Consider the following 111,631-nt stretch of genomic DNA (forward strand, 5'->3'; position numbering starts at 1 on the left):
TTCCACGCCAACGAGATCGAGGACGCCGTGGAACCGGTGGAGCGCAGGCTGCCGGGCACCGAGGGGGCCTGGGTGTCCGGCGTGCCGCCGCCTTGCGCGTCGACGTCGAGGCGGTCCAGGTTCGGGCCGCCGTTGGCCGACGTCGCGACCGTCCTGATCGTGTTGGCGCCCGCGTTCAGCGTGAGCGTGATGGTCTTGGTCGTCCACGTGGTCCACGCGCCGGTGCCGGGGAACGACCACTTGCTCTGCTTCAGCGCGCCGTTCAGGAAGACGTCCATGGGACGGTTGACCGTCGTCCCGTTGGCGTACCTGAAGGTCAGTTTCGCCGATCCGGCGGCCGGCGCGTTGACGGTGAACTCGACGGCGCTGCCGATCTCGTTGTCGTAGTTGACGAAACCGGAGCCGGTGTGACCGGCGTGGTTCGACTCGACGACACCGTTGGTGATGGTCGCGTTCTCCGCCTGGTACTCGACCACGGCGGCGTTCGCCACGGCCGGAACGACTGCGATCGCCAACGCTGCTGGGACGATCAGCTTCAGGGGTCTGGCCACAGGTGCCTCCTGTGTGAGGGGAACAGCAGGGCGCGGCGGCGATTTAGTTAAGAAGGTTTCCTATCAGTGGCGACCTGAATCACAGCACTAGACCTCTGCCCGTGTCAACAAATTCGGGCGACCGGAACAAGAGGGATGAGGCATCCTCGACCACCTGATGCGATCCACAGTCACCGTGACACCGGCACAGCTTCCCGAGGTGCTGCTGCACGTCGCCGTCGTCCGACCGGTCTTCCTCTGGGGAGCACCGGGTATCGGCAAGTCCTCGCTCGTCCGCAGGTTCGCCGCCGAGCTCGGGCTGGAGTGCGTGACGTTGCTGGGCACGCAGCTCGCGCCGGAGGACCTCATCGGAGTTCCGGAACTGGTCGGTGGCCGGTCGCGGTTCGCCCCACCGGAGTCGATCGCGCGGCACGACCCCTACTGCCTGTTCCTCGACGAGCTGAACGCCAGCTCCCCCGAGGTGCAGAAGGCGTTCTACTCGCTGATCCTCGACCGGCGCATCGGCTCCTACGAGCTGCCGAAGGGCTCGATCGTGATCGGTGCCGGCAACCGGGCGGTCGACAACGCCCTGGCGCGTCCCATGGCGTCCGCTCTCGTGAACCGCATGATCCACGTGCACCTCACGGCGTCCGCCCGCGACTGGCTGACCTGGGCGCGCCAGAACGACATCCACCCGTGGGTGCTGGAGTACCTGGCGCAGCGGCCCGACCACCTGTGGAGCGCGGCGCCGAAGGTCGAGGAGACGTTCTCCACGCCACGCGGCTGGCACATGCTGTCGGACGCGCTGCACTCGTTCGGCGAGGACATTTCCGAGGACCTCCTCGGGGTGCTCGCGTTCGGCACGGTCAGCGCGAACCACGCGTCGATGTTCAAGGCGTACGTGAAGACCGTGCGCAACGCGTACGGGCTGGAGGCCGTGCTGCGCGGGGACACCCGCTGGCCGTCGGCACCGCAGGACCGCGACCTGCTGTACTTCCTGGCCGAGGCGTTCCGCGCGCGGCTGGTGAAGGAGCTGCCGCACGACAAGGCGCACGCTCCGGCGGCGGGCAGGCAGCTGGCGCACCGGGGCAAGGCGCTGCTGCTGGAGCTGGCGGAGCTGTCGCTGGAGATCGCGCAGATGGTGATCGCGGCCGACGACGACGGCAACCCCGTGCTGCCCGCGTGGTTTCTCGTCGAGGTCACCCGCGACCTGCCCCGGCTGGTCGCGGCACGCGCATGAGCAGGCGCGGGAAGGCCCCCGTCGACCCGGCCGCGCTGGCGTTCGCGGCGGCGGACCGGCGGATCAACGCGCATCCGCTGTTCGCCGCCCTGAGCACCTACGTGCGCCGGCAGTCCGGCCACCCGTGGGCCGACATCTCGCTCGACGGCATGCTGCTCGCCCACCCGACGCGGAAGGCGACGGAGGACGAGTGGGCGTGGGTGTTCGCGCATTGCCTGCTGCACCTGGGTTTCAGCACGTTCTCCTGTGACGACGTGCTGGACTTCCAGCCGGCGCTCAAGTTCGGCAGGCGGCCCGACTCGTGGGATCCCGGCCGGTGCGTGCGCGGCGAGGAGTCGAAGGACCCGGAGACGTGGGCGAACCGGTTCGCGGCCGGGCTGTCCAACGCCGCCGTGGCCGCGATCGACGTGGCGGGCGGGGCGCGGTCGTCGTTGTCCGACTCGCGGCCGGTCAAGACCGAGTGGGAACTGGCGCTCGGCTGGTTCGTGTCGAACTACCCGCTGCTGGGCGCGCTGGCGTCGACGATGACCGTCGTGGCGGACGCGGAACTCGCGCGCGGCTGGGACATCTCGATCGCGGCGGTGTCGACCGCGTCGGCCGAGATCTACGTGAACCCGTTGGCGGGCTTGACGAAACCGGAGTGGCGGTTCGTGCTGGCGCACGAGATGCTGCACGCCGCGCTGCGCCACGGCGACCGGGTCGGCGGGCGGGACGCGTACCTGTGGAACATCGCCGCGGACTTCGTGGTCAACGGGTGGCTGGTCGAGATGGGCATCGGATCCGCACCGTCCGGAGCGCTGCACGATCCCGAGCTGCGCGGCCTGTCGGCGGAGTCCGTCTACGACCGGATCACCGCGGATCTGCGGCGGTACCGGAAGTTGCTGACGTTGCGCGGACATCACCGGGGCGACCTGCTCGGGGAACCGTTGCGCGGCCCGGCCGACTTCGCCGACCTGGACGAGTTCTACCGGCGCGCTCTGCTGACGGGGCTGAGTTACCACACGTCTGCGCGCGGACTCCTGCCCGCCGGGCTGGTCGAGGAGATCCGCGCGCTGGAGCACCCGCCGCTGTCGTGGGACGCCCAGCTGGCGCGGTGGTTCGAGGAGTTCGTTCCCGCCGCGGAGAAGCGGCGCAGCTACGCGCGGGCGTCGCGGCGGCAAGCGTCCACTCCGGACATCCCGCGGCCCGGCTGGGTGCGGCCCGAGTCGCTGGAGGCGCGGCCGACGTTCGGCGTCGTGCTCGACACGTCCGGCTCGATGGACCCGCGGTTGCTGGGCAAGGCTCTCGGTGCGATCGCCTCCTACGCCGCGGCACGTGACGTGCCCGCCGCTCGCGTGGTTTTCTGTGACGCGATGGCATATGACGCCGGATACGTGCCCGTCGAGGACATCGCGGGCAGGGTGGCGGTGCGCGGGCGCGGCGGCACGGTGCTGCAGCCCGGCATCGACCTGCTCGAACGCGCCCCCGACTTCCCCGCCGCCGGACCGGTGCTGGTCATCACCGACGGCGGGTGCGACGTGCTGCGGATCCGGCGCGAGCACGCGTTTCTCATCCCGGCGGGCGCCCACCTGCCGTTCCGCGCCCGCGGCCCCGTCTTCCGGATGTCCTGATGGAGATCGCCTGTGACGAGTCGGGGTCGGAGGGCGAGAAGCTCGTCGGCGGGGTGACCGCGGTCTTCGCGCACGCGGCCGTGCGGTTCTCCCACTCCGACGCCGCCGCGTGCGTGGAGTCGTTGCGGGACATGATCAAGTCGCCGGCGCAGGAGTACAAGGCGAACCACCTGCTGCGGGCCAAGAACCGCTGGGTGCTGCTGTGGTTCCTCGGCCAGGACGGCCCGCTGGTCGGCCGCGCCCGCGTGCAGCTCATCGACAAGCGGCGGTTCCTGGCGTCACGGGTGCGGGCGGAGTTCGGCTCGGTGACCGGGCCTTTGGAGCTGTACAACGACCTCCTGCGCCTGCGTGGCCCGCGCGGCACCCTCGACCCGTTGTTCCCGGCCATCCTGAGGGCCGTCGCGCAGTGGGGCGGGCCGGTGTCGATCGTGCACGACCAGCAGCTGTCGCTGACCGACGGGCGGATCCGGCAGCTCAAGAAGCTCGCGCCGCGGTTGAAGAGCCTGACGCTGGCCGACTCCCAGTTCGACGCCCGCGTGCAGGTGGCCGACTTCCTGGCCGGCATCGCGCGGCGCGTCGCGGAGGAAGAGCTGCACGGACGCCCTGACCGAGAGGTGATCGAGTTGCTGATGCCGTTCGTCGTCGGACCGAGGATGTGGCATGCCTGACGCGATCTTCGCCGATCCGCTGCTGGCGCGGGTCTACGACGCCTTCGACGGGTCGCGCGACGACTTGGACCACTACCTGGCGATCGTTGCCGAGCTTGAGGCCTCCAGCGTGCTCGACGTCGGCTGCGGCACGGGGTGCTTCGCCACGTTGCTCGCCGACGCCGGGCTCACGGTCGTCGGCGTGGACCCGGCGCTCGCGTCCCTGGACCTCGCTCGGGCCAAGGACCCCAGGGTCAGGTGGATCCACGGCGACGCGACCACCCTGCCCCCACTGCAGGTCGATCTCGCGACGATGACCGCGAACGTGGCGCAGGTGTTCCTCGGCGACGACTGGGAGGCGACGCTGCGCGGTGTGCACGCGGCGCTGGGTCCCGGTGGTCACCTGGTGTTCGAGTCACGACGGCCGGAGGCGAAGGCGTGGGAGGGCTGGGCCACGACCACGCACCGGGTGGTCGAGGACGTGGAGCAACGGCGTGAGCTGCTCGGCGTCGACCTGCCGTTCGTGTCGTTCCGCCACACCTACCGCTTCCCGGACGGCACGGAGATCGCCTCCGACTCGACGCTGCGGTTCCGGCCCCGTGCCGAGATCGAGGGAAGCCTTGCGGCGTGCGGGTTCGAGGTCGTCGACGTGCGCGACGCCCCGGACCGTCCCGGGCTCGAGAACGTGTTCGTGGCGCGGAAGGTCAGCGCTGCCCCGGCTTCCACACGATGATCTTGAGCGACAGCCGCGCGAGCTCCAGGTCGCCCGTGCGGTTCCTCAGGGTGGCCTTCTCGTGGCCGGGTGCCGGCTCGTCGATGTCGGGGGGTGCCCTCGGTGGTGTCGGAGCAGTACATGCCGCCCATCAGGTAGTCCGTCAGCTCGTGCAGCACGGCGAAGTTCGACCCGTCCCCCGCCGGAACGGGAGGGGCGAGCGAGGAGTTCGGCGCGCTCGGCGTGGCGACGGGCACCGTCGAGACCACCGTTCGCGTCGTGGTGGTCGCGGTGTCGACGAGGGTGTCGGCGGTCTGCGGGTCGCTCTCGCCCCGCACGTGACCGACCTGCCGCACCACGTCGTCGACATCACCCTGCCGCAGGGCCTTCTGGACCTGGTCCAGCCGGTCCGCGAGGTACCGCTCGTCGTCTCCGGGCACGTGGTCCACGGTCGGGCACGGCAGATCGGCGCGCGACGCGTTTCCACCAACTGGCCACTTGTTGGCCCGAACCTGGTCAGCTGACCAGCGCGGGCTGCTTCCAGGCCTGCACTAGCCACGGCAGGACGCGCGGCAGCCGGTCGGCCACGATGTCGTGCAGCACCAGCACCAAACGGCCGGTGTGCTCCCCCGCGTCGAGCCACACGACGTGCATCAACACGCCTGCCTGGAGGTCCAGCCCCGCCTCCGCCTCCGCGAGGGCGGCGGGGGTGGCGGCGACGGGATCACTCACCTCGTGGTGCGCGAAGCCGGAACGACACAGCTCGGGGTGCAGTTCCACCAGGGACTCCATGGCGGTGGCGAGACGTCCTACGCCCAGCCCCGCCCGAACCTGCACCGTAATGGCTCTCACGTTAGGAGAGCCTAACCTAGGCGCCAGTGGGGATCGCGCCCACTGAGTCCCAGGACACGGTCGAACACGGGCGCATTCGAGTCGACCTCGACTGCGGCTCCGAAGAGCGAGCCGTCGCGGTCGTCCGGTCCGATCGACGACACGAAGCCGTGCACGACCTGGAGCAGGCCTTCCTCGACCTCGAACGGCTGCCCGGTCGCCCTCGCGACGTCCCAGCCGTGCAGGACGATCTCGTCCAGCGCCACGGCGGCCGCGACCTCACCCGGCAGATCGATGCCGCCCGCGCGGGTCATGCCGTCCCACGCCTCGGGAACACTCCACGCCCGCGCGAGCTCGTCGAGCCGCGCCGGGATCGACTCGCGGAAGTCCTGCGGCAGCCGGGACGCGTCACCGGAGGCCGTGCCGTCTAGCGGGGTCTTCCGCGCCGCCATCGTGAACGCGACCGCCAGTCCGTTGACGTGGTCGAGCAGGTCGCCCACCGTGTAGTCCGGGCACGGGGTCGTCGCTTCCAGGTCGGCGTCGGTCACGTTGCGCACCACCGCGGCCAGCTGCCCGGCGGCGGGAGTCAGGTCGAACATCAGTAGCCGTCGCCTCCCCAGAACTGCTCCTCCAGCGTGTCCGCGGTGCCGGCGAGCAGCTGGAGCGGGTCGGTGAACTCGTGGATGTCGAGGTCCTTCAACGGCAACGAGTGCCGGACCACCACGTGCTCCCCCATGATCGCGAGACCGCAGGCGACGGTGGAGTTGCCCACCTCCTCCAGCACGACGCGGAGGTCCACCTGCGACGCCAGCCCGCACGGCGACGCGATCTGCACCCACTCGTGCATCCTGTCGAGCACCTCCCGGACGATGATCACGACCTGCGTGCGGTCGTCCTCGTCCTCCTCCACGTCCCCGAAGGTGAAGAGGATCCTCAGTTCCTCGCCCTCGTCGTGGATGACGTCGTACTCGGCGCGGACGTAATCCGCGAGGTCTCCCCAACTCGCCATGGCGCAACCCTACTGGCCGCGATGGCCCACAGCCCGACGACCAGGACGGCGCCGACCTCGGCGATGAGCAAGATCCTCTCGATGTACCCCAACGGGAACACGCGCCACCACCGAACGTCCGAGACGACGCCCAGCGCAATGGCGTAGAGCAGCGGCATGAATGCGACAACGCTCAACAAACCGGACGCCATCGTCCATCTGGCGTGTCGTCCCCACACGTGGTCCTTCAGCCACGGCCGGGCGAGCGCGATGATCGCGATCGGCAGGCTGACGAACGCGACCATGCTGCCGAACCGGTGGATGCTGCCGCTGAGCTCGTTGGTGCCCATCGCCCAGTTCGTCTTGGGGAACGCCACCACGAGGAACAGTCCTGCCGACCACAGCGTCAGCGCGATCGCGCCGGTGGAACGCCACCTCGTCAGGCCCTTGTGGACCAGCACGCCGAGGATCGCGAGCGAGCCCACCGCCAGCAGCAGCACGGCGACGTCGAAGACCGGGCGGTAGTCGCCCAGCGCGTACTCGCTGATCGTGCGGCGCAGCGGGCCGACGGTCAGGTCGAGCAGGCCGACCATGGCCACCGTGACGACGACGGCGAGTGAACCGCCGGTGGCGGCTAGTCGAGGTATCAGCACATAACGGACAACGCCCTGGCGAACCCGCCGGGTTCCTGAGTTCAGCAACCCGACAGGTTCCGCCCAGGATCTCGACAGGGTCAGCCCAGGACGCTTCCGCACGTGATGTTGACCTGCGCTCCCGTGATCGTGCGGCCCCAGTCCGAGGCCGCGAAGACCGCCGTCCTTCCCACGTCGTGCAGCGTCGCGGCCCTGCCGAGCAGCGTGTCGCCGACGATGTCCTCCTCGATCGGCGCGCGGTGCTCGGCCGGAACCGACTCTGGGATGCCGCCGGTCTGCAGCGTGACGACCCGGATCCCGTGCTGTCCGAGCTCGACCGCGAGCTGGCGGCGCATCGCCTCGACCGCGTCGAACGCCGCGAGCAGGCCGCCCAGCTGCCACCTCCGGTGCGCCGAGGCCTCTCCCGACCCGCCGAAGAACAGGATGACGCCGGACTTCTGCCTGGTCATGTGCCGCGCGGCCGCCCTGGCGGTGAGGAACTTGCCCTTGACCGCCGAGACGACGGGGCTGAGGTAGTCGTCGACGCTCATCTCGACCATCGGCGTGCCCTGGACGTCGTTGTCCGTGGTGACGTTGACGGAGATGTCGATCCGGTCGAACGCGGCGGCGTGCCGGTCCACCGCCTGTTCGTCGAGGACGTCGACCACGGCGTAGCGGGCGCCGAGCTCGTCCGCCTTCGCCTTCAGCGCCGCCTCGGTGCGGCCTGCCAGGTGCACGTCCGCACCGGCCTGCGTGAACGCGGCGGCGATCGCGCCGCCGACGTTGCCCGCGCCGCCGTAGATGACTGCGGTCTTCCCGTTGAGGTTCATCGGTTCGCCGGTCATGGGTTCGAGGCTAACTCCTACCGCAGCGCGTCGCCCGCCTCAGCCGCCACCGCGTCGGCCACGGCGTTCAGCGCCGGCGAGTCGAGCTTCCACTGCTGCCAGTACAGCGGCACGGAGATCGCGCGGCCGGGCGCGAGGTCGACGAGTCCTTCCTGGAACTGCTGCGGCGGCACCATCCCCCAGCCCAGGCCCGCGACGATCGCGCGCACGTACACCTCGGACGACGGCACGTAGTGGCGGTGTTCGGACGCGCCCCGGCCACGGGTCAGCGTGCGCACGTAACGGTCCTGCAGGTCGTCGTTGCGGTCGAACACGACGACCGGGGCCTGGGGCAGCCACGACTTCAGCTGCCCGTCCTCGTTGCGGTCGATGAACGACCTCGAAGCCATTGCCGCGTAACGGATCTCGCCGAGCTTGGTGACCGAGCAGCCCGCCACCGGTTCGCGCGACGACGTCACCGCCGCCATCACCGAACCCTGGCGCAGCAACGCCGTCGTGTGGTCCTGGTCCTCGCGGTGCAGGTCGAACGAGATCCTGAGGTCCGGCGAGACCCGTTGCAGGGCGGGGAGGAACCAGGTCGCGAGCGAGTCGGCGTTCACCGCGATCGGGACCCTGATGACGGCGGCCTCGCCCAGCGCCGCGTCCAGGTCCTGGTCGAGGGCGAGCAGTTGCCGACCGTAGCGGACCAGCACCTCACCGGACGGCGTGAGCCGCACCGGACGCGCGCGCACCAGCAGGACGCGCCCGGTGCGTTGCTCCAGGGCCTTGATGCGTTGCGAGACAGCGGAAGGCGTGACGTGCAGTGCGGCGGCGGCAGCGTCGAAGGTGCCCGCGTCGACGACCGCGAGCAACGTGCGCACCAGGTCCAGATCCATCACGGACGCTAATGCTACGTAAGAATCTGTAGCTGGTCTCATCAAAACCGCGTCAATACCGTGGAGCCCGTGACTGACCTGCTGCTCGGCTTCGGCACCATGATGACCCTGATCGTCGCGATCGGAGCGCAGAACGCTTTCGTGCTGCGCCAAGGGCTTCGGCGCGAGGCCGTCGTCCGGGTCGTCGCCGTCTGCGCCATCTCGGACGCGATCCTGGTCGCGGTGGGCGTCGCCGGGTTCGGTGCGATCGTGAAGACGTTCCCCGCGGCGATCACGATCGCCGCGGTCGTCGGCGGACTTTTCCTGCTGGGCTACGGGTTTCTGGCCGCGCGCCGGGCGTTCGCACCGTCGGCGTTGGCCGCCGGAACTGAGACCAGCACCCGGCCCGTGCTCACCGCGCTCGCGCTGACGTGGCTCAACCCGCACGTCTACCTCGACACGCTGCTCCTGCTCGGCTCGATCGCGGCCGGCCGGTGGCTGTTCGGCGTCGGCGCGGTGACCGCGAGCGTCACGTGGTTCGTGGCGCTCGGGTTCGGCGCGCGACTGCTCAGCCCGTTGTTCGCGAAGCCCCGCGCGTGGCGGGTCCTGGACGGCCTGATCGCCGCCGTGATGATCACCCTCGGGGTGACCCTGATCGCCGGGTCGTGATCACTGCTGTGGTGACAGCACCACCGCGCCGGGCAGTCCCGTCCGGTCCGCGACGGGCCACGCCAACGGGTCGGGCCCGAGCTCCACGAGCTCGGCGACCTGCAGCCGGGACCACGGCGAGATCTCCCGCGTGCCGTCCAGAACGGACGCGGCGAACTCGGCCCACGGCACGCGCTCGGTGGAGTCGACCTCGTCGGGGTTCGGCGCGGGCTCGTCCTCGCAGACGACCCGGAACACCGGGCACATCTCGTTCTCGACGATCCCGTCCTGGACCGCGCGGTAGCGGAAGGCGGGCAGCAGCAGTTCGGGCGCGGAGCACTTCATGCCCAGCTCGTCCTGCAGGCGCCGCAGCACGGCCTGCGCCATGTCCTCGCCCGGCAACGGGTGGCCGCAGCAGGTGTTGGTCCACAGACCCGGGAACGTCTTCTTGTGCAGCGCGCGGCGGGTGAGGACCGTGTTGCCGGCCGAGTCGAACACGTAGCTGGAGAACGCCAGGTGCAGCGGGGTGTCCGCGTGGTGCACCACCGCCTTGTCCTCGACGCCGATGGCCGAACCGTCCTCCGCCAGGAGGACCACCTGTTCCACAGTCACGCCACCACGTAATCACACGCGGTACAAGATCGGGAACCGGGCGTCCGAGTGAGTTCGAGCGCGGGACCAGCCCGGCCCTAGGTGGCGGAGGTCACCCTGGGGACATGACTTCCCCGATCGCTCAGGCTCACACCATGTTCCTGGTGCTGGTCAGCCCGTCGGGCCAGTACTCGATCTGGCCGGCGGTGCTGCAGGTGCCCGCGGGCTGGCAGGTCGTGCACGGAGTCGCGTCCAGGCAGTCCTGTGCGGACTACATGGACGCGCTCCGTGCGGACCAGCCGCTGGCCGCCTAGCTCTCCAGCTCTAAAGCAGGCGGATGTACCCGCGCGACGCGGCGCCGCCGTGCTCGTTGTTGCCCGCGTACGAGGCCGTGAAGCCCTGCAGCAGTGTCGACACCCCGACCAGCAGCGGCACCTGGGCGTCACAGGTGGCCTTGCCGGACGAGTTGGTCGTCGCGGTGCAGAGCGGGTTGCCCTTCACCGTGCGGAAGACGACCTGCTGACCGGCGACCGGCGCACCGGTGTGCTTCTCGGTCAGCGTCGCGTTGAGACCGCGGACCGTGAACCCGAGCAGCCGCAGCTGCAGCTGGGCGGTGCCGGACACGAGCTTCGACGCGGCGGGCGGCACGAAGTTGATCGCGATGCCCACCGGGCGCTGGCCGACGGCGACGCTCGCGGTGACCGCGTTCGACGCCGTGCTGATGACCGACACCGTGTTGCTGTCGAAGTTCGTGACGTAGGCGCTCGCACCGTCCGGCGTGACGGCCACGCTGATCGGGCGGTCGCCGACGGAGATCTGCTGCAGTTCGGTGAGCGTCGTGAGGTCCACGACGGACACCGAGTCGGACTGGCTGTTCGTGACGTACGCGCGCGTGCCGTTGGGCGCCAGCGCGATGCCGTGCGGCGTGATGCCGACGGACGCGCTGCCGACGACGGTGCGCGAGGCGACGTCGATGGCGGAGACGCTGTTCGAGAGCTTGTTGACCACGTACATCCGCGTGCCGTCGCCCGACGCCGCGATCGCGGTCGCCGCGCTGCCGACGTCGATCGTCGAGACGACGGTGTTGGACGTCGTGTCGATGACCGAGACCTTGCCCGCTCCGGTGACGTCGTGCGTGACGTAGACGGCCGAGCCGTCCTTCGTGACGACGACGCCGTCGGGGTTCTGGCCGACCGTGACGGTCGCGGTGACCGTCAGCGTGGCCGTGTCGACCACGGACACGGACCCTTCGAGGTAGTTGGTGACGTAGGCGAAGCCGCCACCGGGTGCCACCGCGACGCCGGCCGGGCGGTTGCCGACGGGAACCGCCTTGTCGACCGTGTTGGTCGGCGTGTCGATGACCAAAAGCGTGTTCTGCAGGGAGTTCGTCACGTAGCCGCGGGTCCCGTCGAACGCGACCGCCGCCATGTACGGCGTGTTGCCGTTGCCGTCGGCGATCGTCGTGGACACCGCGTTCGTGGCCGTGTCGATCACCGACACCCCGCCGCCGTTGTTGGCGACGTAACCCAGCACCCGGCCGGCGGGAGCCGCCTGGGCCGGGGTCACCACCAGTGCCGCGGTGACGGCAGCAGCCATCACCAGTGGACGCAACCGCATGTTCAAAGCCTCCTGGCGAGTCATCCCGACCCATCAGGACATCGCGGCGTGATGAGCGGACGTTAGCCTCTTTTCGAACCAGTGGTCGGCGTACTCGGCGTCGTTGTAGCGCGCGATCTCCGTGAAGCCGTGCTTGGCGTACAGACTCCTTGCCTCCACGAGGTCCTTGCGCGTGTCGAGCCTCAGCGCGGTGACGCCGTGCCGCACCGCCTCGGCCTCCATCGCGACGAGCAACGCCGACGCGCCGCCCCGGCCGCGCAACGACTCGCGCACGAACATCCGCGTCAGCTCGCCGACATCGCCGGACAGGAACCGCATGCCCAGGCACCCGACATCGTTGCCGTCGAGCGACAGGACGAGGAACACCGGCACGTCGTGGTCCTGCTCGTCGCGTTCGTAGGAGTCGATCTCCGCGTCGTTCGTCGGCCGGCCCCAGTAGCGGCTGATCATCTCGGCGTTGTACTCGCGGTTGAGCGGCGAACCCGCGGCGGCGGCGACCCTCACGGTCCAGTTGGTCATGGGACCATCATCAAAAGCTCGTCCACTGTGATTCAGGTCACTGCAACACCGATGCCGCGAGAAGCCAACTGGGGGCGTGATGTTCGCGGAGCTGTTCGACGAGCACGCCCCTCCCCTGCACCGGTACCTGGCGCGGCGGGTGGGCGTCGACGTGGCCGACGACCTCGTCAGCGAGACCTTCCTCGCCGCCATGCGCGGGAAGGAGGGCTACGACCCGGACAAGGGCAGCGTCGTCGGCTGGCTCTACGGCATCGCCACGAACCTGTTGCGCGGCCACGCCAAACGCGAGACGCGCCTGCTGCGGACCGCCGAGCGCTACGGCGTCGACCTCGGTGTCGCCGAGTCGCTGGAGCACACCGTCGTGACCCGCGTCGACTCCCGTTCGCACCTGCGCCGGATCGCGCGCGAGCTGGCCAGGATGCCCGAGGCCGACCGCGACCTGGTGCTGCTCGTGTCGCTGGCCGGGCTGACCGTCCAGCAGGCGGCGGAAGCGCTCGACCTCAACCCCGGAACCGCCCGGTCCCGTCTGCACCGGCTGCGCGCGAAGCTGAAGGAAGTGGAACATGCGTGACGTGCTGGACGACGACCTCGCCGAGCTGTACTCGGTGCGGGGCGGCGACGAGGCGCGGCTGGACAAGCTGCGCGAGCGGCTGTTCGCGGAGGAGCCCCAGCCGCGCTCACGTCGCTGGATCGGCATCGCGGCGGCGGTCGTGGCAGTCGTGCTGATCGCCGGTCTCGTGGTGTTCCTGCGGCCCGAACGGGTCACCCCGGACGTCGCCGAGATGCCGACCGCGCCCGCCACGTCCCTCACCGAGGCGGCCGCGCTGCTGGAGCGGACGCAGCCGCGCGGCAAGTACCGGCACATCAGGTACGAGACCTGGGAGACACAACCCGCCATCACCAAGAACGGCACCACCGCCGTGCAGACGGAGTTCCTCACCGAGGTCTGGCTGCCCACCGCCGAGGGACAACCGGTGACCACCCAGCACAGGGCCACCGGCCGCACGCGTGCGGTCACCGGCGTGCCGGAGACGCCCGGCTTCGTCGCCGGGAAGGTGTACACGGGCCCGCGGTTGTGGGGCACGGTCTGCCCGACCACCCCGTGCTACGAGACGAGCCTGCTCAACCCGCTGAGCCAGGAACCGCGGGAGACGCTGGGCTCCGCATCGTCGGCGTTGCTCTCGCCGTTCACCACCAACGGCAAGAAGGCGGCTCTCTACCGTCAGCTCGCCGCCATCAACGGGGTGCGCTACGACAGCGGCACGGTGTTCGCGGACGGCAGCAAGGTCTCCTTCACCCTCGACCCGGCGACGGGCGAGGTCACCGGCTACGAGGAACGACAGGTCGTCGCCGGCGGCACGCTGCCCACGGGCACCCCGCTGCTGTCCGCCTCGGTCACCTACGAGTGGACCGATCAGCGGCCGTCGTAGGACCTCGGCAGGTACCAGGCCAGGGCGGCGCGCAGCTCGGCGACGTCGCGCTCGCGCCGCCTCCTGGTGCGCTCGTGGGCGATCGGGAAGACCCGCACACCGCCGTGGTGCGCGCCGAAGAAGCGACGCGGCGCCGGGTCCTTGAGCCAGACGACGACCCACGGCCGTTTCTTGTGCGGCACGACCCGCACCCGTGCGAGCTCGTACCACCAGTACTGGTGGAACTTGCCGTTGCGCGTGGTGGCGATGCCCTCGCGGCTGATCTCGATGACGACCCGACGGCGGGCGGCGGCGCTGAAGTACCGCACGGCACGCACGACGAGCACGCAGAACGCGGCCAGGGCGAGCAGCTGCGTGGCGCCGTTGGCCTGCGCGGCGGGGTCGGCGATCGCGGCGGCGAGCAGTGCCACGGCGAGGTTCAGCACGCCCCACGCCATCGGCACGAACCGCGACGTCGAGAACGTCGCGGCGGCGGGCGTCATGGGCGCGGGCAGCTTGGTGGTCGGCGGCTTCGGCGTGACGACCTGCGAGAGCAGGCGCGTCACCTCGGCCGGTTCGGGACGCTTCGCCGGGTCGCGGTGCATGCACTTCTGCACCAGCGGCCGCAGCGCCTTGGGCACGCCGTCGATGTCCGGCTCGCCGTGCGCGGCCTTGTAGAGCAGCGTGGCCGTCGGGCCCTCGCCGAACGGGCCCTTGCCCGTCGCCGCGTAGACCAGCACGGCGCCCAGGGCGAACACGTCGGACGGGGACGCGACCTCCTGGCCGGTGATCTGCTCCGGCGAGAGGAAGCCCGGCGTGCCGAAGACCATGCCGGTCTCCGTCAGCGCGGTGTGCTCCATGGCGCGGGAGATGCCGAAGTCGATGACGCGGGGGCCGTCGGCGCCCAGCAGCACGTTGGACGGCTTGAGGTCGCGGTGGACCAGGCCGGCGCGGTGGATCGCGGTGAGCGCCTCGGCCAGTCCCTCGGCGAGGCGTCTCAAATGGTGCTCCGGCAACGGACCGTGCCGTTCGATGGCCTCCTGGAGCGTCGGCCCCGGCACGTACTCCGTCGCCATCCACGGCCGCGGCGCGCGCGTGTCGGCGTCCACGACCGCCGCCGTCCCGGCGCTGCCGACCGCGCGGGCCATCTGCACCTCGCGGCGGAACCGCTCGCGGAAGCGAGGGTCGTCGGCGAGCTCGGCGCGGGCGACCTTGACCGCCACCTGGCGTCCGTCGCTGCCTTGTCCCAGGTAGACCGTTCCCATGGCACCACGACCAAGCCTGCCCAGGAGCAGGTAGTCACCAATGCGCTGTGGTTGGTCCACCTTCACCGGATCGAGGGTAGCGGGAACTCGGGCTGAAACCTCACATCTGAGTAGATCTACGTATCGTTGTCACCCATGGGTCGGACGCGCTTGTACCGCAACGGCGAACTCGTCGACTCGGACTTCCCGGTCGCCGACGTCGCGCGGCACCTCCAAGATCAGTCCTCGATCGTGTGGTTCGACCTGTGCGCGCCGTCGGAGGACGAGATAGGTCTGCTGCGCGACGAACTGGGGTTGCACGAGCTCGCGATCGAGGACGCGTTCTCCGAGCGGCAGCGCCCGAAGGTCGACCGCTACCCCACCCACCTGTTCCTCTCCGTCTACGCCGTCCAGTACGACCAGCACGAGATCAGGACGTGCGAGGTCGACGTGTTCGTGGCGCGCAATGCGCTCGTGACGGTGCGCGAGAGCGAGGACTACGACCTCGCGGGCGTGCAGCGGCGGTGGGACAGCGCGCCCACGCTGGCCTCGTCGGGCATCGGGTTCCTCCTGCACGGCCTGCTCGACGACGTCGTGGACGGCCACTACGCCGCCGCCCAGCAGCTCGACGACGACATCGAGGCCCTGGAAGACCGCATCTACGACGAGAAGCCGCACGTCGGCCGCAAGGCGTTGCAGCTCCGTCGCGCGCTGGTCCAGCTGCGGCGCGTCGCACTGCCGATGCGCGAGGTGCTCGGATCGCTCCTGCACCGCGAGCACGAACTGGTGGACGACGCGATGATGCCGTACTACCTGGACGTGAAGGACCACACGCTGTTCATCGCGGAGCTGACCGAGTCGATGCGCGAACTGGTCACGAACCTGCGCGAGGCCGAGGTCGCCGTCCAGGGCAACCGCCTCAACTCGATCATGAAAAAGGTCACCAGCTGGGCCGCGATCATCGCAGTGCCGACAGCGATCTCGGGCTATTACGGCATGAACGTCCCTTACCCCGGCTTTGAGCAGAAATGGGGCTTTTGGGTCTCGACGCTGGGTATCTTCGGCCTTTCCTACTTCCTGTACGTGATGTTCAAGCGCCGCGATTGGTTGTGAAACCCTCTTGAAGATCCACCTGACCCGCCGTGACGAACTGGCGATCATCACGATCGACGCGCCGCCGCTCAACCTGTACTCCCTCGACCTCGACGCGGAGTTCCACGAGGCCCTGGACGAACTGGGCGACGCACGCGCGCTGCTGGTCAACGCCACGGGCAAGGTGGTGTCGGGCGGCGTCGACGTGTCGCTGTTCGCCGCCCAGGAGTACCGCGAGGAGGCGCAGCAACTGTTCGACCGCATGATCCTGCTCCCCCAGCGCCTCGCCGCACTCCCGATGCCGACCGTCTTCGCCGCCCACGCCCTGTGCCTGACCTGGGCCTTCGAGCTGGCGGTGGCCTGCGACCTGCTCGTCTCCTCGACCTCGGCCCGCTTCGGCCTCGTAGAGAAGGTCGTGGGTCTCACCCCGACGATGGGCGGCACCCAGCGCCTGGCCGCACGCGCCGGCGTGGCCCGCGCGAAGGAGTTCGTCATGACCGGCGACCTCTACGACGCCGCCACCCTGGAGCGCTGGAACGTAGTGAACCGCGTGTTCCCGGACGACGGCTTCGCGCTGGCGGCGGAGGAGTTCGCCCTGGGCCTGGCCGTGGGCCCAACGCGCGCGCACGCCGCGACCAAGGAGGTGCTCGCGCACTACGAGCACGGCGGCGTGGCGGCGGCCGACGCGCACGTCACGACTATCGCGTCCGGGTTGTACGAGAGCGAGGACCTGCCTCGGGCCGTGCACAGCTTCCTGACGGACGGGCCGGGGCGGGCGCACTTCACGGGGCGTTGAGCGGGGCGACACCGCGAGCGGATAGGGGCGGGGACCCGCCTTCGCGAGTGGATCGACGAAGAACCGCTCTCGCGATGCCGAAGGCGAGGCGTCCCTCCCCCACACAACGGCCAACGGCGAAGCCGAGGCACCCTGCCCCCAACGCAATGCCGCAGGCGAGGCGTCCATACCTCCACCGCGATGAGCAGCGGTCATGGGTGACGTGCCGCATCAACGCAACCACGCACGCCCGCGATTGGGGCTTGACTTTGGGTGCGAGGCGCTACCCTCGCGAACTCGGCCGGGCGCTTTTCAGCCCGGCTTTTACCGGCCGACCAGCGCCTCGCAAGGGCCCCGAAGTCAAGCCCCAATCGCTATCGTCGCGCAGCGGCGATGACATGACCCGGCTCGTCAATGCCCACGCGACCACCCCACCAAGGCGACCACACGCACGCAAGGCGACCACCCCGCTGGAACGCGAGCGAACAACGCCAGCCGACCCGCACAAGCCGACCCGCACCCGAAGCGACCCCAGCCCTACCCGTTGTCCCGGAACTTCAGCCACCGAGAACTCAACGAGTCCCAAATCTCCTGGTACCGCTCGAACATCTCCCGAACCCGCTCCACGTCCACCTGATCGGCCGGAGTGGACGCGACGTAATAGGCCAGGTCGTCCTCCAGCCGGTGGAACCGATAACTGGCCTCCTCCATCAACACCCACAACGACCGCCAGGCGAAGAACGGCTCCAAAGCGGACACCACGGTGACCACCGCCACCAGCGAGAACGCCGTGCCCGTCCAGGGGTCGAGGTTCTGCAGGCCGAGGATGATCGTCGACACCGCCGAAAGCACCAAAGTGGTCAGTCGGACAGTTACGGACTTCCACCTGAACCGCTGCTTGCGCGAGCGGGCGTAGGCGTGCCCTCGGGAGATCTGTCCCTGCAGGTGTTGCGCGAGTTCCAACGGCTTCAGGCCGGACGGCAAGTCGGTCACGGCAAGACAATAGTTTCGAGGTACGTTCCCCCGCGTGCAGTTCGATGGACCGAGAACTTTGCTGGCCGTCCACGCTCACCCCGACGACGAGTCGCGGTCGACCGGAGGAATCCTGGCCCACTACGCCCGTCAGGGCGTTCGGATCGTCCTCGTCACGTGTACCGGTGGCGAACTGGGTGACATGCCGGGCGGCGCGAAGCCCGGCGAGCTGAACCACCACCCGCAGGCGGTCGCCGTGCGGCGGCGGGCGCAGCTCAACGCCGCGTGCGACGTGCTCGGCATCACGGACCTGGAACTGTTGGGGTACCACGACTCCGGCGAGACGGGTGAGGTGCCGCCGGGCGCGTTCTGCTCCATTCCGGTCGAGACGGCGGCGGGGCGGGTCGCCGCGCTGATCGAGCACTTCCGGCCGCAGGTCGTCGTGACGCACAACCACCACAACCCGCACCAGCACCGCGACCACGTGCACGCCGCCAGGGTGGCGCACCACGCGGTGAAGGAGACGGGGATCCCGGCGAAGCTGTACCTGGAGTCGCACGACAGCCTGGCGACGACCAGGGTCGACACGTCGCACGTCGCCGACCTCAAGCGCAAGGCCTTGTACTGCTACGAAAGCCAGTCGCTGATCGGGAAGCTGACGGCGCAGCAGAGGTTCGCGGCCGAGTCGTACATCCGCGCCTTCGACACGACGAACGCCCAACTGCCGGAGACCGACCTGTTCGCCGGCGTCACGAACCACGGGCCGGATCTGCCGCGGTGGTGAGAACCCTGCTGGTCGTGCTCGCGGACGACCTCTCGACGACCGCGGGCACGCTCGCCCTGTACGCGGGCCGGGGCGTCAGAACCGTGGTCCACAGCCAGAACGAGGACGTCCGCAAAGATGCCGAACGGCTCGGCGCACACGCTGAGACGGCGGACCCGTACGACCTGATCGAGGAGTACCGGCCGCAGGTGGTGGTCTGCGACCACAACGGACCGCTCAGAGCCACCAAGCTGGCCGTGTACCGGACGGGCATCCCGGACAAGTTCTACCTGACCGCCACCGAGGGGGCGACGGTCGTCGAAGGGGCGTCCGGAGTCCAGGAGCACTACTACCGCGACCTGGACAGGACGAACGCCCCTCTGCCGGAAACAGACCTGTTCGCCGGACTGTCTGAAAAGGACTAACGGCGGCCGAGTGACGTGCAGGTCAAACCGGCACGGCGCAGGACGTCGGGGTCCAGGAGGTTGCGGGTGTCGACGACCACCGGCTGCCGCACGGTCTCGGCCAGGCGGGACCAGTCGAGCGAGCGGAACTCCGGCCACTCGGTCAGCACGACCAGCGCGTCGACGTCCTTGGCCGCCACGTACGGATCGTCCACAACGGACACCGCGCCCAGGTCGCTGCCGCCGGTCAGGGCCGGGTCGTAGCCGACGAGCTCCGCGCCCGCCTGCTTCAGCAGCGCCGCCACGGCCAGTGCCGGCGAGTCGCGCAGGTCGTCGGTGCCCGCCTTGAACGTCAGGCCCAGCAACCCGAGGCGCACGTGCGACAGCGAGCCGCCGCGCTTGCCGGTGACGGCCAGGCGCACCTTCTCGACCATCCGCTGGCGCTGGCGCTCGTTGGTGTCGATCGTGGCGCGCAGCAGGCGGAACTCGAAGTCGGCGGCGTCCGCGACCTGGAGCATGGCGTGCGTGTCCTTGGGCAGGCACGAACCACCCCAGCCGGGGCCGGGGTTGAGGAAGGCCTGGCCGATGCGCTTGTCGTAGCCCATGCCCTCGGTGACGTCCGTGATGTTCGCGCCGAGGCGCTCGCACAGCTCGGCCACCGCGTTGACGTACGAGAGCTTCATCGCGAGGAAGCAGTTGGCCGCGTACTTGACCATCTCGGCCGAGGCCGCGTCGGTCAGCACGGTCGGCGCGCCCAGGCGTGCGTACAGGGCGGCGACGCGCTCGGCGGCGTCCTGCTGGTCGCAGCCGACGACGATGCGGTCGGGGTTCAGGAAGTCGTGCACGGCCGAGCCCTCGCGCAGGAACTCGGGGTTCGAGACGACGGCGACGTCGTCGCGGCGCAGCAGCTCGGCGGTGCGGATCGAGGTCCCCACCGGCACCGTGGACTTGTTGACGATCACCGTGCCGGACGGCAGCAGGTCGCGCGTCTCGTCCACAACGGACTCGACGGCCTGCAGGTCCGCGATGCCGCCGACACCCATGGGCGTGGGCACGCAGAGGAACACGACCTCGGCGTCGGCCACCGCGGCCGAGGCACCGAGGACGAACGACAGGCGACCAGAAGCCAAACCCTCGGCGACCAGTTCCGCAAGACGCGGTTCGAGGATGTCGACCTCACCGCGCGACAGCCGCTCGACCTTCGAGGCGTCGACGTCCGCGCACACCACGCGGTGGCCCAGCGAGGCGAGGCAGGCACCGGTGGTCAGACCGACGTAGCCCGTGCCGACGACAGCGATCCTTCTGACGAACATCATTCTCCCGTTCGGGTCACGGCGAACGCGCGGAGCACGGCGTCGTCGCTCACGTCGATCATCTTGTTGCCCCACTGGTCGGTGCCCGCGCCGAGCTCGGGCCTGCCGTCGGGGAACGGGCCGCGCGAGGCGAAGCCGGTGAGCCCGTCGAACACGGCCACGTAGTTCTCCGCCTGGGGACGCCAGTCGAGCACGGCCTCGCAGCGCCGCCTGCCCTCGAAGCCGAGGCGCGCCCGGCGTTCCGCGTCGTCGAGCAGGTCGAGCAGCGACGTCGTGAAGCCCTCGACGTCACCCGGTTCGACCAGCACGGCGCACTCGCCGGCGGACACCACGGTCTCCTGCAACCGGTACGTGACGACCGGCAGCGCGTAGGCCATGTACTCCATGGTCTTGTTCATAGTGGACACGTCGTTCAAAGGCGACAACGGATCCGGGCCCAGTCCGACGGAGGAAGTCGACAGGTAACGGGTGATCTGTTCGGGCCCAACCCGTCCGGTGAACTCGACGTACGGATCGAGTCCCCAGGCCGTGGCCTGCTTCTTCAGGTCCTCCAGGCAGTCGCCGAAGCCCAGCAGCGCGAACCGGACGTCGGTGCGGCCGCGGTCGAAAACAACTCTCCGTGCGACTTCGAGGACGCCGTCGACGCCGTCCTGCGGTCCCATGATTCCGAGATACGCCACCAAGTGTTTGCCGCCGCGTCGGAGTTCGTCCACGCCCTCGACAGGCCGCATCACGGTGGTGTCCGGGCCGGAGCGCACGACGGTGGTGTGCTCGGGCGGCACGTCACCGCGCGTCCACGCGATCTTCTGGTACGAGGTGTTGGTCGACGTCACCCGGTTGGCCGTGCGGAACGTGCGGCGCTCCAACCACTTCAAGATCCGGTACTGCGCCTTGCCCGCGATCCCCTTCGGCTCTCCGAAGCGGGACAGGAACACCTCGGGGTTGAGGTCGTGATGGTCGAAGACGAACTTCACGCCACCCAGCCGCCACAGCAGCGCCAGCGCCCAGTAGGTGTCTGGCGGGTTGCACGCCTGCATGACGTGGAATCGCCTGCGGGCGCGGACCTTCACGCTCAGCAACGCCGTGCGCACCCAGCAGTACAGGAACTCCCACGCATAGCCCAACGCGCCCTCGGCCTGGGGCGGCGGAGCGTACTTGTAGATGTGCACTCCGTCGAGCAGTTGGTAGGCGGGATCACCCGGACCCTTGGGGCAGATCACCGAAACCTCGTAGCCGGCGTTGGTCAGGGCACGGCATTCCAGCCACACCCGGCGGTCCAGCGGCACAGGCAGGTTCTGCACGATGATCAACACGTGAGGCGATGACGTCACGCCTTGGTTCTCGTTCGAGAGGCCGAATCGGTTACACACGCGCGTGTCCGGTGGGCGGAACGGCCACACCTTCGCTGTTTCTCGTAACGGAGGTCGCGAGGCGCTCGATGTAGGCGCAGAGGCCCGAATAGCGAGGAGTGGTTGTGGAGCGGTCGCCTGTCGCGGTGGTCATCGTCACCTACCAGAGCGAACAGGTCATCGCCGGATGCCTGGACTCGTTGCCGGACGGCGTGAAGGTGATCGTCGTCGACAACGCTTCGACCGACGGCACGGTGGCGGCCGCCACTCGCCCCAGCGTGGAAATTGTGCGCAGCCCGGTGAACGGTGGCTACGCCGCCGGTGTGAACCTGGGCATCAAGGCCGCCGAGGGCCACGACGTCCTCGTGCTGAACGCCGACATCCGGTTGCACGCCGGAGCCGTGGAGACACTCCGCGCTGCCGGCAAGCCGATCGTGGTGCCGCGTCTCGTGGACGAGACGGGCGCGCTGTCGCTCTCACTCCGGCGCAAGCCCAGCGTCGCCGGTGCGTTCGCCGAGGCTCTCATCGGTGGCGGGCGGGCCGGCTCGATCGGTCTGGGTGAGACGGTCACCGCCGCGGTGGCCTACGAGGGCGCGCACGCCGCCGACTGGGCAACGGGCTGCGCCTGGCTGATCACCAGGGAGACCATCGAGGAGCACGGCCTTCTGGACGAACGGTACTTCCTCTATTCGGAGGAGACCGAGTACATGATGCGGGCCGGCGGGGTCTGGTACGAGCCGCGCGCGACGATCACGCACATCGGCGGCGAGGTCTCCACGAACGCCCGGCTGTGGTCGATGCTCACCGCCAACAAGGTCCGGCTGCACCGCGAGCTGCACGGGCGGTTCGCCGCGTTCTTCATGTGGCTCGCCATGGTCGCGAACGAAGGGCTTCGCGCGCGTTCGCCGAAGCACCGCACCGCGTTGAAGGGGCTGTTCGGAATGGGCCGCTGGCCGGAGGAGACGAGTTCCGAAGGGCCGAGCTACCTGTGCTTCTCGGCGCAGGACTGGTGGTACCACAACCGGGCGCACTCGGACTTCCAGCTGCTGCGCCGCGTCGCGAAGCACCGCAAGGTGTTGCTGGTCAACAGCATCGGCCTGCGGATGCCGTCGCCCGGCAAGAGCACGCAGTTCCTGCGCCGGATCTTCCGCAAGGCGATGAGCGTCGCGAAGCTCGTGCGCCGTCCGATCGAGGACACGCCGAACTTCTACGTGATGACGCCCGCTCCCCTGCCGTTCTACGGCAAACCGTGGCTGCGCAGGCTGAACTCCGTGCTCGTGCGCACGCAGGTGAAGGCGGTCTGCTTCTTCCTGCGCATGGGCACGCCTGTGGTCGTCGCCACCATTCCCACCGCGTGGGACGTGGTGGAGCCCATGAGGACCAAGGGCCTGATCTTCAACCGCTCGGACCGGCACTCCGCGTTCCCCGAGGCGGACCAGGGCACCATCGCCGCGCTGGAGAACCAGCTGCTGTCCAATTCGGACACAGTGCTGTACGTCTCAAGAGCCCTCCAGGAGGAGGAGTCGAGGCTGACCGGTGACCGTGCGCACTTCCTCGACCACGGCGTGGACGTCGACCACTTCACCCGCCGCACCGAACTGCCCTCGGACATCGCGAGCATTCCCGGACCGCGCATCGGGTTCTTCGGCAGCCTCGACGACTACCTCGTCGACTTCGACCTCATCGAGAAGGTCGCGCAGGAGTTCCCCGACGCGTCCGTGGTGCTGATCGGCGACGCCACCTGCTCGATGGAGCGCTACGACAAGTACCCGAACGTGCACTGGCTGGACTTCCGGTCCTACGACCAGATCCCCGGCTACGGCTCCGCGTTCGACGTGGCGCTCATGCCGTGGCTCGACAACGACTGGATCAAGCACGCGAACCCGATCAAGATGAAGGAGTACCTCGCGCTGGGCCTGGGCGTCGTCTCGACGGACTTCCCCGAGGTGGAGCGGTACGGCGACGTCATCCGGATCGCCAAGGGCGAGGCCGACTTCATCGACCAGATCCGGCTCACGCTCAAGGACGGCGGCCTGAAGACCCCGGCCGAACGGCGTGCGGCCGTGCTGACCGCGTCGTGGGACTCCCGTGCCCGCGAGCTCATGCAGATCGCGGAGGACCGCTGATCATGTGCGGCATCGCAGGCATCAGACGGTTCGACGGCACGCCCGTCTCGCGTGAGCTGCTCGCCGAGATGGCGAAGCGGCTGCACCACCGCGGCCCCGACGACAGCGGGTTCTGGGCGGACGGCCCGATCGGCTTCGCGCACACCCGGCTGTCGATCATCGACCTGGCCGGCTCACCGCAGCCGATGGCGGGCGCGTCCGGCACCACGCAGATCGCGTTCAACGGCGAGATCCTGAACTACCGGCAGCTGCGCTCCGAGCTCACCTACCCGTTCCGCACGAACGGCGACACCGAGGTGCTGCTGGCGCTGTACGAGCAGCACGGGCCGTCAGCGGTTGCCAAGCTGCGCGGCCAGTTCGCCTACGCGATCCACGACGCGAAGACCGGCGAGACGCACCTGTTCCGGGACCGCCTCGGCATCCTGCCGCTCTACTACTACGCCGACGCGAAGATGTTCGCGTTCGCGTCCGAGATCAAGGCGCTGCTGCCCGCGATCGGTGCCGCCGAGGTCGACCAGGAGTCGCTGCACGACTACCTGGCGCACCGGTCCGTCCCCGCGCCGCACACGCTGGTCCGCGGCGTCCGGAAGGTGCCGCAGGGCCACCACCTGGTCGTGTCGGCGTCCGGCGAGGTGCGGACCGAGCCGTACTGGGAGCTGCCGCGCGAGTCGGAGATCCGGAAGGTCACGCCCGAGGAGGCCGTGCGGCTCGTGGACGAGGCCCTCACGGCCTCCGTGCGCGACGCTCTGGTCGCGGACGTGCCGGTCGGCGCCTACCTGTCCGGCGGGGTGGACTCGTCGCTCATCACGGCTCTGGTGGCCCGCGAACGGGGTGACGCGGAGCTGCACACGTTCTCCGCCGGCTTCGGCGACCCGCGCGTGGACGAGATCCACCACGCCGAGAAGGTCGCGAAGCTCGTCGGCAGCCACCACCACAACGTGATCGTCACGGCCGACGACTTCCGCGACAGCTGGGCCAAGCTCTCCTGGCACCGCGACGCGCCGCTGTCCGAGCCCGCCGACGTGGCCGTGTTCCGCCTCGCCGAACTGGCGCGCAGGGACGTGAAGGTCGTGCTGTCCGGTGAGGGCAGCGACGAGCTCTTCGGCGGCTACCCGAAGTACCGCTTCGCGCTGCCGACCCGCCTGGCCGGTGCCGCTCCCTCGTTCGCGTTGAAGCGCCTGGAGAAGGCACTGCCCGCCTCGAAGGCACGCCTGGGCATCGCCCTGCGCGCCATCGCCGAGCCCTCCTACGCCGAACGCATGCGCGGCTGGTTCGCGCCCTTCACGGTGTCCGAACGGGCGGCGTTGCTCGGCGGGCCCGCGACCAGGTCCGTGCTGGCGCCGTACGAGAACGGGCGCGGGGACGCGTTGCGGCGCATGCTCTACGCCGACTCGCACACCTGGCTCGCGGACAACCTCCTCGAACGCGGCGACCGCATGTCGATGGCCGCGTCGCTCGAACTCCGCCCGCCGTTCCTCGACCACCGCGTGGCCGAGCTCGCGTTCTCGTTGCCCAGCAACGTGAAGGTGCGCGGCGGCACGACCAAGTGGGTCGTGAAGGAGGTCGCGCGCCAGCACCTGCCTGCCGACATCGTGGACCGGCCCAAGTCGGGCTTCAAGGTGCCGCTCGACGCGTGGTTCCGCGACGGTTTACGTGACATGGCGTACGACCTGCTGACCGGGCCCACGTCGTTCGTGGGCAAGACCTTCGACCGCGCGGCCGTCCGCGCACTGCTCGACGACCACTCCTCCGGTGACCGCAACGAGCAGCCCCGCATCTGGACGCTGCTCTCGCTAGAGGTGTGGCACCAAACGCTCAGCTGGTAGGACGGCACATGAACAGGGATTTCGCGTTCGTTTCCCAGGCAGGTGGGTGATCTCGTGTACGTCGCCTCCTCCCGCCCCGCCAAGACCGACTTCCGCACGAGGCTGCCGGGCACGGTCTTCGCGCTCGGCACGGTCAGCCTGCTGACCGACATCTCCTCCGAGATGGTCACCGCGTTCTTGCCGGTGTACCTGCTCTTCACGCTCCAGATGAGCTACCTGCAGTTCGGTCTGCTCGACGGCATCTACACCGGCGCGACCGCCGTGCTGCGGCTCGTCGGCGGGTACGTGTCGGACAAGGCCAACCGGCACAAGACGGTCGCGCTCGCCGGTTACGGCCTGTCCGCCGTCACGAAGCTGGTGTTCCCGGCGGTGGGCGCGTCCACGTTCGGCATCGGCGGCGTCCTCGCGGCCGACCGCGCGGGCAAGGGCGTCCGGTCCGCCCCGCGCGACGCCATGATCTCGCTCGCCACCCCCGCCGACTCGCTCGGCGCGGCGTTCGGCGTGCACCGCACCATGGACACGATCGGCGCGCTGCTCGGTCCACTCGCGACGTTCGCCCTGCTCGCCTGGGTCACCACGCACCCGGAGCCGGTGTTCGTCATCAGCTTCTGCTTCGCCCTGCTCGGCGTGATCGTGCTGGCGTTCTTCGTGCGCCAGCCGCCGAAGACCGAGAGCACCCGGCAGGTGTCGATCAGGCGGTCGCTCGGGCTGCTGCGCTCGGCAGGCGTCCGCCGCACCACTATCGCCGCGGCGCTGCTCGGCTTCGCCACGATGTCCGACGCGTTCGTGTTCGTGATCCTGCAGAAGGTCTCCGGGCTGAGCCCGATGTGGCTCACGCTCATGCCGGTCGGCACCGCGCTGATCTTCCTGCTGGCCGCGACGCCGCTGGGCGCGCTCTCGGACCGGATCGGGCGCTGGCGGATCTTCTACCTGGGCCACGTGCTGCTGCTCGGCGCCTACGCCCTGCTGCTCGGCCCGGTCACCGGCTGGCTGCTCGTCGTGCCGGTGCTCCTGCTGCACGGCCTGTTCTACGCCGCCACCGACGGCGTGCTGATGGCGCACGGCGCCACCATGATCGACCCGGAACTGCGCGCGTCCGGGCTGTCCATGATCCAGACCGGGCAGGCGCTGGCCCGGTTGCTCTCCTCCATCGGGTTCGGTCTCATGCTCACGTTCCTCAGCTTCGGCACGTCCGTCCTCATCGGACTGGTCGCACTGCTCGCCTCGCTCCTCACCGTCCGCGTGCTGGTGAAGCCGTGAACCGCCGGCTCACCGGCGTGATCGCCATGGCCGCCGTCGTCGTGTTCGGCGTCGCGTACGTCGTGTGGACGCTGAACAAGCCGAGCTCCGCCTCGTCCGGCAACGCCTCCGCGGCGGGCCTGAAGTTCGTCGAGCAGAGTGACGGGCGCAACACCGTCGACGAGCTCGCGCCCGACGGTGCGCGCACGACCGGTTCGTTGAAGTGCCAGCGGTTCTACACCGCGGCGGGCACGACCTCGTGCCTGCGGCTGTCCGGTCCCGGCCCCACCTACGAGGTCGCGGTGCTGGACTCGTCCGGCACGGTGCTGAAGACCGTGGGGCTGCCCGGTGTGCCGAGCCGCACGCGGGTGTCGGACTCGGGCAAGATCGTGTCGTGGACCGTGTTCGTCACCGGCGACTCGTACCTGGCGCCGGGTGGCTTCTCGACCCGCACCGGATACCTGAACCTGGCCGACGGCACGGTGGTGGAGTCGCTCGAACACTTCACGGCCTACTTCGACGACACGGCCCGCGCCCACGAGAACTTCAACTACTGGGGCATGACGTTCGCCGACGACGACAGGACGTTCTACGCGACCCTCGGGTCGGGCACGCAGACGTGGCTCGTCAAGGGTGACGTGAAGACTCAGGAGGTGCGGACGATGCGCACCAACGCGGAGTGCCCGTCGCTCTCGCCGGACGGCAAGCGCGTGGCGTACAAGAAGCGCGGCGGCACGCTCGGCGCGTGGCAGCTGTTCGTGCTGGAGCTGGACAGCGGCAAGGAGACGCGGCTGCCCGGCACCGACGGCCTCGACGACCAGGCAGCCTGGCTCGACGGCAACACGCTGGCCTACGCGAAGGTGCCGCAGGCCCAGGCTCCCGCCATCTACGCCTCGGCGGCCGACGGGACGGGCGAACCCCGCATGCTCGTGGAGTCCGCCTCGTCACCGTCGCCGCGCTGAAGCCTGTGCGGCTCGCACCGTTGCGAGCCGCTAACTGGGCTTGTTGACCGCCTTGCCCGAGTCGGACGTGTTGTTCGACCACGAGGCGATGGCGACGTTCTTCTCGACCAGGACCTCGCCCCAGCCGCCGGTGGTCGGGCCGAACTTGTTGTCGGTCACCACGGCGCCGCTGATCGGGCCCTCCAGACGCATGATGTAGCCGCCGCCCGCGAGGAAGTTGCCGACCACCTGCAGGTTCGACGCGCCACCGCCGCCGGGCTGCACGAACACCGCGCCGTTCTGGTGCGTGCCGTCGTACGCGACGCCGTCCGGGCCCTCGATGTCGATCCGGTTGTTGCGGATGATCAGGTCCGGGCCGCCGTAGCTCTGGATGCCGTCGTTGTGCGTGTTGTTCGGGTACGTGCCGATCCGCGCGAGGTCGTGGATCCAGTTCTGCTCGATGAGGCTGCGGCCGGGGCCGTTCTGGATGCCGTCCGGCGTGCCGGAAATGTCGTTCCTGCGCAGCGTCATGGTCGAGTCGCCGTGGACCGCGCCATTGCCCCACGTGTTGCCGGGGGTGTCACCGGCCTTCCAGCGCAGGGTCGAGTCGGAAATGTCGAGATGACCTTTCAGACCGAGCACGGCGGACTGGCTCGAACGGTTTCCCTCGACGATGGAATTGCGGATCGTGAGCGTCCCGCCACCCTGGAAGGTGATTCCACCCTTCACGGAAACACCGTCCAGAACGAGGTCGTTCGCAACCACCTGGAGCTGACCGGCGTTCCACTTCGTGCCCGCCGGCGCGTTGCCGGGACCGTCGATGACCTTCAGCGCGGCGGCGTCGCCGCGGAAACCGACGGAGCCGGGCGCGGGAACGGTGCCGGCCCCCGGCGCGCCCACGGGTGGCGCGGGCGGCTTGGGCGGCCCTCCCGTCGCCTTCGGCGGGGTGGTCGTGGTGGTCGTCGGCACCACGGAGCTGCTGCTCGGCGCGGCGCTGGACGAGGACGTGCTGCTACTGGGAGTGGTCGGGTCCGACGTCGGCGCTGACGTCGGCAACGCGACGTCCTTGCCGGAACCGCAGGCGGCGGTGAACGCGAGAACGCCAGCAAGTGCGATGGACGCGGCGTACGGCCTCCTGCGGGCCGACGACCGTGCTGACCTCTCCGGGCTCGCCGACCTGATCAGTCGTGCGGACATGAGTTCCTTTCGAAATGGACTATTTCATCCCCAGACGTCCCCGGACGTGCGACCGCCCATCGGACGGCGGCCACCCTAGACACAGTCACGCGCAGATCTCAACACGATCACGAAAATTGGAACGGAACGACATAAGAATCATGAATGACATCGCGACGCACGGTGACGAAATGGCTCGATATCGCAACCGCCGGCGGCGCATCTTAGCCGTGGCACCACGGGCACACCAGGGTCGTGCGCCACCGGCCTCGCTGGCATCCCAGACAGCGAACCTGAGGTTGATCACGTCCTGTAACAGCGGCAGGCAGGACATCGATCTCCTAATCAGTTGGGGTCACTTCTCCGTTGGGACGCGGATGGATTTGTGGAAGACGATTCTGGTGCTGCTGCGACGCTGGTATGTCGCGGTGCCGGTCTTCGTCGTTTCGTTGGGACTCGCGGGCGGGGCCTACGCGGCCGTGCCACTGCGATGGGAATCATCCGGAACTGTCGTGCTCACCACACCCGCCTCCGGTGCCAGCAGTGAGGCGGCCAAGCAGCGAGGGCTGACCAACCCGTTCCTCGCGTTCGACATGAGCCTCGGCGTCACCGCCGCGATCCTCATCCAGAACATGAAGGCGCCGTCCGTGCAGGACGAGCTCGGGGTGGACGGCAAGGACTCCACCTACGAGGTCACCGGCCCGGAGATCGGCACGCCGTTCATCCACGTCGTCGCCGAGTCGACGACCAAGGAGGGCGCGTCCGACATCGTCAAGCGCGCACTGGAGCGGATCAACAAGGACCTCATCGACCGGCAGACCGCGCTGCAGGCGCCGCCGAGCACGTTCATCCTGGTCGAACCGGTCGCGCCGCCCACGGAGGCGGAACCGCTGCGAGGCGGCAAGCTGCGCGCCATGGGTGCCGCGCTGGTGCTCGGGATCGCCGCGATGCTGACCGGCGCGTACGGGATCGAGAGCTGGTCGCTCGCCCGCAAGCGCAAGCGCGAGGCCGAGGAGCGCAAGACCAAGGCCGCGACGCCGGGTGGCACTCCCCCGGCCGAGCAGAAGAACTGGTCGGAGCCGACCATGCGGATGGAGCCGGCCAAGACCGGGTCCAAGCCTGCGCGGTGAGACCGGTGCGCCTGTCGTCGCGGGGGCTCGTCCTCCCGCCGCAGGAACTGAACGGACCGCGCAGGTACGGCAGGGTCGACGGGGCGACGCTCGGCTGCTTCTTCGCCCTGTCGCTCACGGTCATCCCGGCGCGGCTCATCTTCAAGGGACTGCCGCTCGCGCTGACGCCGGCGATGCTCATCGGCCTCTTCATGGGCGTGCTGTGGTTCTGCGCGCAGATGGTCGACACGCTCGGGGTGGCCAAGGGCCGTAACGCCGTGCGCACGTCGATGTTCCTCTTCGCGCTCTCGCAGGTGGCGACCTTCGGCTACTCGACGTACAGCTGGCTGCCCAACGACGAGCTCAAGGCGACCGACCGCACGTTCATCACGATGATGGCGTTCGTGTGCGTCGGCATCGCCGTGTGCGACGGCGTCCGCGGCCTCGCGCGCATCGACAAGGTGCTGAAGTTCCTCGTCAGCGGCGCCACGTTCATGGCGATCGTCGGCATCCTGCAGTTCCTGCTGGCGTTCGACCTCACCCAGTACCTGATGTTCCCCGGCCTGAAGCTCGCCGGTGAGATCTCGTTCGTGCTCGACCGGGCCGGTTTCCGCCGCCCCGCCGGCACCGCGGAGCACCCCATCGAGTTCGGTGTGGTGTGCGCGATGGCGGTACCGCTGGCGCTGCACTACTCGTTCCGCGCCATGGACTACGGCGGCAAGCACTGGCGCTGGTGGACCTGCACCGCGATCCTCGGCCTGGCCGCGACGCAGTCGTTGTCGCGCTCGGCGATCCTCGGCCTCTCACTCGCCGGCCTGATCCTCATCCCGCACCTGCCCAAGGGCCGCCGCTGGAAGGCCGTCGTCGCGGTCCTCGGGTTCGTCGCGGTGCTGCGGGTGGCGGTGCCCGGTCTCGTCGGCACGCTGATCGCGCTGTTCACCAACATCGGCGTCGACCCGTCGATCGACAGCCGTGAGCGGGGCATCACCCGCGCGGGCCAGGAGATCGCGGAACACCTGTGGCTCGGCCGCGGCCTGGGCACGTTCCTGCCGACCAAGTACGGCTACCTGGACAACCAGTACCTCGGCACGATGGTGATGGCGGGCATGGTCGGGCTCGCCGCGCTGATCTTCCTGTTCCTCGCGGCCGGGTACGCGGCCATGCGGGCGCGGATCACGTCCGACGACCCGAAGGTCCGCGACCTCGGCGTCACGCTGGCCGCCTCGCTCTCCGTCCCGGCCGTGTCGGCCGCGACGTTCGACCTGCTCGCGTTCTCGGTGGCGACCGGGTTCGCCTTCCTGCTCATGGGCGCGAGCGGAGCTCTGCTCCGGGTCGTGCGCGAGGAGAAAAGCATGAAGGGGGTGCTGGTACTTCCATGACCACCGTTGTGGACGTCCGCGCGCACGACCGGACCGGTTGCCGGGGAACGGGTTCGCCGCGGTCGGGGGCCGCCGGCAGGACGCCTCGCCGGTCCGGTACCACCGACACCGCGCCTCGGCGCCGACGCGCCACCGGCACCATGCCACCCGCCACCGACACCGCGCCTGGGCGGCCACCCGCCACCGGCACCGGCACCATGCCACCCACCACCGACTCCCGTACGCGGTCACCCCGCCCCACCAGACGGGAGGCCGGCGCATGACCACCACCATCGGCGGCAAGGTCGGCAAGGGCGCGTTGTGGAGCCTCCTCAACAACGTCGTGCTCCGCCTCGGCGTGCTGGTCTCCGGCATCGCCCTCGCCCGCATCCTCTCCCCCGCCGACTACGGCGTGTTCGCCGTCGCCCTCGTCGCCATGACGTTGTTGCAGGCGTTCAACGAGCTCGGCGTCAGCCTCGCCCTGGTGCGGTGGGAACGGGACGTCCGCGAGTTCGCGCCGACGGCCATGACGATCGCGGTGGCGAGCAGTTCCGCCCTGTACGCCATCACGTTCTTCGCGGCGCCCGTGTTCTGCGAGGCGATGGGCAGCCCGTCCGCGGTCGGTGTGCTGCGGGTGCTGTGCCTGGCCGTGGTGCTCGACGGCATCGCCGTGGTGCCTGCCGCCATCCTGAACCGCGAGTTCATGCAGGCGCGCAGGTTCTTCACCGACTTCGCCGCGTTCTCGGTGACCACGTCCATCACGATCACCATGGCGCTCAACGGTTTCGGCCCGATGAGCTTCGCGGTCGGGCAGATCGCCGGCAACGTCGTGTCGGTGACGATCTACCTGTTCCTGTGCCCCGTGAAGATCAAGCCCGGCTGGGACAAGGTCATCGCGCGGGAGCTGATCGCGTTCGGCTTGCCGCTCGCCGGCGCGAGTCTGCTGGTGCTGTCGGTGACGAACGTCGACAAGATCGCGATCGGCGCGCTCACCGACGAGGTCACGCTCGGCCTGTACCTGATGGCGTTCAACCAGTCGAGCCTGCCGCTGCAGGTGTTCTCCGAGGCGGCGCGGCGGGTGTCGCTCGCCGGCTTCTCCCGGTTGCTCGACGACCGGCAGAAGCTGGAGGACTCGCTGGCGCGCGGGGCCGGGTTGCTGATGGCCGCCACGATCCCGGTGTGCGTCGTGCTCGCCTGCTACGCCGAGCCGATGCTCGCGTTCGTCTACGGCGAGAAGTGGACCGGTGCGGCCGTGGCGCTGCAGATCCTCGCGATCCTCGGACTGCTGCGGGTCGCGTTGTTCATCGGCTACGACCTGCTCGTCGCGTTCGACTCCAACCGCCAACTGCTCGGCCTGCAGGCCTTGTGGCTGGGCGCGATGCTGCCCACGCTGCTGATCGGCACCCACCTCGACGGCATCCGCGGCGCCTCGCTCGCGCTGCTCGCCGTCGCCGCCCTCGTCATGATCCCCGCGTTCACCATCGTGTTGCGCCGCAAGGGCCTCAAGCTCGGCTCGACGCTCAAGGCCTGTCGCAGGCCCGCGATCGGCGGACTGCTGATCGTCCTGTCGTCGTTGGTGGTGCACGAGTTCGTCGAGGGATCGTTCGCCCTGCTCGCCGTCGGCGGGCTCGTGGCACTGGCCGTCTACCTGCCCGTCGTGTACCCGATGCGCGCGATGCTTCCCGGGAGATCCTCATCATGAACCGCAACAAGGTCTCGGCCACCGCGCGCAAGGCGCTGCGCGACGCGTTCGGCCTGTGGCCCTTGCACGAGGCCAAGAACAACGTCGTGCTCGGCAGACACGTCGGCAGGCTGAGACGGTTCGAGGACGACGAGGTCCGCCGGCACGGCCCGACGAAGCCGAAGGCGCTCGTCGCGACCGTCATCCCCACCTACAAGCGTCCCGAACTGCTCGTGGACGCGGTGAACTCGGCCCTGGCGCAGACCGTCACCGACCAGGTGGTCGTCGTGGTGGACGACGGAGCGGGACTGCCGGAACTGCCGCGCGACCCGCGGCTGCACGCGGTCAGCCTGGCCCGCAACACCGCCGTGCTCGGCCTGGTCCGCAACGTCGGCATCCGGCTGACCGACTCGAAGTACATCGCCTTCCTCGACGACGACAACACGTGGCGCGAGGACCACCTGGAGCTGGCGCTGGCGGGCCTGGAGAAGGGCCCGGACGTCGTCTACACGGCCGTGGAACGCCGCCGCGCCGACGGCACCGTGCTCGACGTGCTCACGCGGGAGTTCGACCGCGTCTCGTTCCGGGACGGCACTCCGTACGTCGACGCGAACTCGCTCGTGGTGCGCCGCTCCCCCGACGTGATCTTCAGCAGGCTGCCGCGCACCAAGTCCACCCTGCCCAAGGAGGACTGGGAGTTCGTGCACCGGCTGGCGAAGCGGCACGCCGTCGAGCACGTGCCGCAGCCCACCGTGCGCTACCTCGTCAACGAGGCCAGCTACTACACCGCCTGGGACTGACGGGTCAGCAGCCGGAACGCGGGTTTCTCGACGAACCGGAACAGCAGCCAGGCCAGCACCAGCGACACCGAGAACATGAGCGCGGCGGGGACCACAGCGGGGATCCCCGTCACGCCCAGCTCGTCGAGCCCTTCGGCGACCGTGCGGATCACGAAGTGGTGCACGAGGTAGAAGGCGAACGACACCTCGCCGAGCCACACCATCGGCCGCGACCGCCACGGCGACCGCGTGCCGTCCACATCGGACACGGCGACCGAAGCAATCAGCAACGCCAGCGGCACCACCGTCACGGCCACGAACCCGAACGTGCCGGGCACGTGCGCGGACCCGAAGTACGCCACCAGGACCAGCGCGGAGGCCGGCAGCGGCTTCAGCCACCCGATCCACTGCCCGCTCATCACGATCCGCGCCATCACCATGCCCAGCGCGAACTCCAGCACGCGGGTCACCGGGAAGACGTAGACGAACCAGTACTCGACCGGCGGCGGGAACAGCATCGCCACGACGGGGACCAGCGCCACCGCCGCGGCCAGTGCTCCCGCGATCCACCACAGCCGGGTGACGCGCGTGACCCACCGGATCAGCAACGGGAACGCGAGGTAGAACGCCGCCTCGCAGGAGAGCGACCACGCCGGGGTGTTCACGGCGAAGAACACGCTCTCCGCCGGAACCCACGCCTGCAACAGCAAAGCGCCCAGCACCACCGACACGGCGGAAACCTCGTGGGCACCGAGCACCACGAGGCCGAGCAGTGCGACGAACCAGGCGACGACGTGGTTCGGGTAGATCTTCGCGGCCCGGCGGCGCCAGATCGACGTCGCCGCCTGCCCCGGCCGTGCCGACCACGTCAGCACGAACCCGGACAGCACGAAGAAGAAGCTGACGCCGATGGCGCCGGGCCCGAACAGCAGGCCCATGGCGCTCTCGGCAGGTCCGCCCCTGAACAACCCCAGAGCGTTGAGGTGGAAGCCGAACACCGCGAGGGCCGCGACGAAGCGCAGCCCTGTCAGCGACGGCAGACGAGCGTCAGATGCCCTCACGTTTCCACTGCCTCAGCCGGTACGTCTGCCGCAGCCGGCGAGCGGCCGCGGTGAGCACCAGTGGGCTGAGCGCTCTGCTGGCGCTCGTCCCGAGGCGTTGGCGGAGACGGAGGGTGTGCCACTCGGGCAGCCGGTCGGCGCCGTCGAACGCCTTGCGGGCGAACTCGACGAGCTCCTCGACCGGTTCGGCCTCGACCCTGCCCTTGTCGTAGGCGCGGCCGGCCCGGCGCAGCGCGTCCTTGGCGAGAACCCGCCGCACCCGCTGCTCCATCGACGCCACGTCACGCCTGCTGCCGTCGGCCCGGTCCAGCAAAGCCTCGTAGGCGGCGAGGCGTTGCTGCAAGTCGCGTACACCTGACCCAGCGTAGTAGTTCACCGACATGTTGTTGCCGTGAACGCGGTAGAAGGCCTGATCGACTCCGCGGAGGTAGCCGACGTCGGCGTGCAGCGCGAACCGCATCCACATCTCGATGTCGCCGGTGTGCGGCAGAGCGGGGTCGTAGCCGCCGATCTTCTGCTGGAGCTTCGTGCGCACCACCACCTCGGGGGAGGTGATGCACCCGTCGCCCAGCTCGAACCGGCGGCGCAACCACTTCTCGCCGTCGTAGACGATCCAGCCCTGCGACTCGGTCCGCGCGTGCGGGTACGGGTCGCTGCCGTCCCAGTGCAGCGGGCGGCCGTAGACGAACCCGACGGACTCGTGCTCGTCCATCAGATCGGCCGCCCGCTTGAGCGCACCGGGGGTGAGGGCGTCGTCCGCGGACAGCAACGCGCAGTAGTCCGCGGACGCCCAGCCCAGCAGGCCTTCGTTGTAGGTGGCGATGTGACCCTTGTTGGTCTCGTGCTCCCAGACCGTCACCCGGCTGTCCGCCGCGGCGAGCTCCCTGGCGACGTCGGCGCTCCCGTCACGGGAACAGTCGTCGATCACCAGCACTCGCACGTCCACACCTGGTTGTTCCAGGACGCTGCGGACCGCGCCGGGCAACACCGAGCCGTACTTGTAGCACGGGATCACCACATCCACCGAAGACACTGCCGTTCACCCTCCCCTAGTTGTCGAACACGGCGTCGACCCAGTAGTTGGTACCGCCGCCACTGTCACCCGGCATGACCCCGCCCGAGCCGTACCGGTAGACGCCATTGGGCGCCGAGCCGGAGTGGGCGGGTGCGGTCAGCGGGCCCCTCGTCCTGTTCTCGTTGAAGTAACCGGTCGTGTAGCCGTAGTAGCCCGCGGAGGTGTGGAACGACACCACGTACGTGGTCCCCGCGGTCACCGCGACCGGGCTGGAGAAGGTCAGCGTCTGCCAGCCACTTCCGGTCTCGTTGCTGAACGTGCCCGTGGCGAGCGCCTGGCCCGTCGACGACCACAGCGTGCCGGTGTGCGTGCCCGTGTCGCCCACGGACTTGTAGAACCGGACACCGGTGATCGAACCGTTGGCGGACGGCGTGATCCTCGTGCCGAGCTCCACCGGCGAGTCGATCGCGGTCACCGCCGGGGCGTCCACCGAGCGGAACAGGGTGCACGGGCAGGCGCCCGCCGCTCCGGTCGTGAACGTCCAGGTGTGCGGTGCCGGCATCGAGTTGCCCTGCAGGTCCGTCGCGGAAACCGTGACGGTGTAGGACGTGTTGCCCGCGAGGTCCGCGTTGGGTGCGAAGCTCACCGACCTGCCGTCCGGCGTCACGCGCGTGGTGCCCGCGACGTTCGCTCCACCGGTCACCTTGACCGTGAGGCTGACCGACTCGGCGTCGACCGGCTCGTTGAACGTGGCCGTCACACCGTTGCCGGTGGGCACGCCGGTCGCGTTCGCCTGCGGGTCGCGGTTCGTCACGGTCGGCGGCGAGTTGTCCGCGCCGTCGGTCACGACGACCGGGTCGACCCAGTAGTTGGTGTCGTTGTACGAGTTCGACGGGAACCCGCCGCCGTACTGGAAGACGCCCTGGCCACCCGCGGCCGCCGAGGTCGGCGCGGTCACCACGCCACGTCCGGCGCCCTTGTTCGCGAAGTACCCGCCGTCGGCCGCGTAGTGCCCGCTCGGCGTCCGGTACGACACGACGTAGGTCTTGCCGGCCTGGATCTGCACGCCCTGCGCGAACGTCAGCGTCTGCCAGCCGGTCGACGTCTCGTTGACGAACGTCCCGGTGGCGAGGCGCGTGCCGTTGGCCGCGTAGAGCGAACCGGTGTGCGTGCCCGTGTTGGCGGCCGACTTGTAGTACCGGACACCGGTGACCACGGCGTTGCTGGAGCTGGTGAACTTCATGCCCAGCTCGACGTCACTCGGGTCGTTGGTGTCGGTGTTGTTCGGCACCGCCTGCCCGAACACCGTGCAGGGGCACGGCGCCGGTCCCGCACCGGTCGTGAAGTTCCACGTCCTCGGCTGCGCGAGCGCGTTGCCGAAACCGTCCGTGGCGTTGATCGTCGCGGTGTAGGAGGTGTTGGGCAGCAACAGGTTCGTCGGCGTGAACCGCACGACGTTGTCGTTCGTGCTCGCCGCACCCGGCACCTGGGTCGAGCCCTGGGTGAGGGTGAACGAGACGCTCGACGGGTCGACGGGTTCGGAGAACGTCACCGCCACGTCCTGGTCGGTGTGCGCGCCCGTGCCGTTGACCGCCGGGTTGCTGGAGGTCACCGTCGGCGGGTTGTTGTCGGCGCCGTCGGTGGTGACGACCGCGTCGACCCAGTAGTTGCCGCCGTTGAACGTCGAGTCCGGGAACCCGGCGCCGTAGCGGAACATGCCGTTGCCACCGGAGGACTCCGCCGACGGGGCGGTGATCGGGACGACGCCCGCGCCCTTGCCGTTGAAGTACCCGGCGGTGAAGGCGTAGTGCCCTGTCGTCGTCGAGTACGACACGGTGTAGGTCTGGCCGGCCCTGATGCCGACCGGCTGCGCGAACGTGAGCGTCTGCCAGCCGGACGCGGACTCACCGGTGAACGTTCCGGTCGCGAGGCGCTGGCCGGAGGAGTTCCACAGCGAACCGGTGTGCGTGCCGGTGTTGGCGGCCGCCTTGTAGAACCGCACGCCGGTGACGTTCGCGTTGACGGACGTCTTGATCTTCATGCCGAGCTCGATCGCCGACGTGTCACCGCTGTCCACGGTGGACGGTGTCTGGTTGCCGAACACGGTGCACGGGCACTGCTGCGCGCCGACGGTCAGGTTCACCGTCGTGGTCGCGCCGAGGTTCGCGTTGTCGTCGGACGCGCGGACCTTGATGGAGGCGGGTCCGAGGTTCGACGGCGTCCACGGGTAGGTCCACGTGGAGGTGCCGTTCGCGCGGCGCCAGGTCGTGCCGCCGTCGATGGAGACCTCGACCGAGCCGACCTTGCCACCGCCCGAGTCGAGCGCGGTGCCGGAGATCGTGTGCTGCGTGCCGGCCGGGACCGTGGAGTTCGCCACCGGGTTGGTGACGGTCACGGCCGGTCCGGTCGTGTCGGTGCTGCGGGTCGCGATGGTCAGCGGCGAGCGCAGGTTCTGCGGCTGGACGTTCATGTCCGCCAGCACGTTCACCGTCGCCTGCTGCATGGGCTGGCTGGTGGGCGTGGTCGTCGGCGCGCCGTACGGGTAGAGGTGGTCGCCGTCGAGGCCCCACGACCACTGCACGGTGCCGGCGCCCCACACCAGCGCGCGGCTGGTCTGGTCGCGGTAGAGCACCATCTTGTGCGTGGCGGGACCACCGCCGTAGAAGTGGCCGTTGTCGAGCAGCAGCTGGCCGTCGTCGACCGTCACGGTCGTCTCGGACAGCGGCACCGCGCCCGGAGGCCGGTAGTTGTTGTCCGGGTCGACGTTCCACTCGTAGCCGAGCGTGCCGGTCGGCAGCGTCGTCGTGGTGGTCGCGGTCGCGAGCGGGGTGTCGCGCCAGAAGCGCATCTTCCCGTAGGCCGCCGGCACCTGGATGGCGTCCGCGCGGTAGCCGTTGACCATGAACAGCGTGCCGGTGATCGCGTTCTCCGGCTTGCCCGCGTCGCTGGGCGGCGACAGGCGCGGGTCGCGCCACGTGCCGGTCCACTCAGGACTCGGGTCGATCTTCGTCAGCGGGACGGCCTTCGTCTCCTTGTAGCAGACCAGGGTCCGGTACGGGGTGTGCGAAGGGTCGATGCTGTTCTCGAAGCGGGTCTTCCAGAACCACTCGTTGCCCGACATGAACATCATGTTGACGCCGGCCGCGCGGGCCTGCTCGATGCCCGTGCGTTGCGCGGCGTTCACGTACTCGTCGTGACCCGACGACACGTACACCTTGTGGTTGCGCACCAGCGCGGGGTTGCGGGTGACGTCCACACCGGACAGGTAGGAGACGTTGTACCCGTTCTTCTCCAGCCAGCGCACCAGCGGGTACTCGGCGTTGAGGAAGTTCGCCGTGCCACCGTTGCGGTACGGGCGGTTGTAGCTCACCTTGTAGGCGCGGCCGTCGGACGAGCCGGCGAAACCGCCCTCGTAGAGGTTGAACTCGTTGACGTTCGGCCGGTCGCCGTACTTGTTGTACGCCTGCCACGTCTGGTCGGAGGTCTGCACGACGATGTCCGACGTGGAGGAGTCGCTGCGCACCACGAACGGGTACTGGCTCGCGCCGGCCACGCCGTCGTCGCGCACGAAGTTCGCGATGTAGAAGCCGGGGATCTGGTTGGACGGCACGTTCCAGCGCGCCGACACGGCCCAGTTGCCGCAGTCGACGAGGCCCACGTTGCCGTCGTAGGCGCAGAAGGGCTGGCTCTGCGGCAGGGAGACGATGGGGTTCAGCGTCGTGACGCGCCGAGCGCCCTCACCGTTCTTGTAGTACCCGAGTCGCAGGATCTCGACCTTGTAGTTGTTGCTCGGGGTTTTGATCTTGAAGTTGAGCTGCTCCCCCGGTTGCACGCTCGTCGCCGTGGCGAATCCCTCGATCTCGCCGTACGGTGACTCGATCCACCACTCGTCCTTCGGCGTGCCGTCCAGCGAGTTCTCGCAGACGATCGCGTTGTTCGGTGGATCACAGGGGCCCGCCGTGGCGCTGCCCGAAAGGCCTACGACGAATGTCGCGGCCAGCGCGCCCACAAGGGCGCTTCCCCAGACCTTCTTGGCCACACGAATCCTGTGCGCCGGTCTGCCCATCACGTGCCTCCATAGGGCCCTACGCCGTTTGTCTTACTTTCGGCCATACACCTCGCAGCGTTACGAAATTTGGTGTATACCAACGCATTTCACTGTCAGTGCCCTTGACATAACCGACGAGGGATGAAAACCCCCGCCAGGGGAGACCTTCAACTTCCTTGCGTCACAAGCCGTTCACCGTCAGTGCACCCGTCCACGGAGGACGGATGAACCGTCCTCACGCGCCGACCAGCCCGTCACCGGACTTCTGGTACGCCTTGCCGCACACGCAGGTGAGGTCCTCGGCCAGCCGTTCGCCGCACTCGCAGACCCAGCCGCGGACCTTGGCGGGGTTGCCCGCGACGAACGCGTGCGCCGGCACGTCCCTCGTGATCACCGCGCCGGCCGCGGCGAACGCGTGCGCGCCGATCTTCGTTCCACAAACGACGGTCGTACCGGCACCCAGCGTGACGCCGTTCTCCACGCGCGTGGTCAGCAGAGCCTCCGGGCCCTTCTTGATGTGCGCGCGGGGCCTCAGGTCGTTGGTGAAGACGACGTTCGGGCCGAGGAACACGTCGTCGCCGACCGAGACGCCGTCGAACAGCAGCACGGCGTTCTTGACCGTGACCCTGTCGCCCAGGACGACGCCGCCCTCGACGAACGCGTGGTCGCAGATGTTGCAGTCCGCGCCGACGACGGCACCGGGCAGCACGTGGGCCCACGCCCAGATGCGCGTGCCCTCGCCGACCGAGTCGCTTTCGTTGAGCCCCAGGGGGTGAACGCTAGGCATGGGCCGCCACCGCTTCCTTCAACACAGCCGCGACGCGCGCCTGCTGCTCGTGGGTGATGCCGGGGAACAGGGGCAGCGACAGGATCTCGTCCGCCGCGAGCTCCGCCACCGGGTAGCCGTCCGGCCGGCCGTACTTGGCGAACGCGCCCGTGCGGTGCACCGGCGTCGGGTAGTGGATGCCCGCGCCCACGCCGTTGTCGTTGAGGTGCTTCAACACCTCGTCGCGGTTGTGCACGCGCACCACGTACAGGTGCCACACGTGCTCGTTGCCGTCCGCGGTGCCCGGCAGCCGGACCCCGGAGACGTCGGCGAGCAGTTCGGCGTAGGTGTCGGCGGCGAGCGCGCGCTCGGTGTTCCAGCCGCTGAGCTGCTTGAGCTTCGCGCGCAGCACGACGGCCTGCAGCGTGTCGAGGCGCGAGTTGAAGCCCAGCTCGGGGTGCGAGTACTTCTTGTCGCTGCCGTGGTTGGCGAGCAGCCGGAGCTTGCGGGCCACCTCCGGGTCGTCGGTGACCACGGCACCCGCGTCACCGAACGCGCCGAGGTTCTTGCCGGGGTAGAAGCTCGTGGCCGCGGCGACGCCGAAGCCGCCCATCGGCGTGCCGTTCTGGGTGGCGCCCTGGCACTGCGCGGCGTCCTCGACGATCTTCACGCCGTGCCGCTCCGCGATCGCGCGGATGGCGTTCATCGGCGCGAGCTGACCGAACAGGTGCACCGGCAGGACGGCCTGGCAGCGCGACGCGACCTTCTCGAACTCGTCGGGGTCGAGCAGCAGGTGCGCCGGGTCGACGTCGACCGGCACCGGTACCGCGCCCGCGCGCACCGCGGCCTCGGCCGTGGCGACGAAGGTGTTGGCGGGCAACGCGACGTGGTCACCCTCGCGGATGCCGGCGGCGCGCAGGGCGAGCTCCAGCGCGTCCGTGCCGTTCGCGACGCCGACGCAGTGCGCCGTGCCGGTGAACGCGGCGAACTCCTCCTCGAACGCCGTGACGTCCGGGCCGCCGATGAACGCGGTCTTCGCCAGCACCCTGGCGAAACCCTCCTCGACCTCAGCGGCGATGCGGTCGCGCTGCAGGCCGAGATCGACCAACGGGATGTTCACTGGGACTGCCCTCTCGTTCGCTTCCTCGTCGTGGGGCGCGGGCTGTTCACACCCTCACCCCCAGTTCTCGCGCGGGCACGCCGGCCCAGGTCTCCCCGGCCGGAACGTCCCGCAGCACCACGGATCCCATGCCCACCAGCGCTCCCGCGCCGATCGTCAGGCCTTCGCGCACCAGCGCGCCGGACCCGATGTAGGCGCTCTCCCCCACCTGGACGGCCCCTGCCAGCGAGGCCCGGCCGGCCAGCGTCACGCCGTCCGCGACGGAGTCGTCGTGGGTCAGCAGCACGTGCGGCATGGCCAGCACGAAGCGCCCGACCCGTTGGGGGGCGGTGATCACAGCGCAGGCGAACAGCATCGTGCCCGCGCCGAGTTCCACCCCGGCCGCGACGCTCGCCTGCGGGTGCACCAAAGTGGCGTAGCGCTCGTCGTCGAACCCGAGCCGCTGCGCGATCCGCACCCTGCTGTCCCGGCGCGCCGGACTCGCCGTGCAGATCAGCACCTGCGCCTCGGGGTGCTCGCGCACCAGGTCGACCGGTCCGAGCACCTCGGCGCCGTCCAGCACCGCCCCGTGCTTCTCGGGTGCGTCGTCGAGCAGGCCGAGCACGGACCACCGCGGACGGACCTCGTTCACCGCGGCGATCGTCGCCAGCGCCTCACGTGCGAGGCCACCGGCACCGATCAGCAGCAGCGGTTTCATCGCGCGTCACACGCCAGTTCGAGCGCGTCGACGACCTGTTCCTGCTCGGCCTCGGTCAGCTCGTGGAACAGCGGCAGGATCAGCGTCCGGCTCGTCAGTCGTTCGGTGACCGGCAGCGGCGCGTGCGGGTGGCCGGCGTACGCGGGCTCCAGGTGCGACGCCATGATCCCGCGCCGCGCGGACACGCCCTTGGCCGCCAGGCGGTTCAGCACCTCGTTGCGCTCGACCGGGCAGTCCTGCGGCAGCTCCACCCAGAACGACTGGTAGTTCGTGGTGCCGTGGGCGGGGTCCCGCACGGCGCGCAGGCCGGGGATCCCCGTGAGCAGCTCGTGGTAGCGCGCGGCCAGCTCACGGCGGCGCGCGATGATCGCGTCCAGGCGGCCGAGTTGCACCAGGCCGACCGCGGCCTGGATGTCGGTCATGCGGTAGTTGAAGGCGGTCTCCAGGTACTCCTCCAGCACGACACCGCCACCCGCGTGGCGGTCCGCCGCGCTGACGCTCATGCCGTGCTCGCGCAGCCGCCGCGCCCGCAGTGCCACGTCGGGGTCGTCGGTCGTGAGCATCCCGCCCTCACCGGTGGTGAGCAGCTTGCGCGGGTGGAACGACCACGCGGCCAGGTTCGCGCCCGCGCCCGCCGGAGCGCCGCGGTAGGTCGACCCGGCGGCACAGGCCGCGTCCTCGACGATCGGCAGCCCCAGCCCGGCGAAGGACTCGACGTCCGCGGGCACACCGCCCTGGTGCACCAGGACGATCGCGCGCGTCCGGGGTGTGACGACCGCGGCCACCGTCTCGGCGGTCAGGTTGCCCGTCTCCTCGGACACGTCGGCGAACACCGGGGTCGCACCGCAGTACCGCACGGCGTTCGCCGTCGCGATGAAGGAGAACGACGGCACGACGACCTCGTCGCCGGGACCGATCTCCAGCAGGTGCAGCGCCAGGTGCAGCCCGGTGGTGCACGACGACACGGCGACACCGTGCCCGGCACCGACCCGTGCGGCGAACGCCTCCTCGAAGGTCCGCACCCGAGGCCCCTGCGCGACCCAGCCGGAACGCACGGCCTCCGCCGCCGCCTGGGCCTCCTCCTCGCCGATCAGCGGTCGCATCACCGGGATCATCGACGGCCCCCTGCGGAACTCTGCGCGGACACGGAAACTCCCTTTTCCACGAGGCGCAAGGCCTCCACGAACTCTTGGTCGGGACGGACGGCCGCACCGGCGCGAGCCATCGACATTCCTAATAGGACGTCGGGCCGAAACCGACTGTCGTTACACGTCTTGAGGTATTGATCCAAACAAAACCCAACGGGCGCAACGACTTCCGCGACTTCGTCACGGTGCGTGAGATCAACAGCACCGGCGGGGACGACGGCGTCCCGAATGGCGGCACTGCGATCGGGGTGCGGCGGGCGCCGGTCGACCTGGGGGTGTCGACCGGCCCCGCCGCGGTTCCGGGGGTTGTCAGGCGTTCTGCGCGGCGTCCTTCTCCGCACGCCACCACGCGACGAGGTCGCGCAGTCCGCCGTCCATCTCGATCTCGGGCTTCCACCCGAGCTCGGTGGCCGCGAGGCTGATGTCGGCGAGCCGGCGCGTCACGCCGTTCACCTTGCGCTCGGGGCCGTGCTCCAGCGGCAGGTCGGAGTCCATCGCGGCGAGCAGCGCGAGGGCGAGCTCCTTGAGCGAGGTCTCCTTCGAGGACGCGATGTTGTACACCGCGTCCGTGACCGGCGCCTTGGCCGCGAGGATGTTGGCGCGTGCGATGTCGTGCACGTGCACGAAGTCCATCGTCTGGGCACCGTCGCCGAAGATGAGCGGCGACTTGCCGTCGACGATGCGCTCCATCCAGCGGATGAGCACCTCGGTGTACAGACCGTGGACGTCCATCCGCGGTCCGTACACGTTGAAGTAGCGCAGTGCCACGTAGTCGAGGCCGTGCATGGCCTTGAAGCTGCGCAGCATGCCCTCGTTGAACGCCTTCGCGGCGCCGTAGAAGGTGTCGTTGTTGTACGGGTGGTGCCGTTCGTCGGTGGGGAACGACTCCGCGAGGCCGTAGACCGAGGCCGACGACGACGCGATGACCTTCTTCACCCCGGCGGCCGCGGCCGCCTCGATCACGGTGAACGTGCCGTCGACCAGGCACTCCAGCGCGAGGCGCGGTTCCTCCGCGCACTGGGTGATGCGGATGGCGGCGAGGTGGAAGACGAGGTCCATGCCCTCGGTCAGCTCGCGCACCAGCGCCTTGTCGTTGATGTCGCCCTCGACGACGCGGACGACACCGGATTCGAGCGCCTGCGCCAGGTTCTCGCGGCGGCCGCGCACGAAGTTGTCCAGCACGACGACCTCGGCCGCGCCGGCCTCGACGAGCTGGTCCACGACCGACGACCCGATGGTTCCGGCGCCGCCCGTGACGAGCGCGCGCTGACCGGTGATCGGCTGTGCCGTCATGCTGAAACCCTGCCTTCAACTTGTTGAACCGGAACGAAGAGCCCGCCGGAGCGCAGCGACTCCGACGCCGCCTCCAGCACCGCCAGCACGCGCAGGCCCGCGCGGCCGTCGGTCAGCGGCGCGCGCTTCTCGGTGATGGACGTGGCGAACTCCGCCATCATCGTGCGCAGCGCCTCGCGTTCCACCAGCGCCGGCGCGACCATGTCACCGGTGCGGTAGGAGATCTTCTGCTGCTCCACCGAGCGGTCGACACCGCGGTCGTAAATGGACAGTCGCTGCGCCGGGTTGTTGTCGTCCCACACGACCGTGCGCTGCGAGCCGCCGATGACCATCGTGCGGATCTTCGTGGGCGACAACCAGTTCACGTGCACGTGGGTGATCGCGCCGTTGGACAGCCGGACCGTGAGGTGGCCGACGCACGCGACGCCCGCGCCGATCGGGTCCGAGCCGTGCGCCGCGACCTCCACCGGGTGGACGTCGTCGGGCAGGATCGCCTCGAAGATCGACAGGTCGTGCGGAGCGAGGTCCCACAGCACGTCGACGTCCGGCTGCACCAGACCGAGGTTGATGCGCACCGAGTCGATGTACTGGATGTCGCCGAGCTCGCCACCGCGGATGATCTTCCGCAGGTGCTGCACCGACGACGTGTACGCGAAGGTGTGGTCCAGCATCAGGGTGAGGCCGCGCTGTTCCGCGGTCTCGACGAGCTTCAGGCCGTCCTCGAAGTTGGCCGCGAGGGGCTTCTCCACGAGGACGTGCTTGCCGGCCTCCAGCGCCGCGAGCGCGACGGGCAGGTGTGTGGCGGCGGGGGTGGCGATGGCGACCGCGTGCACCTCGGGGTCGGCGAGGACCTCGTCCAGCGAAGCGGTGGCGCGCACCGTGGAGTACTGACCCAGCACGCGCTGAGCCTTCTCCACGTCGAGGTCGCACAGGTAGCGCAGGTGCAGCGCCGGGGTGGCCTGGGCGTTGCGAACGAGGTTCGGCCCCCAGTACCCGGCGCCGATGACGGCAAGGCCGATCGCGTTGTCAGTCATGCCGTCGTAGTCCCGTCAGTAGAGCCCTGGCCTCCGATGCCAGTGAGCGTGAGCAAGTCCGGGTTCTCCATCAGTAGGCCCCCTGGCCGCCGAAGACGGCGCGGAAGGTCTTCCACATGATCACGAGGTCGAGCGCGAGGGACCAGTCCTCGACGTAGCGCAGGTCGAGCCGCACCGACTCCTCCCACGAGAGGTCGCTGCGTCCGCTCACCTGCCAGAGGCCGGTCAGGCCGGGCTTCACCAGCAGGCGGCGCCGCACGTCCGAGGAGTACTTCGCGGTCTCCTCCGGCAGCGGCGGGCGCGGACCGACGAGCGACATGCTGCCCGCGAGGACGTTGAACAGCTGCGGTAGCTCGTCGATCGAGTAGCGGCGCAGGAACGTGCCGACCTTGGTGATGCGCGGGTCCCTCTTCATCTTGAACAGCACGCCGTTGCCCTCGTCGACGGCGGCGAGCCTGGCGCGCAACGCGTCGGCGTTGGTCACCATGGTGCGGAACTTGATGATCGTGAACGGCACGCCGGTCTTGCCGACCCGCTTCTGGCGGTAGAAGACGGGGCCGCGGCTGTCGATCATGACGAACGCGGCGACGGCGAACATCAGCGGTGCCAATGCGATCAGGAGTGCGAACGCTCCGACGCGGTCGACGACTTCCTTGACCAGGCGGCGGAAGCCGCTCAGTGCCGGCTCGCTCACGCGCAGCAGTGGCATGCCCAGCACGGCGCTCATGTGCAGTCGCGGGCCGGCGACGTCCATGAGACCGGGCGACACGACCATCTCGGCACCGGAGCCTTCGAGCGCCCACGCGAGCTGCTGGAGACGGCGAGGTGTCCAGTAGGCGTCGGGTGTGACGGCGACGATGCGGTACCCACCGCGGCGGACGTGCTCGGCGAGCTCGCGCAGCTGGCCGACGACGGGAACACCCTCGACGTCGGTGCCGGAGCGGCCGCGGCCGTCGATCGTGCAGATCGCGTCCACGCGCCAGCCGAGGTGGGCGACGCGCTTGGTGCGGTGGATGAGGTCCTCGACGGTGTCCAGGTTGCCGGCGGCGAGGACCGAGAGCAGGAAGCGCCCTTCCTTGCGGCCGCGGTGCAGCGGGCGGCGCAGGAGGTAGCGCATGGGGAACGCGACCAGGGCGATCGCGGGTACTACGACGAAGATCCACAGGCGGGCGCCGGGGATGTCGACGGCGAGCGCTCCGAGGCCGAGCGCCACGACGGCACCGAACAAACCCCGGCCGAGTCTTCGGAACTCCTCGGCTCCCTGGCCGAGCACCGCCGGCTGCCACACGCGGTTGATCGCGAGTGAGCCGACGACTAGGACTACTGTGAGTATGTCCAGCAATGCAAGGGAAAGCGGCCCGAAGGCGGTGTGCCGCATGCTCATGACGGCACCGACGGCGACGACGACCAGGGCAATGGTCACGACGTCGGCGGTGATCACGGCATATCGGTAGCGACTTTCCCAACGCGCTACGGGTGGGTGGGTCTGTCTGCGTTCCGACAGCGTATTGAGCGTGGAGCGCGACCCGTCAACGTCACGGGCAGCGCGGACCTGCTCACTCATCGTTCTGATCTCCCCGGCTCAGCGGCGATTTCGGACGTGCACGTACGCAGGTCACCCCGAGGACCTTGATTCTCAGATCTGGCGCGAACTCCGGAGCTGCCGCATTGGGGCTCGACAGCCGGAGCTCGCAACCGGTGATTCGCACGTTCCGGCATCCGCGTTACAGACCCTGGAAAAAAGTTTCCCCGGTGCCCGCATATCGGACGTGACGCGCGTCTCACCACCTGGAAACCGTGGCGAGGCAAGACGATTCTTGATGTCCAAAAGGGACATAGGCGCGTCTTATGCCACGAGGTAATGGCTCAGAACAGGTCTTCAGGCCCTAGTCTGATCGTCTGCGATTGTGCATGTACTTACCGCTGAACGGAGCAATGCGCTACGGCCGGACGGAAACGCGTACTTCGTCACTGTTGACGACCACTACGTCACCGTGCCGCAGCTGTGCACCGCGACGCAGCTCCACAGCGCCGTTGACGTGGACTTCTCCGTCCTCGATGAGCTCTTTCGCGTGCCCACCGTCCTCCGCCAGCTGCGCCAGCTTGAGGAACTGTCCTAGCCTGATCGGCTCTTCGGAGATCTCGACCGTCCGCATGAGTCACATCATCCCAGTAGGGTGCGCCCCACCGCGCGCTCGGGGGCGCACCCCAGCGCGTTCGAGTGAACCCGTTGACACGCTTGAAGTATGAAAACTTCGAGGGGGTACGCCGCCTGGTTGGCGGTGTCGGGATTCGTCTGCGTCGCGATAACGATCTTCGCCGCGAGCGCGTACGTGACTTTGGACATGAACCAATCGAGACCGCCGTTGCACGGACCGGTGCACTACGGCCTTCTCGTCGCGCACATCTTCACCGGAACGGTTGCGGTCCTGGCGGGTGTCTCGCAGTTCTGGCCGGGGCTCAGAGCCCGCCATCCGCGCGTGCACCGGGTGATGGGACGCGTCTACTTCGCGGCGGTGTTCCCGTCGTCCGTGCTCGGCGTGGTGTGCGCGCAGCTGTCACTGGCCGGCCTGGCGTCGTCGGCGCCGCTGACGGTCCTGTCGGTGCTCTGGTTCGCCAGCGCGGTGCACGGCCTGAAAACGGCGAGGCGGCGCCGGTTCGGCGAACACCGCATCTGGATGATCCGCGGTTTCGCACTCACCGGCGCCGCCATCACGGGTCGCCTCTGGGGCCTCGCACTCGGCGCTCTGATGCCCGACGGGGACGGGCTGCTGGTCTTCGCCACCGCGAACTGGCTGTCGTTCGTGGTGAACCTGCTGGTGGCCGAGTGGTGGATCCAGTCTCGGGGTTACACCCGGACCTTGCCCTCCGTGGCGCTGAGGCCCAGCATCTCCAGCAGGTCGGCGCAGTCCAGCGCGTCCGTGGCGTGACAGGCCACGGTGCGTGCCGCCTTGCTGTTCTGAATCGTGCTGTGCTCCTTTTCCAGAGCCTTGGCCTCGGCGAAGGTGCCGGTTTCGGGCTCGGCGATCGCGGGACGCGCCCAAGTCATGTCGTGCCTGCTTCCGCATCGGGGGATGTGGTCATCATGGCAACTGGGTGACGGAAACACCAGAACTTGTGCTTACCGTAATCGATCACCCACGCAGCGTGTAAACCGTGGGAGCGCTTTCTTTCTTACGCTCTGCAAACGATTTTTGCTGCTTCGCGATCTTTACCGCCCGTACCTGAGCACCGACTCCACTTCGGTCACAAATGCGACCAGCCGTTCGTCGTCGACGTCGTCCGGCGTGGGACCGTCCACCGCGAGCCGTTGCAGCGCAACGGAAGTGGTGGCGCTCTCCCGCGCCAGCCGGCGGAACCCGAACGTCGCCTCGTACAGCGACATCGCGGTGCCCAGCGCGGCCAGAGTCGTTGCGGCGAAACCCCACATGGCCCTGCGCGGCCCGTCCGCCATGCCGACGGCCGCTGCGGCAGCGGCGGCGATGAAGAAGGCCGCGGCGAGCGCGACGGTCCACGTGCGGGCGCGGGAGAACCGCTTGCGGGACCGCTCGAAGTGGTCGAGGCGGTCCTGGAAGCGGTGGCGCAGATAGGCTTCCACGAACTGGGCCTGGCGCTGCTTGTCGCTCATGTCCGCACCACCTCGTGCTTGCGGTTGCTGACGGCGGCTTCCAGGTCCGCCACCTTGTCCTGACGTTCCTCCTCCGTGGCCGGCGCGACGGAGGCGAGGTGCGCGAAGTACAGCGCCCGCAGGCGTTCCGCGCGCGACCGGGCGGTGAGGTACTTGTCGAGCGACTCGCGCTTGCGCGCCACGATCGTGACGGCCGCGGCGAACGCACCGCCCGCCACGACGAGCACACCGGGCCACGGCGTGTCCTTGAGCCACGTCTGCAGCGCGGCGAACACCGTCGTGGTCAGGCCGCCCGCGATCGCGAGCACGGCCATGAGCCGGTAGCGGTTCTGCTCGACCTCCGCCTCGGCGTCGAGCTCCTGGAACGCCGGCGCGACGACCTGGTTCGCGTCGTGGATGGCGTCGGCGAGCGTCGGGTACGCCACGACGAAGCCGGGGTCGACCAGCGGACGCGGTTCCGGCGCCTTGTAGCGGACCTTGGGCAGGATCCTCGGCGGCTTGACGGGCTTCTCCTTGCCCAGCAACCGTTCCAGCGCGGTGACGGCCTTACCGGCGCCCTCGTCCACGTGGATGATGAAGATCTTGCCGCTGCGCACGAGCACCGCGAGGTCGCCGGTGAGGTCACCCGTCGCGATGCGGTCCGCGAGGCCACCGGTTCCGGCGAGCACCAGCAACGGGTTGTCGCCGCTGAGGTGGTCGACGACCTCCTTCTCGTTCTCGCCTCCGACGACGAGAGCGACGACCGGCTTCTTGTTGCGCACGGCGTCGATCGTGCGGAACAGCACCGGTGTCGCGTCCGTCCACTCCGAACCGGGCACGATGACGGCGATGCTGTGGTTGGGTTCCAGCGCCACCTGACCGTTGGTGGAGGCCTCGGTGAGGTCGTGCACCTTGCTGCTCGGCGCGACGCCGATGACGACGGGCCAGCGCTGTTCGCACGCCTGCAAAGCCATGCCCAGCAAGTGGACAACGCCTCGGTCGGTGCCTTCGGTGACGAACACGGCGCCGTTGCGCGCCGCGGTCACGACGACGGATCTCAGCACCGGCAACAACTTCGCGGCGAGATCCGTCTCGATGTCTTGTGTGGAGCCGAAGACCGAGATCACCGTGCGGCCCCGGGGCAAACCGAGGGCCTTGGGTTTGATGTCGGCGTCCGGCTGGGACAGCCGTTTGACTGTCGGGCCGCCTGCTGTGGGCATGCCGCGCACCATAACGCCGTGATCGACCGGAGGCCAGGGCCGTTCAGACCCGTCTCAGGTCGCCCACACACCCCTGGTCAGCGCTTTCAGGTCGCTCAGGTCGTCGATCACGATCTGGGCTCCAGCTCGGTGGAGATCCTGTCTCGAACTGCGGCCCGTCGCCACGGCGACCAGCCGAACGCCCGCCTTGGTCGCCGCGTACACGTCGTGCGGGGTGTCGCCGATGAGCACGACCTCGTCATGGGTGAACGGCCGGATGTGCTGTGCGCGTTCACGGGCGAACGTCACGAGCTCCGCCCGGTCGGCGTGGTCGTCGCCGAACGCGCTGACGTCCCAGTCGACGAGGTGGGCCAGGCCGAACTCCTCCAGCTTGATCAGCGCGACGCTGCGGAGGTTCGCCGTCAGCACGCCCTGGTGCACACGAGGGTCGTCCGCGAAGTGTTCGAGGGCCTGCAGCGCGCCGGGCAGCACCTCGCCGTGGCCGGGCAGCTCGGTCCTCCTCGTCTCGAACGAGCTCGCCAGCGCGTCCGCCAGCTGCCGCGACGCGTCATCGGTGTGCTCGATGCCGTGCTGGCGCAGCGTCTCCCCGATGACGTCCAGCTCGGTGCGCCCACCGAGGTCGACAGGCCCCTCCAGCTCCCTGCCGAACGCCGTCCGGAACGCGTGCCGGTACATCAGTCCGCCGAAGCCGCGCGCCGAGATCAGCGTGTTGTCGACGTCCCACAGCACCAGCAGTTCAGGCCCGGTCATCCCGAGCACCCCCCAACCCCGTAAAATGCCTGCTCATGACCTCGATCGACCCCGCAGAGCTGGAAGTCTGCCTGCGCGTGCTTGCCCAGGTCGAGGACCTGCCGGCGGAACACGACGACGCCGTGCGCGTCCGCCGGGCCACCGCGAAGATCTTCAAGGCCGCGAAGAAGTTCCGCAAAACCGAGCGCAAGGCCGCCGTCCTGGCCAACGACCGCGCCGTCACCGCGCTGACGGCCACCGGCTCGCCGGACCGCATCGACGACGAGACGCAGGGCCTCCCCCTCGTGTCGAACGCCGCCGGCGCCACGGCGGGCACGTTGCTGCGCGCCCGTTCCTGCTACACGTGCCGGTCGCGGTTCGTCGAGGTGGACGCCTTCTACCACAACCTCTGCCCGGCCTGCGCCGCGTTCAACCACGGCAAGCGCGACGCCCGCACCGACCTGACCGGCCGCAACGCGCTGCTGACCGGCGGCCGCGCGAAGATCGGCATGTACATCGCGCTGCGCCTGCTGCGTGACGGCGCGCACACCACCATCACCACCCGCTTCCCCAAGGACGCGGCCCGCCGCTTCGCCACGATGCCGGACGCCGCCGAGTGGATCGACCGGCTCAAGATCGTGGGCATCGACCTGCGCGACCCGGCCCAGGTGCTGGCGCTGGCCGACGAGGTGGCCTCCCGCGGGCCTCTCGACGTCCTCATCAACAACGCAGCCCAGACCGTGCGGCGCTCCCCCGGTGCCTACGCGCCCCTGGCCCACGCCGAGCACGAGGCGCTGACGGGCGACGCCGATCGTCCGGAGCTGATCTCGTTCGGCGGCCACGGCCAGCTCGCGCTGCCCGGCACGGCCGTGCCCGAGGCGCACTCGGTGACGACCCTGGCGTTGATGGCGGGTTCGAAGGACATCGACGCGGGCGGCCTCGTGCCGGACACGGCGGCCACGAACTCGTGGATCCAGAACGTCGACGAGGTCGACCCGGTGGAGCTGCTCGAAGTGCAGCTCTGCAACTCGACGGCGCCGTTCCTGCTGATCTCCCGCCTGCGCGCCTCGATGGCGAAGTCGTCCTACCGCCGCAAGTACGTGGTGAACGTGTCGGCGATGGAGGGGCAGTTCTCCCGCGCCTACAAGGGTTCCGGGCACCCGCACACGAACATGGCGAAGGCCGCGCTGAACATGTTGACGCGCACCAGCGCCGAGGAGATGCTGCAGGCCGACGGCATCCTGATGACGGCCGTCGACACGGGCTGGATCACCGACGAGCGCCCGCACCCGATGAAGCTGCGGCTGGCCGAGGAGGGGTTCCACGCCCCGCTGGACCTGGTCGACGGCGCTGCGCGGGTGTACGACCCGATCGTGCGCGGTGAGGCGGGCGAAGACCTTTACGGGTGCTTCCTGAAGGATTACGCGCCGTCGCCCTGGTAGGCCTTGCGAGTGACTTTCGTCGGAAACACGCGTCCGAGGTATCCGTCGGACGCGTCCGAACGAGGCCTCCCACCAGTTGATATGCGTAGTTGAACACCTGTTCGAGTACTCATTTGTCATGAGAACTGTGTGGCGGGGAGCACTCCGGTTCGGGATGACCACGATGACGGTGCGGCTGGTGTCGGCGGCCACCGAACACCGCAGCAAGGTGCACCTGGTGCACCGCGAGGACAGCGGCCGTGTGCGCCACCAGCAGGTGTGCGGCGACTGCTCGTTGCGCCTCACACCTGAGGACATCGGGCGCGGCTACGAGCTCGACGACGGCCGGATCGTGCAGATCGACCCCGGCGACCTGCCCGCGCCCGAGGACGGCGTGATCGACGTGCAGCAGTTCGCGCCGCAGGTCGACGTGGACCCGGTCGCGTTGCACCGCAGCTACTACGTGGAGCCGGACGACCTGGCCGTGCGGTCCTACGTGCTGCTGCGGGAGACGCTGGAGCGCACCAAGACCGCCGCGATCGTGAAGTTCGCCTTGCGGGGCAAGGAAACGCTGGCGGCGTTGCGGCCGCAGCAGGGCGTGCTGGTGCTGCACACGTTGCTGTGGCCGGACGAGGTGCGGGAGCCGCACTTCGCGTTCCTGCACCGCGACACCGAGGTGCGGACCGGGGAACTGGCCGCGGCGGCGGCGCTGGTGCGGGCGCAGACGCGTCCGTTCCGGCCGCACGACTACCCGAACACGCACCACGAGGCCCTGCTGCACCTCGTGGAGGCGAACGTCTAGGGCGTGTCCCGGGAGTTCGTCCGGTGGCAGGCGCGGGCGAGAGACCCGGAGACGGTGCCGCCGCGGCGTCCTCATACCGGGTTGTATTCGGACGTCGCGGCGGTGCCGTCTCCGGGGCCCTCGGCCGCCACTGCCGCCCGACGAACTCCCGGGACACGCCCTGGGCCACCGCTCCAGGTGGGAGCGGGCGCGCGACCCGCGAGTCGGGGATGAACGCGGGTCGCGCGCCCGTGCCGCCTGGGGACAGGCCACTGCGGGGCGAGGTCCCACGACTGTCGGTGCTGCTGGCTAGCATCACTGTCCATGCTCGCCAGTCCGTCCGATCTCGTCGACCTGCTCGAATGCGAGCACCGCAGCTACCTGGCGCGGGACGAACGGCGTGGTGACCCCGCCGACCTGCACCGCGAGGCCAGCCGCACGGCCGAGAAGATGCGGTCCGGCGCGGATCTCGTCGAGAACGCCGTGTTCTTCGACGGCGTGTTCCACTGCTCGGCCCAGACACTCGTGCGCACGCCCGACGGCTACGAGCCGTGCGACGAAGCCCCGGACGCCACTCCCCTGGCCGTGTTGTCGCTGGTGGCGGCCGCCGAGGCGCTCGGGTCGTCCCGCGCGCACCTGATCGTCGACGGCCGGCGCACGTCGTTCCGCGTCGCCGACTTCACTCCCCTGCTGACCAGGCTGCGCACGAGGCTCGCGAAGCCCTCACCCGCGCCGACCCGGTCGTGGGGTGACGTGCGCGCCGCGTGCACCGGGTGCCGGTTCGCCCGCCACTGCGCTTCCGGCCGTGAGCAGGCACGGGACCTCTCGTTGGTGGCCGGGTTGCGCGCCGACCAGCGGCGAAAGCTCGTTTCGGTCGGCATTGACACCATCGACGCGCTCGCGGAGACCGAGGAACGGCCGCCCACCCTGTCGCTGGCCAGCTTCACCGCGCTGACCGCGCAGGCCCGGCTCCAGGTGCGGCAGGAACGCACCGGCGTCACCACCTACGAGGTCGTGGCGCCCGAGGCGTTGGCGAACCTGCCGGAGCCGGCCGAGGACGACGTGTTCCTGGAGGTCGACGGCGACACTTTCCGGACGCCGGGGTGGTCCGGGACGTTCGCCGAGTTCGTCGAGCGAACGCCGGCCGGCACCGTCTACCACTTCGCGCCGCACGACCTCGCCGGGCGGGCCGCTCGGTCGGCGACGCTGGAGTCCGAAGTGGACGAACTCGTGCGGCGCTGCGTCGACCTCGGCGCGTTGACGCGGCGGGTGCTGCGAGTGTCCACAAGGGAGTACACGCTGCCCGCGCTGAAGCCGTTGCTGGACGACGAGGTGCCCACGCGCGGGTTGCGGGATCTGTTGCACGGCATCAAGGTCGAGCGCCAGATCGAGACCGCCGTGCGCGAGGAACGCGACGAGGCCGCGCTGGAGAAGGCCGCCGAGCGAGCGCGCCGGGTGGCGGCGCTGACCGAACCGTTGCTGGCAGAGGGCCACGCGTTGTTCGCGGCGACGGTCGGCTACCACCGGCGTGAGGCGAGTCCGGCGTGGGGCGACTTCTTCCGGCAGGCACTCGCGCCGATCTCCGACCTGGAGACCGACTCGAACTGCGCGGTGCCGATCACGCTGAGGGCCGACGACTGGGTGCCACCGGCCGGACGGGTCCGCACGCACAAGCGGCAGGTGCACGCGCGGATCGACCCGGAGCGGCCACATCCGTTCGGTGCCAACGAGAACGTCAGGCTGCTGTACCCCGGCAACATGACGCGCAATGCCGTGGTCTCGGACGACAACCCGTACGAGCTGGTGCTGACCGAGAGCAACGCGGTCGAGCACGGCGAGATGCCGATCGCGGTGCTGCCGGGCAGTCCGGTGCCCGCGTCGCCGAAGGACGAGGCCGTCGCGGAACTGGCCGAGCAGGCCGTCGGCCTGTTGCCGCTGCTCCCCCGCAACCCCGGCATCGACCTGTTGCTGCGCACGCCGCCCGCGCAACCGTTGCCGCAGCACGACGACGTGGTGCAGGCCGTGATCAAGGCCGTCGACCAGCTCGACGGCGGCACGCTCGCGGTGCAGGGCCCGCCCGGCGCCGGCAAGACGTACCTCGCGACCAAGCTCGTGCGGCACCTGATCGACCAGGGCAAGACGGTCGCGGTGACGTCGACGTCGCACAAGGCCGTCGAGAACGTGCTGTCGAGCGTGGACCCGGACATCCCGATGGCCAAGCGCCCCAAGGAGAAGAAGCCGGAGGAGGGCCTGCCGTGGGACCAGCCGAAGAGCAACGGCGCGCTCGCCCAGTGGCGTGAGGAGCACCCGCAGGGCCACCTGGTCGGCGGCACGGCGTGGACCTTCTCCAACGCGGTGATCAAGGCGCAGCCGTTCGACGTGATGATCATCGACGAGGCCGGCCAGTTCGCGCTGGCCGACGCGGTGGCGGTGGGGACGGCGGCCCGCAACCTGGTGCTGCTGGGCGATCCCCAGCAGCTGCCGCAGGTCGTGCAGGGCGTGCACCCGCCCGGTTCGGACGCCTCGGCGCTGGGCCACCTGCTCGGCGACGCGGACGTGATCCCTCCGCACCTGGGCTACTTCCTCGCGGAGACGCGGCGGATGCACCCGGCCGTGTGCCGTCCGGTGTCGGAGCTGTCCTACGCCGGGCTGCTCCATTCGCACGAGTCGGCGGCGAACCGGTCGATCTCGGGCGTCGAACCGGGGATCTACCTGCGCGAGGTCGACCACCGGCACAACATCACGTCGTCCGTCGAGGAGGCCGACGCCGTGGTCGACACCGTGCGCGCGATCGTGGGTCGCACTTGGACGGACAACGGCAAAACGCGCGAACTGACCGATGCGGACGTCCTGGTGGTGGCGCCGTACAACCTGCAGGTGAGGGTGATCCGGCGCAGGCTCGCCGAGGCGGGGTTCGGCGACACCCGAGTGGGCACCGTGGACCGCTTCCAAGGGCAGGAGGCACCGGCCGTCATCATGTCCATGACGTCGTCGTCCACCGTGGACCTGCCGCGTGGCCTGGACTTTCTTTTGTCACGTAACAGATTGAACGTGGCGTTGTCCCGTGCCCAGACGCTCGCCGTGATGATCTGCTCGCCTCGGCTGCTGGACGCCGACGTGCGTGGCGTGGAACAGATGCGGTTGGTCGCGGGCACGATCGGGCTAACAGAAAACATGCTGATCTACCCGTGGTGACACCGTAGCGTTGCCATACGGTGACCTTCTGACCCCTCTGTGTTGTTAGCGTGGCCCGGTTCACCCGGTCGGGTGATCCAGTTCATGAATGTGGCTTGTTTCGCCACGCATCAACGCAGAGCAGGAGTTTCCATGGCAAGCAGAGTTCTCGGCGCGCTTGCGGTGACGGCCACCGCAGCCCTCGCTTCGCTGGCACTGGCTACCCCGGCCAGCGCGCACACCCCGGTGTCGTCAGCGGACTGCGTCAAGGACAAGGCTGTGCTGAAGGTCAAGCTGACCCAGTACGCGGGCGGCGACAAGAACACCGTGCTGATCAAGGACGGTGACAAGGTCCTGGCCGACGAGAAGTTCGGTCAGTCCTGGGAGAAGAAGTTCGAGGCCGACGGCACCGTCAAGCACACCTTCACCATCACGGTGAAGGCGTCGGACGGCGAGCGCTACAACTACTCGAAGACGCACGAGACCCCGGCGTGCGTGAAGCCGACCGAGCCGACCAAGCCGACGACGCCGACGGAGACCAAGCCCACCGAGCCGACCTCGTCGGTTCCGGAGACGCCCTCGTCCTCCGTGGTGCCTCCGGCGTCGACCACCCCGGTCGCCCCTGCGGGCAGCGCTCCGGAACCGCCCCTCGCGGCGACCGGTGCCTCCCCGCTGTGGCTGCTGCTGTCGGGCGTGGGCCTCGTCGGCGCCGGTGCCGGCACCCTGCTGTTCCTGCGCCGCCGCCGCAGCGCGTGAAGTAGCTGAACGAAGAAACGGGGGCGGTCCACTCGGACCGCCCCCGTTTTCGTGCCCTCGTCAGAGATCCAGCGAGGTCGCGGGCTCGTGCCCCTCGCGGATGAACCACTCGGTGCCGAACGCGTGCGCGAACGTCGGTTCGTCCAGCGACAGGAAGAACGACTGCTCGGGGATCTGCGAGGCGTGCGCGCGCATCGCCTTCCGCTTCACCCCGAGGTATTCGCCGACCTCGACGCCGACGTTGATCTCCGACTCCGGCACCGCCCCCTCGCCGAGCGGCGGCGGCTCCTCGATGCCCGCGAGCCGGAACGCCTCGCGGAACGCCGACTCGCGCACCAGCGCCTGGTAGACGGCCGGCGTGCCCGCGATCTCCGCGGCGCGCATGCCCACCCGGTGCGTCTGGATGTGGTCGGGGTGGCCGTAGCCGCCGAAGCTGTCGTACGTGGTGAGCACCTTCGCGTCCTCGTCGACGAGGATCGCCGCGAGCTTCTGGGCCGCCTCCTCGACGTCCGCGGTCCAGAACGACCCGGGCTGGTCGTTGAGCGCGTCGCCCATCATCCCGGAGTCCCGGTATCCCAGGAACTCCACGCGCGCTACGCCCAGGAGGTCGGCTGCGGCGTGCGTCTCCACGACTCGCCGTTGCCAGAGTTCCTCGCCCTCCTGCAGGAAGTCCGGGATCTCGCCGGCCTCGCCGCGCGTCGCGACGACGAGCACGACCCGGTGCCCGTCTTCGTACGCCTTGCGCATCACGCCGCCTGTCACGATGCACTCGTCGTCGGGGTGGGCGTGGAACGTCACCAGTGTGGCCATGTGCGCGACGTTACCTGGGGTGGGCGGTGTTGTTCCGGTGTGCGGGTCGGGTTGCGTTGCCCGGCTTGCGTTGGAAGGCGCCGGTTCCAGCGGGGTGGTCAGCTTGACACCGCACGTCGCTTTGGGCGGGTGGTTGTGTGGGCCTTGTCGGGCCGGTGCCGGTCATCGCCGCTTCGCGACGATCGCGATTGGGGCCGGGTCATTACCGCTGATCAGAGCCCGTAGAGGCATGGACGCCTCGGTTTCGCCATTGCGTTGGCCGGCAGGGTGCTGCGGCATGCGTTGCGCGGCATGTGAAAGGGCGGCGCTCCCCCAGTCACAGGCTGGGAGGCGCCGCCCCTCGGCGAACTCGTGGAGCTATCGCAGGGTCAGGTTCCAGGAGTTGATGTACCCGGTGTCACCGGAGTACACGTCCTGGACCCGCAGCTTCCACGTGCCCGCCGCGACCTCGGACGAGGCGTTGACCGTGTAGGTCGCCACCACGTTGTCGGCACTGTCCGAAGAGGACGAGTTCTTCAGCCGGTAGGCGGTGCCGTCCGGCGCGATCAGGTCGATCACCAGGTCGCCGCGGTAGGTGTGGACGATGTCCACGCCGACCTTGGTGGCCGAGGAGGCGTTGCCCGTCACCGTGGAGGTGATGGACGACGTCACGGCGGCGCCGCGGTCAGGGATGGCGACGTCGGTCGTGTTCTCCAGGCCACCGGACGGCGGCGGGGTGGTGTCGACGGCGTTCACGGTCTTGGTGGCGTCCGCGAGGCCCGCGCCGCAGCCGCCCGAGCAGGTGCCGGGGAACGTGCGGGCGTTGGTCTTGATGAGGTCCTTGACCTGGGCCGGGGTGAGCGACGGCTTCTTGGCGACGAGCAGTGCCGCGAGGCCGGCGATGTGCGGGGCCGCCATCGACGTGCCCTGGTAGGGCTTGTAGTTCTCGGCACCGGGGGTGGTGGCGCCGGCGTTCAGCGTCGACCAGATGCCGTTCTCCGGCGTGGTGATGGTGCCGGGGGTGTCGGTGCCGCGGCGGGTCTCGCCGCCGGGGGCCGCGATGTCGATGCGGGTGCCGAAGTTCGAGTAGAACGCCTTGTTGCCCTCACGGGACGACGCCGCGACGGTGATGACGCCGTTGCAGTTGGCCGGGGTGAAGTTCGAGACGTTCATGTTCGAGTTGCCGGCCGCGACGACGACCGTGGTGCCGCGGTTGATGGCGCCGTTGATCGCGTTCTGGTACGTCGTGGAGCAGGAGGACTGGCCGCCCAGCGACATGTTGATGACCTTGGCGACGTTCTGGTTCGCGGGCACGCCGCTCACCGTGCCGCCGGACGCCCAGGTGATCGCGTCGGCGATGTCCGAGGTGGCGCCACCGCACTTGGCGAGGACGCGCAACGGCTGGATCTTGGCGTCGTAGGCGATGCCCGCGATGCCCTTGCCGTTGTTCGTGGCGGCGGCGATGGTGCCGGCCACGTGCGTGCCGTGCCAGGACGAACCCTGGTCCGCTGCCGGGACGGGCTGGCCGTTGGCGTCCGTGCCGCACTCGCCGCGGGCGACCCAGTCACCCTCGTCGGCCGGGTTGGAGTCACGGCCGTTGTTGTCCCGCGCTCGCGCCGAGTCGGAAACGAAGTCGTACCCCGCGACGACCTTGCTCGCCAGGTCGCTGTGCGCGACGTACCCGGTGTCGATCACGGCGACGGTGACGCCCGCGCCGGTCGTGCTGGACCACGCGCCGGGCACGTTCATGCCCGCGGTGGCCTCGAACAGGTCCCACTGCCGGGAGTACTCGGTGTCGTTCGGGTCGGCGAACGGCTGCATCAGCAGGTCCGGCTCGACGTAGGCGACCTTCGGGTCGTTCTTGAACGCCTGGATCGTGTTGTCGGCGTTCGTGGTCTTGGAGCCGAGGTCGACGACGACCGCGCCACTCGCCGTGCGGCGGTGGAGCGACTTGCCCTTCTTGCGGGCGTCGTCCGAGGCAGCGGAGTCGGACGAGGCTTCGGCGGTGCCGGGCTTGTAGCCGACGATCAGCCGCTCGAAGGGACGGTTCACCTGGGTCGAGTCCGGCTGGGACTGGATCTGGGCGGGGGCAGCGGTCGCCGGTAGGGCGACAACGCTGAGCACGGCGGCGGAAACTGCCGCGGCGCACACACTCGTGCGTCGCAATCCGTTCACGTGAGGTCCTTCCACGCAGGGCCTTCGCGTGCCGTTGAGGGCGTCAGTGTTCTGAACCGGCTGCGGAGGTGGAGGGACCGTAAGTCGGGTCACACCTGCGAAAACAGGTCTAGCGGAGTCAGATTTCCGACACTGTCGTGTTCACGACACGGGTGTTGCGCTGAATGGCGCACAATGTGGCCGTGTTCGGACACTTGGGCGTCGCCCCGGAGCTCACCGCCGTTTACGAGCTCCTGGTAACGGGCGGAAGCCGCACCACGGACGAAATCGGCATCTCCGGCGCGCTGCTGGAGCAGATGCGGGACCTCGGTCTCGTCCGGCACCTGCCGGGTGACGTGTGGCAGGCCGTCGCGCCCGACCTGGCCGTGGAGGCGCTGATCGCGGCCCGCGAGGAGCAGAACCGCAGGGCCCGCGCGGACGTCGGCCCGCTGATGGAGCTGTACCTGCGCAACCGCGACGAGGAGCTGGCGGACAACGCGTTCGTCGAGGTGGTGTCCGGTGTGGACGCTGTCCGGGAGCTGTGGCACGCCCTGCTGCGCGGCGCGCGCGACGAGGTCTGCGTGCTCGACCAGCCGCCGTACGTGACACCGCTGGGCCAGCACGTCGCGCTGGAGGACGAGACGCGCGAACGGGACGTGCAGTGGCGCGTCGTCTACGACCGCTCGGCCGTCGACATCCCCGGCAGGGTCACGGAGATCATCGAGCTGGTCGCGGCCGGCGAACGCGCCCGCGTCACGCCGACGCTGCCGTTCAAGCTCGCGGTGATCGACACGCACGCGGCGGTGCTGCCCGTCGTGAACGGCGACGTGGTCGACAAGGTGCTGCTGATCCGGCCGTCCGCGTTGCTGGACGTGCTGCGGTCGACGTTCGAGCTGTACTGGGACAAGGGAATCCCGTTCAGCCCCGGCGGCATCTACGCGGCCGCGGCCGACGTGGACCCGAACCTGCTGGGTTTGCTGGCCGCCGGGCTGACCGACGAGTCGATCGCGCGGCAGCTGGGGCTCGCTCCCCGGACGGTGCAGCGGCGGGTGCGGCAGCTGATGGACCGGTGCGGGGCGCAGACGCGGTTCCAGGCCGGTGTTCAGGCGATGCGACGCGGTTGGCTCTAGGGCGTGTCCCGGAAGTTCGTCCGGTGGCAGGCGCGGGCGAGAGACCCGGAGACGGTGCCGCCACAACGCCCTCATACCGGGCGTATTCGGGCGTTGTGGCGGTGCCGTCTCCGGGGCCCTCGCCCGCCACTGCCGCCCGACGGGACTTCCGGGACACGCCCTAGCGAGCAACCTCCGGTGATCTTGAGGCGTCTCACTCTGTGCGAGCAAGTACTCACCAGGGGGATTCGAGAATGCGCATGCGCAAGGTGATGGCGGCTGCCCTGACGGGCCTGGCACTCATCGGGATCACGGGTACGGCGTCGGCGTCCGCGGACCTCACGTGGCCGCCGAAGGACATCACTCCGGTCCACAAGACCAAGGCGGAGCTGGAGAAGCAGGCCGCCGGGTTCACCGCCCGTCAGCAGGAGACCTTCCCGAAGGTCTTCCGCGGCGCGGAGAACGTCTCGCCGGGCAACTGGGGTGGCGAGGCAGAGGGTCTGTTCGACGACATGCAGTACATGACGAACTGGACCACGTTCACCGTGCAGGGCAGGAACAACACGGTGTTCACGCAGGTCAACGCACCGGGTCACTTCCAGGATTCGCCCGGGCAGCTGTGCGAGCGGAACACGTGCACCGGCAAGATCAGCGACCACCGCGGTGGCGTGACGGTCCTCACCAAGGACGACCAGTACGGCGTCACGATCGCGTGGAACTTCCGCCGCAACGGTGAGGTCGTCTGGGCGCAGAGCTGGACGAACGGCACCGAGGCGCAGCTGGCGGCCGTGGCCTCCGACCGCGCGTACACGTTCACGCGCTAGCAGTAGAGGGAGCGGGCGCTTCCGGTCATGGAGTCACCGGAAGCGCCCGCTCGATCAACTGGCGACCTTGCGCGCGGCCACCAGCTGCCCGTCCGCGAAACCCTCGACGCGCACCTCGCGCCCGGTCGCGGTCAACGTCGCGGTGTGCGCGCCGTCGGTCACGTCCAGCGAGGTCATCGGGCGGCCGTCGACGTAGACGTCCACCCGGTCGAGGTTCACGGTGTCCAGTGAGACGGTCGTTCCCGCGACCGCCACTCCCAGCCGGCGCACCGGCAGCGCCTTCAGCAGTTCTCCCGCCCTGGCGAGCAGGTCCACGTTGCCCTGCAACAGGTCCGCGCGCGTCAGCTTGTGCTGGTGCGTCGGCCGCACGCCCAGGTCCTCCACCGGCGTGCCGGCGAGCTTGCCGACGCGCAACGTGCGGCGGATCGACACGCGCATGTTCGCCTTGTTGGGCAACGGCTTGTACGGCGACTCCGCGTCGGCCGGAGCCGGGATCTTCAGCAGGGTGGCCAGAAGTCCGTGCGTCCAAACGTTCGCACCGCCGGCACCGGTGTTGTCGTCCACGCCGAGGATCGGGCCCAGCTCGTGGTCGGCCCAGCCCGCGGCGAAGATGTCCGTGGCCGAGTAGCAGCGCGCGTCGGTGATCAGCACGACCGGGCCGTGGTACGTCTGGCCCACGGCGTTCGCGCCGTCGACCGGTGTGATCGTGTGGGAGCAGGAGAACGCCTGGCCCGTCTCGGTCGAGCTGTCGAGCGACGGGAACCACGGGCCCAGGTCGATCTGGCCGGTCGGGTCCTCCGCGTGGCGGCGGCAGATCCGCAGGTTCAGCGGTGTGCTCAGGAACTGCACGGGCTCCGGCGCGACCTGCTTCGGCGTCATCGTCTGGAGCAGGAACTCCGAGGCGAAGATGTGGCCGCCGCCGTTGTCCCGCACGTCGACGATGAGTCCGTTCTGCGGCAACAGGTTCGCGAGCCGGACGAACTCCGCGAGGAACCCCTCGGGATCGTCGACGCTGAAGGTGAAGATCCGCAGGTGCCCGAACGTGCCGGACGGCGTGACGACGGGACGTGCCCTGAACACGCCTGGCATCGTCGTCGGGACGTCCTGCGCCGCCATCGCGACCGCACCGCCGGAGGCCTCGGCCTGCACGACTTTGGGCGCGTGCAACAACTTCTTGGCGCGCGCCTTCTCGTCCGAGTCGAGGTCGACGCCCTGCGCGGCCGCGGCCGGTGACAGCGAGTCGACGTCCGTCATCGGCGGCAGGTTCTCGGTGACCTGCCAGTCGACGCGGATCTCCCCGGCCGCGCCCGCCTCGGTGCGGTGGCTGACGACGACCCAGTCCTCGTCGGGCGGGAGCTGGATCACCAAGGGGCGCAACGTGAGCGACTCCAGGCCGCGGGCGTGGTTCGCGGCGGAGTTGCTGCCGCAGAAGACCGCGCCGTTCAACGCGACCGCGCGGGCGATCGGCGTGCCGTTCCAGTGCGTCACCTCGGCGCCGACCGCGAGGCCGTCGAAGCCTGCGACCGTGCGGGCGACGAGGTACTGCTCGGTGCCGTCCTGCGCGAAGCAGCGCTCCAGCTGGAACGGCAGGAAGGCGATCTTGCCCGCGAACGGCGCCGGCAGCAGGTAGTTCGTGTGCAGGTCGCGCACCGAGTGGAAGGTGCTCGACAGCTCGCGGTGGAACTGCCACTCGGCCTCGGCCGTGGCGTCGGTCTGCCGTTCGAGTCTCGCTCTCAGGACTCTGAGTCTCTGCACGGGGTTCACGGCGTGCATGGCGACCTTCAGAGGCAGGTGCGCGTAGTTCTGCTCCAGCAGGATCAGGGCCTGGTCGACGATGAGCTTGCGCTGCGCCAGGGTGAGCGTGCCCGCGGTGGCGAGGAACTCGGCGAGTCCGACGGAGTTCGCGACGTTCGGGTGAGCGGTTGCGGTCATGGTGGGGCCTCCTTGCTCAGTAGAGGCTTCCGGGGCCGTCTGGATACACCTTTTTCACCCGTTCGGCCGCTAACTGGAGCAGTTTTCCGGACGACAACTGGAGTAAAGGGGAGGCCGGCATGAGTCCACGCGTCCTGGAACTGCGCATCCACGGGGTCAACAACACGCCCCCGCACGCGATGCTGGCCCTCGCCCCCGACGAAGTCGAGCAGTTGGAGGGCAGCGACAAGTTCGGCAGCTTCTGGCAGCCGATTCCGGACAAGGTCGCCGCGTTGCCCGCCGATCACGTCGGCCAGGTCTCCCCCAGGGTGCGGCGCGAGGCGTACTCGTGGGGCGGGATGGCGCGCAGCAGCCCCGGACTGGGCGGCAGCGGGGTGCCGTCCAGGGCGGTGAACCTGCTGGGGCGCATCGGGTGGGCGCTGCTGCTGCCGTTCGGGCTCGCGAACGTCGCCTACTGGTCCCGGAAACTGCCCGTGGACGCGACCGGGGAGAACCCTCAGCGGGTGTGGTGGAACTCCGGTCGCGGCGCGGCCAGCACGCGCCTGTTCGGGCTGGGGCTGACGTTGCTGCTGGTGCTCGCCGTGTGCGAGGTCGCGATCGACGTCTACGCGGTCCAGTGCTCGTTGCCCGCGACGAACTGCAGGCGTCTCCCCGAGTTCCTCGACTTCCTCGGAGACCCGGCACCTCACGTCCGGGTGCTCGCCGCCTCCGCCGTCCCCGTGCTGCTGCTCCTCGGGCTGGTGGCGCTCACCTCGTTGTCCCGCAGCAGGTACGAGGCCTGGGAGAGCATGCCGGAAGACCGCGAAGGGGTGATGCTCAGCCGGTCGTCGATGTGGCAGGGCGACTCGCGGGTCGGCCGTCTCACCCGGTTGCACCTCGCGGCGGGGTTCTCGGTCGTGACCCTGGTGACGAGCGTCCAGGTGCGGCACGCGTTCTTCCTCGGGATCTCCCTGCTCGCCGCCGTCGTGCTCGCCGTCGTCGTCGCGCGGGTGGTCGTGACGGCGGCCGACGGACCGGACGTACCGCAGTCGGTGAGGAACGGGCCGTGGTCGCTGCGACTGGTGGCCGCGGCCGCGGTCGTGCTGGCCGCGCACCTCGTCGGGCTCTACGTCCTCGCGCCCTCGTTCGTCGGTCCGCTGCTGGTCGTGCAGTGGGGACCGCCGGTCGTCACCACGGCGTTGCTCGGATCGACGCTGGCGGCGTGGTCGTGGCGGCGCAACGACACCAGGGGCCCGCTGGTGTTCGTGGTGCTGTTCGTCGCGTTCATGGCCGCCGGGCTCTGGTTCTGGTGGGCGTGGATCGGCGTCCTGCTGGTGGGCGCGGCCTTCGCGTGGAGGGCGCGGCCGCGCAAGGGCGACGGGTGGCAGGCGTGGCACGGCTCGGGACCCGGTGTGCTGCTGGGGTTGTCGCTGACCTCGTCGGTGACGTTGTCGACCGTGCTGGTCCTGACGTTCCGGGGCTGGATCGGCACGGGCCTGCGGGCGTCGTCGTTCTACCTGTGGTTCGGCGCGACCTTCGCCTGCGTCGCGGTGCTGCTGTTGCTGTTCCTGTTGGTGCACGCCGGTTTCTTCGCGTCCCGCTGGAGGAGGCCGTCGCCGTTCGACGGTGAGGGCACGTCGCCGGTGGTGCGAGCACGACACCTCGCCGCCGTGGCCCACCGCGCCGAGAACGTCGTCGGGGTGCTGTCGATGCTCAGCGTGCTCGCCCTGGTGCTGACGTGCTTCCTCTCCTTCGCGTCGCCCGCGTGGGCGCAGTGGTCGAACATCACGTGGGTGGTGAACGGGAGCAACTGGGTCATCGGCGTCGTGGGAGTCGCGGTGGTCGGCGCGTTCGTCGGGGCGGGCACGCTCACCAACCGCCGGCCGCTGGGACTGGTGTGGGACCTGATGTGCTTCCTGCCTCGCGCCGCACACCCGTTCGCGCCACCCTGCTACGCGGAGCGCGCGGTGCCGGAGATCGCCCGGCACACCCACGAGTGGCTCGCGAAGTCACCCGAACACCGCGTGGTGCTCTCGGCGCACAGCCTGGGCGCGGTGCTCGCCGTGGCGGCGCTCTACGCGTTGCCGGAAGGGGATCTGCGCCGCGTGCAGCTGCTGACGTACGGCGTGCAGCTGCGGCCGTACTTCGGGCGGATCTTCCCCGAGCTGCTCGGCCCGGCGGTGCTGGGCACGCCGCAGGTGCGCGCGGGCACGTTCTTCAGCCTCGACCCGTGGCGGCGGCCCTCCGGTGATCCGCAGCCCGGCGGGCTCTCGTCGTTGATGGGCGAGAACTGGGTGAACCTGTGGCGCCGCACGGACTACCTGGGGTTCCCCGTGTGGAGCTGGACGGACGGTCCCCCCGATGTTCGTGCCGACGAGACCCGGGACGGCGCGTCCACAGTGGAGACCCACAGCGACTACCACCGGTGCGCGACCTACCGGGAGGCCTTCGACGGGCTCGTCTCGATTGATCTGAACCGGCAGCCCGATCGTGGACGTGGAGAGGATGGGAACCTGGAACGCAGTTGAGTCAAGGGAGAAACATGCGCACGACTGTGGCGACCCTCGCGGGTGCCTTGCTGCTCACCGCGGGACTGGCCGCCTGTTCCGGCGGTTCTGAAGCTCCGACTGACGCGCCCGCGGTGAAGCCGATCGCCGAGACGGCTGTGGCCGCACCGGCCGCGTCAGGCGACCAGCCCGCCGGCATCACCTACGACGTCGCGCGAATCCCCGTGGGAGCCCGGCTCTCCACCGGTTCCACCGTCGCGGATGGACGGACGACGGTGGAGCTGAAGGTGTCCGGCCTGCTACCGGACACGAAGTACGGCTCGCACGTGCACACCAAGCCGTGCGGCGCGAAGCCGGCCGACTCGGGCCCGCACTACCAGAACTCGAAGGACCCGGTGTCCCCGAGCGTCGACCCGGAGTACGCCAACGCGCAGAACGAGATCTGGCTGGACTTCACCACCGACGCCCAAGGCGCAGCGACGGCCAAGGCCACCGTGGCGTGGGAGTTCCGCAAGGGCGAGGCGAACGCCGTCATCGTGCACGCCACGCACTCCAGCACGGAACACGGCAAGGCGGGCACCGCCGGCGACCGCCTCGCCTGCCTGACAGCCGCTTTCTAGACCGGCCAGGTGAGGGCCACGCTTCCCGGCAGGTGTGGCCCCGCCACCGGTTCCAGCACCGCCGCGCGCACCAGGCTCAGCACCTCGTACCGGCTGCCGGCACGACGAACGAGCCCGCGCACGCACAGGTCCCTGAGCGCCCGGCCGTACCCGGCCTCCTCGCCCTCGGCCATCCTGACGAGCAGCATCCGCGCCTCTTCGTCCACTGTGGACAACGACCGCCGCAGCGAGTCGCGCAGGTGCGCCGAGGTGGGGTCGAGCGGGTGCGACCGCAACCGTTCGAGCAGGTGCTGCGGCGAGTAGACCATGAACCACCCCGCGGCGAACTCCAGCGCCGACGGCAACCCGTCCAACGCGTGCACGAGACCCATGAGCGCGGCCTGGTTCGCGGGCTCGGGCTTGAACGCGGGCCGCACCCGGTGCACGTGCGTCAGCAACAGGCGCACCGCGGCGTCGTCGGCCAGCGCGCCCAGCGGGAACACGTGCTCACCGGGCAGCCCGGTCGGTGCCAGCGCCGTGACGATGACGCGCAGCCTCGGGTGCGCGTCCAGCAGGCGCGGGTCGGGGCGGTGGTCGGTGACGAGGACGGTGTCGTGGTCGTCGTCGACGGTGGGGGTCGCCTGCGTCGGGTGCCACAGCACGGACCAGCCGTGCCGGAAGTGCAGCTCGCCGGCGACCTCCAGGGCGAGCCGCGTCTTGCCGACGCCGCTGACGCCCGTGATGGTGATGAGGCGCCGCGGCTCGTACGGGGCCGCGAGGGCGCGGGCTTCCGTCCGGGCAGCGGCCTGGGTAGCTGAGTGGGTGGATGTCTGGGTGGCGAGTCGCACGACCTGATGCTCGGCGTCGGCCGACACGACCCCAACGCCACTCACGCCCTGATAGCGCCCCTCAGCCGGTGTGGCTCCTGCGGCCCGTAGGTGCGCCTCCGACGACGAGGCTCCACCGGCGCCCGCACACGGCCCGTCCATGAGCATGCGCGCACGCCCGTCCATCGGCGCTGCGGCTCCGCCCAAGCCCTGACGGCGGTCGTCCGGCGATGCGGCACCCGCGCCGCCTACTGCGCGAGGCGACTCGTCGACCAACCCACGCGCACGCTCACCCACGGACCCAGCGGCACCCACGGCGCGAGGCGACTCGTCCGCCGACCCGCGCGCACGCCCGTCCACCGCCCCGCCAGACCCAGCGGCCCCCACGCCGCCACCACCGGACCCCTCCGTCAGCAAAGCCGCCAAAGCCGCCGCCTCGGCCTCCCGCCCCACGATCAGCCCACCCGGCCCACCAGGCGCGGGCGGCGCCACCGCGGCACGGCCGGCCGAACGCCCCCCTGCCTGCTGCAGGTCGGCGCGGCTGCCCTCGTCCAACCGGAGCCCGTCGGCCAGCAGTCGCACCGTCTCAGCTCGTGGCGAGCGGGTGCGGCCGCATTCCAGGTCTCGGATCGCCCGGACGCTCACCATCGCGAAGTCGGCCAGCTGTTGCTGGGTCAGACCCGCGCCGATGCGGTGCGTGCGCAGCAGTTCTCCGAACTCCCTCATCCCGATCCCTCCCTCGGACTCCGAGTCTCGGGGCGAACGGGCCGGGAAACATGGGTGGCGGACCCCCATATTCACGGTCGCGCGCAGAAAATGGGGGCGCTCGCAAATCTGGGGGATTGATCCCCATGTGCGGGGGGCTCGCGCGTGCGAGGTTGTGCCGGTGACCTCCGCGGCCGAGACCAGCACTGGCGAGAGCTGGACAGCAGCCTTCGCCCACGCCTTGCGCCCGCTGATCGACGCCTCCCGCACCGAGGTGGCTCCGCCGTTCGACGCGGCGTTCGCCGAGCAGCTCGGGCGCCGGTTGGTGGAGATCGCGGCGCGGACGCTCGTGCTCGAGCTGCACACCGTGCGCGACACGTTGACGAGCCCCACCAGCGAGGGAAGGTTCACCGAGTTCACGCGGACGCTCAACCTGTCGAGCGTCTTCAACCGCTACCCGGTGCTGGCGCGGCTCCTCGCGCAGGCCTGTGAGCAGGCCGTTTCCACCCATCACGAGCTGTCGTCGCGGTTCACGCGGGACCGCGCGCGGATCATCCAGACGATCTTCGACAACATCGATCCCGGCGCGCTCATCTCCATCGAGACGGGCCAGGGCGACGCGCACCAGCAGGGCCGGACGGTGGCGATCCTGACCTTCGAGTCCGGCCGGAAGCTCGTCTACCGGCCACGGCCGGTCGGCCTGCACGAGCACTTCCAGGACCAGGTCCGGTGGCTGTCGACGCGGACCGGAATCGAGTTCCGGTCACCGCGGCTGCTCCCCCGCGACGGCTACGGGTGGATCGAACACGTCACCCACGAGCCGTGCGCGGGCGTGTCGGAGGTCGCCGAGTTCTACCGCAGGCTCGGCGCGCTGCTGGCGCTGCTCTACGCGGTCGACGGCACCGACATGCACTACGAGAACCTCATCGCGTGCGGCGACCAGCCGGTGCTCGTGGACGTCGAGACGCTGTTCCACCCGACGCTCGTGAACGACGCCGACCCCGCCGCGCTCGCGCTGGTGCGGTCGGTGCACCGCACGGCCCTGCTCCCCCACGTGCTGCTGGGTGACAACGGGGTCGCGGACGTGTCCGGTGTCGGCGGCGACCACGGCGTGCTGTCGCCGTTGAACTCCGTCGACTGGGCCGACCCAGGTACCGACAGGATGCGCCTGGTCAGGCGCCCGCGGACGTCGTCGGGGGCGCAGAACCGGCCGCTGCTCGACGGCACGCCCGCCGAGCCCGCCGACTACCAGGACTCGCTGCTGGCCGGGTTCCGCGCCGGCTACGACGCGATCGTGGCTCATAGGGACGATCTGCTGCAGCTGGTCCGTGAGTGCGCCAACGAAGAAGTGCGGTTCGTGGCGCGTGCGACGCGGCAGTACGCGCGGTTGCTTGACGAGTCGACGCACCCGTCCGTGCTGGCCGACGCGCTCGACCGCGACCTGGCGTTCGGCGTGCTGGTGGTGGACGACCCGCTGCTCGACCGGCTGGTGCCGTTCGAGGTGTCCGACCTGTGGCGCGGGGACGTGCCGCTCTTCACGTGCCGGCCGGGGTCGACCGACCTGTGGACCGCGTCCGGGCTCCGGCTGCCGGGGATGCTGCCGGAGCCCGGACTGCACGCCGTCACGCGCAAGATCCTCGGGATGAGCGAGGTCGACCGCCACGACCAGCAGTGGGTGATCACCGCGCTGCTGGCGTCACGGCCGCGCCCGGTGTCGCACCACAGCGGCGCCGCGGTGCAGGGGCACGTCGCCCCAGTCGACCCGGACCCGGCGCGGCTGCTCGTCGCCGCCTGCGGGATCGCCGACCAGATCCTCGCGCACGCCGTCACCGGTGAGGACCGCGCCAACTGGCTCGGCCTCGAACTGGTCGACGACCGGCACTGGACGGTGCAGCCGCTCGGCGCCGGCCTGTCCAACGGCTACACGGGCGTGGCGCTGTTCCTCGCCGAGCTCGGCGCGCTCACCGGAGCCGCGCGCTACGTCGACTTCGCGCGGGACGCGCTGAGGCCGTTGCCGGACCTGCTGGACCTCTTCGCCGAGGAACCGGATCTCGTCACGGTGGTCGGCGGCGGGATCCACGGCCTGGGCGGCATCTGCTACGGCCTCGCGCGTCTCACCTCGTTGCTCGGCCTCGACCCGAAGCTGCTCGCGCAGGCCGTCGCGCTGATGCCGAGGGAAGATTCGTCCAACACCGTCGTGGACGGCGTCGCGGGCTCGCTGGCCGCGATGCTCGCCGTCGGAACGCCCGAATCACTCGCCCTCGCCGATCACTACGCGTCTACTCTCCGTGGCGCTATTTGCTCCACGAATGGTTTCGCCCGAGGCGATGCGGGAATCGGATGGGCTCTGAGGCGTTACGCCGCAACGGTTCGTGACGAGTTATCAGATGTGGCCGCACGTACGTTCACGGAGAGCAACTCCGTCGACCTGACCGACACCGGATGGTGCACGGGCCTGGCCGGCATCGCGCTCGCCCGTGACGACGAGCGCCTGGCCGGTCTGCTCGCCGCCAAGGAACCGTTGCGGGACATGAGTCTCTGCCACGGCGAACTGGGCGTCGTCGAGGCACTGGCCGCGCACCACCCCAGCGCCGCGAACCGGCGCACGGCGTTGTTGCTGGGAACACTGGACGAACACGGCGCGCGCTGCGCCACTCCGGGTGGCGTCCCGTCGCCCGGACTGCTCACGGGCCTGTCCGGCATCGGTCACGGCCTGCTGCGCCAAGGGTTCCCGATCCCCTCGGTCCTTCTACTGCAAGCATCACCCGACGATGAGGAGTGCACCCGATGAACGAGTCCCTGCACCGCTCGGCCGACCAGTCCGACCCGGCCGAGCACGCCCTCGGCGAGATGGAACTGACGCCGAAGACGCTGGCGGGTGCGCGGGCGCGTGCGTTGATGGGCCTGACCATGGCGACGAGCGCGTTCGTGGCGATCACCCCTCTGCTCACGGACACGACCGTGAGCGCGAAGTAGGAAACTTTCACCTCGAATACGTCTGGCCGGTCGATTTCGAGACCGGGACGAGCCCGTTAGGGTCCAGACATGCAGACAGGGGCGTCCCGGGTGATCGGTCGTGATCAGGAAGTCACGGCCGTCACCGGGGCACTCTCCCGCACTCGTGACTCCCGCGGTGGAGCCGTCTTCCTCACCGGTGAGGCGGGGATCGGCAAGTCGAGGCTCGCCCGGTACGCGGCGGGCGCGGCGTTCGACGAGGGCATGCGGGTGCTCAAGGGACGCGGCACGACGATCGGCCCGATGGTGCCGTTCCGCCCGATCGCGGAGGCGTTGCTGGGCCTCTTCCGCGGCGATCCGCCGGACGACTCGGCGCTCGGGCCGTACAAACCCGTGCTGGGCACGCTGATCCCGGAGTGGCACGACCACAGGTCGACGACCGAGTCGGTCGTGGTGCTGGCCGAGGCGGTGCTGAGGCTCCTCGCGTCCGTCGCGCGCAAGACCGCGGTGCTGCTCGTGCTCGAAGACCTGCACGAGGCGGACGCGGAAACGCTAGCGGTGGTGGAGTACCTCGCGGACAACCTGGAGGACCAGCCGGTCCTGCTGCTCGCGACGATCCGCAGCGAACCGGGTCACGCGCTGGAACTCGTGCGCCGGATGGTGCAACGCGGGTCGGGCGCGCTGGTGGAGCTGCACCGGTTGTCGCAGTACGAGGTCGGCCAGATGACGGCCGCCTGCCTGGAGAGCGACCGCATCCCGCCGGAGCTCGTCGATCGCTTGTGGACGGACAGCGCCGGGAACCCTTTCGTGGTCGAGGAGCTGCTGCACGGCATGGTGAGCGGTGGCCTGCTCGTGGCGGGTGCGCACGGCTGGCAGGTGCTGGGAGAGCTCAAGCTCCCGGTGCCGGCGGCGTTCGTCCGCAGCGTCGCGCACCGCACCGACAGGCTGGGACCGCAGGGCCGCGAGGTGCTGTCGATCGCGGCGGTGCTGGGCCACCGGTTCCCGCTCTCCCTGGTGCAGAAGGTGACCGGCGTCGACGACCGCGAGCTGCTGAGCCACCTGCACGCCGGCGTGGCCGCGCAGCTCGTCACACCGGACGAGCCCGCGCCCGACTGGTACGCGTTCCGCCACCCGCTCACGGCGGACGCGTTGCTGGCCCAGCTGACCCTGGCCGAACGCGTCGACCTGTCGGCGCGCACCGCCGACGCGATCGAGGACCTGCACCCCGGCCTGCCAGGCGACTGGTGCCCGCTCGTCGCGAAGCTGCGGTTCGACGCGGGAGCCGGGACCGAGGCGGGACTCCTGTTCGCCGAGGCGGGCAGGCGCGCGCTGGCAGGCGGGGCGGCGGAGTCGGCCGTCACGCTGCTCGACCGCGCGCAGGGCCTGCTCACCGAGGAGATCGGCCTGCGCGCCGACGTCCTGGACACGTTGCTGCCCGCGCTGGCCGAGACCGGCGAGTTCGAACGCGCGTTCGCACTCGACGTCGCGGATCTCCAGGCCCTGGAGGGTCCACGCCGCGCGAAGCTCCACTCGCGACTGTCCCGTGTGGCCTTCACCGCCGGGTGGTTCACCGAGGGCGTCGAGCAGGTGCGCATCGCGAGGACGTTGCTCGGGCCCGACGCACCCGACGCGCTCACCGCGGCGCTCGACGTCAACCTGGCCCACCTCACGCTGAACATCCCGAGCCCCGACCGGATCTCGTCGGCGGAGGGCCTCGCCCGGCGGGCCGCCCAGGCTGCGGACAGGGCGCAGCTCCCGGTGGAGGCGTGCGAGGCGTGGCAGCTGCTCGGCATCATCGCGCGCGAGCAGGACATCAACGAGGCCAACGAGTGCTTCGGCAAGGCCCTCGCCCTCGCGGACACGCACCACATGCCGATCCAGCACGTCTACGCGCTGGTCCGCCTGGCGGGCAACGACTGGCTGCAGCACGGCGACACCGCCTCCCTCGACCGCACCCACGCCGAGGCGTCCAGGGCGGGCGCGATCGCGGTGGCGCACAACGTGGACGCGATCCTGGCGTTGCAGTCGGTGCTGACCGGTGAGTACGCGGTGGCCGCCGAGCAGATCGAGCGGTGCCTGCAGACCACCACGCGCCTGCGGTTCCACTCGCTGACCCGCTACCTGTTGATGAGCAAGGCGACGCTGGCGGCGCACCAGGGCAACCGCGCCGCGGCGGACGACGCCATCACCGAGTTCGAGGCCGTGGCGAAGAGCGGGGCGCAGGAGTACCCGCTGTGCTTCGGGCTCGCCCGAGCGTTCTGCGCGTTGCTGGAGGAGAACCAGACCCTGGCGATGACCGAGCTCGACCGCGCGCTCGCCCTGGAGTCGCAGAACCCCACGACGTTCCACCTGTCCGGCACGCACGGCATGCGGGTGCTGCTCGGCGTGCTCGACGGCAGGTTCGGCTGGGCGGAGCACCAGGCGCTGACCGCGTCGTCCGCCGCGGGGATGCGCTGGAACCGGCAGTTCACCGAACTGGCGCACGCCGTCCTGCTGGGCCGCGACGGACGCGCGGACGAGGCCCTGCGGGCGTTTCAGCACGCCCAGGAGGCCGCGGAGCCGTACCCGCTGGCACGTCACCTGGGGCTGCGGCTGGTGGCCGGGGAGGCGACGTCGTGGGGCGATCCGGTGGCCTGGCTGCGATCCGCGGAGGAGTACTTCCACCAGCGCACGATCCCGGCGGTGGCGTCGGCGTGCCGGGGGCTGCTCCGTCAAGCGGGCGCGCCGGTGCAGCAACGCCGCAGCGGCACGGACCAGGTGCCGCGCCAGCTGCGCGGGCAGGGCGTGACGGTGCGCGAGTTCGAGGTGTTCGTGCTGCTGGCCGACCGGATGGGCAACAAGGCGATCGGCACGCGCCTGCACATCTCCCCGCGCACGGTGGAGAAGCACGTCGCCTCGCTCATCGCGAAGACCGGCCAGCCCGACCGGGAGTCTCTGTCCGCGTTCGCGGCCGGTTTCGGCGGCTAGTCGTCTTTCGGCGGCTGGTCGTCGCGGACTCGCTTGCGATGACTGGTGTCGCAGAACGGGAATCGCTTGCTGCGCCGGCACGCGCACACCGCGACCACGAACCGGTCGCTGGTGTGCGTCACGCCGTCCTCGGTGACCAGCTCTACCGGTCCCTCGACGAGCACCGGCCCGTTCGGCACCACCGTCACCCTGCGGGCGTTCTGGCCTGTCACCTCGGATCACCACCAGTTCCTCGTGCAGCCGGTCCGCATCGATCAGAACGTCGTCGCGCAACCGCTGGAACGTGGTGTCCCCCGGTGAGGAACCTTGAAACACCTCGTTTTCCCGCCTTTTTCGCGGGTACGCCAGGTGTTCCCGGACCGTCTTGGCACCGAGGGTCACTCCTCGGCGGACCCCGGCTCCGTCATCGAACGCATCAGCTTCGCCTTCACCGGGTCCGGCGCCACCTTGCCCGCGATCGCCTGCACCTTGTTCTTCAGCGATCCCGCCACCACGTGGTCGTCGCCCTTCATCAACGCCTCGAAGCCCTGCCGCGCGACCTCCGCCGGATCGTCCTTGTCACCCGTGGCCACCTTGGTGTCCTGCATGCCCGCGCGGTCGAAGAACTCGGTGTCGGTCGGCCCCGGCATCAACGTCGTGACGCTGACGCCGGTGTCGCGCAGCTCTTCCCGCAGGCCCTGCGCGAACGACGCGAGGAACGCCTTGGAGGCCGCGTAGACCGAGTGGAACGGGCCCGGCGCGGTGGCGGCGATGGACGACGTGAAGAGCACCCTGCCCTCCTTGCGGTCCACCATGTCGCCGAGCAGGCGGTGCGAGAGGTGCACGGCCGAGCGGACGTTCAGGTCCACGATCTCCAGGTTGTCGTCGACCGACGTGTCCCGCACGAAATCGCCGCCGACGCCGACACCCGCGTTCACCGCGAGCACGCCGACCGGACGACCCATCGCGCGGACGCGCGCGACTACGGTCTCCACACCCTGGTAGCCGCGCAGGTCGGCGCGCACCGCCTCCACGTGCACGCCACCGGTGCGCAGCCTCAGCTGTGCGGCGGCGTCGTCGATCCTCTCGTCCTCGGCCACGACGACGACGTCGAAGGCGTTGTCCGCGAGGACTTTCGCGAGTTCGTACCCGATTCCACTGGACGCACCGGTCACCACGGCAAGCGCATTCACAGGCGTTCTCCCTTCCGGTCAACGCCCGGATACCCGTGGCCACCAGGTCGATGCGCATCGGCCGAAAGACTGATGCAACCTCTCCGGCCCATCAGGTGTCCTTATCGGTAGGTTGGTCGAAACGACATGGGGGACATTCGTGCGCAAAATTCTTCTCGCGCCGCTGTGCGCGCTGGTCACGGTAGGCGTGGCTGCGTGCAGTCCGTCAGGTCCGGAACCGACCAATCCGGAGCTGGCGCCGCGCGGCACGACGATGACCAAGGTCAAGCCCACCAAGCAGGACCTGACCACCAAGCTGAGCATCGCGGGCAAGGTCGAGATGAACCCGACGTTCGGGCTCGTCGCGCCGGCTGCGGGCCAGGTGCGGTTCTTCGACGTCCCGGCGCCCAACGGCACGCCGACCAAGCCGATCCGGGTCGCGACCGTGTGGAAGGACCAGACGCCGAACTACGTCGAGGCGCCCGCGGGGTCCACGTTCAGCGGCAGGCTGGTCGACGACAAGGCGTCGGTGACGGCGGGCATGCCGATCGCGTCGGCCAAGCACGTCGGCTACGCGATCGTCGGTGACATCGACGGCCAGCAGGCGTACAAGATCAGCGGCGCGCTGACCGACGTGACGGTGCAGATCAAGAACGGCCCCGGCCCGTTCCCGTGCACGGTGCTCGGCACGATCGCCGCGCTGCCGCAGGGCACGATCCCGGAGAAGCCGCCGGTCACGCAGGACAACAAGGACGGCGAGAAGAAGGACCAGCCGCAGCAGCAGCCCCAGCAGCAACAACAGCCGAGCTCGTCGACCGGCTTGCGCATCGTGTGCACCGCGCCCGGGGACGTGCAGATGATCAACGGCGCCACCGCGTCGATCGAGGTCACCACCGGCAAGGCGGCGCAGGCGCTGGTCGTCCCGGTCGAGGCCGTCGCGGGCCAGCAGGGCAAGGGCAAGGTCGACGTCATCCAGCCCGACGGCTCGCGCCGCACCACCGACGTGGTGCTGGGTCTCACCGACGGTAAGGTCATCGAGGTCAAGTCGGGCCTCACCGGGGACGAGGAGCTCGCCGTGCCCGGCCCGAACCTGCCGGAGGGCCAGCAGCAGGGCGACCAGCAGCAGAAGCCGACGGGACCGTGATGACGCAGTCCTTCGAGCAACCGACCGTTCAGGTCCAGGCACCACTGCTGCAGCTCAACGGCATCACGAAAGTCCTGAAGGGGCAAGGGGAACCGCGCACCATCCTGTCCGGTGTGGACTTCACCGTCCATCCTGGACAGAGCGTGGCGATCCTCGGCCGCTCCGGTTCCGGCAAGTCGACCCTGCTGTCGCTGATCGGGCTGTTCGACCGCGCCGACGAGGGCCAGTACCTCCTGCACGGCGACGACATCACGAAGCTCCCCGAACGCAGGGCGGCGGCGTTGCGCAGCGCGGAGTTCGGGTTCGTGTTCCAGCGCTTCTTCCTGCTCAAGCACCTCACCGCGGCGCAGAACGTGGCGATGGCGCTCGTGAACGGCCAGGGCTGGTCGGCGCGGCGCAAGCGCAGGCAGCAGGTGATGGAGGCGCTGGAGCAGGTCGGCATCGCGCACCTCGCGAAGTCCAAGCCCACCAGGCTTTCCGGCGGTGAGCAGCAGCGCGTCGCGATCGCCCGCGCACTCGTGCGGCAGCCGCGCATCATCCTCGCCGACGAGCCCACGGGCGCGCTCGACACCGAGACCGGCAACCTCGTCGTCGAGGTGCTGCTCAACACGACCAGGCAGGGCTGCGGCCTCGTGCTGGTCACGCACGACCACGACCACGCGCGCAAGATGGGCCGCGTGATGGAGCTGCGCGACGGGCGGTTCAACTGATGCTTTCCGGCAAGTTCCGGTCCGCCCTGGTCATCGGCGGACAGGGCATCCGTGCCCGAAAACTGCGCACGTTCCTGTCGATGGTCTCGCTGTTCCTCGGCGTCCTCGCCGTCGTGGCCGTGCAGGCGGGCGCCGAGATCGCCGAACGCGCGATGCTCACCGACGTCGAGCTCCAGTCGGGCAAGGACGGCACGGTCACGGGCTACGTCCCCGGCGAGAAGGGCGCGCCGGGCATCGTCGAGTCCACGATGAAGGGCCGCACCGACGCGGTCGCGATGATCAGCTCCAAGGCGATCATCGGCGAGCCCGGCGTCCGGCCGATCAACGAGGGCGGCATGCCGTTCGAGTACGCGGGCCGCGGCGGCGACTACTCGGGCCCGCAGGTCTACTGCGACTCGAACGGCACCTGCACCGAGCAGAAGGCGCAGGAGAAGAAGCCGGACGGCCAGGCGATCGAGGTCAGCATGGTTGCGCTGACCGGCGACATCCGCCCGTTCAAGCCGTTCCGCCCGGTCACCGGCAACTGGCTGGAGTTCGACACGGCCCCGTCGCTCGCACCGAGGATCGTGCTGAACGAGGAGGCCGCCAAGGGCCTGCGGCAGTACCGCGTCCCCGGCGAGATGATGATCGAGGGCGCCACCCACCACGTGTCGCCGCAGATCATGGGCGTGGTGCAGGACGGCTACTTCCAGCCGCGCATCTACATGCGCCTCGACGAGCTGCGCACGTGGATGCCCGCGGCCGCCGAGACCACCGAGGTGGACAGGATGCGCGGCGGCGGCACCAGCCTGGAGCTCTACCTGCAGCCGGGTTCCGACGAGCTGCAGCAGCTGCTGAAGGCGAAGCTCGCCGGCGTCGGCATCCCGCAGGACCAGATGCACTTCCAGGTCGTGAAGTCCAAGGAGCGCATGGAGTCCGAGCTGCGGATCATGCGGCTGATCTTCCTGGGCATGGCGTTCCTGGTGCTGCTGATCGGCGTCGCGGGCATCCTGAACGTCGGCCTCGCCACGGTGGGCGAACGAGTCGAGGAGTTCGCACTGCGCCGCGCAGTGGGCATGTCGCGAATGCTGCTCGCCGGCATCGTGCTCGCCGAGACCCTGCTCACCGGCCTGCTGACCGCCGCACTGGCGATCGGCGCGGGCGCGGCGGGGCTGCAGGTGGCGCTGATGATGTTCGGCAGCAGGTTCCCGTCGTTGCAGGGCACCGCCTTCCCGTGGGAGGCGGGCGTCGCCGGCGTGATCGCGGGCCTGATCGCCGGTGTGCTGGGTGGGCTCATCCCGGCCATCCGTGCGGCGCGGATCCCGATCGCCACAGTCATGCGAGCCTGAGTGCTGTGGCCGCCGAACCGGGGGTTGGGCGGCCACAGCGCTGTCCGGCTCGTTGCCGGCGAAGCCCCGGACCGCTTGATGCGGGCCGGGGTTTCGCGTCTCAGGCGCGTTCGAGGTGTTCGACGATGCGTGCCCACAACCGATGGAAGAACTCTTCCTTCGTGAGGACTTGCACGCCACTTCCAAGGAAGCCGTCGAGCAACGAGAGGTCGAAGACTCTCAGCTTGGGCCCGCCGGACTGCGCGTCGAAGAACGGCTCAGCGTTGGCGATCATGCTTCCAGAAGAACCGCTCCACCCGCCGGCCGGACTGAAGATCAGCTGCCCGTCGTAGTGCCCGCCACCCTTGACGATGTCAAGCGAGTACGCCGTCTGACCAGCACGTTCGATCCGAATCTTCAGGCGATCGCCTTCAACCCTCACCAGCGCGGGAAACCCAGCCGATTCGAGATCCTGCTGGCCGGACACCGGACCATCGTACGACCGCTGGTCCGCACCACCAGGGGGCGACACGGACCAGCGGCGTTTCCTGCGTCTAGTTGAGCTCGTCCGGGTTCGGCCCGATCCGACCACCCCGGTCCAGAGTGGACAGAGCCTCCACCTCGGCGTCCGGCAGCTCGAAGTCGAACACGTCGATGTTCTCCTGGATCCGCGACGGCGTCACGGACTTCGGGATCACGACGTTGCCGATCTGCAGGTGCCAGCGCAGCACGACCTGGGCCGCGGACTTGCCGTGTGCCAGGGCGATCTTCTGCACGACCGGGTCGGTGAGCAGCTCGCCGCCCTGGCCGAGCGGCGACCAGGCCTCGGTCTGGATGCCGTGCTCGGCGTTGAACGCGCGCACGTCGGCCTGCTGGAAGTACGGGTGCAGCTCGATCTGGTTGACGGCCGGGGCGACGCCGGTCTCGTCGATCAGCCGCCGCAGGTGCTCCGGCTGGAAGTTGGAGACGCCGATCGCGCGGACGCGGCCCTCCTTCTGCAGCTCCACGAACGCCTTCCAGGTGTCGACGTAGTTGTCGCGCGCCGGGGTCGGCCAGTGGATGAGGTAGAGGTCGAGCACGTCGAGGCCGAGCTTCTGCAACGACGCGTCGAACGCGCGCTTCGTCGCGTCGTAGCCGTGGTCGTCGTTCCACAGCTTGGTGGTGACGAAGATGTCGTCGCGGTCCACACCGGACTGCGCGATGGCCGCGCCGGTGCCTGCCTCGTTGCCGTAGGCGGCGGCCGTGTCGATGCTGCGGTAGCCGGCCTTCAGCGCCTCCGCGACGGCCGGGGTGGCCTCCGCGTCGGGCACCTGCCAGACGCCGAAGCCGAGCTGGGGCATGACAACGCCGTTGTTGAGCTTCACGGTGTTCAAGAGGAAGTCCTTACGTTGTTACGGAATCAGCGTCGGTGCGGTGCCGCCGTCGACGCGCAACGCGGCTCCGGTCGTCGCGGACGACAGGTCCGACGCGACGTAGGTGATGAGGTTCGCGACCTCGTGGGGGCGGATCAGGCGGCCCAGCAGCAACGTGGGGCGTTCGGTGCGGACGAACTCGGCCTCGCCGCCGTCGCCGACGCGCTCGCGGATGAACTCCTCGACGCCGGGCGTGAGGGTCGGGCCGGGCAGCACCGAGTTCACGGTGACGCCGGTGCCCTTGACCTCCTGCGCCATGCCGCGCGACAACGCCAGCTGCGCGGTCTTCGTCATGCCGTAGTGCACCATCTCGGTCGGCGTGAAGACGCCGGACTCGCTGCTGACGAAGATCACTCGGCCCCAGCCGCGCTCGACCATGCGGGGCGTGTAGTGCCGGGCGAGGCGGACGCCGGACATGATGTTGGTGTCGAAGTAGCGCTGCCACTCGGCGTCGTCGACCTCGAACACCGGCTTCGCGCCGTAGATGCCCAGGTTGTTGACCAGGACGTCCACGTCGGGCACCTGGTCCACCAGCAGGGCCGCGCCCTCGGCGGTCGCGAGGTCCGTCGCGACGCCGCGCACGTCACCGTTGCCGCTGAGCTTGCCGACCGCCTCGGCCACGCGCTCCTCGGTGCGGCCGGTGATGACGACGGCGGCACCCGCCTTGAGCAGGCCTTCCGCCGTCGCGAACCCGATGCCGGCGGTGGAGCCCGTCACAAGTGCCGTGCGTCCCGACAGATCCATGTCTCTCCCCGGTAGACTTGTTGAAGACGATTACGAGCGTACGCAATAGTTGCACACGCTGTCTATTCGAGAAGGGTTGACCTATGTCACTGGACGACGACGCCGTCCAGGCGCGCGCACAGGGCTGGCGCACGCTCGCGGCGTTGCACGCGCGCATCGAGGACCGGCTGGAGCGCGCGCTGCAGAAGGGCCACGAGCTGTCGGTCAGCGAGTACACCGTTCTGGACGTCCTCAACCGCCAGGACGGGTTCCACCTTCGGATGAACCAGCTCTCCAACGCCGTGGTGCTCAGCCAGTCGGCCACGACGCGCCTGGTCACGCGCCTGGAGGACCGCGGGCTGCTCGCGCGCTACCTCTGCCCCACCGACCGGCGCGGCATCTACACCGAGGTCACCGACAAGGGCCACGAACTGCTCGCGCTCGCCCGGCCCACGCACGACGAGGTGCTGACCGAGTCGCTGTCGGAGGCCGGGGACGTCCCGGAGCTCAAGCCACTCGTTGAGGCGCTCGCCAAGCTCTAGCCGTTCGAGCAAGATCGCGCGCATGGATCTCCACGCCCTGATCCGCGCCGAGGCGCCGTTGGCCGAGCAGCAGCGCGCCCTCACCGAACCGGTGCTGACCGCGCTCGTCGACCACGGCGTGCACCGCATGATCGCCCCGAAGCGCTACGGCGGCGCCGAGCTCGGCCTGCCCGAGTGGAGCCGGGAGCTCCAGGAGCTGTCGCGCGCGGACGCCTCGACCGGCTGGACCGCGATGACGACCACCTGCTCGTCGTCGCTGGCCTGGTACCTGCCCACCGACGCCGCCGACGAGGTGTTCGGCGACCCGCGCGCGTTGATCGCGGGCACTGCGGCGCCGTTGGGGAAGGCCGTGGAGGCCGACGGCGGCTACCGCGTGACCGGCCGTTGGGGCTGGGGCAGCGGCGTCTCGTACTCCTCGTGGGTCATCGGTGGCGCGATCACGCCCGTTGGCCCTCGTCTGGCCGTGTATCCGCGTGAGGACGTGACGATCCACGACACGTGGCACGCCGCCGGCCTGCGCGCCACCAGTTCGCACGAGTTCTCCGTCTCGGACGCCTTCCTGCCCGCCCGCCGCGCGGTGTGGCCGATCGGCATCACGCCGGGCATCGAGGGACCGGTCACGGTGTTCCCCTACTTCAGCTTCCTGGCCGTGGGCGTCGCGTCCGTGTGCCTCGGTGTCGCCCGCCGCGCGATCGACGAGATCGAGGCGCTGGCCGTCGAGAAGGTCCCGCAGTACGCGAAGTCCCGGCTCGCCGAGCAGACCGGCGTGCAGATCGAGCTCGCGCGGGTGGAGGCGCGGTTGTCATCGGCGGCGGCGTTCCTGCACGAGACGTTGAGCACGGCCTGGGTCCACGCCGTGAACGGCGAGCAGGCTCCGGACCCGGTGAAGGCACGGCTGCGGCTGGCCTGTTCGTTCGCGGCGGGCGAGGCGACGGACGTGACGCAGAAGGCGTTCGCGGCGGGTGGCGGCAGCTCGGTGTTCGAGTCGTCGGCGTTGCAGCGCTGCCTGCGGGACGCGCACGTCGCCGCGCAGCACACGGTCGTGTCGCGCCGGATGCTGGAGACGTACTCGATGCTCAAGCTGGGCCTGAGCCCCGACATGACGAGGTTCTGATGGACGCGCTCGAAGCGATCATGACCACGCGGGCGATCCGCCGGTTCACCGAGGAGCCGGTCGCCGAGGACGACGTGTGGACGTGCCTGCGCGCGGCCCAGCAGGGACCGTCGGGCGGCAACGTCCAGCCCACGCGCTACCTGGTGATCACGGACGCCGGCGTGCGCGCGGAGGTGGGCAGGCTGTACCGCAGCGCGTTCACGCGGTACTCCGAGATGGCGCCCGAGCGCACCGACGAGACCGGCCTGCGCATCAACCGGTCCGCGAACCACCTCGCCGACACCCTCGCGTCCGTGCCCGTGATCGTGTTCTTCCTCATGCCCCGCCTGCCTTCGCTGGTGGCGGGCATCGACATCGGACCGGTGCACGCGTCGGTCTACCCGGCCGTGCAGAACTTCTGCGTGGCGGCGCGCGCGTTGGGGCTCGGCACCACGCTGACCACGGTGATCCGGGTGCACCACGCCGAGGCGTTGGAGCTGCTGGGCGTGCCGGACAAGTGGGAGATCGCGGCGATGGTGCCGCTCGGGCACCCCGCGGAGAAGTTCTCCGTGGCCGTGCGCAGGGACGTGTCAAAGCTGACGTCGTTCAACCACTGGAGCTAGGGTGCGGGCATGCCCGACACGCAGTACGAAGACCTGCTCCGCCACGTCCTGAAAGAGGGCGTGCGCAAGGAGGACCGCACCGGCACCGGCACGCGGTCGATCTTCGGCCACCAGCTGCGCTACCCGCTCGCCGCGGGCTTCCCGCTGATCACGACGAAGAAGGTCCACTTCAAGTCGATCGCGTACGAGCTGCTGTGGTTCCTGCGCGGAGACAGCAACGTGAAGTGGTTGCGGGACCACGGAGTGTCCATCTGGGACGAGTGGGCCTCCCCCGAGGGCGAGCTCGGCCCGGTCTACGGCGTGCAGTGGCGCTCGTGGCCCACCCCGGACGGCGGGCACGTCGACCAGATCGCCGAGGTCCTGAAGACGTTGAGGACGAACCCGGACTCGCGCCGGATCATCGTCTCCGCCTGGAACGTCGGCGAGATCGCGAACATGGCGCTGCCGCCGTGCCACGCGTTCTTCCAGTTCTACGTCGCCGACGGCAAGCTGTCCTGCCAGCTCTACCAGCGCAGCGCGGACCTGTTCCTCGGCGTGCCGTTCAACATCGCCTCCTACGCGCTGCTGACGCACATGATCGCCGCGCAGACCGGCCTCGGCGTCGGCGACTTCATCTGGACCGGCGGCGACTGCCACATCTACGACAACCACGTCGAGCAGGTCGAACTGCAGCTCAGCCGTGACGCGCGGGAGTTCCCGGAGCTGAAGATGGCCGACGCCGGCTCCCTGTTCGACTACGCCTACGAGGACTTCACGATCGAGGGCTACGACCCGCACCCCGGCATCAAGGCGCCGGTGGCGGTGTGATCGGCCTGATCTGGGCGCAGGCCGCGAACGGCGTGATCGGCCGCGACAACGCCATCCCGTGGCACGTCCCCGAGGACATGAAACACTTCCGCGAGATCACGGCGGGCGCGGCCGTCCTCATGGGACGCCGCACCTGGGAGTCGCTGCCGCCGCGCTTCCGCCCGTTGCCCGGACGCCGCAACCTGGTGCTGTCGCGCACGCCCCAGGACGGCGTGGAGACGTTCGACAGCCTGGAGAAGGCGCTCGCGGACGTCACCGGTGACCTGTGGGTGATCGGCGGGTCGGCGGTGTACGCGGCGACGCTGCCGTTCGCCGACCGCGTCGAGATGACCGAGATCCGCGAGTCGTTCGAGGGGGACACGGTCGCGCCGGCCGTCGACCGCGAGCCTGTTCGCGTCGGTGAGTGGCTGGAGTCGAGCAGCGGCCTGCACTACCGGTTCGTCACGTACTGAGAATCGACAGCCCAGACTGTTCAGTCTAGGCTGTCTATCATGACCGACCCCGCCTCCCTCCTCCAACGGCTGCGCGTCCTCGTCGGGCGGCTGCGCCGGAAGCTGCAGGACGAGTCGTCGGTGGACGAGCTGAGCGCACCGCAGGCGTCCGCGCTGGCCAGGCTGCTGCTGATGGACGAGCCGTCGACCGCCAGCCAGCTCGCGGGCGCCGAACGCGTGAAGCCCCAGTCCATGGCCAAGACGCTGACCTCGCTGCACGAGCAGGGCCTCATCCGGCGCGCGGCCGACCCGAACGACGGGCGGCGCCAGCTGATCACGCTCACCGACGAGGGCCGCGCGGCCGCCCAGGGCGCGCGGGCCGCCCGCAACGAGCGGCTGACCGAGTTGATCGCGCAGCGGTTCACCGAGTCCGAGCGGCAGGTGATCGCCGAGGCGCTCACGCTGCTGGAACGCGTGGTGGACGAATGACGGCCACCACCGGCTTCGACCGCCGCCTGATCACGCCCCTGGTCGCCGGGGCGGTGCTGAACCCGGTCAACACGACGATCCTGTCGGTCGCGCTGGTGCCGATCGGAGCGTCGTTCGGCGAACCGCCCTCGGCGACGGCGTGGCTGATCACCTCGCTGTACGTGGCCACGGCGATCGGGCAGCCGGTGGCGGGCCGCCTGATCGACACCTACGGGCCGCGCAGGCTGTTCCTCCCGGCGACCGCGCTCGTCGGGGTCGCCGGTGTGCTCGGCACCTTCGCGCCGAACCTGGCCGTGCTCGTCGTGGCACGGGTGCTGCTCGGCCTCGGCACGTGCGCCGGCTACCCCGCGGCGATGCGCCTGCTGCGCGACGAGGCCGACCGCACGGGCGACGACAGCCCCGGCGGTGTCCTCACGATCCTCGCGATCTCCACCCAGACCGTCTCCGTGCTCGGCCCGCCGCTCGGCGGACTGCTGGTCGACTTCGGCGGCTGGCGCACGACGCTCGCGATCAACGTGCCGTTCGCCCTGGCCGCGTTCGTGCTGGGGTGGCGCTACTTCCCCCGGTCACGGCCCGAGTCGCGGGAACGCGGGCGGGTGTTCGGCCTCGGCGGCCTGAACACGCCGCTGATGATCACCTACGTCCGCGCGCTGCTCGCGTACCTCGTGTCGTACAGCTTCATCTTCGGCTTCACGCAGTGGTTGCAGGCGGAACGCGGGTTCACCGCGGGCCAGGCGGGTCTGGTGATACTCCCGGTGTTCGGCGTCGGCGTCGCCGTGTCCGCGCTCACCGGACGCACGGAAGCGTTGCGCGGCAAGCTGATCGTCGCGGCGGTCGGCCAGGTCGCGGTCTGCGCGCTGCTGCTCGCGCTGGGGACGTCGAGTCCGCTGTGGATACTTCTGGCGGTGACGGTGCTGAGCGGCGTTCCGCAGGGCCTCACCAGCCTGGCGCTGCAGAACGCCGTGTACCGGCAGGCCGATCCCGCCTCCGTCGGCGCGTCGGCTGGCCTGCTGCGCACGTTCGGCTACCTCGGTGCCATCGTGTCGGCCGTCGTGCTGGGACTTGTGTTCGGTGACACCGTCGACACGCGCGGCCTGCACGAGATGGCGGTGTTCCTCGTCGTCACGAGCCTCGTGTTCCTGCTCGTCAACGTCTTCGACCGCACCTTGAAGACGACTCGCTAGCCAAGCTCCACCGCCCAGACCCGGACCACGTGCTCCTGCTCCTCGGCGTCTTCGGGCTCCCGCAGGTCCTGCCACAGGACCACTCCGCCGGGGTCACGGAGAAATCCGCCCACAACGGAGTCCAACGCCGCCGAGGAGTCCACGCGGGCGCCGAACGGCAACGCGTCACGTGACGACGACGTGGTCGAGCACCTCAGGTGGCCGGACCGCTCGTCGTGCCACACGTAGAACGTCGCGGTCCTTCCCATCGCCGACACCCGCTCGCCGAGCAGCCGGGCGGTCTCCTGGAAGGCGGCGACCACGTCCCCCGCCGAGGGCGACTCCCCTTCCGCGAGCCCGAGCATCCAGGTGTTCTCCCTGGACTGGGCTATCGGGTCCCCGTCGAGCAGCAGCGGCTCGCCCGCCACCTCGTGGATCCACGACACCAGCATCAGCGGCGCCGCGCCCGTGCGTGCCACGCCTCCACGATCAGTTCCTCCAGCTCCCCCACCTCGATGTGCTCCAGCCGCACCAGGATCGCCGGATACCCGTTGAAGTGCGGCGTCGTGAAGTACACCGAACAGTCGGAGGCCAGCAGCGCCTCCTTGGCCCCGAGGTCGGGCACCCGCGCGGCCAGGATCGGGCCGGAGGGAGCCGCCGCGCCCAGTGCCGACAGGTCGGTCTTGCGCAGCGGCCGTTCCCAGACGAACAGCTTGTCCTTGACCCGCCAGTCGACGACGCCCTCGCGCACCCGCTCCGTGACGTCGGGCATGGAGGTGGCGATCCTGTGCACGTCGTCCCAGGTGGCCATCACAAGCTCCTACAGGTGGTCCGGCGGACGCTGCTGCTCGGCGAGGAACCGTTCGAACTCGGCGCCCAGCTCGTCCGCGCTGGGGATGTCGGTGGTGCCGACAGTCTGGATGAACGCGTCGTACTGCCGCTCGAGCGCTTCCACTACCTGGGCGACCTCTTCGGAGTCGGCGACCTGGCGGTGGATCTCCGCGTCGGCGGCCTGGGCGGCCTCGACGAGCGAACCAATGGGCAGGGCCAGGCCCGAGGCGCGCGCCACGGCGTCCAGCAGCGTCACGGCGGCCGTCGGGTACTGGGACTGCGCTAGGTAGTGCGGCACCTGGGCGGCGAAGCCCATCGCGTCGTGGCCTGCCTGGCCCAGGCGGAACTCCAGCAGGCCCGACACGTTGCCCGGCACCTGCACGCGGTTGAAGAACGGCTGGTACTCGCTCACCAGCTCAGGGCGCGTGGCGTGCCCGATGACGTTCAACGGCCGTGTGTGCGGCACGCCCATGGGGATGCCGTGGAAGCCCACGGTCAGACGCACGCCCCAGCGGTCGATGAGTGAGCGCACGGCCTGGATGAACGCCTCCCAGCCGCGGTCCGGCTCGGGGCCGGTGAGCAGCAGGAACGGGTGTCCGGCGCTGTCCCACAGCAGGTGCACGACCAGTTCGGGGGCGGCGTAGTCCTCCCAGTGGTCGGTCGCGTAGGTCATCAGCGGGCGGCGCGAGCGGTAGTCGATCAGTCCGTCCACGTCGAACCGCGCGATGACACGGCTCTCCAGCGTCTCCAGCAGGTGCTCGGAGAGCAGGCGGCCCGCGGCGCCGGCGTCCATGAAGCCCTCGAAGTGGTGCAGCAGCACCGCACCCGTGAGGTCCGGCACCTCCGAGTCCACCTCGTACAGGTTCTCCGGGTCCACCGCGTGCCTCCTGATCAATAGCTCTCGTCTCGTCCAAGCCAACCACGTGGACACGGAACTGATTCCGCACGGGTCGATTAGCCCATACGGACCGTGTGTGCGCATCACCTCACGGGTACTCCTACGCGGTGGACAGGCGCTGGGTGATGCGTGGAGCAGTGTTCGCGGTCGTCGTCATTCTCCTCGGCGCGGCGGTGTTCGTCTTCGGCCAATTCAGGCCCATGGGTGACCAATCGATCGACCGCAGTCAACCCGCGATGCTCAAGTCCGTCCGGGACCTGAGCCAGTACCACGCGGCGGCGGGCGAGTTCCAGGTCGTGCTCGACATCGAGAACGACGTGAAGTGGGTGCCGGCGGCACTGGCCGGCGAACGCACGCTGTTCGTCGCGGCCGGGTCGGTCAACGCCTTCGTGGACTTCGGGACGCTCAAGGACGACGGGCTGGTCCTGTCGCCGGACGGCAAGACCGTCGAGCTGCGCGTGCCGAAGCCCCAGCTGGACAAGCCGAACCTGCACCACGACAGGTCGTACGTCTTCAGCCAGGAACGCGGCCTGATCAACGACCTGCAGGCGCTGGCTGGGCCTCCTGACCAGCAGAAGTTCTACGTCGCGGCGGAGGCCAAGCTCGCGGAGGCCGCGAAGCAGTCCGAGTTGCTCAGGCGGGCAGAGGACAACACGCGCGTCATGCTCACCGGAATGCTGCAGGCGCTGGGACTTCAGGTGAAAGTCGTCGGCGACTGATCCGAACCTTTCGCACCGATCCTCCCGAACGTTCAGCGGTGACCCCATCGCTCCGGGATAGGATCCGTTGGTGGAAGACGATCTGATGGCCTGGGCGCCCGCGCAGGGTGCCGCGCAGGCGCCCGAGATCGCGTTGCCCGGCTACAGCGCCTTCCGCGTGATCGCGCACGGTGGTGAGGGCACGATCTACCGCGCCCGTCAGGACGGTCTCGGCCGCGACGTCGCGGTCAAGGTCCTGCAGGTGACGGACCCGGCCACGGTGGCGCGGTTCCGGCGCGAGCTCGCGATCACCGTCGAACTGGGGCGCCAGCACCCGCACATCGTCACGGTGCTCGACACCGGCACGCTGCCGGACGGCCGCCCGAGCATCGTCATGGAGTTCTACGAGCGGGGCTCGCTGCACGACCGGTTGCGCGCCATGGGCCCGTTGCCCGTGCAGGACGTGGTGGCGGCGGGCATCGCGGTGGCGGACGCGCTGGCGTTCGCGCACGGCCAGGGCATCCTGCACCGCGACGTGAAGCCGCAGAACGTCCTGGTGCTCCCGACTTCGTACGTGCTGGCCGACTTCGGCATCGCCCGCGGCGCCGACGCGGGACATTCCGCGTCACTGCAGATGGTCAGCTACCGGCACGCGGCACCGCAGATGCTGGAGGGCGGCACGCCGTCGTTCGCCGACGACGTCTGGTCGCTCGGCTCGACGCTGTTCACGTTGCTGGAGGGCAAACCCCCGTTCGCCTCGGACAACCCGGACGAGGACACGCTGCTGTCCTACGTCGGCCGGGTCAGCACCGGCGAACCCCGCGCGCTCACCCGGTTCGACGTGCCGGCGTGGCTCGTCGCCGTGATCAGCCGCTGCCTGCGCAAGGACCGGGCCGAGCGCTTCGGTTCGGCACTGGAACTGCGGGACGCGCTGATGGCGGCGAACGCGGGCACCGCGCTGTCCTCTGTGGACCCCGACGCGACGTCGATGCTGGGCGAACGCCCCGAGTTCTACCCCGAGGGCCCGACCGAGGCGCCGGGGTTCGGCCCGCGCGGGTTCAAGCCGGAAGCGGCACCGGAACCCGAACCTGAGCCCGAACGCGACGACTCCTGGCAGAGTCGTCTCGAAGACCTGACCTACCGGCAGCACGACTTCGTCCCGCCGCCTCCTCCTCCGCGCCCGCAGCCGGTCGCGGTGCTACCGACGGTGGACCTGCCTCCCGTCGAGCCGATGACGGGGCCGGTCCGCAAGAGCAAACGCGGTGCGGTGCTCGCGTTGCTGGCCGTGATCGCGGTGACGGGCGGGCTCGCCGCGGGCATCTTCCTCAACCGCGGCGGCGAGGGCCAGCAGGCCCAACCCCCTGTGACGACAACGACACTGCCCGTGCCGACGTCCGATTCGGCGGACGCTGGACCAACGCCGAACAGCGACCCGCGGTTCGTCCCCGTGCTCAAGCGCGCCGAGTACAAGGGCAGGGCGATCGAGCTGGAGTGGACCGACCCGAGCGACGGCGACGCCCAGTTCGTGGTGGTCGACGTGACAGGCGAAAAGCCGTACGCGGTGGTCACGGTGACCGGTGGCGGCACCAAGCACGTCATCGAGGACGGTGGCGGCGACCGCCGTTGTTTCCAGATCGCGGCGATCGGCACCAACGGGGAGCGTGGCGGTTCCGCGAAGGTGTGCGCCAACAAGAACTGACGCAGCGCGTGAGGGCGCCGTCACCGAGGCGGTGCGCCTTCCACCGAACGAACTTGCGGTGCAAGAACTGGTCGGTTCGGGCCAGTGTTGTTGCGTCCGCACGGATTGGCGTACGGTCCCCCGGTGCAAAGCGCTCGTTATGCCGGCCCACCGATGTTCGCCCGTGGAGGAAAGCGCCGCACACTCGTGGCGTGGGCAGCGATTCCACTCGTCATCGGCATCGGGATCGGCGTGCTGATCGGCGGCAACCTCCAGCCGGACGCCCCCGAGAACACCGGCGCCACACCGACGACGTCCGCCGAGCCCGTTCAGCTGGACTACACCGACATGCCATGCGACCCGGGATCGTCCGTCCTCGTGCTGCACTCGCTGGAGGGTGCGATGCGGGCAGAGGACGTCAGGACGTTGCTGGACTACGAGACGATGTGGGTGCGGCACCGCGAGAACGCGAACCCCGCGCTGCGCGGCCAGAGCGCGTTCCTGAGCAGACGCGACGACGTCTGCTCGGCCATCGTCCCCAACGACACGAGGTTCACGCAGTTCGTGTGGCTCGGGCCGTTCCAGACGGACATCGCGCCGTCGCTGTGCGAGGCGTTGCTCAAGGTCACGGGCAAGAACTGCATCCCGGCCCAGGTCGTGCGCTGATCCGTCAGCGGCGGAACAACGGTCTCGGGTCGACCGCCCACACGATTCTGCGCCACCAGGAAGCCTTGCGCCGCACCGCTTTCTTCACCTGACGGGCGAGTCGCCAGCTGTTCTCGTGCTGGGTCGGCCGCGGCGCGAACGCGGCCTGGTCGACCATGACCGCGAGCTGCGCGCCCGCCTCTCCCCACTCGCGCGCGACGTCCGGCACGGTGCGGCTCGGTCTCGGCCTGAGTCCCGCGAGCTGCAACGAGTCGAGCACCTCGTTCCACGCGCCGACCGGTCCCGCCGCCCTGAGTCTGAGGCGCCGCGACGTGCGTGCCGCGTAAAGCGCGACGAGCAGCAGCACGGGCGTGAACACCCAGAAGGGGAACGACTTCGCGGCCTCGGGCGCGGCGACCGCGTCGGGACTCACCGCCGTCGGCTGCACCAGCGGCGGCACCGACGCGAGCGAGGTCGGCGTCGGCTTCGCGGTGGTCGACGCGAGCCTGTTCAGCACCTCGCGCTTCGACGCGGCGCTCGGCCCGCTTCCGTTGCCGGACACGGGATCGAACGCGACCCAGCCCCACCCGCTGAAGTACACCTCCGGCCACGCGGTGGCGTCCGCGGCCCGCACGATCCGCTCACCGTTCTCCTCGGGCACCGGCTGGAACCCGACGACCACGCGCGTCGGCAACCCGACGGCCCGCGCGAGCACCGCGTAGGCCGACGCGAACTGCTCCGCCGTCCCCGCGCCCGCGCCGGACTCCCCCGCCGAGCCGAACAGGAACGTCTCCAGCCGCGCGTAGGACGACCCGACCGGCGCCTCGGCGTCCGGCCTTCGGCCCAGCCGCACGACCTGTTCCAGCGCGACGGCCTTCTCGTACGGCGTGCGCGCGTTCTGCGTAGCCTGCCGCGCGTACTCCGACAACGTGAACGGCAACCGCGGCAACGCCGTGTACTTCGTTGCCGTGGTGGGAACCTGCGCCTCGATGAGGTCGGTGTCCGCGGGCGTCTCGACGACGCCCCGGACGGTGTAGCTCAGCCCGGTTTTGAGCCCCTCCGCCACGACCAGCGACCCGGTGTCCGGGTCGACCATGGCGTTGCTCAAAGACACCGACTGCGGCTTCCCGACCCCCGGCAGCCACTCTCCCTGCAGCCCGGTGATCCGCAGGTCCACGCTGGCGTCCTGGAACTTCCCGCCGGTCGGCAGGTCCGGCGCGTCCACCACGCCGAGCGGCCCGTACGTCGAGGCCGCCTCCCACGACGCCCCCGAGTACCGGCTGAGCGTCACCAGCCGCACCGGCACCTCGGGCCCGCGCATCCGGAACAGCTCCGCCTCCCCCTGCGCCGCCCACGAGGCGAGCTGCGGCAACGGGTTCGAGATGGCGATGTCGGTGACCGGCGGCGTGACGAGCCTGCGCGGCTCGAAACCGTTGGTGGGCAGCACGAACGTGAGCAACGTGAGCGCGGCCATCGCCGTCGCGAGCACCGCGGGCGGCAGGACGGGCCCGCGCCGGTCGATGACCAGCCACCCCAGCGCGAGCAGCACCACCAACGTGAGCGCGATGAGCCCGTACCGGTCCGAGCGCCCCGTGGTGAGCAGCGCCGCCGACACGTACAGCGCCGCCGCCCCGAGCGCCGGCACGAACAGGGCCGTGCCGCGCCTGGTGACGGACAGCAGGGCGCCCATGGAGACACCGATGATCAGCAGCAGGCCGGGCACGAGCAGTTCGGGCGTCGCGGGTGCGGGGCGTGCCGCCGTGAGCAGCCTCGGCACGGTGTCCAGCAGCACCCACGCCGGGTCGCGGTTCGGGGAGGCGCCGCGGGCCAGGAAGAACCCGCCGGCCATCGCCAGGACCATGACGCCGAGGGCGGCCAGTCCGGCCGGGACGAAGCGTTTGAGGAGGACGGCCAGGAAACCGGTGACGGAGGCGAGTCCGAAGTAGAGGGTGGCGCCGTCCCAGGCCTGGGCCAGCTGGAGGGAGGCGACGAGGAGGAGGGCGGTGACCCAGGCGTACTTGAGGAGGGACGCGGTCGCCGCGCCGCCGCCGCTCGCGCTGCTGGGCCCGCTGCTGCTCGCGCGGTTTGGTTTGCTGCCGGGTGCGCTGCCGCCGCTCGCGCTGCTGGGTGCGCGGTTAGGTGCACCGCCGCGGTTTGGTTTGCTGCTGGGTGCGCTGCCACCGCTCGCGCTGCTGGGTGCGCGGTTGGGTGCGCTGCCGCCGCTCGCGCTGCTGGGTGCGCGGTTAGGTGCGCTGCCGCTCGCGCGGTTGGGTCCGCTGTTCGGAGTGCTGCCGCTCGCGCGGTTCGGCACGCCGCCGACACCACCACGGCTGTCTGCCGCGTCGCCGTCACCCACACCGCTCGCCCCACCACGGCCGCCACTCGCGTCGCCACCGCCGTTCCTGCGGCTCATCGCGCCACCACCGCGTTCCACGAGTCGACCAGGTCCTCGGCGCGCTCACCGCTGAGCACCAGCACCGTGCCCGCCGCGCTCACCGGCCGCTGCTCGTCCACCACGAGCACCGTGCCGAACGCCGCCCTGCCCGCCTCCAGCACCAGCGCCGGGACCGTCGTCCCGCTCACCACGGCGACCACGTCCAGGTCGCGCACCGGCACCGTCGGGCGGCCGTCCACGTCCTGCAGTTCGAGGTCGGCCAGGGACGCCAGGATCGGCGCGGAGTCCTGCTGCTCCTCGATGTCGGTGCCGCCGGACGACGTCAGCAGGCGGACCGGGTGGCCCTGGTCCAGCGCCGAGGTGATGAGGGACGCCGCCACCTCCACGGCCTCCTCGAAGCGCTGGGCCTCGGCGTACGAGGTGGTGCTGTCGTCCAGCAGCACGGCCAGGTGCGGGCGGGCCGGGTCGGCGTCCTCGCGGATCATCAAGGTGCCGGTGCGGGCGGACGTCGCCCAGTGCAGGCGGCGCAGGTCGTCGCCCGGCACGTACTCGCGCAGGCCCACCAGGTCGGTGCCGCCCCGTTCGACTCGTTCGTCGGCGCCCACCTGGCCCCGGCGGGCTCCGGACGGGAGGCCTCGGACCGGGAGCACTCGGGGGACGACGCGCACCTGGACGACCTCGCCCAGCACGGTGCGGGCCTGCGCCAGGCCCGCGAGGCCCTTGCGGCGCAACGTCAGCGGGCCCACGTCGAACACGCCACGGCGTTCGGTCGGGATGGCGTAGTCGACGGCCTCCACCGCGCCCGGTGCCAGGAGCGGCACGTCCACGTCCATCGGGGAGCCCGCCACCATGTCGACCGCGTCGAGCGCCACCGGCCAGCGGCCCGTGGACGAGAGTTCCAGGCGGCCGTTGCAGCGCGCCAGGCGCGGCACGGTGCGGGGACGGACGGTGCGGGTGACGGACAGCGGTGACGCCACCAGCACGGAGACGGTCGAGGCGACGACCAGTGCGGTCAGCGCCAGGCCGAACGCCGCCATGCCCGCGTAACGCCACCACAGGCCGAACCCGAGCATCAGCAGGCCCAGCACCGTCACCCCGGTGCCGCGCACGGTGAGTCTCATTGCGCTGCTGGCTTGGGCACCGGCACGCGCGAGAGCACGTCGGCCAGCACCTCGGACGTCGTGACGCCCGACAGGACGCTCTCCCGCGTCAGCACCAGGCGGTGGGCCAGCACCGGCTCGGCGATGTCCTGGACGTCCTGCGGCACGACGAAGTGCCTGCCCTTCGACGCCGCGTACACCTGCGCGCACCGCACGAGCGTGCGCAGGCCACGGGTCGAGGTGCCCAGGCGCAGCCGGTCGTCGGACCGCGTGCCCGTGCCCAGCGCCGAGATGTACTGCAGGATCGGGTCGGCGACGTGCAGCAGCGCCAGGCGACCGCTGAACGAGCTGACCTCGCGCGGCGACGACACCGTGCGCACGTCGGCGATCCGGCCCGCGCCGCTGCCGGGACGCAGCACGTCCAGCTCGTCCTCCACCGACGGGTAGCCGATGGAGGTGCGCAGCATGAACCTGTCGAGCTGCGCCTCGGGCAGCCGGTACGTGCCGTCGAGGTCGATCGGGTTCTGCGTGGCCACCACGAGGAACGGGTCGGGCACCGTGTGCCCGATGCCGTCGATCGTGACGGTCCGCTCCTCCATGACCTCCAGCAACGCCGACTGCGTCTTGGCCGCCGCGCGGTTGATCTCGTCCGCCAGCACGATGTTCGCGAACACCGGGCCCGGCCGGAACCGGATCTGGCCCGTCTGCGGGTCGTAGACCGAGGTGCCCGTGACGTCGGACGGCAGCAGGTCGGGCGTGAACTGCACGCGCCGCGACACCCCGCCCAGCGCGCCGGCGACGGCACGCGCGAGCGTCGTCTTCCCCGTGCCGGGCACGTCCTCCAGCAGCACGTGGCCGCCCGCGAACATCGCCACCAGCACGAGGTCGATCACGTCGCGCTTGCCTCGCACGGCGCTCTCGACCGCGTCGCCGAGGCGGGTGTGCAGGTCGCGGAAGGCGGAGACCTCACCGGTGTCGATCACTTTTCCTCATCTCCACGACGAACACCGACGCGCAGCAGGAACGCGACCGCCAGCAGTCCCAGTCCACCCGCGCCCATCGGCGCGGTCCCGGCTCCGGCAGGCATCTGCTGGGGGATGCACGTCGGCTTGTTCGGCAGGCAGCCGTCACTCGTGTAGATCACGTTGCGGGCCGCCGAGTCGACCTGCCCCGCGCCGGACGCGGCGTAGGCGCGCACGACGATCGAGTTGCTGCCCTCCTCCACGTCGATCTGCGCCGTGGTGGCGTTGCAGGCGATGCCGACCGAGTAGCCCTGCGTCCTGTTCACGACCTCGCAGCGCCCGTTGTGGCTCGCCCAGTCCGCCGGCGGCGTCATGTTCACGGTGCGCCTCGGCACCATCCGGCCGCCGGTAATGCTGTTGATCACCACGGCACCCGCGGTCGGCAGCGACGGCGGAGGCGGAGGTGGCGGCGGAGGCGTCGTCGTGGTCGTCACCGGCGGCGGGGGTGGCGGCGGAGGAGGCGTGGTCGTGGTCGTCACCGGCGGAGGCGGCGGCGGGTTGTTCGGCGCGGACACCGTGAAGGCGGCCATGCCCGCGGCACCGGCCGTCGTCGCCGTCGAGCCGCGCACCGTCACGTCGAGCCTGCCGCCGGAGCAGAACGTGGTGCCCGTGCACGGCACCGTCAGGTCGGCGGACGTAGCGGCGGTCTGCGCCGACACCGAGCCACCGGAGAACGAGCCGGAGCCCGACACCGTGTAGCCCACGATCGGATCGGCGGACGTGGCCGCGTTCCAGCTCACCGTCACGACGAGCGCCGACGAGCTGCGCGACTTCTCCCGCACCGACACCCCGGCGGGCGCGCCGGGAGCGGTGCCCCCTGCCGACGGTGGCGTGGAGGGAACCGACGGAGGCGTGGACACCTCGGTCGTCGGGTTGTTGTTCGTGCCGTTGCCGGGGTTGCGCGGCGGCTTGGTCGGCTCGTTCGGGTTCGGCGGCGGAGGCGGCGGCACGGACGGCGGCGGCGAGCGGTCCGGGTCCTTCACCGGGAGCTCGGGGCTGCGGATCGTCATCGTGCGCGTGGCGCCGTCCGGGTCGATCAGCACACCCGTGGACGAGCCCGGCACGTTCACGAACAACCGGCCGTCGTCGAAGATCAGCTCGGGGTCGGCCCCGCCGGACGTGCGCACGTCGTCGCCACCGCGGTTGCCGCCGCGGTCGAGGATGATGACCTTGCCGGATCCCTTGCAGGGCACGTAGACCTTGTCGCGGAACACCGCGGGACGGCCGGGGTTCGGGCACCCCATGGCGCCCACGTCGACCCGCAGCACGTCACGGCCGACGACCAGCACCACGACCGAGGACGACGGCACGGAGGCCGGCACCAGGCCGAGCGGCGAGGTCTGCGCGGCGATCACCTCGGCGTCCGAGCGGTCCGTCGACGAGTCGACGTCCTCACCCGTGCCGTCGCGCACGACGACACCGCCGTCGAGACCGATCAGCGTCACGCCCTGGTCGTGCGGCACGAGAACGGTGCGCGGCCCGGCTCCTGTGACCTGGCGCTGCGACCGCTCCTGGAACTTCTCCTCGTCGTCGGACCAGTCGAGCGACCTCAGCGTGCCGCCGTGGTCGACCAGCCACAGCACGCCGCGCTCGTCCACGACGGCGTCGGCCAGCGGCTGCCCCGCCTGCCACGGCTGCCCGATGTCGGCCAGCGTCAGGGGGTCCGCGGTGTGCACGGCACCGGAGGCGCGGTCGACGACGAACACCAGTCCGTTCGCCACCAGCACCTTGCTCGTCGCACCGGGTGGCGCCTGACGGCGGCCCGACGCGAGCAGCGTGGCCAGGTCGATCACGGTGATCTCGCCGGTGCGCCGGTTCAGGACGATCAGCCTGCCGTCCTCCTGCGCGATCTCCAGCTGCGAGTCCGGCCCGCTGATCTGCAGGCGCGTCTGCGGCTTGCCCGACACCGGGTTGACCTGCACGACCTCACCGCGCTGGTCGTCGCCCAGCCAGGTGAGCCCGTCCGACACCGCGACCGACGTCCGGGAGATTCCCTGCCCGAGCGCGGCGCCCGCGAGCACCAGCACACCCAGCAGTGCCGCGACGAAACTCGCCGACTCCCGCCCTCCACCGGAGATAATGCGTCTGATCCGGTGCCACCAAGACATAACGCGCCCCTCCCTCGCCCGCCGGGGATGCTAACCCGCAGCTCTGACAACTTCGGACGGCGCATGGTTCCCGGTTCGTCCGGTCCACCGACTGGCAGACATCAGGAACGGTAATCCGGAGGTCTGACAGTTTTGAAAACCGAATGGCGTTACGCCGAACCGACCAACGTTTAAGGCAGAGTGGACGCATGGAGATCCCCGGCATGGGACTTGCCAAGCAGGCGCTCAACACCGCACTCGACACGACAGCGGCCGTCGCGGCCGTGCCCAGCCGCGTGCTGAGCCTGATCGGTGAGGTCGAACAGCTCGTCCGCAAGGTGAACGGCACGATCGACGCCGTCGACGGCATCGTGCGCAGGGCCGACGACCTGGTCGACCGCACGGCGAACGTCGTGTCGGACGCGGAGAAGGCGGTCGTCGAGGTCCGCGCGATCACGGCGAGCGCGAGCGACGTCGCCGAACGGGCGGGCCTGGTCGTCACGACAGCGGGCCGCACCGCGGACACGGCGAACGAGCTGATCGGCATCTACGAACCGATCGCGAAGCAGGCCCAGCCGCTCGCGAAGCGGTTCGTGGACGAGCTCTCACCGCACGAGGTCGAGGCCGCGATCAAGCTCGTCGACGAGCTGCCGGTGCTCACGGAGCACCTGACCAGCGACATCCTTCCGATCCTGGCGACTCTGGACAAGGTCGGACCGGAGGTCCACCAGCTGCTGGAGGTCACGAGCGACATGCGCCAGGCGATCCTCGGCATCCCCGGTTTCGGGTTCATGCGCCGCCGCGGCGAGAAAAAAGAGGAAGAAGATGGTGTGAAGGTCGTCGAGAACGGGTAACCCGGCCGCCATGACGGCCCGCACACACGACGACCAACTCACCTGGTGGCTGCTCAGCGGCGTTTTCGGCCTGCTGTCCGCGGTCAACGTCCTGCTCGCGATCACGGAACTCACGACATGGCCCTACGCGCTCGCGGCGTTACTTCTCGCCGCGAGCGCGTGGTGCGGCAGACAGGCGCTCAGACCTTCCCCGTCGTCTGCCGCGTCAGGTTCGACGCGGTTCCGAACCGGAACGCCCGCACCCGATAGGTCGCGGTTTTCTCGTCTGGGAGTGTGATCACCCCGTACGACGTGGTGTCCGGGTCGAGCTGCACGGCGACGCGGTAGTCCGCCGCGCCCGCCGGCCTGACCTCGACCAGGTAGCCGTCCTCGTCCGACGCCCTGTCCTCCCAGGTGAACAGGATCCCGTTGGCGTGCTTCACCTCGGCCTTCAGACCCGACGCCGCCGCCTCGGGTGAGGAGACCGGCGTCTTCCCGCCGCCTGCCTTGACCGGCGCGGTCCAGTCCGGCCCCTCGATCTCCGGCACGTCGTCGCCAGGGGGCAGCGCGACGTCCACAGTGGCCGAAGCGGTGCCCGTGAGCAGCCGGACCCGGTAGTAGAACTGGGTTTCCGGGATCAGGTCCGGGTGCCGGAACGTGTCCTTCGCCGGTCCGGCGAACTCCAGGACCGTGTACTCGCCGTCGGCCGTGTTCGCATACTCGACGACCTGTCCGGCCGACCCCTCCACCGGACGCCAGTGCAGCGTCACGTCGACGGGCGAGGTCAGCTCGGACGTCAGCACCGGGTCCTGCTGTTCCTGGCCGCAGGCAGCCAGGAACAGCAGTCCCACCAGGGTGAGTCGCCTGATCACTTGCGCCAGAACTTGACGTTGCTCCACACGACCGTGGCGGGGCCCTGGCCGCTCGACGTCCGGTACGCGCCGAACTTGTCGTAGAAGCTCGTACCCGAACTCGCGTAGGTGTGCGCACGCGAGCCGTTGATGTACGTGCGGTGTTCCGTGGCCGTGTTGTGCACGGTGTTCACGCGCACGGTGGCACCCACGGTCGCGCCGGTGGCGACGGTGGCGCCCCCGTGCACGGCGTAGAGACGGCCGCCGCGCTCCACGGCGAGCATCCAGAACGGTCCCGCGCTGGGTGCCTCCCGGAACGTCTGCTTGAGACTGACGCGGGTGCCGCCGAGACTCGTGATCCGGAAGCTCCCCTCGAACTGGCGCGTGCCGCCGGTGTAAGTGGCGTAACGCCGCTCGGCACGCTGGTCACCGCTCGCGGTGGAGCAGGTGAGTTGGAACGTCAGGTTGTTGACGGTGCCGCAGCCGCGTTCCTGGACGGTGAACGACGGTGAGTAGCTGGTCCACGGACCGGTTTCGACCTGGGCCTGTGCCGGGGCGACCGACACGAGCAGACCGGTTGCCAGCGCGAGCCCCGCGGCGATGCGGAGTCGTTTGGACATACCGATACCTCCTCAAAGCGTGCTGAGGACAGCACGTTTTCTCAGGGGGCGGTAGCGGGAGCGTAGCCGATAATGATCGGATGTTCGACCTCCACCGTCTGCGACTGCTCCGCGAGCTTTCCCGGAGAGGGACGCTCGCCGCCGTCGCGCAGGCGCTGAACTACAGCCCGTCGTCGGTGTCGCAGCAGCTGTCGTTGCTGGAGACCGAGGTCGGCGTGCCCCTGCTGGAGCCGGTGGGCAGGCGCGTGAAGCTCACCCCGCAGGCCGAGATCCTGGTGCGGCACACCGAGGACGTCCTCACCCGGCTGGACCAGGCAGAGTCCGAGGTCGCCGCCTCGCTGCACGAGATCACCGGCACGCTGCGGGTGGCGACGTTCCAGACGGCGGCACTGGCGCTGATCCCGGCGACGCTGGCGCGCATGAGGGACGAGCACCCGTCGCTGCGGATCGAGTTCCAGGTGCTCGACCCGGCGGAAGCGCTTTCCGCGTTGAACGCCAGGGACTTCGACCTCGTCTTCGTGGAGGAGTGGCCCGACCAGCCGGAGGCGCGGTTCTCCGGCCTGGAGTACCGGGAACTGACCCGGGACCCGATCCGGCTCGCCGTCCCGCGTGGACTGCCGGTGGACGAGATCGGCTCCTACCCGTGGATCATGGAGACCGAGGGCTTCCCGCAGCGGATCTTCAACGTGAACTGGTGCCGCCACAACGGTTTTGAGCCCGACGTGCGCTTCTCCTCGACCGATGTGCTCGTGAAGCTGCGGTTCGTGGAACGGGGTCTCGCGGTCGCGTTGCTGCCCGACCTGGTCTGGTACGACCGCGAGATCACCGTCGACCTGCACGAGCTGCCGGAACCGAGGTCCCGGCTGCTGTTCACCGCGGCACGGGCAGGGCGAGGTCAGCATCCCGCTGTGCGGGCGTTTCGCGAGGCTCTGGCGCTTTCCGTAGCGCCGCTCCGACCCCGGCCGTGATCACCAGCGCCATGCCGAGCAGCGAGACCACGCCGAGGTGCTGGCCCAGCAGCAACGCCCCTGCGAGCGCGGCGGCAGCGGGTTCGAGCGCGAGCACGACCCCGAACGTGCTGGGCTGCAACGTCTTCAGCGCGCGGATCTCCAGCGTGTACGGGATCGCGGACGCCAGCAACGCCACCAGCGTGCCGAGCAGCAGCATCTTGGGCTCGAACAACGCGGCACCCGCCGTCGACAGCCCGTACGGCAACGTCAGCGCCGCCGCGATCAGGCTCGCGCCCGCCAGCCCGCCGGTGCCGAGCCCCGCCGTCGCGAGCTTGCGCCCCGCGAGCACGTAGCAGGCCCAGAACCCGGCCGCGATCAAGGCGAGCAGCACCCCGATCAGGTCGAGCCTCGCGCCGGTGTACTCGCGCACGCCCAGGACGACGATCCCGACGAGCGCCAGCCCGACCCACACGAAGTCCCTGGGGCGCCTGCTCAGCACCGCCGCGAGCCCGAGCGGTCCCAGGAACTCGATCGTCACGGCCACGCCGAGCGGGATCCGTTCGAGCGCGAGGTAGAACGTGCCGTTCATGCCGGCCATGGTCATCCCGAGCACGAGCGTCTCCTGCCGGAACTTCGGCCGCACGACCACAGCCAGCATCAACGCCGCGATGCCGAGCCTCAGCGCCGTGGCGCCGGGCGCGCCGATCTGACCGAAGAGCTGGTTCGCGAACGCCGCGCCGAACTGCAGTGAGACGACCGAGCCGAGGACGAGGAAGACCGACATGCCGCCAGTCTTCGTGCTGCGCTCCGTTCGGTACAGCGAATGTTTATGAGCGATGTCGTTCGGTTTTTCCGACGATTTAGACTGGCCGGTGCGATGAGACGCAAACCCTCCTCCCCACTTCCGCAGCGGGCCGGCCTGGACGCGGCGCGGTTGAAGCTGCCCTCGGAAGGTCCCTGGTCGTCGTTGCGCGACCACCTCGTCGAACGGCTGCCGCGGGTCGCAGCCGAGCGCATCGACGAGATGCTGGTGGAGGAACGGATCTGGGGTGTCGCCGGCCCGCTGGGCCTCGACGCGCCGTTCGTGCCCGACTCCTACATCTGGTTCCACCGCGACCTGCCCGTCGAGGTGCCGGTGCCGTTCGAGGTCGGCGTGGTGTACCAGGACGACGACATCGTGGTCGCCGACAAGCCGCACTTCCTCGCGACGATCCCGCGCGGGCAGCACATCATGCAGACGGCACTGGTGAAGCTCCGCGACTCGCTCGGCCTGCCCGACCTCTCCCCCGCGCACCGCCTGGACCGCGTCACGGCCGGTCTCGTGCTCTTCGTGGTGCGTCGCGAGCTGCGCGGCAAGTACCAGACGATGTTCCGCGACCGGTTGGTGTACAAGGAGTACGAGGCGATCGCGCCGTACGACCCGGCGTTGGAGCTCCCGCTCGTGGTGCGGTCGCGGATCATCAAGGAACGCGGCATCATCACCGCGTTCGAGGTCGACGGCGAACCCAACGCCGAGACCCACGTGTCCCTTGTGGAGCATCGCGACGGGCTCGGCCGGTACCGGTTGAAGCCGTTGACGGGACGCACGCACCAGCTGCGGCTGCACATGTCCGGACTCGGGCTGCCGATCGTGAACGACGACTTCTACCCGGTGCTGCACGAGCGGCCGCTGGACGACTTCTCGTCACCGCTGCAACTCCTCGCCCGCGATCTGTCCTTCGTGGACCCGATGTCGGGCGTCAACAGGGAGTTCCGGTCGAAGTTGAAGCTCTCCGCCTGGTCATGAGACGTGGGTGCGGCGGCTGTCGATCGGCTGCGGCTCCCAGACCTGGTTCATCCGGTCGAGCAACCGCCGCGCCAGCGCGCTCGTCTCCGGGTGGGTCTCGGTGAACGTCGCCACCACGCGCGCACGGAACATCAACCGGCCGCGCGCCGTCGTGCTGTACCAGAACCAGTCGTCGTCGACGACCTTGGCGAGGTGGTCGGTGCCGTCCCGCTCGGCGCGTTGCACGAGCGCGTCGCCGTTCACGAACCACCGCACGCACGCGTCTTCGAGCGGAGCCGTGAAGCCGCGTTCCTCGAAGTAGGCCTGCTCCGCCGCCTCGCGCAGCTCCCTGGGCGTCTCGGAGACGGTCGCGCAGGTCGGGAACCCGATGCGGAGGTAGACGACCTCGGCCAGTCCGTCGCCGAGCGAGGCGCCCTCGAAGTCGACGAACCTGGCGCCGGCCGGGGAGTACATGTCGTTGCCGGGACACGGGTCGCCGTGCACGAGGTCGAACTTCCCGGTGTCCTCGAACACCAGCTCGTCCTCCGCGCGGCCGATCTCCACGTCCATCGCGCGCACGAACCGCAGGAACGGGACGGGATCCGGCACCTGCTGACGCGGCAGCAGTCCGGCGTGCTCCGGCCCGGTGGCCTGGTGCAGGCGGGCGAGACCGCGGGCGTAGTCGATCACCCAGTCCTCGCCGAACCTGTCGGAGCGCAGCCGTTCGAGCACCACGGTCCGCTTCTTGTGGTCCACGTCGAGGATCCGCGGCACCACACCGGTGTGCGCGGCGAGCTTCAGCGCGGTGATCTCGCGCTCGAACGCCGCCTGGTCGCCGACCACCTGCTTGACGATCCGGTCGCCGTCCGCCCACACCTTCGACCGGGCACCGCTCATGAGACGCCTCTTCACGCCTCCAGTATCGGGGTGCCCGCGAACGGGCACCCCGACCACCTCACCTCACGCGAGCGTCATCGCGTACAGCTCCACCCGCGGGTCGTTCGGCAACGTCACCGAGCGGACCGTCTTCGTGGCGTCCAGCCTCAGCGACTGGCCGAACAGCCGGACCGGCGGCCCGTCCACGCCCTGACCGGCCTTGATGCGGTGCGGCATCTCCAGCACGGTCGGCCCGCCGTTCGCCCAGTCCGGCACCGTGGCCGCGACCTCGGCCGAGGTGCCGTCGGTGTACCAGACGGTGAAGGCCGCGGACACCGGTCCGTTGTGCGACGAACCGACGACGTGCAGCCAGGAGTGCTGGCCGCCGGGCAGCAGGAGCCCCTGCCCGCGCGCCTCGACGAAGTTCGGCGCCGTGCCGGTGGGGTCGGGCGCCTGGTAGGTGATGCCACCCCACGTCACGGGTCCCTTGGCGGGCAACAGCGCCGCGTCGTAGCTCCAGCCGCCGCCGTCGAAGTTGCCGGACGCGGAGTCGGCGACCGTCGCGGTGCCGTCGTGGTTCAGCTCCGGCGTCAGGTCCACCGAGCACGTCGAGAACGCGCACAGCGCTGCCGGTTTGACCTCGATGACCGCCTTCAGCGCCACCGACTCGACCTGCACCGCGACCTCGTACGAACCGGGGGCGGTCCCGGCGGGCAACGTCAGCGTCAGCGGCACCGTCTTCTGCGTCGGCAGTGACCGCGACACGATCGCGAACGGCTTGGCGCCGCTCACCTTCCAGCCCGCCGGCACCGTCACCTGGGGCCGCACCGTGGTCGCGGCCGGCGACTGGGCCAGCACGTCGAGCTGCAACGTCAGCGACGACGCGGACTCCGAGGTCGGCACGACGATCTCGGAGTTGCGCAGCGACGCCGACAACGCCCGGCGCGAGTCGTCCTTGCCCTTGTTCAGCGACGGCGGCTCGTCCCCGCGCCCGGTGCCCCACGACGACGGCTTCGACGAGACCTCGTGGGTCAGCTTTCCGCCACGCTGCAACGACGTCCAGGACAGCCAGGTCTTGCGGACGTCACGGCCGCCGAACGACACGTTCTTGATGTACCGGTTGGTGTCCGACACACCGCGCGCCGACACGGTCAGCGTCCCGCCCTGTGAGCCGTACTGTCCGATTCGGACGGTCGCGGACTCGAACTGGGGCGAGGACAGCGCGAGGAAGTCCGCACCGTTGAAGGTCGGGTAGATGCCCAGCGACGAGAAGACGTACCAGGCCGACATCGTGCCCAGGTCGTCGTTGCCGGTCATGCCGTCGGGACCGGTGGTGAACAACGTCATCGCCGCCCGCACGACCGTCGCGGTCTTCGACGGCGTGCCCGCCCACAGGTACATGTACGGCGCGAGCAGGTCGGGCTCGTTGTTCGGGTTGTAGGTCGGCTTGCCGTAGTAGTCGTACGGCTCGGTGATCCAGTCGCGCTTCGCGGTACCGGCCGGATCGGCGAGCAGCTTGTCGTAGACGAAGAACGAGTCGAGCCGCTTCTCCGTCTCACGCCTGCCGCCCATCAGCGACACCAGCCCGGCCGGGTCCTGCGGCACGAGCCACTGGTACTGGTAGGCGCCGCCCTCGTGGAACTGGTGCGACGCGTCGACCGGGTTGTACGGCGACAGCCACGTGCCGGCGGTGGTGCGCGGCCGGAACTGGCCGATCGACGAGTCCCACAGGTTGCGGTACCACTGGCCGCGGTCCTCGAACAGGCGCGCGTCCGCCTTCTTGCCCAGCCCCTTGGCCATCAGCGCGAGGGACGCGTCGGCCGCCGAGTACTCCAGGGTCGCGGAGGCCGGGTGCACGCAGTCGTTGTCGCCGCCCTTGTGCGCGCAGTCCTTGCCGAGCTCCAGGCCGGACGGGATGTAGCCGCGGTCGGAGTAGTACTGCACGCCGGACCGGCCGTTGTACGGCGATTCGGCCGGCGGCAGCGAGGTGGCGTTGGTGCGCAACAGGTTGTAGGTCTCCTCCTCGTAGCCCTTGAGCAGTCCCTTGGACCAGGCCTCGACGAGGAACGGGGTGACCGGGTCGCCGGTCATGATGTTGGTCTCGGACGACGCCAGCGCCCAGCGGGGCAGCCAGCCGCCGTCGCGTCCACTGGCCACGACGGACAGCGCGACGTCACGGGCGACCTTCGGCTCCAGGATCTGCAGGAGCTGGTTCTGTGGTCTGTAGGTGTCCCACAGCGAGAAGTTCTGGTACGGCGTGTAGCCCGACGCCGTGCGCACCTGACCGTCGAAGCCCATGTACTTGCCGTCGACGTCACCGGCGAGGTTCGGGTGCAGCACCGAGTGGTAGAGCGCGGTGTAGAACGCGACCTGCCGGTCCCGCGGTCCGCCGGACACGCGCGCGGCGTCCAGCTGCTTCTTCCAGACGTCCTTGGCACCGGCCACGACACCGTCGAAGTCGTAGGAAGGAGCCTCCGCCGCGAGGTTCTTCCGCGCGCCCTCGATGCCCGTGTAGGACAGGCCGAGCTTCAGCACGACGTCGCGGTCAGCGGACGCGTCGAACGTGACCCAGGCACCGTTCCCGCCCGTGCCGGCCGCGTCACGGGCACCCGGCGTGGGAGCGTTCCCCCGCCACGAGCCGAACGAGGCGAACGGCCGGTCGAACGAGGCCGTGAAGTACACGGTGTGCTCGTCCTTGCCCGCGCAGAACCGGCCGTTGCGCACCCGGCCCTCGATCGTGCGGTCACCGACGACGTGGATCTCGGAGTCCAGCACCGTCTGGTTGGACTTGCCCGTGTTGAACAGGACGTTCGCCGCACCCGTCGAGGGGAACGTGTAGCGCTGCCAGCCAGTCCGCTGCGTGGCCGTGAGCTCGGCGTTCACCCCGTAGCGGGAGAGCCCGACGCGGTAGTAGCCGGGCTGCGCGGCTTCGTCCGAATGGCTGAAGTCGGACTTGTAGCCGTTGATGTCAACGTTGTCGACGGACCCGACCGTCGGCATGACCGGCAGCTCGCCCATGACGCCGCAGCCGACGCCGGACAGGTGGGTCTGCGAGAAGCCGTAGATGGAGGTGGCCTTGTAGTCGTACCCGCCCTGTCCTCCCGTGTCAGGGCTGACCTGCACCATCCCGAACGGCACCGAGGCGCCAGGGAAGGTGTTGCCGAAGTTCTGCGTCCCCACGAAGGGGTTCACCAACGCCGAAGGTTCTTCCTCCGGCTGAGCCGCTTGCGCAGGAACTGTTAACCCCAGTAACAGTCCGACTACAACCAGTGTCCGCATGGAAGGCAGTATTGTCCGTTCGTCGCCGCCCCGACACCCATCGGAGGTCGGCGATGCGCGTTTTTGGCGCGGTGTTGCTGATTCTTGTCGCATTTTGTCAACCGGTGCAGGCCGCACCGGCCCTCGACACCGTCACCACGGCGAGCGTCTACGGGTGCCTGCGCACCAACGGCGCGGGTGTGTACGACGCGACGGTGAACAAGACGTTCGTGACGTACTCGGGGACGAAGCACGACATCTACGTCAAGGCGTTCGACCACGCCGCGAACACGTGGTCGGCGGCGGTCAAGGTCGCCGCGCTGAACCTGACGCACGACAACGCCTACCACGACTACCCGGTGCTGACGCAGCTCGGCGACGGCAGGCTCGCGGTCTTCCGGGCCACGCACACGGCGTCGATGCAGCTCTACACCGCGCCCACGCCGCGTTCGATCACGGGCACGTGGACCGCGCGGACGATCAGCACGGACAAGAACACCTACCCGGAGCCGGTCGTCACCGGCAACACGATCCACCTGTTCTACAGCCACAACACGGACCTGTCGTACCCGTACCGCACCTACAAGGTCATCAAGTCGACGGACAACGGCAGGACGTGGTCGGCACCGCGCACGATCATCGACTCCGGTCGCACGGCCGACAGGTACGCCGAGGTGTACGCGTTCGGCGTGACGCACCGCAACGGCCGCGTCTACCTGACCTGGTCGCTGCACGGCGGACCGAAGGGCCACAACGGCGGCGGCAAGAACATCTACGCCGCGTACCTCGACACGGCGTCCGGCACCCTGTTCACGGTCGGCGGCGCGTCGCTCGGCACCGTGATCGACGCGTCCGACACCGACAAGACCCGTGTCGTGACGACGAACCCGACCGACCTGCCCGCAGACAAGGCGCTGCCGGAGGAGAACCCCGTCACCGTCGTGCTGAACGACGGTTCGCTCGTGCTGGGCTACGGCGTGCACACCAGCACCAGCGCCAGGATCGTGCTCTCGCGCTTCGCCGGTGGCACGTGGACCTCGACGACGGCCGACAGCTCCACGTCGTTGTTCAAGGACCTCGTCGCGACCGGCACCGGCGTGGACTTCTCCTACGCCAGCGCGGACCGCAAGCGGTTGCTGGTGAAGTCGTGGACGCCCGGCGGGTCCGTGACGACGAAGCACGACCTGGCGGTGCCGTACTCGGCCGGCGCCGACACGACGTTCTACGCGAACTTCGTGGAGAACCGGCCGAGCGACCTGGTCGCCAACACGATCGACTACGAGACCCGCAAGTCGAACCACACGGGCACGTGGCCGGTGTTCTCGATCAGGGGCTAAAGGCGGTGCGGCGGCATGGCGCCTGCGGTAAGCAGGTGTCATGCCCGTACAGCTCAACCACACCATCGTTCATTCCACCGACCAGGACCGCTCCGCCCGCTACCTCACCGACCTGCTCGGCCTGCCGGACCCCGTGCGCTTCGGCCCGTTCCTCGTCGTGGAGGTCGCGAACGGCGTCTCCCTCGACTACGTGACCGCCGCCGAGCCGATCGCCGAGCAGCACTACGCGTTCCTGGTGACCGAGGACGAGTTCGACCAGATCTTCGGCCGCATCCAGGAGCAGCGGATCGAGTACTGGGCCGACCCGTTCCACAGCAGGCCCGGCGAGATCAACCGCAACGACGGCGGGCGCGGCGTCTACTGGTCCGATCCCGACGGCCACAACCTGGAGATCATCACCCGCCCGTACGGCTCCGGCGCGTAGCGGTTCACGCATCTAAAAGGTATAGACCACCTCTTGTGCTCGGAGTGCCTTGCCTGCCACCGTGAGAGCGGTAACACAGTGTGGGCGCGCAGATGCTCTGAGGAGTTGGTCCGCATGTTCGGAACACGCGCCGCCGCCCTGATCGTCGCGCTGATCGGCGTCTTCACGCTCGCTCAGCCGGCGACGGCGGCGCCGTTCATCGTCACCGAAGCCCAGTTCAACCAGATGTTCCCGTCCCGCAACGGCTTCTACACCTACAGCGGGCTGAAGAACGCGATGAACTCGTTCGGTTCCTTCGCGAACCAGGGCTCTGACACGGTGAAGAAGCAGGAGCTGGCGGCGTTCCTCGCCAACGTCTCCCACGAGACCGGCGGGCTGGTCTACATCCGCGAGATCAACCAGACCGGCGACTACTGCGACGAAAGCCAGTCCTACGGTTGTCCCGCGGGCACCAGGGCCTACTACGGCCGTGGACCGATCCAGTTGTCGTGGAACTTCAACTACAAGGCCGCGGGCGACTACCTCGGCATCAACCTGCTGAGCAACCCGGACCAGGTGGCCACGAACGCCACCACGTCGTGGAAGACCGCGATCTGGTACTGGATGACGCAACGCGGCCCCGGCACCATGACCCCGCACAACGCGATGGTCAACTCGCGCGGCTTCGGCCAGACGATCCGCAGCATCAACGGATCCCTGGAGTGCGACGGCAAGAACCCCGGCACGGTGCAGAGCCGCGTCACGAAGTACCAGCAGTTCACCGGGATCATCAAGGTGGCGCAGGGCTCGAACCTGTACTGCTGACAGGACAGAACAGGTCTAGACCCTTGACTGGTCTGGACCACTGATGCCAACCTCAGCATGTTCACATCCTTGATTCCTCTGGATGCAACAGACTCCAGGAGTGGGTGACCTTGCTGAAAAAACGCATCTTGGCGTCTCTCGCGGCGGGTGTGATGGCGGCTTCTCTGGCCGTCATCGCACCGACCGCGTCCTCGCAAGCAGAAGTGTCCGCGCAGGCCTGCACCTTCACGGACTGGGTTCAGGGACAGTGGTACACCGCCGGTTCGATCGTGAGATTCGAAGGCGCGTACTACGTCGCTGAGCACGACAACCCCGGCTACAGCCCGACGGTCTCCACCTGGTACTGGGAGCCGACGGGGTGTGACGGCGGTGGAGGTGGCGGCGGCGGCACCTGCACCAGCGCCACCGACTGGGTCGCGGGCCGGCAGTACTACACGGGCAACATCGTGAAGTACAACGGTTCCTACTACATCGCCGAGCACGACAACCCCGGCTACGACCCGACCATCTCGACGTGGTTCTGGGAGCCGCACAACTGCGGCGGTGGCGGCGGCGGTGGGGGCAACTTCCCCATCAGCGAGTCCCAGTTCAACAGCTTGTTCTCCGGCCGCAACAGCTTCTACACCTACCAGGGCTTCGTCGACGCGGCACGCACCATCCCCGCGTTCGGCACGTCCGGCAGCGACACGGTGAAGAAGCAGGAGGTCGCGGCGTTCCTCGCGAACACCGCGCACGAGACGGGCAACTTCGTCTACATCGAAGAGATCAACAAGAACAACGACCTCTGCGATGAGAGCCAGCCCTACGGCTGTCCGGCCGGCACCTACGCCTACTACGGCCGCGGTCCGATCCAGCTGTCGTGGAACTTCAACTACAAGGCGGCGGGCGACTACCTCGGTCTGAACCTGCTGCAGAACCCGTACCAGGTGGCGCAGAACTCCACGACCGCGTGGCGGACGGCGATCTGGTACTGGATGACGCAGCGCGGCCCCGGCTCGATGACCGCGCACGACGCGATGGTCAACAGCGCCGGATTCGGCCAGACGATCCGCAGCATCAACGGATCCCTGGAGTGCGACGGCCGCAACCCGGCGCAGGTCCAGAGCCGCGTCTCGAACTACCAGCGGATCACCGGAGTCATCGGTGTGACGCCGGGCGGAAACCTGTCCTGCTAGGACACGAGCCGCACTAGGACACGAGCTGTCCTACTTCGGTCGTAGCTTCACCTCATGACCGAAGAGCTCGAAGAACTGCTGCACGAACTGAACGACCAGCGCAGGACCTTCCGCATCACGATGCGGGGTCTCACCGCGGCAGACGCGGTGAAGCGCACCACGGTCAGCGAGCTCACCCCGGGCGGGTTGGTCAACCACCTCGTCCGGGGTGAGCTCGGCTGGACCCACATCATCACCGAGCAGCCCCTGCCCCCGCCCGGAATGCTGGACGTGAGCCAGTACGTCTGGACGGGCAACGACTTCGAGGCGCTGCTCACCGAGTACGACGAGGCGGCGCGCGCGACCGATGAGGCCGTGCGCGCTGCCTCGCTCGGCAAGCTCGTCCCGTTGCCCAGCGCCCCGTGGGACCCCGATCCGCGACCGATGTCGGTCCGGCGGATCGTGCTGCACCTGATGCGGGAGACCGCGCAGCACGCGGGTCATGCCGACATCATCAGGGAAGCGCTGGACGGTCAGTCGACCACCGCGCTGCTCTAGGCGGCGAGCTGCGCCTTCACCTGCGCCAGCGACGGGTTCGTGAGCGCCGACCCGTTCGGGAAGTGGACGGTCGGCACCGTGCGGTTGCCGCCGTTCACGCTCATCACGAAGTCGGCCGCACCCGGCGTCTCCTCGATGTTGATCTCGACGTACTCGATGCCTTCGCGGTCGAGCGAACTCTTCAGGATCCGGCAATAGCCGCACCACGAGGTCGA

At 69.7% G+C, this 111,631-nt stretch carries 105 protein-coding genes (2 of these 105 running past the window's edge); 54 read left to right on the plus strand and 51 right to left on the minus strand.

Annotated elements, in window-relative coordinates; all coding sequences use genetic code 11:
• Positions 1 to 551, minus strand: partial view of a cellulase family glycosylhydrolase gene (locus tag ACFWN2_RS15615; RefSeq protein ID WP_382428050.1) — the 5' end (the start) only. It extends 1,138 nt beyond the left edge of the window; the window shows 551 of its 1,689 coding nt (coding positions 1-551); the start codon lies at positions 549 to 551; its stop codon lies beyond the left edge, outside the window.
• A 157-nt stretch (positions 552 to 708) separates the two neighbouring features.
• On the opposite strand from ACFWN2_RS15615, the gene ACFWN2_RS15620 reads away from it, so the two are divergent.
• The 5 genes from ACFWN2_RS15620 to ACFWN2_RS15640 all read left to right on the plus strand — a co-directional run bounded on the left by ACFWN2_RS15620 (position 709) and on the right by ACFWN2_RS15640 (position 5,263).
• Positions 709 to 1,770 (plus strand): ATP-binding protein, encoded by a 1,062-nt coding sequence (locus tag ACFWN2_RS15620; protein WP_382428051.1) that lies wholly within the window; start codon positions 709 to 711, stop codon positions 1,768 to 1,770.
• Positions 1,767 to 3,380: a hypothetical protein gene (locus ACFWN2_RS15625; protein WP_382428052.1), complete on the plus strand. Its 1,614-nt coding sequence runs from the start codon at positions 1,767 to 1,769 to the stop codon at positions 3,378 to 3,380. The genes ACFWN2_RS15620 and ACFWN2_RS15625 overlap by 4 nt, the downstream gene beginning before the upstream one ends.
• Positions 3,380 to 4,048 (plus strand): NAD-dependent protein deacetylase of SIR2 family, encoded by a 669-nt coding sequence (locus tag ACFWN2_RS15630; RefSeq protein WP_382428053.1) that lies wholly within the window; start codon positions 3,380 to 3,382, stop codon positions 4,046 to 4,048. Before ACFWN2_RS15625 ends, ACFWN2_RS15630 begins: the two co-directional genes overlap by 1 nt.
• Entirely contained in the window at positions 4,041 to 4,760 is a 720-nt protein-coding gene (locus tag ACFWN2_RS15635; protein WP_382428054.1) for a class I SAM-dependent methyltransferase, read from the plus strand. The genes ACFWN2_RS15630 and ACFWN2_RS15635 overlap by 8 nt, the downstream gene beginning before the upstream one ends.
• 317 nt (positions 4,761 to 5,077) lie before the next feature.
• Complete coding sequence (locus ACFWN2_RS15640; RefSeq protein WP_382428055.1) at positions 5,078 to 5,263, plus strand: hypothetical protein; 186 nt, start codon at positions 5,078 to 5,080, stop codon at positions 5,261 to 5,263.
• On the opposite strand, the gene ACFWN2_RS15645 is transcribed toward ACFWN2_RS15640, so the two are convergent.
• From ACFWN2_RS15645 to ACFWN2_RS15670, 6 genes are all read right to left on the minus strand, one after another.
• Positions 5,256 to 5,591 carry a hypothetical protein gene (locus ACFWN2_RS15645; RefSeq protein WP_382428056.1) on the minus strand — a complete coding sequence of 112 codons (336 nt, stop codon included), beginning with the start codon at positions 5,589 to 5,591 and terminating at the stop codon, positions 5,256 to 5,258. The genes ACFWN2_RS15640 and ACFWN2_RS15645 overlap by 8 nt on opposite strands.
• 11 nt (positions 5,592 to 5,602) lie before the next feature.
• On the minus strand, positions 5,603 to 6,169 hold the full coding sequence (locus ACFWN2_RS15650) for a TIGR03086 family metal-binding protein (protein WP_382428057.1): 567 nt from the start codon (positions 6,167 to 6,169) through the stop codon (positions 5,603 to 5,605).
• Positions 6,169 to 6,579, minus strand: a complete 411-nt coding sequence (locus ACFWN2_RS15655) for a hypothetical protein (RefSeq protein ID WP_382428058.1) — start codon at positions 6,577 to 6,579, stop codon at positions 6,169 to 6,171. The genes ACFWN2_RS15650 and ACFWN2_RS15655 overlap by 1 nt, the downstream gene beginning before the upstream one ends.
• Positions 6,504 to 7,211 (minus strand): DUF998 domain-containing protein, encoded by a 708-nt coding sequence (locus tag ACFWN2_RS15660; protein WP_382428059.1) that lies wholly within the window; start codon positions 7,209 to 7,211, stop codon positions 6,504 to 6,506. Before ACFWN2_RS15660 ends, ACFWN2_RS15655 begins: the two co-directional genes overlap by 76 nt.
• Positions 7,212 to 7,291: 80 nt before the next feature.
• Positions 7,292 to 8,035, minus strand: coding sequence for an SDR family NAD(P)-dependent oxidoreductase (locus tag ACFWN2_RS15665; RefSeq protein ID WP_382428060.1), 744 nt, complete (start codon positions 8,033 to 8,035; stop codon positions 7,292 to 7,294).
• A 17-nt stretch (positions 8,036 to 8,052) separates the two neighbouring features.
• A complete protein-coding gene (locus tag ACFWN2_RS15670) occupies positions 8,053 to 8,910 on the minus strand; it encodes a LysR family transcriptional regulator ArgP (protein WP_382428730.1) in 858 nt (285 codons plus the stop codon).
• A 99-nt stretch (positions 8,911 to 9,009) separates the two neighbouring features.
• Between ACFWN2_RS15670 and ACFWN2_RS15675 the strand changes: the two genes are divergently transcribed.
• On the plus strand, positions 9,010 to 9,558 hold the full coding sequence (locus ACFWN2_RS15675; RefSeq protein ID WP_382428731.1) for a LysE/ArgO family amino acid transporter: 549 nt from the start codon (positions 9,010 to 9,012) through the stop codon (positions 9,556 to 9,558).
• Here ACFWN2_RS15675 and idi read toward each other — a convergent pair whose 3' ends face one another.
• Positions 9,559 to 10,143: an isopentenyl-diphosphate Delta-isomerase gene (idi, locus tag ACFWN2_RS15680; RefSeq protein ID WP_382428732.1), complete on the minus strand. Its 585-nt coding sequence runs from the start codon at positions 10,141 to 10,143 to the stop codon at positions 9,559 to 9,561.
• A gap of 110 nt (positions 10,144 to 10,253) precedes the next feature.
• Between idi and ACFWN2_RS15685 the strand changes: the two genes are divergently transcribed.
• Positions 10,254 to 10,442, plus strand: a complete 189-nt coding sequence (locus ACFWN2_RS15685) for an MbtH family protein (protein WP_382428062.1) — start codon at positions 10,254 to 10,256, stop codon at positions 10,440 to 10,442.
• Positions 10,443 to 10,452: 10 nt separating this feature from the next.
• On the opposite strand, the gene ACFWN2_RS15690 is transcribed toward ACFWN2_RS15685, so the two are convergent.
• A complete protein-coding gene (locus tag ACFWN2_RS15690; RefSeq protein ID WP_382428064.1) occupies positions 10,453 to 11,745 on the minus strand; it encodes a beta-propeller fold lactonase family protein in 1,293 nt (430 codons plus the stop codon).
• Positions 11,746 to 11,778: 33 nt separating this feature from the next.
• Complete coding sequence (locus tag ACFWN2_RS15695) at positions 11,779 to 12,264, minus strand: GNAT family N-acetyltransferase (protein WP_382428066.1); 486 nt, start codon at positions 12,262 to 12,264, stop codon at positions 11,779 to 11,781.
• 79 nt (positions 12,265 to 12,343) lie between these two features.
• Here ACFWN2_RS15695 and ACFWN2_RS15700 point away from each other — a divergent pair, with 79 nt between their 5' ends.
• Positions 12,344 to 12,835: an RNA polymerase sigma factor gene (locus ACFWN2_RS15700; protein WP_382428068.1), complete on the plus strand. Its 492-nt coding sequence runs from the start codon at positions 12,344 to 12,346 to the stop codon at positions 12,833 to 12,835.
• A complete protein-coding gene (locus ACFWN2_RS15705) occupies positions 12,828 to 13,694 on the plus strand; it encodes a hypothetical protein (protein ID WP_382428070.1) in 867 nt (288 codons plus the stop codon). The genes ACFWN2_RS15700 and ACFWN2_RS15705 overlap by 8 nt, the downstream gene beginning before the upstream one ends.
• On the opposite strand, the gene ACFWN2_RS15710 is transcribed toward ACFWN2_RS15705, so the two are convergent.
• Positions 13,679 to 15,004, minus strand: a complete 1,326-nt coding sequence (locus ACFWN2_RS15710; protein ID WP_382428072.1) for a serine/threonine-protein kinase — start codon at positions 15,002 to 15,004, stop codon at positions 13,679 to 13,681. The genes ACFWN2_RS15705 and ACFWN2_RS15710 overlap by 16 nt on opposite strands.
• Before the next feature lie 69 nt (positions 15,005 to 15,073).
• Here ACFWN2_RS15710 and ACFWN2_RS15715 point away from each other — a divergent pair, with 69 nt between their 5' ends.
• Positions 15,074 to 16,030 (plus strand): magnesium transporter CorA family protein, encoded by a 957-nt coding sequence (locus ACFWN2_RS15715; RefSeq protein WP_382428073.1) that lies wholly within the window; start codon positions 15,074 to 15,076, stop codon positions 16,028 to 16,030.
• Positions 16,031 to 16,037: 7 nt separating this feature from the next.
• Positions 16,038 to 16,805 (plus strand): enoyl-CoA hydratase/isomerase family protein, encoded by a 768-nt coding sequence (locus ACFWN2_RS15720; RefSeq protein WP_382428075.1) that lies wholly within the window; start codon positions 16,038 to 16,040, stop codon positions 16,803 to 16,805.
• 516 nt (positions 16,806 to 17,321) lie between these two features.
• Here ACFWN2_RS15720 and ACFWN2_RS15725 read toward each other — a convergent pair.
• Positions 17,322 to 17,777 (minus strand): SLATT domain-containing protein, encoded by a 456-nt coding sequence (locus ACFWN2_RS15725; RefSeq protein WP_382428076.1) that lies wholly within the window; start codon positions 17,775 to 17,777, stop codon positions 17,322 to 17,324.
• Between the two features lie 34 nt (positions 17,778 to 17,811).
• Between ACFWN2_RS15725 and ACFWN2_RS15730 the strand changes: the two genes are divergently transcribed.
• Together ACFWN2_RS15730 and ACFWN2_RS15735 are read left to right on the plus strand one after the other, a co-directional pair.
• Positions 17,812 to 18,540: a PIG-L deacetylase family protein gene (locus ACFWN2_RS15730; protein WP_382428078.1), complete on the plus strand. Its 729-nt coding sequence runs from the start codon at positions 17,812 to 17,814 to the stop codon at positions 18,538 to 18,540.
• Positions 18,537 to 18,944 (plus strand): hypothetical protein, encoded by a 408-nt coding sequence (locus ACFWN2_RS15735; protein ID WP_382428080.1) that lies wholly within the window; start codon positions 18,537 to 18,539, stop codon positions 18,942 to 18,944. Before ACFWN2_RS15730 ends, ACFWN2_RS15735 begins: the two co-directional genes overlap by 4 nt.
• On the opposite strand, the gene ACFWN2_RS15740 is transcribed toward ACFWN2_RS15735, so the two are convergent.
• Positions 18,941 to 20,236, minus strand: a complete 1,296-nt coding sequence (locus ACFWN2_RS15740; protein WP_382428733.1) for a UDP-glucose dehydrogenase family protein — start codon at positions 20,234 to 20,236, stop codon at positions 18,941 to 18,943. The two genes, ACFWN2_RS15735 and ACFWN2_RS15740, sit on opposite strands and share 4 nt — an antisense overlap.
• Entirely contained in the window at positions 20,236 to 21,567 is a 1,332-nt protein-coding gene (locus ACFWN2_RS15745) for a glycosyltransferase family 4 protein (RefSeq protein WP_382428081.1), read from the minus strand. Before ACFWN2_RS15745 ends, ACFWN2_RS15740 begins: the two co-directional genes overlap by 1 nt.
• Before the next feature lie 143 nt (positions 21,568 to 21,710).
• Here ACFWN2_RS15745 and ACFWN2_RS15750 point away from each other — a divergent pair, with 143 nt between their 5' ends.
• From ACFWN2_RS15750 to ACFWN2_RS15765, 4 genes are read left to right on the plus strand one after another with little or no spacing between them, the layout of a single operon-like run.
• Positions 21,711 to 23,711 carry a glycosyltransferase gene (locus ACFWN2_RS15750; RefSeq protein ID WP_382428082.1) on the plus strand — a complete coding sequence of 667 codons (2,001 nt, stop codon included), beginning with the start codon at positions 21,711 to 21,713 and terminating at the stop codon, positions 23,709 to 23,711.
• A gap of 2 nt (positions 23,712 to 23,713) precedes the next feature.
• A complete protein-coding gene (asnB, locus tag ACFWN2_RS15755; RefSeq protein ID WP_382428084.1) occupies positions 23,714 to 25,537 on the plus strand; it encodes an asparagine synthase (glutamine-hydrolyzing) in 1,824 nt (607 codons plus the stop codon).
• 54 nt (positions 25,538 to 25,591) lie between these two features.
• Positions 25,592 to 26,797: an MFS transporter gene (locus ACFWN2_RS15760; RefSeq protein ID WP_382428734.1), complete on the plus strand. Its 1,206-nt coding sequence runs from the start codon at positions 25,592 to 25,594 to the stop codon at positions 26,795 to 26,797.
• On the plus strand, positions 26,794 to 27,738 hold the full coding sequence (locus ACFWN2_RS15765) for a TolB family protein (protein ID WP_382428086.1): 945 nt from the start codon (positions 26,794 to 26,796) through the stop codon (positions 27,736 to 27,738). The genes ACFWN2_RS15760 and ACFWN2_RS15765 overlap by 4 nt, the downstream gene beginning before the upstream one ends.
• Positions 27,739 to 27,768: 30 nt before the next feature.
• Here ACFWN2_RS15765 and ACFWN2_RS15770 read toward each other — a convergent pair whose 3' ends face one another.
• The gene (locus tag ACFWN2_RS15770; RefSeq protein ID WP_382428088.1) at positions 27,769 to 28,914 is read right to left on the minus strand and encodes a right-handed parallel beta-helix repeat-containing protein; all 1,146 of its coding nucleotides are present in this window, start codon (positions 28,912 to 28,914) and stop codon (positions 27,769 to 27,771) included.
• Positions 28,915 to 29,270: 356 nt separating this feature from the next.
• Between ACFWN2_RS15770 and ACFWN2_RS15775 the strand changes: the two genes are divergently transcribed.
• The 4 genes from ACFWN2_RS15775 to ACFWN2_RS15790 all read left to right on the plus strand — a co-directional run bounded on the left by ACFWN2_RS15775 (position 29,271) and on the right by ACFWN2_RS15790 (position 33,841).
• Entirely contained in the window at positions 29,271 to 30,023 is a 753-nt protein-coding gene (locus ACFWN2_RS15775) for a hypothetical protein (RefSeq protein ID WP_382428090.1), read from the plus strand.
• A gap of 5 nt (positions 30,024 to 30,028) precedes the next feature.
• Positions 30,029 to 31,381, plus strand: coding sequence for an O-antigen ligase family protein (locus ACFWN2_RS15780; protein WP_382428092.1), 1,353 nt, complete (start codon positions 30,029 to 30,031; stop codon positions 31,379 to 31,381).
• Positions 31,382 to 31,640: 259 nt separating this feature from the next.
• Complete coding sequence (locus tag ACFWN2_RS15785) at positions 31,641 to 33,062, plus strand: lipopolysaccharide biosynthesis protein (protein ID WP_382428094.1); 1,422 nt, start codon at positions 31,641 to 31,643, stop codon at positions 33,060 to 33,062.
• Entirely contained in the window at positions 33,059 to 33,841 is a 783-nt protein-coding gene (locus ACFWN2_RS15790) for a glycosyltransferase family 2 protein (protein WP_382428096.1), read from the plus strand. Before ACFWN2_RS15785 ends, ACFWN2_RS15790 begins: the two co-directional genes overlap by 4 nt.
• Here ACFWN2_RS15790 and ACFWN2_RS15795 read toward each other — a convergent pair.
• The 11 genes from ACFWN2_RS15795 to ACFWN2_RS15845 all read right to left on the minus strand — a co-directional run bounded on the left by ACFWN2_RS15795 (position 33,823) and on the right by ACFWN2_RS15845 (position 48,158).
• A complete protein-coding gene (locus ACFWN2_RS15795; RefSeq protein ID WP_382428098.1) occupies positions 33,823 to 34,881 on the minus strand; it encodes an acyltransferase family protein in 1,059 nt (352 codons plus the stop codon). The two genes, ACFWN2_RS15790 and ACFWN2_RS15795, sit on opposite strands and share 19 nt — an antisense overlap.
• Positions 34,868 to 35,914 carry a glycosyltransferase family 2 protein gene (locus ACFWN2_RS15800; RefSeq protein ID WP_382428100.1) on the minus strand — a complete coding sequence of 349 codons (1,047 nt, stop codon included), beginning with the start codon at positions 35,912 to 35,914 and terminating at the stop codon, positions 34,868 to 34,870. Before ACFWN2_RS15800 ends, ACFWN2_RS15795 begins: the two co-directional genes overlap by 14 nt.
• A gap of 16 nt (positions 35,915 to 35,930) precedes the next feature.
• The gene (locus ACFWN2_RS15805; protein WP_382428102.1) at positions 35,931 to 39,962 is read right to left on the minus strand and encodes a DUF4082 domain-containing protein; all 4,032 of its coding nucleotides are present in this window, start codon (positions 39,960 to 39,962) and stop codon (positions 35,931 to 35,933) included.
• A 217-nt stretch (positions 39,963 to 40,179) separates the two neighbouring features.
• The gene (locus ACFWN2_RS15810; RefSeq protein ID WP_382428104.1) at positions 40,180 to 40,731 is read right to left on the minus strand and encodes an acyltransferase; all 552 of its coding nucleotides are present in this window, start codon (positions 40,729 to 40,731) and stop codon (positions 40,180 to 40,182) included.
• Positions 40,724 to 41,830, minus strand: a complete 1,107-nt coding sequence (locus ACFWN2_RS15815; RefSeq protein ID WP_382428106.1) for a DegT/DnrJ/EryC1/StrS family aminotransferase — start codon at positions 41,828 to 41,830, stop codon at positions 40,724 to 40,726. The genes ACFWN2_RS15810 and ACFWN2_RS15815 overlap by 8 nt, the downstream gene beginning before the upstream one ends.
• Positions 41,831 to 41,876: 46 nt before the next feature.
• Positions 41,877 to 42,527 (minus strand): NeuD/PglB/VioB family sugar acetyltransferase, encoded by a 651-nt coding sequence (locus ACFWN2_RS15820; RefSeq protein ID WP_382428108.1) that lies wholly within the window; start codon positions 42,525 to 42,527, stop codon positions 41,877 to 41,879.
• Positions 42,524 to 43,630 carry a DegT/DnrJ/EryC1/StrS family aminotransferase gene (locus ACFWN2_RS15825; protein WP_382428110.1) on the minus strand — a complete coding sequence of 369 codons (1,107 nt, stop codon included), beginning with the start codon at positions 43,628 to 43,630 and terminating at the stop codon, positions 42,524 to 42,526. Before ACFWN2_RS15825 ends, ACFWN2_RS15820 begins: the two co-directional genes overlap by 4 nt.
• A gap of 354 nt (positions 43,631 to 43,984) precedes the next feature.
• The gene (locus ACFWN2_RS15830; protein ID WP_382428112.1) at positions 43,985 to 44,968 is read right to left on the minus strand and encodes an NAD-dependent epimerase/dehydratase family protein; all 984 of its coding nucleotides are present in this window, start codon (positions 44,966 to 44,968) and stop codon (positions 43,985 to 43,987) included.
• Positions 44,965 to 46,002 carry a Gfo/Idh/MocA family protein gene (locus ACFWN2_RS15835; protein ID WP_382428114.1) on the minus strand — a complete coding sequence of 346 codons (1,038 nt, stop codon included), beginning with the start codon at positions 46,000 to 46,002 and terminating at the stop codon, positions 44,965 to 44,967. Before ACFWN2_RS15835 ends, ACFWN2_RS15830 begins: the two co-directional genes overlap by 4 nt.
• A 70-nt stretch (positions 46,003 to 46,072) precedes the next feature.
• Positions 46,073 to 47,566, minus strand: a complete 1,494-nt coding sequence (locus tag ACFWN2_RS15840; protein ID WP_382428115.1) for a sugar transferase — start codon at positions 47,564 to 47,566, stop codon at positions 46,073 to 46,075.
• Between the two features lie 376 nt (positions 47,567 to 47,942).
• Entirely contained in the window at positions 47,943 to 48,158 is a 216-nt protein-coding gene (locus ACFWN2_RS15845; RefSeq protein ID WP_382428117.1) for an RNA-binding S4 domain-containing protein, read from the minus strand.
• Positions 48,159 to 48,347: 189 nt separating this feature from the next.
• Between ACFWN2_RS15845 and ACFWN2_RS15850 the strand changes: the two genes are divergently transcribed.
• Positions 48,348 to 48,932 carry a DUF2306 domain-containing protein gene (locus ACFWN2_RS15850; protein ID WP_382428119.1) on the plus strand — a complete coding sequence of 195 codons (585 nt, stop codon included), beginning with the start codon at positions 48,348 to 48,350 and terminating at the stop codon, positions 48,930 to 48,932.
• Positions 48,933 to 49,213: 281 nt separating this feature from the next.
• Here ACFWN2_RS15850 and ACFWN2_RS15855 read toward each other — a convergent pair whose 3' ends face one another.
• Genes ACFWN2_RS15855 through ACFWN2_RS15865 form a run of 3 tightly spaced genes read right to left on the minus strand, consistent with a single transcriptional unit; the run spans position 49,214 to position 51,579 of the window.
• On the minus strand, positions 49,214 to 49,630 hold the full coding sequence (locus ACFWN2_RS15855) for an SLATT domain-containing protein (RefSeq protein WP_089926193.1): 417 nt from the start codon (positions 49,628 to 49,630) through the stop codon (positions 49,214 to 49,216).
• Positions 49,627 to 50,829, minus strand: a complete 1,203-nt coding sequence (locus ACFWN2_RS15860; protein WP_382428121.1) for a DUF4231 domain-containing protein — start codon at positions 50,827 to 50,829, stop codon at positions 49,627 to 49,629. The genes ACFWN2_RS15855 and ACFWN2_RS15860 overlap by 4 nt, the downstream gene beginning before the upstream one ends.
• Positions 50,830 to 50,883: 54 nt before the next feature.
• Positions 50,884 to 51,579, minus strand: coding sequence for an HAD family hydrolase (locus tag ACFWN2_RS15865; RefSeq protein WP_382428122.1), 696 nt, complete (start codon positions 51,577 to 51,579; stop codon positions 50,884 to 50,886).
• A 35-nt stretch (positions 51,580 to 51,614) separates the two neighbouring features.
• Between ACFWN2_RS15865 and ACFWN2_RS15870 the strand changes: the two genes are divergently transcribed.
• From ACFWN2_RS15870 to ACFWN2_RS15885, 4 genes are all read left to right on the plus strand, one after another.
• Entirely contained in the window at positions 51,615 to 53,000 is a 1,386-nt protein-coding gene (locus ACFWN2_RS15870; protein WP_382428124.1) for an SDR family NAD(P)-dependent oxidoreductase, read from the plus strand.
• Positions 53,001 to 53,154: 154 nt separating this feature from the next.
• A complete protein-coding gene (locus tag ACFWN2_RS15875) occupies positions 53,155 to 53,781 on the plus strand; it encodes a Ku protein (protein WP_382428126.1) in 627 nt (208 codons plus the stop codon).
• A 303-nt stretch (positions 53,782 to 54,084) separates the two neighbouring features.
• Positions 54,085 to 56,955 carry a DEAD/DEAH box helicase gene (locus ACFWN2_RS15880; protein WP_382428128.1) on the plus strand — a complete coding sequence of 957 codons (2,871 nt, stop codon included), beginning with the start codon at positions 54,085 to 54,087 and terminating at the stop codon, positions 56,953 to 56,955.
• A gap of 132 nt (positions 56,956 to 57,087) precedes the next feature.
• The gene (locus ACFWN2_RS15885) at positions 57,088 to 57,690 is read left to right on the plus strand and encodes an LPXTG cell wall anchor domain-containing protein (RefSeq protein WP_382428130.1); all 603 of its coding nucleotides are present in this window, start codon (positions 57,088 to 57,090) and stop codon (positions 57,688 to 57,690) included.
• Between the two features lie 60 nt (positions 57,691 to 57,750).
• Here the strand turns inward: ACFWN2_RS15885 and ACFWN2_RS15890 are convergent, their stop codons facing one another.
• Positions 57,751 to 58,500 carry a PIG-L family deacetylase gene (locus ACFWN2_RS15890; protein ID WP_382428132.1) on the minus strand — a complete coding sequence of 250 codons (750 nt, stop codon included), beginning with the start codon at positions 58,498 to 58,500 and terminating at the stop codon, positions 57,751 to 57,753.
• A gap of 357 nt (positions 58,501 to 58,857) precedes the next feature.
• The gene (locus tag ACFWN2_RS15895; RefSeq protein WP_382428133.1) at positions 58,858 to 60,654 is read right to left on the minus strand and encodes a S8 family serine peptidase; all 1,797 of its coding nucleotides are present in this window, start codon (positions 60,652 to 60,654) and stop codon (positions 58,858 to 58,860) included.
• A 182-nt stretch (positions 60,655 to 60,836) separates the two neighbouring features.
• On the opposite strand from ACFWN2_RS15895, the gene ACFWN2_RS15900 reads away from it, so the two are divergent.
• Positions 60,837 to 61,763, plus strand: a complete 927-nt coding sequence (locus ACFWN2_RS15900) for a LuxR C-terminal-related transcriptional regulator (RefSeq protein ID WP_382428135.1) — start codon at positions 60,837 to 60,839, stop codon at positions 61,761 to 61,763.
• A gap of 233 nt (positions 61,764 to 61,996) precedes the next feature.
• Positions 61,997 to 62,566 (plus strand): hypothetical protein, encoded by a 570-nt coding sequence (locus ACFWN2_RS15905; RefSeq protein WP_382428137.1) that lies wholly within the window; start codon positions 61,997 to 61,999, stop codon positions 62,564 to 62,566.
• A 54-nt stretch (positions 62,567 to 62,620) separates the two neighbouring features.
• On the opposite strand, the gene ACFWN2_RS15910 is transcribed toward ACFWN2_RS15905, so the two are convergent.
• Complete coding sequence (locus tag ACFWN2_RS15910) at positions 62,621 to 64,498, minus strand: S41 family peptidase (protein ID WP_382428139.1); 1,878 nt, start codon at positions 64,496 to 64,498, stop codon at positions 62,621 to 62,623.
• Positions 64,499 to 64,617: 119 nt separating this feature from the next.
• Here ACFWN2_RS15910 and ACFWN2_RS15915 point away from each other — a divergent pair, with 119 nt between their 5' ends.
• Together ACFWN2_RS15915 and ACFWN2_RS15920 are read left to right on the plus strand one after the other, a co-directional pair.
• The gene (locus ACFWN2_RS15915; RefSeq protein WP_382428140.1) at positions 64,618 to 67,005 is read left to right on the plus strand and encodes a hypothetical protein; all 2,388 of its coding nucleotides are present in this window, start codon (positions 64,618 to 64,620) and stop codon (positions 67,003 to 67,005) included.
• A gap of 14 nt (positions 67,006 to 67,019) precedes the next feature.
• Complete coding sequence (locus tag ACFWN2_RS15920) at positions 67,020 to 67,604, plus strand: superoxide dismutase family protein (RefSeq protein WP_382428142.1); 585 nt, start codon at positions 67,020 to 67,022, stop codon at positions 67,602 to 67,604.
• On the opposite strand, the gene ACFWN2_RS15925 is transcribed toward ACFWN2_RS15920, so the two are convergent.
• On the minus strand, positions 67,601 to 69,136 hold the full coding sequence (locus ACFWN2_RS15925; protein ID WP_382428144.1) for a helix-turn-helix domain-containing protein: 1,536 nt from the start codon (positions 69,134 to 69,136) through the stop codon (positions 67,601 to 67,603). The two genes, ACFWN2_RS15920 and ACFWN2_RS15925, sit on opposite strands and share 4 nt — an antisense overlap.
• A 160-nt stretch (positions 69,137 to 69,296) precedes the next feature.
• Between ACFWN2_RS15925 and ACFWN2_RS15930 the strand changes: the two genes are divergently transcribed.
• The 3 genes from ACFWN2_RS15930 (at position 69,297) to ACFWN2_RS15940 (ending at position 75,037) form a co-directional block, all read left to right on the plus strand.
• Positions 69,297 to 71,906 (plus strand): type 2 lanthipeptide synthetase LanM family protein, encoded by a 2,610-nt coding sequence (locus tag ACFWN2_RS15930; protein WP_382428146.1) that lies wholly within the window; start codon positions 69,297 to 69,299, stop codon positions 71,904 to 71,906.
• Positions 71,903 to 72,091, plus strand: a complete 189-nt coding sequence (locus tag ACFWN2_RS15935) for a hypothetical protein (RefSeq protein ID WP_382428147.1) — start codon at positions 71,903 to 71,905, stop codon at positions 72,089 to 72,091. The genes ACFWN2_RS15930 and ACFWN2_RS15935 overlap by 4 nt, the downstream gene beginning before the upstream one ends.
• A gap of 69 nt (positions 72,092 to 72,160) precedes the next feature.
• Positions 72,161 to 75,037, plus strand: a complete 2,877-nt coding sequence (locus ACFWN2_RS15940) for an AAA family ATPase (RefSeq protein WP_382428149.1) — start codon at positions 72,161 to 72,163, stop codon at positions 75,035 to 75,037.
• Here ACFWN2_RS15940 and ACFWN2_RS15945 read toward each other — a convergent pair.
• On the minus strand, positions 75,034 to 75,249 hold the full coding sequence (locus tag ACFWN2_RS15945) for a CDGSH iron-sulfur domain-containing protein (protein WP_382428151.1): 216 nt from the start codon (positions 75,247 to 75,249) through the stop codon (positions 75,034 to 75,036). The two genes, ACFWN2_RS15940 and ACFWN2_RS15945, sit on opposite strands and share 4 nt — an antisense overlap.
• 165 nt (positions 75,250 to 75,414) lie before the next feature.
• Positions 75,415 to 76,209, minus strand: coding sequence for an SDR family NAD(P)-dependent oxidoreductase (locus ACFWN2_RS15950; RefSeq protein ID WP_382428153.1), 795 nt, complete (start codon positions 76,207 to 76,209; stop codon positions 75,415 to 75,417).
• Positions 76,210 to 76,348: 139 nt separating this feature from the next.
• Here ACFWN2_RS15950 and ACFWN2_RS15955 point away from each other — a divergent pair, with 139 nt between their 5' ends.
• Genes ACFWN2_RS15955 through ACFWN2_RS15965 form a run of 3 tightly spaced genes read left to right on the plus strand, consistent with a single transcriptional unit; the run spans position 76,349 to position 79,370 of the window.
• Positions 76,349 to 77,332, plus strand: a complete 984-nt coding sequence (locus ACFWN2_RS15955) for an efflux RND transporter periplasmic adaptor subunit (protein ID WP_382428155.1) — start codon at positions 76,349 to 76,351, stop codon at positions 77,330 to 77,332.
• Complete coding sequence (locus tag ACFWN2_RS15960; RefSeq protein ID WP_382428157.1) at positions 77,332 to 78,042, plus strand: ABC transporter ATP-binding protein; 711 nt, start codon at positions 77,332 to 77,334, stop codon at positions 78,040 to 78,042. Before ACFWN2_RS15955 ends, ACFWN2_RS15960 begins: the two co-directional genes overlap by 1 nt.
• The gene (locus tag ACFWN2_RS15965; protein WP_382428160.1) at positions 78,042 to 79,370 is read left to right on the plus strand and encodes an ABC transporter permease; all 1,329 of its coding nucleotides are present in this window, start codon (positions 78,042 to 78,044) and stop codon (positions 79,368 to 79,370) included. Before ACFWN2_RS15960 ends, ACFWN2_RS15965 begins: the two co-directional genes overlap by 1 nt.
• Positions 79,371 to 79,470: 100 nt before the next feature.
• On the opposite strand, the gene ACFWN2_RS15970 is transcribed toward ACFWN2_RS15965, so the two are convergent.
• The 3 genes from ACFWN2_RS15970 to ACFWN2_RS15980 all read right to left on the minus strand — a co-directional run bounded on the left by ACFWN2_RS15970 (position 79,471) and on the right by ACFWN2_RS15980 (position 81,505).
• A complete protein-coding gene (locus ACFWN2_RS15970; protein WP_382428162.1) occupies positions 79,471 to 79,836 on the minus strand; it encodes a hypothetical protein in 366 nt (121 codons plus the stop codon).
• Positions 79,837 to 79,903: 67 nt separating this feature from the next.
• Positions 79,904 to 80,689 (minus strand): aldo/keto reductase, encoded by a 786-nt coding sequence (locus ACFWN2_RS15975; RefSeq protein ID WP_382428735.1) that lies wholly within the window; start codon positions 80,687 to 80,689, stop codon positions 79,904 to 79,906.
• 51 nt (positions 80,690 to 80,740) lie between these two features.
• Complete coding sequence (locus ACFWN2_RS15980; RefSeq protein ID WP_382428164.1) at positions 80,741 to 81,505, minus strand: SDR family NAD(P)-dependent oxidoreductase; 765 nt, start codon at positions 81,503 to 81,505, stop codon at positions 80,741 to 80,743.
• Between the two features lie 83 nt (positions 81,506 to 81,588).
• Between ACFWN2_RS15980 and ACFWN2_RS15985 the strand changes: the two genes are divergently transcribed.
• Genes ACFWN2_RS15985 through ACFWN2_RS16015 form a run of 7 tightly spaced genes read left to right on the plus strand, consistent with a single transcriptional unit; the run spans position 81,589 to position 86,653 of the window.
• Positions 81,589 to 82,026, plus strand: coding sequence for a MarR family winged helix-turn-helix transcriptional regulator (locus ACFWN2_RS15985; RefSeq protein ID WP_382428168.1), 438 nt, complete (start codon positions 81,589 to 81,591; stop codon positions 82,024 to 82,026).
• Positions 82,027 to 82,048: 22 nt separating this feature from the next.
• Positions 82,049 to 83,140 carry an acyl-CoA dehydrogenase family protein gene (locus tag ACFWN2_RS15990; protein ID WP_382428170.1) on the plus strand — a complete coding sequence of 364 codons (1,092 nt, stop codon included), beginning with the start codon at positions 82,049 to 82,051 and terminating at the stop codon, positions 83,138 to 83,140.
• Entirely contained in the window at positions 83,140 to 83,742 is a 603-nt protein-coding gene (locus tag ACFWN2_RS15995) for a nitroreductase family protein (RefSeq protein ID WP_382428172.1), read from the plus strand. Before ACFWN2_RS15990 ends, ACFWN2_RS15995 begins: the two co-directional genes overlap by 1 nt.
• A 9-nt stretch (positions 83,743 to 83,751) precedes the next feature.
• Positions 83,752 to 84,549, plus strand: coding sequence for a thymidylate synthase (locus tag ACFWN2_RS16000; RefSeq protein ID WP_382428174.1), 798 nt, complete (start codon positions 83,752 to 83,754; stop codon positions 84,547 to 84,549).
• Positions 84,546 to 85,001, plus strand: a complete 456-nt coding sequence (locus ACFWN2_RS16005) for a dihydrofolate reductase (RefSeq protein ID WP_382428175.1) — start codon at positions 84,546 to 84,548, stop codon at positions 84,999 to 85,001. The genes ACFWN2_RS16000 and ACFWN2_RS16005 overlap by 4 nt, the downstream gene beginning before the upstream one ends.
• A 39-nt stretch (positions 85,002 to 85,040) precedes the next feature.
• The gene (locus ACFWN2_RS16010; RefSeq protein ID WP_382428176.1) at positions 85,041 to 85,469 is read left to right on the plus strand and encodes a MarR family winged helix-turn-helix transcriptional regulator; all 429 of its coding nucleotides are present in this window, start codon (positions 85,041 to 85,043) and stop codon (positions 85,467 to 85,469) included.
• Positions 85,466 to 86,653 (plus strand): MFS transporter, encoded by a 1,188-nt coding sequence (locus ACFWN2_RS16015; RefSeq protein ID WP_382428178.1) that lies wholly within the window; start codon positions 85,466 to 85,468, stop codon positions 86,651 to 86,653. Before ACFWN2_RS16010 ends, ACFWN2_RS16015 begins: the two co-directional genes overlap by 4 nt.
• Here the strand turns inward: ACFWN2_RS16015 and ACFWN2_RS16020 are convergent.
• The 3 genes from ACFWN2_RS16020 to ACFWN2_RS16030 are packed head-to-tail and all read right to left on the minus strand — an operon-like array spanning position 86,650 to position 88,340.
• Positions 86,650 to 87,111, minus strand: a complete 462-nt coding sequence (locus tag ACFWN2_RS16020) for a hypothetical protein (protein ID WP_382428179.1) — start codon at positions 87,109 to 87,111, stop codon at positions 86,650 to 86,652. The genes ACFWN2_RS16015 and ACFWN2_RS16020 overlap by 4 nt on opposite strands.
• Positions 87,084 to 87,443 carry an MmcQ/YjbR family DNA-binding protein gene (locus ACFWN2_RS16025; RefSeq protein WP_382428181.1) on the minus strand — a complete coding sequence of 120 codons (360 nt, stop codon included), beginning with the start codon at positions 87,441 to 87,443 and terminating at the stop codon, positions 87,084 to 87,086. Before ACFWN2_RS16025 ends, ACFWN2_RS16020 begins: the two co-directional genes overlap by 28 nt.
• 9 nt (positions 87,444 to 87,452) lie before the next feature.
• A complete protein-coding gene (locus ACFWN2_RS16030) occupies positions 87,453 to 88,340 on the minus strand; it encodes a proteasome assembly chaperone family protein (RefSeq protein WP_382428183.1) in 888 nt (295 codons plus the stop codon).
• A gap of 257 nt (positions 88,341 to 88,597) precedes the next feature.
• Here ACFWN2_RS16030 and ACFWN2_RS16035 point away from each other — a divergent pair, with 257 nt between their 5' ends.
• From ACFWN2_RS16035 to ACFWN2_RS16045, 3 genes are all read left to right on the plus strand, one after another.
• Complete coding sequence (locus ACFWN2_RS16035; RefSeq protein WP_382428185.1) at positions 88,598 to 89,080, plus strand: DUF4230 domain-containing protein; 483 nt, start codon at positions 88,598 to 88,600, stop codon at positions 89,078 to 89,080.
• Positions 89,081 to 89,150: 70 nt separating this feature from the next.
• A complete protein-coding gene (locus ACFWN2_RS16040; protein ID WP_382428187.1) occupies positions 89,151 to 90,758 on the plus strand; it encodes a serine/threonine-protein kinase in 1,608 nt (535 codons plus the stop codon).
• Between the two features lie 186 nt (positions 90,759 to 90,944).
• Positions 90,945 to 91,403 carry a hypothetical protein gene (locus ACFWN2_RS16045; protein WP_382428188.1) on the plus strand — a complete coding sequence of 153 codons (459 nt, stop codon included), beginning with the start codon at positions 90,945 to 90,947 and terminating at the stop codon, positions 91,401 to 91,403.
• A 4-nt stretch (positions 91,404 to 91,407) separates the two neighbouring features.
• Here ACFWN2_RS16045 and ACFWN2_RS16050 read toward each other — a convergent pair whose 3' ends face one another.
• The 4 genes from ACFWN2_RS16050 to ACFWN2_RS16065 are packed head-to-tail and all read right to left on the minus strand — an operon-like array spanning position 91,408 to position 98,007.
• A complete protein-coding gene (locus ACFWN2_RS16050) occupies positions 91,408 to 93,795 on the minus strand; it encodes a transglutaminase domain-containing protein (RefSeq protein WP_382428190.1) in 2,388 nt (795 codons plus the stop codon).
• On the minus strand, positions 93,792 to 94,898 hold the full coding sequence (locus ACFWN2_RS16055; protein ID WP_382428192.1) for a DUF58 domain-containing protein: 1,107 nt from the start codon (positions 94,896 to 94,898) through the stop codon (positions 93,792 to 93,794). Before ACFWN2_RS16055 ends, ACFWN2_RS16050 begins: the two co-directional genes overlap by 4 nt.
• The gene (locus ACFWN2_RS16060; RefSeq protein WP_382428194.1) at positions 94,895 to 95,860 is read right to left on the minus strand and encodes an AAA family ATPase; all 966 of its coding nucleotides are present in this window, start codon (positions 95,858 to 95,860) and stop codon (positions 94,895 to 94,897) included. Before ACFWN2_RS16060 ends, ACFWN2_RS16055 begins: the two co-directional genes overlap by 4 nt.
• Complete coding sequence (locus ACFWN2_RS16065; protein WP_382428196.1) at positions 95,857 to 98,007, minus strand: hypothetical protein; 2,151 nt, start codon at positions 98,005 to 98,007, stop codon at positions 95,857 to 95,859. Before ACFWN2_RS16065 ends, ACFWN2_RS16060 begins: the two co-directional genes overlap by 4 nt.
• Positions 98,008 to 98,195: 188 nt before the next feature.
• Here ACFWN2_RS16065 and ACFWN2_RS16070 point away from each other — a divergent pair, with 188 nt between their 5' ends.
• Positions 98,196 to 98,840, plus strand: a complete 645-nt coding sequence (locus ACFWN2_RS16070; protein ID WP_382428198.1) for a hypothetical protein — start codon at positions 98,196 to 98,198, stop codon at positions 98,838 to 98,840.
• A gap of 179 nt (positions 98,841 to 99,019) precedes the next feature.
• Here ACFWN2_RS16070 and ACFWN2_RS16075 read toward each other — a convergent pair whose 3' ends face one another.
• Entirely contained in the window at positions 99,020 to 99,691 is a 672-nt protein-coding gene (locus ACFWN2_RS16075; protein ID WP_382428200.1) for a fibronectin type III domain-containing protein, read from the minus strand.
• Positions 99,688 to 100,290 (minus strand): hypothetical protein, encoded by a 603-nt coding sequence (locus ACFWN2_RS16080; RefSeq protein WP_382428202.1) that lies wholly within the window; start codon positions 100,288 to 100,290, stop codon positions 99,688 to 99,690. The genes ACFWN2_RS16075 and ACFWN2_RS16080 overlap by 4 nt, the downstream gene beginning before the upstream one ends.
• Positions 100,291 to 100,370: 80 nt before the next feature.
• Here ACFWN2_RS16080 and ACFWN2_RS16085 point away from each other — a divergent pair, with 80 nt between their 5' ends.
• The gene (locus ACFWN2_RS16085) at positions 100,371 to 101,258 is read left to right on the plus strand and encodes a LysR family transcriptional regulator (protein WP_382428204.1); all 888 of its coding nucleotides are present in this window, start codon (positions 100,371 to 100,373) and stop codon (positions 101,256 to 101,258) included.
• Here the strand turns inward: ACFWN2_RS16085 and ACFWN2_RS16090 are convergent.
• Complete coding sequence (locus ACFWN2_RS16090; RefSeq protein ID WP_382428206.1) at positions 101,161 to 102,024, minus strand: DMT family transporter; 864 nt, start codon at positions 102,022 to 102,024, stop codon at positions 101,161 to 101,163. The genes ACFWN2_RS16085 and ACFWN2_RS16090 overlap by 98 nt on opposite strands.
• Before the next feature lie 93 nt (positions 102,025 to 102,117).
• Between ACFWN2_RS16090 and ACFWN2_RS16095 the strand changes: the two genes are divergently transcribed.
• Positions 102,118 to 103,026 (plus strand): RluA family pseudouridine synthase, encoded by a 909-nt coding sequence (locus ACFWN2_RS16095; protein ID WP_382428208.1) that lies wholly within the window; start codon positions 102,118 to 102,120, stop codon positions 103,024 to 103,026.
• Here ACFWN2_RS16095 and ACFWN2_RS16100 read toward each other — a convergent pair.
• Both ACFWN2_RS16100 and ACFWN2_RS16105 read right to left on the minus strand, forming a co-directional pair.
• Positions 103,021 to 103,917: a phosphotransferase family protein gene (locus ACFWN2_RS16100; protein WP_382428210.1), complete on the minus strand. Its 897-nt coding sequence runs from the start codon at positions 103,915 to 103,917 to the stop codon at positions 103,021 to 103,023. The two genes, ACFWN2_RS16095 and ACFWN2_RS16100, sit on opposite strands and share 6 nt — an antisense overlap.
• A gap of 48 nt (positions 103,918 to 103,965) precedes the next feature.
• Complete coding sequence (locus ACFWN2_RS16105; protein WP_382428736.1) at positions 103,966 to 107,172, minus strand: GH92 family glycosyl hydrolase; 3,207 nt, start codon at positions 107,170 to 107,172, stop codon at positions 103,966 to 103,968.
• A 92-nt stretch (positions 107,173 to 107,264) separates the two neighbouring features.
• Here ACFWN2_RS16105 and ACFWN2_RS16110 point away from each other — a divergent pair, with 92 nt between their 5' ends.
• From ACFWN2_RS16110 to ACFWN2_RS16130, 5 genes are all read left to right on the plus strand, one after another.
• Positions 107,265 to 108,476, plus strand: a complete 1,212-nt coding sequence (locus ACFWN2_RS16110) for a BNR-4 repeat-containing protein (RefSeq protein WP_382428212.1) — start codon at positions 107,265 to 107,267, stop codon at positions 108,474 to 108,476.
• A 40-nt stretch (positions 108,477 to 108,516) separates the two neighbouring features.
• The gene (locus tag ACFWN2_RS16115; protein WP_382428214.1) at positions 108,517 to 108,900 is read left to right on the plus strand and encodes a VOC family protein; all 384 of its coding nucleotides are present in this window, start codon (positions 108,517 to 108,519) and stop codon (positions 108,898 to 108,900) included.
• A gap of 114 nt (positions 108,901 to 109,014) precedes the next feature.
• Positions 109,015 to 109,704: a chitinase gene (locus tag ACFWN2_RS16120; protein ID WP_382428216.1), complete on the plus strand. Its 690-nt coding sequence runs from the start codon at positions 109,015 to 109,017 to the stop codon at positions 109,702 to 109,704.
• Between the two features lie 152 nt (positions 109,705 to 109,856).
• Positions 109,857 to 110,879 (plus strand): glycoside hydrolase family 19 protein, encoded by a 1,023-nt coding sequence (locus ACFWN2_RS16125; protein ID WP_382428218.1) that lies wholly within the window; start codon positions 109,857 to 109,859, stop codon positions 110,877 to 110,879.
• A gap of 54 nt (positions 110,880 to 110,933) precedes the next feature.
• A complete protein-coding gene (locus ACFWN2_RS16130; RefSeq protein ID WP_382428220.1) occupies positions 110,934 to 111,416 on the plus strand; it encodes a DinB family protein in 483 nt (160 codons plus the stop codon).
• On the opposite strand, the gene ACFWN2_RS16135 is transcribed toward ACFWN2_RS16130, so the two are convergent.
• Positions 111,413 to 111,631, minus strand: partial view of a mycoredoxin gene (locus ACFWN2_RS16135; RefSeq protein ID WP_382428221.1) — the 3' portion only. 27 nt of this gene lie beyond the right edge of the window; the window shows 219 of its 246 coding nt (coding positions 28-246); the start codon falls outside the window, past its right edge — the gene reads right to left on this strand; its stop codon occupies positions 111,413 to 111,415. The genes ACFWN2_RS16130 and ACFWN2_RS16135 overlap by 4 nt on opposite strands.

Source organism: Lentzea sp. NPDC058436, assembly GCF_042721515.1.
GTDB lineage: Bacteria > Actinomycetota > Actinomycetes > Mycobacteriales > Pseudonocardiaceae > Lentzea.

What these genes read in the sequence shown, in the direction of transcription:
- ACFWN2_RS15905 (WP_382428137.1), top strand. Translation starts at nt 61,997, where the DNA reads ATGCGCATGCGCAAGGTGATGGCGGCTGCCCTGACGGGCCTGGCACTC.
- ACFWN2_RS15685 (WP_382428062.1), top strand. Translation starts at nt 10,254, where the DNA reads ATGACTTCCCCGATCGCTCAGGCTCACACCATGTTCCTGGTGCTGGTC.
- ACFWN2_RS16095 (WP_382428208.1), top strand. Translation starts at nt 102,118, where the DNA reads ATGAGACGCAAACCCTCCTCCCCACTTCCGCAGCGGGCCGGCCTGGAC.
- ACFWN2_RS15825 (WP_382428110.1), bottom strand. Translation starts at nt 43,630, where the DNA reads ATGCGACCGCTGATCGGCGAGGAGGAGGCCCAGGCGGCGGCGGAGGCC.
- ACFWN2_RS15865 (WP_382428122.1), bottom strand. Translation starts at nt 51,579, where the DNA reads ATGACCGGGCCTGAACTGCTGGTGCTGTGGGACGTCGACAACACGCTG.
- ACFWN2_RS15790 (WP_382428096.1), top strand. Translation starts at nt 33,059, where the DNA reads ATGAACCGCAACAAGGTCTCGGCCACCGCGCGCAAGGCGCTGCGCGAC.
- ACFWN2_RS16130 (WP_382428220.1), top strand. Translation starts at nt 110,934, where the DNA reads ATGACCGAAGAGCTCGAAGAACTGCTGCACGAACTGAACGACCAGCGC.
- ACFWN2_RS16115 (WP_382428214.1), top strand. Translation starts at nt 108,517, where the DNA reads ATGCCCGTACAGCTCAACCACACCATCGTTCATTCCACCGACCAGGAC.
- ACFWN2_RS15810 (WP_382428104.1), bottom strand. Translation starts at nt 40,731, where the DNA reads ATGCCTAGCGTTCACCCCCTGGGGCTCAACGAAAGCGACTCGGTCGGC.
- ACFWN2_RS15935 (WP_382428147.1), top strand. Translation starts at nt 71,903, where the DNA reads ATGAACGAGTCCCTGCACCGCTCGGCCGACCAGTCCGACCCGGCCGAG.
- ACFWN2_RS15995 (WP_382428172.1), top strand. Translation starts at nt 83,140, where the DNA reads ATGGACGCGCTCGAAGCGATCATGACCACGCGGGCGATCCGCCGGTTC.
- ACFWN2_RS16055 (WP_382428192.1), bottom strand. Translation starts at nt 94,898, where the DNA reads ATGAGACTCACCGTGCGCGGCACCGGGGTGACGGTGCTGGGCCTGCTG.
- ACFWN2_RS15675 (WP_382428731.1), top strand. Translation starts at nt 9,010, where the DNA reads ATGATGACCCTGATCGTCGCGATCGGAGCGCAGAACGCTTTCGTGCTG.
- ACFWN2_RS15860 (WP_382428121.1), bottom strand. Translation starts at nt 50,829, where the DNA reads ATGCCCACAGCAGGCGGCCCGACAGTCAAACGGCTGTCCCAGCCGGAC.
- ACFWN2_RS15940 (WP_382428149.1), top strand. Translation starts at nt 72,161, where the DNA reads ATGCAGACAGGGGCGTCCCGGGTGATCGGTCGTGATCAGGAAGTCACG.
- ACFWN2_RS16065 (WP_382428196.1), bottom strand. Translation starts at nt 98,007, where the DNA reads ATGTCTTGGTGGCACCGGATCAGACGCATTATCTCCGGTGGAGGGCGG.
- ACFWN2_RS15885 (WP_382428130.1), top strand. Translation starts at nt 57,088, where the DNA reads ATGGCAAGCAGAGTTCTCGGCGCGCTTGCGGTGACGGCCACCGCAGCC.
- ACFWN2_RS15690 (WP_382428064.1), bottom strand. Translation starts at nt 11,745, where the DNA reads ATGCGGTTGCGTCCACTGGTGATGGCTGCTGCCGTCACCGCGGCACTG.
- ACFWN2_RS15630 (WP_382428053.1), top strand. Translation starts at nt 3,380, where the DNA reads ATGGAGATCGCCTGTGACGAGTCGGGGTCGGAGGGCGAGAAGCTCGTC.
- ACFWN2_RS16010 (WP_382428176.1), top strand. Translation starts at nt 85,041, where the DNA reads ATGACCGACCCCGCCTCCCTCCTCCAACGGCTGCGCGTCCTCGTCGGG.
- ACFWN2_RS15785 (WP_382428094.1), top strand. Translation starts at nt 31,641, where the DNA reads ATGACCACCACCATCGGCGGCAAGGTCGGCAAGGGCGCGTTGTGGAGC.
- ACFWN2_RS15830 (WP_382428112.1), bottom strand. Translation starts at nt 44,968, where the DNA reads ATGACGGCACAGCCGATCACCGGTCAGCGCGCGCTCGTCACGGGCGGC.
- ACFWN2_RS16090 (WP_382428206.1), bottom strand. Translation starts at nt 102,024, where the DNA reads ATGTCGGTCTTCCTCGTCCTCGGCTCGGTCGTCTCACTGCAGTTCGGC.
- ACFWN2_RS15915 (WP_382428140.1), top strand. Translation starts at nt 64,618, where the DNA reads ATGAGTCCACGCGTCCTGGAACTGCGCATCCACGGGGTCAACAACACG.
- ACFWN2_RS15740 (WP_382428733.1), bottom strand. Translation starts at nt 20,236, where the DNA reads ATGTTCGTCAGAAGGATCGCTGTCGTCGGCACGGGCTACGTCGGTCTG.
- ACFWN2_RS15805 (WP_382428102.1), bottom strand. Translation starts at nt 39,962, where the DNA reads ATGGGCAGACCGGCGCACAGGATTCGTGTGGCCAAGAAGGTCTGGGGA.
- ACFWN2_RS15990 (WP_382428170.1), top strand. Translation starts at nt 82,049, where the DNA reads ATGGATCTCCACGCCCTGATCCGCGCCGAGGCGCCGTTGGCCGAGCAG.
- ACFWN2_RS15870 (WP_382428124.1), top strand. Translation starts at nt 51,615, where the DNA reads ATGACCTCGATCGACCCCGCAGAGCTGGAAGTCTGCCTGCGCGTGCTT.
- ACFWN2_RS15925 (WP_382428144.1), bottom strand. Translation starts at nt 69,136, where the DNA reads ATGAGGGAGTTCGGAGAACTGCTGCGCACGCACCGCATCGGCGCGGGT.
- ACFWN2_RS16120 (WP_382428216.1), top strand. Translation starts at nt 109,015, where the DNA reads ATGTTCGGAACACGCGCCGCCGCCCTGATCGTCGCGCTGATCGGCGTC.
- ACFWN2_RS16125 (WP_382428218.1), top strand. Translation starts at nt 109,857, where the DNA reads ATGGCGGCTTCTCTGGCCGTCATCGCACCGACCGCGTCCTCGCAAGCA.
- ACFWN2_RS15695 (WP_382428066.1), bottom strand. Translation starts at nt 12,264, where the DNA reads ATGACCAACTGGACCGTGAGGGTCGCCGCCGCCGCGGGTTCGCCGCTC.
- ACFWN2_RS15975 (WP_382428735.1), bottom strand. Translation starts at nt 80,689, where the DNA reads ATGCCCCAGCTCGGCTTCGGCGTCTGGCAGGTGCCCGACGCGGAGGCC.
- ACFWN2_RS16025 (WP_382428181.1), bottom strand. Translation starts at nt 87,443, where the DNA reads ATGGCCACCTGGGACGACGTGCACAGGATCGCCACCTCCATGCCCGAC.
- ACFWN2_RS15875 (WP_382428126.1), top strand. Translation starts at nt 53,155, where the DNA reads ATGACCACGATGACGGTGCGGCTGGTGTCGGCGGCCACCGAACACCGC.
- ACFWN2_RS15965 (WP_382428160.1), top strand. Translation starts at nt 78,042, where the DNA reads ATGCTTTCCGGCAAGTTCCGGTCCGCCCTGGTCATCGGCGGACAGGGC.
- ACFWN2_RS15655 (WP_382428058.1), bottom strand. Translation starts at nt 6,579, where the DNA reads ATGGCGAGTTGGGGAGACCTCGCGGATTACGTCCGCGCCGAGTACGAC.
- ACFWN2_RS16080 (WP_382428202.1), bottom strand. Translation starts at nt 100,290, where the DNA reads ATGTCCAAACGACTCCGCATCGCCGCGGGGCTCGCGCTGGCAACCGGT.
- ACFWN2_RS15820 (WP_382428108.1), bottom strand. Translation starts at nt 42,527, where the DNA reads ATGAAACCGCTGCTGCTGATCGGTGCCGGTGGCCTCGCACGTGAGGCG.
- ACFWN2_RS15700 (WP_382428068.1), top strand. Translation starts at nt 12,344, where the DNA reads ATGTTCGCGGAGCTGTTCGACGAGCACGCCCCTCCCCTGCACCGGTAC.
- ACFWN2_RS15625 (WP_382428052.1), top strand. Translation starts at nt 1,767, where the DNA reads ATGAGCAGGCGCGGGAAGGCCCCCGTCGACCCGGCCGCGCTGGCGTTC.
- ACFWN2_RS16050 (WP_382428190.1), bottom strand. Translation starts at nt 93,795, where the DNA reads ATGAGCCGCAGGAACGGCGGTGGCGACGCGAGTGGCGGCCGTGGTGGG.
- ACFWN2_RS15910 (WP_382428139.1), bottom strand. Translation starts at nt 64,498, where the DNA reads ATGACCGCAACCGCTCACCCGAACGTCGCGAACTCCGTCGGACTCGCC.
- ACFWN2_RS15705 (WP_382428070.1), top strand. Translation starts at nt 12,828, where the DNA reads ATGCGTGACGTGCTGGACGACGACCTCGCCGAGCTGTACTCGGTGCGG.
- ACFWN2_RS15840 (WP_382428115.1), bottom strand. Translation starts at nt 47,566, where the DNA reads ATGAGTGAGCAGGTCCGCGCTGCCCGTGACGTTGACGGGTCGCGCTCC.
- ACFWN2_RS15835 (WP_382428114.1), bottom strand. Translation starts at nt 46,002, where the DNA reads ATGACTGACAACGCGATCGGCCTTGCCGTCATCGGCGCCGGGTACTGG.
- ACFWN2_RS15775 (WP_382428090.1), top strand. Translation starts at nt 29,271, where the DNA reads ATGGATTTGTGGAAGACGATTCTGGTGCTGCTGCGACGCTGGTATGTC.
- ACFWN2_RS15920 (WP_382428142.1), top strand. Translation starts at nt 67,020, where the DNA reads ATGCGCACGACTGTGGCGACCCTCGCGGGTGCCTTGCTGCTCACCGCG.
- ACFWN2_RS16015 (WP_382428178.1), top strand. Translation starts at nt 85,466, where the DNA reads ATGACGGCCACCACCGGCTTCGACCGCCGCCTGATCACGCCCCTGGTC.
- ACFWN2_RS15980 (WP_382428164.1), bottom strand. Translation starts at nt 81,505, where the DNA reads ATGGATCTGTCGGGACGCACGGCACTTGTGACGGGCTCCACCGCCGGC.
- ACFWN2_RS15665 (WP_382428060.1), bottom strand. Translation starts at nt 8,035, where the DNA reads ATGACCGGCGAACCGATGAACCTCAACGGGAAGACCGCAGTCATCTAC.
- ACFWN2_RS15620 (WP_382428051.1), top strand. Translation starts at nt 709, where the DNA reads ATGCGATCCACAGTCACCGTGACACCGGCACAGCTTCCCGAGGTGCTG.
- ACFWN2_RS15850 (WP_382428119.1), top strand. Translation starts at nt 48,348, where the DNA reads ATGAACCAATCGAGACCGCCGTTGCACGGACCGGTGCACTACGGCCTT.
- ACFWN2_RS15650 (WP_382428057.1), bottom strand. Translation starts at nt 6,169, where the DNA reads ATGTTCGACCTGACTCCCGCCGCCGGGCAGCTGGCCGCGGTGGTGCGC.
- ACFWN2_RS16070 (WP_382428198.1), top strand. Translation starts at nt 98,196, where the DNA reads ATGGAGATCCCCGGCATGGGACTTGCCAAGCAGGCGCTCAACACCGCA.
- ACFWN2_RS16000 (WP_382428174.1), top strand. Translation starts at nt 83,752, where the DNA reads ATGCCCGACACGCAGTACGAAGACCTGCTCCGCCACGTCCTGAAAGAG.
- ACFWN2_RS15770 (WP_382428088.1), bottom strand. Translation starts at nt 28,914, where the DNA reads ATGTCCGCACGACTGATCAGGTCGGCGAGCCCGGAGAGGTCAGCACGG.
- ACFWN2_RS15880 (WP_382428128.1), top strand. Translation starts at nt 54,085, where the DNA reads ATGCTCGCCAGTCCGTCCGATCTCGTCGACCTGCTCGAATGCGAGCAC.
- ACFWN2_RS15670 (WP_382428730.1), bottom strand. Translation starts at nt 8,910, where the DNA reads ATGGATCTGGACCTGGTGCGCACGTTGCTCGCGGTCGTCGACGCGGGC.
- ACFWN2_RS16035 (WP_382428185.1), top strand. Translation starts at nt 88,598, where the DNA reads ATGCTCAAGTCCGTCCGGGACCTGAGCCAGTACCACGCGGCGGCGGGC.
- ACFWN2_RS15890 (WP_382428132.1), bottom strand. Translation starts at nt 58,500, where the DNA reads ATGGCCACACTGGTGACGTTCCACGCCCACCCCGACGACGAGTGCATC.
- asnB (WP_382428084.1), top strand. Translation starts at nt 23,714, where the DNA reads ATGTGCGGCATCGCAGGCATCAGACGGTTCGACGGCACGCCCGTCTCG.
- ACFWN2_RS15960 (WP_382428157.1), top strand. Translation starts at nt 77,332, where the DNA reads ATGACGCAGTCCTTCGAGCAACCGACCGTTCAGGTCCAGGCACCACTG.
- ACFWN2_RS15715 (WP_382428073.1), top strand. Translation starts at nt 15,074, where the DNA reads ATGGGTCGGACGCGCTTGTACCGCAACGGCGAACTCGTCGACTCGGAC.
- ACFWN2_RS15855 (WP_089926193.1), bottom strand. Translation starts at nt 49,630, where the DNA reads ATGAGCGACAAGCAGCGCCAGGCCCAGTTCGTGGAAGCCTATCTGCGC.
- ACFWN2_RS15635 (WP_382428054.1), top strand. Translation starts at nt 4,041, where the DNA reads ATGCCTGACGCGATCTTCGCCGATCCGCTGCTGGCGCGGGTCTACGAC.
- ACFWN2_RS16085 (WP_382428204.1), top strand. Translation starts at nt 100,371, where the DNA reads ATGTTCGACCTCCACCGTCTGCGACTGCTCCGCGAGCTTTCCCGGAGA.
- ACFWN2_RS15845 (WP_382428117.1), bottom strand. Translation starts at nt 48,158, where the DNA reads ATGCGGACGGTCGAGATCTCCGAAGAGCCGATCAGGCTAGGACAGTTC.
- ACFWN2_RS15985 (WP_382428168.1), top strand. Translation starts at nt 81,589, where the DNA reads ATGTCACTGGACGACGACGCCGTCCAGGCGCGCGCACAGGGCTGGCGC.